This window comes from Sinorhizobium sp. Y406, from assembly GCF_058732025.1.
The window spans coordinates 3,521,147-3,622,262 of the sequence record NZ_CM178974.1; the positions used below are offsets into that span (position 1 = coordinate 3,521,147).

General features: G+C 63.1%; 100 protein-coding genes and 1 pseudogene (1 of these 101 only partly in view). 55 read left to right on the top strand and 46 right to left on the bottom strand.

Annotation, left to right across the window (positions count from 1 at the left end; genetic code table 11):
- A protein-coding gene (gene lepA / locus AC4P1R_RS16530) for a translation elongation factor 4 (protein ID WP_069459844.1) crosses the window boundary here: on the bottom strand, window positions 1-200 show its 5' end (the start). The gene continues 1,636 nt to the left of window position 1, outside the view; only the first 200 of its 1,836 coding nucleotides appear in the window; the start codon lies at window positions 198-200; its stop codon lies off the left edge, out of view.
- Between the two features lie 72 nt (window positions 201-272).
- Window positions 273-1,514 (bottom strand): MFS transporter, encoded by a 1,242-nt coding sequence (locus AC4P1R_RS16535; RefSeq protein ID WP_069459843.1) that lies wholly within the window; start codon window positions 1,512-1,514, stop codon window positions 273-275.
- A 132-nt stretch (window positions 1,515-1,646) separates the two neighbouring features.
- On the opposite strand from AC4P1R_RS16535, the gene AC4P1R_RS16540 reads away from it, so the two are divergent.
- The 4 genes from AC4P1R_RS16540 to AC4P1R_RS16555 all read left to right on the top strand — a co-directional run bounded on the left by AC4P1R_RS16540 (window position 1,647) and on the right by AC4P1R_RS16555 (window position 4,301).
- Window positions 1,647-2,222 carry a helix-turn-helix domain-containing protein gene (locus AC4P1R_RS16540; protein WP_192803728.1) on the top strand — a complete coding sequence of 192 codons (576 nt, stop codon included), beginning with the start codon at window positions 1,647-1,649 and terminating at the stop codon, window positions 2,220-2,222.
- A gap of 2 nt (window positions 2,223-2,224) precedes the next feature.
- The gene (locus AC4P1R_RS16545) at window positions 2,225-2,752 is read left to right on the top strand and encodes a GNAT family N-acetyltransferase (RefSeq protein ID WP_492177214.1); all 528 of its coding nucleotides are present in this window, start codon (window positions 2,225-2,227) and stop codon (window positions 2,750-2,752) included.
- A gap of 68 nt (window positions 2,753-2,820) precedes the next feature.
- The gene (locus tag AC4P1R_RS16550) at window positions 2,821-3,846 is read left to right on the top strand and encodes a histone deacetylase family protein (protein WP_492177215.1); all 1,026 of its coding nucleotides are present in this window, start codon (window positions 2,821-2,823) and stop codon (window positions 3,844-3,846) included.
- A 107-nt stretch (window positions 3,847-3,953) separates the two neighbouring features.
- The gene (locus AC4P1R_RS16555) at window positions 3,954-4,301 is read left to right on the top strand and encodes an antibiotic biosynthesis monooxygenase family protein (RefSeq protein ID WP_151611891.1); all 348 of its coding nucleotides are present in this window, start codon (window positions 3,954-3,956) and stop codon (window positions 4,299-4,301) included.
- A gap of 4 nt (window positions 4,302-4,305) precedes the next feature.
- Here the strand turns inward: AC4P1R_RS16555 and AC4P1R_RS16560 are convergent, their stop codons facing one another.
- A complete protein-coding gene (locus AC4P1R_RS16560; protein ID WP_069459838.1) occupies window positions 4,306-4,944 on the bottom strand; it encodes an exopolysaccharide biosynthesis protein in 639 nt (212 codons plus the stop codon).
- Between the two features lie 432 nt (window positions 4,945-5,376).
- On the opposite strand from AC4P1R_RS16560, the gene AC4P1R_RS16565 reads away from it, so the two are divergent.
- Window positions 5,377-6,042, top strand: a complete 666-nt coding sequence (locus AC4P1R_RS16565; protein ID WP_069460028.1) for a YiaD family glycine zipper/OmpA-like lipoprotein — start codon at window positions 5,377-5,379, stop codon at window positions 6,040-6,042.
- 52 nt (window positions 6,043-6,094) lie between these two features.
- On the opposite strand, the gene AC4P1R_RS16570 is transcribed toward AC4P1R_RS16565, so the two are convergent.
- The 3 genes from AC4P1R_RS16570 to epmA form a co-directional block, all read right to left on the bottom strand.
- Window positions 6,095-6,907 carry a class I SAM-dependent methyltransferase gene (locus tag AC4P1R_RS16570; RefSeq protein ID WP_069459836.1) on the bottom strand — a complete coding sequence of 271 codons (813 nt, stop codon included), beginning with the start codon at window positions 6,905-6,907 and terminating at the stop codon, window positions 6,095-6,097.
- A 266-nt stretch (window positions 6,908-7,173) separates the two neighbouring features.
- A complete protein-coding gene (locus AC4P1R_RS16575; RefSeq protein WP_069460027.1) occupies window positions 7,174-8,226 on the bottom strand; it encodes a lysine-2,3-aminomutase-like protein in 1,053 nt (350 codons plus the stop codon).
- On the bottom strand, window positions 8,223-9,275 hold the full coding sequence (epmA, locus tag AC4P1R_RS16580) for an EF-P lysine aminoacylase EpmA (protein ID WP_069459835.1): 1,053 nt from the start codon (window positions 9,273-9,275) through the stop codon (window positions 8,223-8,225). The genes AC4P1R_RS16575 and epmA overlap by 4 nt, the downstream gene beginning before the upstream one ends.
- 155 nt (window positions 9,276-9,430) lie before the next feature.
- On the opposite strand from epmA, the gene efp reads away from it, so the two are divergent.
- The 3 genes from efp (at window position 9,431) to mbfA (ending at window position 12,512) form a co-directional block, all read left to right on the top strand.
- A complete protein-coding gene (efp, locus tag AC4P1R_RS16585) occupies window positions 9,431-10,000 on the top strand; it encodes an elongation factor P (RefSeq protein ID WP_069459834.1) in 570 nt (189 codons plus the stop codon).
- A gap of 201 nt (window positions 10,001-10,201) precedes the next feature.
- Window positions 10,202-11,443 (top strand): class I SAM-dependent methyltransferase, encoded by a 1,242-nt coding sequence (locus AC4P1R_RS16590; RefSeq protein WP_492177217.1) that lies wholly within the window; start codon window positions 10,202-10,204, stop codon window positions 11,441-11,443.
- Between the two features lie 85 nt (window positions 11,444-11,528).
- Window positions 11,529-12,512, top strand: a complete 984-nt coding sequence (gene mbfA / locus AC4P1R_RS16595) for an iron exporter MbfA (RefSeq protein ID WP_069459832.1) — start codon at window positions 11,529-11,531, stop codon at window positions 12,510-12,512.
- 138 nt (window positions 12,513-12,650) lie between these two features.
- On the opposite strand, the gene AC4P1R_RS16600 is transcribed toward mbfA, so the two are convergent.
- Both AC4P1R_RS16600 and AC4P1R_RS16605 read right to left on the bottom strand, forming a co-directional pair.
- Window positions 12,651-13,271: a transglutaminase-like cysteine peptidase gene (locus AC4P1R_RS16600; protein ID WP_069459831.1), complete on the bottom strand. Its 621-nt coding sequence runs from the start codon at window positions 13,269-13,271 to the stop codon at window positions 12,651-12,653.
- 265 nt (window positions 13,272-13,536) lie between these two features.
- Window positions 13,537-14,343 carry an alpha/beta hydrolase gene (locus AC4P1R_RS16605; RefSeq protein ID WP_069459830.1) on the bottom strand — a complete coding sequence of 269 codons (807 nt, stop codon included), beginning with the start codon at window positions 14,341-14,343 and terminating at the stop codon, window positions 13,537-13,539.
- A 311-nt stretch (window positions 14,344-14,654) separates the two neighbouring features.
- Here AC4P1R_RS16605 and infC point away from each other — a divergent pair, with 311 nt between their 5' ends.
- From infC to pheT, 5 genes are all read left to right on the top strand, one after another.
- Window positions 14,655-15,191 carry a translation initiation factor IF-3 gene (gene infC / locus AC4P1R_RS16610; RefSeq protein WP_083265394.1) on the top strand — a complete coding sequence of 179 codons (537 nt, stop codon included), beginning with the start codon at window positions 14,655-14,657 and terminating at the stop codon, window positions 15,189-15,191.
- 333 nt (window positions 15,192-15,524) lie between these two features.
- Window positions 15,525-15,728, top strand: coding sequence for a 50S ribosomal protein L35 (rpmI, locus tag AC4P1R_RS16615; RefSeq protein ID WP_034853570.1), 204 nt, complete (start codon window positions 15,525-15,527; stop codon window positions 15,726-15,728).
- Between the two features lie 36 nt (window positions 15,729-15,764).
- Entirely contained in the window at window positions 15,765-16,169 is a 405-nt protein-coding gene (rplT, locus tag AC4P1R_RS16620; RefSeq protein ID WP_069459829.1) for a 50S ribosomal protein L20, read from the top strand.
- Window positions 16,170-16,331: 162 nt separating this feature from the next.
- Window positions 16,332-17,414 (top strand): phenylalanine--tRNA ligase subunit alpha, encoded by a 1,083-nt coding sequence (gene pheS / locus AC4P1R_RS16625; protein ID WP_069459828.1) that lies wholly within the window; start codon window positions 16,332-16,334, stop codon window positions 17,412-17,414.
- Window positions 17,415-17,450: 36 nt separating this feature from the next.
- A complete protein-coding gene (gene pheT, locus AC4P1R_RS16630; protein WP_492177218.1) occupies window positions 17,451-19,877 on the top strand; it encodes a phenylalanine--tRNA ligase subunit beta in 2,427 nt (808 codons plus the stop codon).
- 76 nt (window positions 19,878-19,953) lie between these two features.
- Here the strand turns inward: pheT and AC4P1R_RS16635 are convergent, their stop codons facing one another.
- The gene (locus AC4P1R_RS16635; protein WP_069459826.1) at window positions 19,954-20,424 is read right to left on the bottom strand and encodes an Lrp/AsnC family transcriptional regulator; all 471 of its coding nucleotides are present in this window, start codon (window positions 20,422-20,424) and stop codon (window positions 19,954-19,956) included.
- A gap of 217 nt (window positions 20,425-20,641) precedes the next feature.
- Between AC4P1R_RS16635 and tatA the strand changes: the two genes are divergently transcribed.
- From tatA to ybaK, 4 genes are all read left to right on the top strand, one after another.
- Window positions 20,642-21,811, top strand: a complete 1,170-nt coding sequence (tatA, locus tag AC4P1R_RS16640; protein WP_492177219.1) for a tyrosine aminotransferase — start codon at window positions 20,642-20,644, stop codon at window positions 21,809-21,811.
- Window positions 21,812-21,840: 29 nt separating this feature from the next.
- A complete protein-coding gene (locus tag AC4P1R_RS16645) occupies window positions 21,841-22,476 on the top strand; it encodes a YitT family protein (protein WP_069459824.1) in 636 nt (211 codons plus the stop codon).
- 70 nt (window positions 22,477-22,546) lie between these two features.
- On the top strand, window positions 22,547-22,897 hold the full coding sequence (locus AC4P1R_RS16650) for an ArsC family reductase (protein WP_069459823.1): 351 nt from the start codon (window positions 22,547-22,549) through the stop codon (window positions 22,895-22,897).
- 6 nt (window positions 22,898-22,903) lie between these two features.
- Window positions 22,904-23,377, top strand: a complete 474-nt coding sequence (ybaK, locus tag AC4P1R_RS16655; RefSeq protein WP_492177221.1) for a Cys-tRNA(Pro) deacylase — start codon at window positions 22,904-22,906, stop codon at window positions 23,375-23,377.
- A 5-nt stretch (window positions 23,378-23,382) separates the two neighbouring features.
- Here ybaK and AC4P1R_RS16660 read toward each other — a convergent pair whose 3' ends face one another.
- Complete coding sequence (locus AC4P1R_RS16660; protein ID WP_492177222.1) at window positions 23,383-23,829, bottom strand: MarR family winged helix-turn-helix transcriptional regulator; 447 nt, start codon at window positions 23,827-23,829, stop codon at window positions 23,383-23,385.
- 80 nt (window positions 23,830-23,909) lie between these two features.
- On the opposite strand from AC4P1R_RS16660, the gene AC4P1R_RS16665 reads away from it, so the two are divergent.
- Complete coding sequence (locus tag AC4P1R_RS16665) at window positions 23,910-24,596, top strand: glutathione S-transferase family protein (protein ID WP_492177223.1); 687 nt, start codon at window positions 23,910-23,912, stop codon at window positions 24,594-24,596.
- A gap of 320 nt (window positions 24,597-24,916) precedes the next feature.
- Here AC4P1R_RS16665 and AC4P1R_RS16670 read toward each other — a convergent pair whose 3' ends face one another.
- Window positions 24,917-25,378, bottom strand: a complete 462-nt coding sequence (locus AC4P1R_RS16670) for an Lrp/AsnC family transcriptional regulator (protein WP_069459819.1) — start codon at window positions 25,376-25,378, stop codon at window positions 24,917-24,919.
- 136 nt (window positions 25,379-25,514) lie between these two features.
- Here AC4P1R_RS16670 and AC4P1R_RS16675 point away from each other — a divergent pair, with 136 nt between their 5' ends.
- On the top strand, window positions 25,515-26,429 hold the full coding sequence (locus AC4P1R_RS16675) for a DMT family transporter (RefSeq protein ID WP_492177224.1): 915 nt from the start codon (window positions 25,515-25,517) through the stop codon (window positions 26,427-26,429).
- On the top strand, window positions 26,426-26,731 hold the full coding sequence (locus tag AC4P1R_RS16680) for an NIPSNAP family protein (protein ID WP_069459817.1): 306 nt from the start codon (window positions 26,426-26,428) through the stop codon (window positions 26,729-26,731). Before AC4P1R_RS16675 ends, AC4P1R_RS16680 begins: the two co-directional genes overlap by 4 nt.
- An 8-nt stretch (window positions 26,732-26,739) precedes the next feature.
- Here AC4P1R_RS16680 and AC4P1R_RS16685 read toward each other — a convergent pair whose 3' ends face one another.
- The gene (locus tag AC4P1R_RS16685) at window positions 26,740-27,372 is read right to left on the bottom strand and encodes a LysE family translocator (RefSeq protein ID WP_492177225.1); all 633 of its coding nucleotides are present in this window, start codon (window positions 27,370-27,372) and stop codon (window positions 26,740-26,742) included.
- A 169-nt stretch (window positions 27,373-27,541) separates the two neighbouring features.
- Between AC4P1R_RS16685 and AC4P1R_RS16690 the strand changes: the two are divergent.
- Together AC4P1R_RS16690 and cysK are read left to right on the top strand one after the other, a co-directional pair.
- Window positions 27,542-27,900: pseudogene (locus AC4P1R_RS16690) on the top strand (LysE family translocator); the annotation flags it as partial.
- A 153-nt stretch (window positions 27,901-28,053) separates the two neighbouring features.
- A complete protein-coding gene (gene cysK, locus AC4P1R_RS16695; protein ID WP_069459815.1) occupies window positions 28,054-29,022 on the top strand; it encodes a cysteine synthase A in 969 nt (322 codons plus the stop codon).
- 283 nt (window positions 29,023-29,305) lie between these two features.
- Here cysK and AC4P1R_RS16700 read toward each other — a convergent pair whose 3' ends face one another.
- The 9 genes from AC4P1R_RS16700 to rsmI form a co-directional block, all read right to left on the bottom strand.
- On the bottom strand, window positions 29,306-30,838 hold the full coding sequence (locus AC4P1R_RS16700) for a YifB family Mg chelatase-like AAA ATPase (RefSeq protein WP_492177226.1): 1,533 nt from the start codon (window positions 30,836-30,838) through the stop codon (window positions 29,306-29,308).
- 258 nt (window positions 30,839-31,096) lie between these two features.
- On the bottom strand, window positions 31,097-32,044 hold the full coding sequence (gene gshB / locus AC4P1R_RS16705; protein WP_069459813.1) for a glutathione synthase: 948 nt from the start codon (window positions 32,042-32,044) through the stop codon (window positions 31,097-31,099).
- Window positions 32,045-32,206: 162 nt separating this feature from the next.
- Window positions 32,207-33,196 (bottom strand): endonuclease, encoded by a 990-nt coding sequence (locus AC4P1R_RS16710; protein ID WP_492177227.1) that lies wholly within the window; start codon window positions 33,194-33,196, stop codon window positions 32,207-32,209.
- Window positions 33,193-34,308 (bottom strand): sn-glycerol-3-phosphate ABC transporter ATP-binding protein UgpC, encoded by a 1,116-nt coding sequence (gene ugpC / locus AC4P1R_RS16715; RefSeq protein WP_492177228.1) that lies wholly within the window; start codon window positions 34,306-34,308, stop codon window positions 33,193-33,195. Before ugpC ends, AC4P1R_RS16710 begins: the two co-directional genes overlap by 4 nt.
- 59 nt (window positions 34,309-34,367) lie before the next feature.
- Window positions 34,368-35,210 (bottom strand): sn-glycerol-3-phosphate ABC transporter permease UgpE, encoded by an 843-nt coding sequence (gene ugpE / locus AC4P1R_RS16720; protein WP_069459810.1) that lies wholly within the window; start codon window positions 35,208-35,210, stop codon window positions 34,368-34,370.
- A 10-nt stretch (window positions 35,211-35,220) separates the two neighbouring features.
- On the bottom strand, window positions 35,221-36,216 hold the full coding sequence (locus AC4P1R_RS16725; RefSeq protein WP_492177229.1) for an ABC transporter permease subunit: 996 nt from the start codon (window positions 36,214-36,216) through the stop codon (window positions 35,221-35,223).
- Window positions 36,217-36,221: 5 nt separating this feature from the next.
- On the bottom strand, window positions 36,222-37,520 hold the full coding sequence (locus tag AC4P1R_RS16730; protein ID WP_069459809.1) for an extracellular solute-binding protein: 1,299 nt from the start codon (window positions 37,518-37,520) through the stop codon (window positions 36,222-36,224).
- Window positions 37,521-37,638: 118 nt separating this feature from the next.
- Window positions 37,639-38,007, bottom strand: coding sequence for a YraN family protein (locus AC4P1R_RS16735; protein ID WP_069459808.1), 369 nt, complete (start codon window positions 38,005-38,007; stop codon window positions 37,639-37,641).
- Window positions 37,997-38,926 (bottom strand): 16S rRNA (cytidine(1402)-2'-O)-methyltransferase, encoded by a 930-nt coding sequence (gene rsmI / locus AC4P1R_RS16740; protein WP_492177230.1) that lies wholly within the window; start codon window positions 38,924-38,926, stop codon window positions 37,997-37,999. The genes AC4P1R_RS16735 and rsmI overlap by 11 nt, the downstream gene beginning before the upstream one ends.
- Window positions 38,927-39,198: 272 nt before the next feature.
- Here rsmI and dnaN point away from each other — a divergent pair, with 272 nt between their 5' ends.
- The 6 genes from dnaN (at window position 39,199) to AC4P1R_RS16770 (ending at window position 44,144) form a co-directional block, all read left to right on the top strand.
- Window positions 39,199-40,317: a DNA polymerase III subunit beta gene (dnaN, locus tag AC4P1R_RS16745; RefSeq protein ID WP_069459806.1), complete on the top strand. Its 1,119-nt coding sequence runs from the start codon at window positions 39,199-39,201 to the stop codon at window positions 40,315-40,317.
- Window positions 40,318-40,632: 315 nt separating this feature from the next.
- Window positions 40,633-41,235, top strand: a complete 603-nt coding sequence (gene pmtA / locus AC4P1R_RS16750) for a phospholipid N-methyltransferase PmtA (protein WP_069459805.1) — start codon at window positions 40,633-40,635, stop codon at window positions 41,233-41,235.
- A gap of 15 nt (window positions 41,236-41,250) precedes the next feature.
- Window positions 41,251-41,832: a histidine phosphatase family protein gene (locus tag AC4P1R_RS16755; protein ID WP_069459804.1), complete on the top strand. Its 582-nt coding sequence runs from the start codon at window positions 41,251-41,253 to the stop codon at window positions 41,830-41,832.
- 7 nt (window positions 41,833-41,839) lie between these two features.
- Window positions 41,840-42,544 carry an orotidine-5'-phosphate decarboxylase gene (pyrF, locus tag AC4P1R_RS16760; protein ID WP_106407889.1) on the top strand — a complete coding sequence of 235 codons (705 nt, stop codon included), beginning with the start codon at window positions 41,840-41,842 and terminating at the stop codon, window positions 42,542-42,544.
- A 201-nt stretch (window positions 42,545-42,745) separates the two neighbouring features.
- Window positions 42,746-43,033: a DUF1330 domain-containing protein gene (locus tag AC4P1R_RS16765; protein WP_069459803.1), complete on the top strand. Its 288-nt coding sequence runs from the start codon at window positions 42,746-42,748 to the stop codon at window positions 43,031-43,033.
- A 130-nt stretch (window positions 43,034-43,163) separates the two neighbouring features.
- A complete protein-coding gene (locus tag AC4P1R_RS16770; protein WP_069459802.1) occupies window positions 43,164-44,144 on the top strand; it encodes a complex I NDUFA9 subunit family protein in 981 nt (326 codons plus the stop codon).
- A gap of 523 nt (window positions 44,145-44,667) precedes the next feature.
- On the opposite strand, the gene AC4P1R_RS16775 is transcribed toward AC4P1R_RS16770, so the two are convergent.
- On the bottom strand, window positions 44,668-45,474 hold the full coding sequence (locus AC4P1R_RS16775) for an undecaprenyl-diphosphate phosphatase (protein WP_069459801.1): 807 nt from the start codon (window positions 45,472-45,474) through the stop codon (window positions 44,668-44,670).
- Between the two features lie 169 nt (window positions 45,475-45,643).
- Between AC4P1R_RS16775 and AC4P1R_RS16780 the strand changes: the two genes are divergently transcribed.
- The 10 genes from AC4P1R_RS16780 (at window position 45,644) to AC4P1R_RS16825 (ending at window position 57,321) form a co-directional block, all read left to right on the top strand.
- Window positions 45,644-46,336 carry a glutathione S-transferase family protein gene (locus tag AC4P1R_RS16780; protein WP_069459800.1) on the top strand — a complete coding sequence of 231 codons (693 nt, stop codon included), beginning with the start codon at window positions 45,644-45,646 and terminating at the stop codon, window positions 46,334-46,336.
- A 12-nt stretch (window positions 46,337-46,348) separates the two neighbouring features.
- Complete coding sequence (gene queG / locus AC4P1R_RS16785; protein ID WP_492177232.1) at window positions 46,349-47,521, top strand: tRNA epoxyqueuosine(34) reductase QueG; 1,173 nt, start codon at window positions 46,349-46,351, stop codon at window positions 47,519-47,521.
- Window positions 47,509-48,381, top strand: coding sequence for an SDR family oxidoreductase (locus AC4P1R_RS16790; protein WP_492177233.1), 873 nt, complete (start codon window positions 47,509-47,511; stop codon window positions 48,379-48,381). The genes queG and AC4P1R_RS16790 overlap by 13 nt, the downstream gene beginning before the upstream one ends.
- A gap of 467 nt (window positions 48,382-48,848) precedes the next feature.
- Window positions 48,849-49,223, top strand: coding sequence for a septal ring lytic transglycosylase RlpA family protein (locus tag AC4P1R_RS16795; protein WP_083265381.1), 375 nt, complete (start codon window positions 48,849-48,851; stop codon window positions 49,221-49,223).
- 97 nt (window positions 49,224-49,320) lie between these two features.
- The gene (locus tag AC4P1R_RS16800) at window positions 49,321-50,610 is read left to right on the top strand and encodes an RsmB/NOP family class I SAM-dependent RNA methyltransferase (RefSeq protein ID WP_492177235.1); all 1,290 of its coding nucleotides are present in this window, start codon (window positions 49,321-49,323) and stop codon (window positions 50,608-50,610) included.
- Between the two features lie 280 nt (window positions 50,611-50,890).
- Window positions 50,891-52,171, top strand: coding sequence for an imelysin family protein (locus AC4P1R_RS16805; protein WP_492177236.1), 1,281 nt, complete (start codon window positions 50,891-50,893; stop codon window positions 52,169-52,171).
- Between the two features lie 281 nt (window positions 52,172-52,452).
- Window positions 52,453-53,907 (top strand): di-heme oxidoreductase family protein, encoded by a 1,455-nt coding sequence (locus AC4P1R_RS16810; RefSeq protein WP_492177759.1) that lies wholly within the window; start codon window positions 52,453-52,455, stop codon window positions 53,905-53,907.
- A complete protein-coding gene (locus AC4P1R_RS16815) occupies window positions 53,907-55,034 on the top strand; it encodes an imelysin family protein (RefSeq protein WP_492177237.1) in 1,128 nt (375 codons plus the stop codon). Before AC4P1R_RS16810 ends, AC4P1R_RS16815 begins: the two co-directional genes overlap by 1 nt.
- A 179-nt stretch (window positions 55,035-55,213) precedes the next feature.
- The gene (locus AC4P1R_RS16820) at window positions 55,214-56,203 is read left to right on the top strand and encodes a magnesium transporter CorA family protein (protein WP_492177238.1); all 990 of its coding nucleotides are present in this window, start codon (window positions 55,214-55,216) and stop codon (window positions 56,201-56,203) included.
- A 32-nt stretch (window positions 56,204-56,235) separates the two neighbouring features.
- Complete coding sequence (locus tag AC4P1R_RS16825) at window positions 56,236-57,321, top strand: DUF1513 domain-containing protein (protein ID WP_492177760.1); 1,086 nt, start codon at window positions 56,236-56,238, stop codon at window positions 57,319-57,321.
- A 26-nt stretch (window positions 57,322-57,347) separates the two neighbouring features.
- Here AC4P1R_RS16825 and AC4P1R_RS16830 read toward each other — a convergent pair whose 3' ends face one another.
- On the bottom strand, window positions 57,348-57,902 hold the full coding sequence (locus AC4P1R_RS16830) for a GNAT family N-acetyltransferase (RefSeq protein WP_069459792.1): 555 nt from the start codon (window positions 57,900-57,902) through the stop codon (window positions 57,348-57,350).
- Window positions 57,903-58,029: 127 nt separating this feature from the next.
- On the opposite strand from AC4P1R_RS16830, the gene AC4P1R_RS16835 reads away from it, so the two are divergent.
- The 3 genes from AC4P1R_RS16835 to guaA all read left to right on the top strand — a co-directional run bounded on the left by AC4P1R_RS16835 (window position 58,030) and on the right by guaA (window position 60,810).
- Window positions 58,030-58,512 carry a PaaI family thioesterase gene (locus AC4P1R_RS16835; RefSeq protein WP_069460021.1) on the top strand — a complete coding sequence of 161 codons (483 nt, stop codon included), beginning with the start codon at window positions 58,030-58,032 and terminating at the stop codon, window positions 58,510-58,512.
- Window positions 58,509-59,147, top strand: coding sequence for a 5'-methylthioadenosine/S-adenosylhomocysteine nucleosidase (locus tag AC4P1R_RS16840; RefSeq protein ID WP_069459791.1), 639 nt, complete (start codon window positions 58,509-58,511; stop codon window positions 59,145-59,147). The genes AC4P1R_RS16835 and AC4P1R_RS16840 overlap by 4 nt, the downstream gene beginning before the upstream one ends.
- 100 nt (window positions 59,148-59,247) lie before the next feature.
- Window positions 59,248-60,810, top strand: coding sequence for a glutamine-hydrolyzing GMP synthase (gene guaA / locus AC4P1R_RS16845; protein WP_492177239.1), 1,563 nt, complete (start codon window positions 59,248-59,250; stop codon window positions 60,808-60,810).
- An 80-nt stretch (window positions 60,811-60,890) separates the two neighbouring features.
- On the opposite strand, the gene AC4P1R_RS16850 is transcribed toward guaA, so the two are convergent.
- Both AC4P1R_RS16850 and AC4P1R_RS16855 read right to left on the bottom strand, forming a co-directional pair.
- The gene (locus tag AC4P1R_RS16850; RefSeq protein WP_492177240.1) at window positions 60,891-61,250 is read right to left on the bottom strand and encodes a nuclear transport factor 2 family protein; all 360 of its coding nucleotides are present in this window, start codon (window positions 61,248-61,250) and stop codon (window positions 60,891-60,893) included.
- A gap of 235 nt (window positions 61,251-61,485) precedes the next feature.
- Window positions 61,486-62,481: an aldo/keto reductase gene (locus tag AC4P1R_RS16855; protein WP_492177241.1), complete on the bottom strand. Its 996-nt coding sequence runs from the start codon at window positions 62,479-62,481 to the stop codon at window positions 61,486-61,488.
- 184 nt (window positions 62,482-62,665) lie between these two features.
- Between AC4P1R_RS16855 and AC4P1R_RS16860 the strand changes: the two genes are divergently transcribed.
- A complete protein-coding gene (locus tag AC4P1R_RS16860; protein ID WP_492177242.1) occupies window positions 62,666-63,556 on the top strand; it encodes a LysR family transcriptional regulator in 891 nt (296 codons plus the stop codon).
- Between the two features lie 98 nt (window positions 63,557-63,654).
- Window positions 63,655-64,305 carry a hypothetical protein gene (locus AC4P1R_RS16865; RefSeq protein ID WP_151611902.1) on the top strand — a complete coding sequence of 217 codons (651 nt, stop codon included), beginning with the start codon at window positions 63,655-63,657 and terminating at the stop codon, window positions 64,303-64,305.
- Here the strand turns inward: AC4P1R_RS16865 and AC4P1R_RS16870 are convergent.
- Window positions 64,295-65,245: an aldo/keto reductase gene (locus AC4P1R_RS16870; protein ID WP_492177243.1), complete on the bottom strand. Its 951-nt coding sequence runs from the start codon at window positions 65,243-65,245 to the stop codon at window positions 64,295-64,297. The two genes, AC4P1R_RS16865 and AC4P1R_RS16870, sit on opposite strands and share 11 nt — an antisense overlap.
- Before the next feature lie 245 nt (window positions 65,246-65,490).
- On the opposite strand from AC4P1R_RS16870, the gene AC4P1R_RS16875 reads away from it, so the two are divergent.
- Entirely contained in the window at window positions 65,491-66,477 is a 987-nt protein-coding gene (locus tag AC4P1R_RS16875) for a Gfo/Idh/MocA family protein (RefSeq protein ID WP_492177244.1), read from the top strand.
- A gap of 53 nt (window positions 66,478-66,530) precedes the next feature.
- Here the strand turns inward: AC4P1R_RS16875 and AC4P1R_RS16880 are convergent, their stop codons facing one another.
- The 3 genes from AC4P1R_RS16880 to AC4P1R_RS16890 are packed head-to-tail and all read right to left on the bottom strand — an operon-like array spanning window position 66,531 to window position 68,639.
- A complete protein-coding gene (locus tag AC4P1R_RS16880) occupies window positions 66,531-66,893 on the bottom strand; it encodes a DMT family transporter (RefSeq protein ID WP_050979965.1) in 363 nt (120 codons plus the stop codon).
- 19 nt (window positions 66,894-66,912) lie between these two features.
- On the bottom strand, window positions 66,913-67,623 hold the full coding sequence (locus AC4P1R_RS16885; protein ID WP_069459721.1) for a class I SAM-dependent methyltransferase: 711 nt from the start codon (window positions 67,621-67,623) through the stop codon (window positions 66,913-66,915).
- A 17-nt stretch (window positions 67,624-67,640) separates the two neighbouring features.
- Complete coding sequence (locus AC4P1R_RS16890; protein WP_492177245.1) at window positions 67,641-68,639, bottom strand: glycosyltransferase; 999 nt, start codon at window positions 68,637-68,639, stop codon at window positions 67,641-67,643.
- 262 nt (window positions 68,640-68,901) lie between these two features.
- Here AC4P1R_RS16890 and AC4P1R_RS16895 point away from each other — a divergent pair, with 262 nt between their 5' ends.
- Entirely contained in the window at window positions 68,902-70,749 is a 1,848-nt protein-coding gene (locus AC4P1R_RS16895) for a hypothetical protein (RefSeq protein ID WP_492177246.1), read from the top strand.
- 52 nt (window positions 70,750-70,801) lie between these two features.
- A complete protein-coding gene (gene xseA, locus AC4P1R_RS16900) occupies window positions 70,802-72,388 on the top strand; it encodes an exodeoxyribonuclease VII large subunit (RefSeq protein ID WP_492177247.1) in 1,587 nt (528 codons plus the stop codon).
- Between the two features lie 326 nt (window positions 72,389-72,714).
- Here xseA and AC4P1R_RS16905 read toward each other — a convergent pair whose 3' ends face one another.
- Together AC4P1R_RS16905 and dut are read right to left on the bottom strand one after the other, a co-directional pair.
- Window positions 72,715-73,971, bottom strand: coding sequence for an aminopeptidase (locus AC4P1R_RS16905; protein ID WP_492177248.1), 1,257 nt, complete (start codon window positions 73,969-73,971; stop codon window positions 72,715-72,717).
- A 381-nt stretch (window positions 73,972-74,352) separates the two neighbouring features.
- Entirely contained in the window at window positions 74,353-74,823 is a 471-nt protein-coding gene (gene dut, locus AC4P1R_RS16910; RefSeq protein WP_492177249.1) for a dUTP diphosphatase, read from the bottom strand.
- A 98-nt stretch (window positions 74,824-74,921) separates the two neighbouring features.
- On the opposite strand from dut, the gene AC4P1R_RS16915 reads away from it, so the two are divergent.
- A complete protein-coding gene (locus AC4P1R_RS16915; protein ID WP_492177250.1) occupies window positions 74,922-76,505 on the top strand; it encodes a peptide chain release factor 3 in 1,584 nt (527 codons plus the stop codon).
- A 40-nt stretch (window positions 76,506-76,545) separates the two neighbouring features.
- Here the strand turns inward: AC4P1R_RS16915 and AC4P1R_RS16920 are convergent, their stop codons facing one another.
- Window positions 76,546-77,457, bottom strand: a complete 912-nt coding sequence (locus tag AC4P1R_RS16920) for a DMT family transporter (protein WP_492177251.1) — start codon at window positions 77,455-77,457, stop codon at window positions 76,546-76,548.
- A 78-nt stretch (window positions 77,458-77,535) separates the two neighbouring features.
- Entirely contained in the window at window positions 77,536-78,348 is an 813-nt protein-coding gene (locus AC4P1R_RS16925; protein WP_492177252.1) for an AraC family transcriptional regulator, read from the bottom strand.
- Window positions 78,349-78,451: 103 nt separating this feature from the next.
- Between AC4P1R_RS16925 and AC4P1R_RS16930 the strand changes: the two genes are divergently transcribed.
- Window positions 78,452-78,976, top strand: coding sequence for a helix-turn-helix domain-containing protein (locus AC4P1R_RS16930; RefSeq protein WP_151611912.1), 525 nt, complete (start codon window positions 78,452-78,454; stop codon window positions 78,974-78,976).
- An 86-nt stretch (window positions 78,977-79,062) separates the two neighbouring features.
- Window positions 79,063-80,046, top strand: coding sequence for an NAD-dependent epimerase/dehydratase family protein (locus AC4P1R_RS16935; RefSeq protein WP_492177253.1), 984 nt, complete (start codon window positions 79,063-79,065; stop codon window positions 80,044-80,046).
- A gap of 6 nt (window positions 80,047-80,052) precedes the next feature.
- Here the strand turns inward: AC4P1R_RS16935 and AC4P1R_RS16940 are convergent, their stop codons facing one another.
- From AC4P1R_RS16940 to AC4P1R_RS16970, 7 genes are all read right to left on the bottom strand, one after another.
- Window positions 80,053-80,454, bottom strand: coding sequence for a GFA family protein (locus AC4P1R_RS16940; RefSeq protein ID WP_151611914.1), 402 nt, complete (start codon window positions 80,452-80,454; stop codon window positions 80,053-80,055).
- A 156-nt stretch (window positions 80,455-80,610) separates the two neighbouring features.
- On the bottom strand, window positions 80,611-81,411 hold the full coding sequence (gene iolB / locus AC4P1R_RS16945; protein WP_492177254.1) for a 5-deoxy-glucuronate isomerase: 801 nt from the start codon (window positions 81,409-81,411) through the stop codon (window positions 80,611-80,613).
- Between the two features lie 197 nt (window positions 81,412-81,608).
- A complete protein-coding gene (iolE, locus tag AC4P1R_RS16950) occupies window positions 81,609-82,508 on the bottom strand; it encodes a myo-inosose-2 dehydratase (protein ID WP_069459709.1) in 900 nt (299 codons plus the stop codon).
- 200 nt (window positions 82,509-82,708) lie between these two features.
- Window positions 82,709-84,562 carry a 3D-(3,5/4)-trihydroxycyclohexane-1,2-dione acylhydrolase (decyclizing) gene (iolD, locus tag AC4P1R_RS16955; protein WP_492177256.1) on the bottom strand — a complete coding sequence of 618 codons (1,854 nt, stop codon included), beginning with the start codon at window positions 84,560-84,562 and terminating at the stop codon, window positions 82,709-82,711.
- A 71-nt stretch (window positions 84,563-84,633) separates the two neighbouring features.
- Window positions 84,634-86,586, bottom strand: a complete 1,953-nt coding sequence (locus AC4P1R_RS16960) for a bifunctional 5-dehydro-2-deoxygluconokinase/5-dehydro-2-deoxyphosphogluconate aldolase (RefSeq protein ID WP_492177257.1) — start codon at window positions 86,584-86,586, stop codon at window positions 84,634-84,636.
- 109 nt (window positions 86,587-86,695) lie between these two features.
- A complete protein-coding gene (locus tag AC4P1R_RS16965) occupies window positions 86,696-87,559 on the bottom strand; it encodes a MurR/RpiR family transcriptional regulator (RefSeq protein ID WP_492177258.1) in 864 nt (287 codons plus the stop codon).
- A gap of 233 nt (window positions 87,560-87,792) precedes the next feature.
- Complete coding sequence (locus tag AC4P1R_RS16970; protein WP_069459705.1) at window positions 87,793-88,923, bottom strand: Gfo/Idh/MocA family protein; 1,131 nt, start codon at window positions 88,921-88,923, stop codon at window positions 87,793-87,795.
- 27 nt (window positions 88,924-88,950) lie between these two features.
- Here AC4P1R_RS16970 and AC4P1R_RS16975 point away from each other — a divergent pair, with 27 nt between their 5' ends.
- Together AC4P1R_RS16975 and AC4P1R_RS16980 are read left to right on the top strand one after the other, a co-directional pair.
- Window positions 88,951-89,220: a hypothetical protein gene (locus AC4P1R_RS16975; protein WP_492177259.1), complete on the top strand. Its 270-nt coding sequence runs from the start codon at window positions 88,951-88,953 to the stop codon at window positions 89,218-89,220.
- A gap of 72 nt (window positions 89,221-89,292) precedes the next feature.
- Window positions 89,293-90,138, top strand: coding sequence for a class II glutamine amidotransferase (locus tag AC4P1R_RS16980; protein WP_151611919.1), 846 nt, complete (start codon window positions 89,293-89,295; stop codon window positions 90,136-90,138).
- A gap of 7 nt (window positions 90,139-90,145) precedes the next feature.
- Here the strand turns inward: AC4P1R_RS16980 and coaBC are convergent, their stop codons facing one another.
- Window positions 90,146-91,369: a bifunctional phosphopantothenoylcysteine decarboxylase/phosphopantothenate--cysteine ligase CoaBC gene (gene coaBC, locus AC4P1R_RS16985; RefSeq protein WP_069459703.1), complete on the bottom strand. Its 1,224-nt coding sequence runs from the start codon at window positions 91,367-91,369 to the stop codon at window positions 90,146-90,148.
- A gap of 309 nt (window positions 91,370-91,678) precedes the next feature.
- Here coaBC and AC4P1R_RS16990 point away from each other — a divergent pair, with 309 nt between their 5' ends.
- Window positions 91,679-93,025 carry an IS5 family transposase gene (locus AC4P1R_RS16990; protein WP_492176801.1) on the top strand — a complete coding sequence of 449 codons (1,347 nt, stop codon included), beginning with the start codon at window positions 91,679-91,681 and terminating at the stop codon, window positions 93,023-93,025.
- 157 nt (window positions 93,026-93,182) lie between these two features.
- On the opposite strand, the gene AC4P1R_RS16995 is transcribed toward AC4P1R_RS16990, so the two are convergent.
- The 5 genes from AC4P1R_RS16995 to ubiE form a co-directional block, all read right to left on the bottom strand.
- Window positions 93,183-93,725, bottom strand: coding sequence for a YbhB/YbcL family Raf kinase inhibitor-like protein (locus AC4P1R_RS16995; protein ID WP_492177261.1), 543 nt, complete (start codon window positions 93,723-93,725; stop codon window positions 93,183-93,185).
- Between the two features lie 32 nt (window positions 93,726-93,757).
- Window positions 93,758-94,618, bottom strand: coding sequence for a helix-turn-helix transcriptional regulator (locus AC4P1R_RS17000; protein ID WP_069459701.1), 861 nt, complete (start codon window positions 94,616-94,618; stop codon window positions 93,758-93,760).
- Window positions 94,619-94,732: 114 nt separating this feature from the next.
- Window positions 94,733-95,236, bottom strand: coding sequence for a GNAT family N-acetyltransferase (locus AC4P1R_RS17005; RefSeq protein ID WP_069459700.1), 504 nt, complete (start codon window positions 95,234-95,236; stop codon window positions 94,733-94,735).
- Between the two features lie 207 nt (window positions 95,237-95,443).
- Window positions 95,444-97,018, bottom strand: a complete 1,575-nt coding sequence (ubiB, locus tag AC4P1R_RS17010; RefSeq protein WP_492177262.1) for a 2-polyprenylphenol 6-hydroxylase — start codon at window positions 97,016-97,018, stop codon at window positions 95,444-95,446.
- Between the two features lie 4 nt (window positions 97,019-97,022).
- A complete protein-coding gene (gene ubiE, locus AC4P1R_RS17015) occupies window positions 97,023-97,799 on the bottom strand; it encodes a bifunctional demethylmenaquinone methyltransferase/2-methoxy-6-polyprenyl-1,4-benzoquinol methylase UbiE (RefSeq protein ID WP_069459698.1) in 777 nt (258 codons plus the stop codon).
- 170 nt (window positions 97,800-97,969) lie between these two features.
- Between ubiE and mutM the strand changes: the two genes are divergently transcribed.
- From mutM to rpsT, 3 genes are all read left to right on the top strand, one after another.
- Window positions 97,970-98,860, top strand: a complete 891-nt coding sequence (gene mutM / locus AC4P1R_RS17020; RefSeq protein WP_069459697.1) for a bifunctional DNA-formamidopyrimidine glycosylase/DNA-(apurinic or apyrimidinic site) lyase — start codon at window positions 97,970-97,972, stop codon at window positions 98,858-98,860.
- 32 nt (window positions 98,861-98,892) lie between these two features.
- Window positions 98,893-99,666, top strand: a complete 774-nt coding sequence (locus tag AC4P1R_RS17025; RefSeq protein WP_492177263.1) for an enoyl-CoA hydratase — start codon at window positions 98,893-98,895, stop codon at window positions 99,664-99,666.
- Window positions 99,667-99,844: 178 nt separating this feature from the next.
- Window positions 99,845-100,111 carry a 30S ribosomal protein S20 gene (rpsT, locus tag AC4P1R_RS17030; RefSeq protein WP_069459695.1) on the top strand — a complete coding sequence of 89 codons (267 nt, stop codon included), beginning with the start codon at window positions 99,845-99,847 and terminating at the stop codon, window positions 100,109-100,111.
- The last annotated feature ends 1,005 nt before the right edge of the window (window positions 100,112-101,116 follow it).

The window sequence follows — 101,116 nt, forward strand, 5'->3', positions numbered from 1 at the left end:
TTGATGGTGATGCCGCGCTCCCGCTCGATATCCATGCTGTCCAGGACCTGCTCGGACATTTCGCGCTCCGCAAGCCCGCCGGTTGACTGGATCAGCCGGTCGGCCAGCGTCGACTTGCCGTGGTCGATATGGGCCACGATCGAGAAGTTGCGGATGTGTGACAGGGGCGTCTTGGAATTTGGTGTGCTCATGGGCCGCATATAGCAGCGCGTTCAGGCGGCGCAAAGCGGGAAATGAAGGCTTCGTTCACTATAAATTCGGCCGTGAGGCGGCTACTCCGGACGCGCTTCCGCCTCGCCCAATGGAGCGTCACTGGGCAACTGGGCGCTCTTCAGTTCAAAGGCCCCGCGAAGCGGCGGCGGGACGTGCTCGCGCGTGCGCAGGCGCAGGAGTACGAAGGCGGCGTAGAGCAGCGCCACCACCATCGTCGCGGGGATGAACAGGCCTGCGCCGAAGGCGGGCGTGAGTGCGGTCACCAGCAGCGGCACGACCGTCGCCGCCGCGGACCAGGCGACGAGGAGGGTGCTTGCAAGCGGCACGAAATCGTCCGGATCGGTGCGGTCGTTGGCATGGGCATTGGCAATCGAGTAGATCGTTTCGACGGCCCCGGCAAAAACCGCGAAGACCAGCATCAGCAGCCAGAGCCTGTCGAAAGAGACGGCGAGGGCTGCAAGCCCGGCCCCCATGATGAGCACCGAGGTGGCGACCAGCACGATGCGGCGATCGATGCGGTCGGAGAACGCTCCCATCGGATACTGGATGAGAAGCAGCCCGAACTGCATGACGAACATCAGAGTCGCCACCTCGCGCTGGCTCATCGCATTGGCGGCGGCATAGATCGGCGTGAAGCCCTGCACCAGCATGGAGAGGCCGCCGGAGGCGAGCACGCCGATGAAGGCAACCGGGGAACTGCGCCACGCCATGGCGATGTCGATGCGGACCCGGGCGGGCGCGGGCGGTGTCGGCAGCCGCGTCAGTCCGATCGGCAGGATCGCGATCGCCGTGAAGAAGATGGTGGCGATCGGCGCGAGATTGCCCTCGAGTGGGACCTGCCCGAAGAGCCAGGCGCCGGTCCCTAGCCCGATCACATAGGCCATGTAGAAGAGCGCCATGGCCTTGCCGCGCCAGTGATTGTCGCTGGCATGGTTCAGCCAGCTCTGGGCGATGATGAAGTTGGTGTTGGCGGCGGCGCCGTAAAGGCCGCGAGCAAGAATCCAGAGTGCGGGGTTGACGCCGAGGCTGATCAATACCGCGGCCAGGATGACGATCGCCATCGAGCACGAAAAGGCTCGGGCATGGCCGACGCGGCGGATCAGCGGACCCGCCAGCACGCAACCGACGAGACCGCCAAAGGCGATCGCCGTCACTGCGGCCCCCGGAACCCAGTCCGCCGCCATGGAGCGGGTCAGGACAAACGGGACATAGGCGAGCATCATGCCGTTGCCGATGGCGACCGCCGTCATCGACGTAACGATGCTGGCGATCGACAAGAGCGCTGAAGGGGACCTGCTCAAGCTGCTCTCCTCACGAAGCCGCCTCGCAAGACTAGCGCGGCCGCGGCCGTCGCAGTGTCGTCCGAGCGGCATCGGCAAAGTTTATTTTTCACGGTCCTTGACTCCATTATAGGAGAAATCCATTCTCAAATAATGGATGCAACGACCACTCTCGAACGGACGATCGGCAAGCGGGTGCGCGAACTGCGTGCGGCGGGCTCGCTGACGCTCGATGAACTGGCCATGCGCTCCGGCGTCAGCCGCGCGATGATTTCGCGCATCGAGCGCGGCGAGGCGAGCCCGACGGCCCAACTCCTGGCAAAACTTTGCAGCGCACTCGGCACAACGCTGTCGACCCTTTTTGCTACCGCAGGCAACGACGCCTCGCCAATTGCGCGGCGGGCGGAGCAGCGGCTGTGGCGTGATCCGGAAAGTGGCTATCTCCGCCGCTCGGTTTCGCCGGAAGGTCTCGGTTCACCGGTCGATATCGTCGAGGTCGAATTTCCGCCGGGGGCGCGTGTCGTCTTCGAGCGTCAGCCGGCCGACCGCGGCATCACCCAGCACCTCTGGCTCTTCTCCGGGCGGCTGGAACTGACGATGGAGAACGGCCCGCTGGTGCTCGAGGCGGGCGACTGCCTCTTCATGGGGCTCGAAGAGGCCCATGTCTTTCACAATCCCTATGACGAGACGGCGCATTACGCCGTCATCCTCTGCCGCACCAAGGTGTAACCATGCCCGATGCAATCATCCGCGTCCTGACCGGAGAAGAAACCCGTGCCGCACTGCCGGCGCTTGCCGAGGTGCTTTCCGATTGCGTCGAGGGCGGCGCATCGGTCGGCTTCATGCAGCCCTTTGCCCCGCAGGACGCACGACCCTTCTGGGAAAGCGTTGCGGCCGCAGTTGCCCGGAGCGAAACCGTGCTGATCGTCGCCGAGGTCGATGGCCGGGCGCTCGGCACCGTGCAGATCGGCCTTGCGACGATGCCGAACCAGCCGCACCGCGCCGACATCAAGAAGCTGCTGGTGCATCGGCAGGCGCGCGGGCTCGGCCTTGCGCGCCGGCTGATGGAGCAAGCGGAGGCCGAAGCGGTGAAACGGGGAAGGCGGGTACTGGTGCTTGATACCGCCACCGGCGAACCGGCCGAGGCCATTTACGAGCGCTTCGGCTGGCAACGGGTGGGCGTCGTTCCCGATTATGCGCTGATGCCGGACGGCCGCTATTGCGCGACCACACTGTTCTACAAGCATCTTTCCGCCTAAGCAGGTTCCGCAAAAGTGTCGACGCTTTGCGTCGCTTGGCTCAGCACTCCACCAGTCAGGACCCCGAGATGCGCGTATTCTATTCCGAAGACCACAAACTCAGAGACGCCCGCACCGAACTGCATGGCGGCGAACTCGTTGCGCCCTTCGAGGCGCCGTTTCGGGCCGAGTGGATCCTCGCCGCCGTCAAAGAAGCGGGCTTTTCCGATGTCGTCGCGCCGGGGCGTCACGGCATGGAAACGGCACTGAAGCTCCATGCGGTGGACTATCTCGAATTCCTCGAGACAGCCTGGGACCGCTGGGTGGCCGACGGCTATCGGGGCGAGGCCATTCCCGCCTGCTTCCCGGCGCGGCGCATGCGCCAGCATCCGCCGAAGGATATCGACGGCGCGCTCGGCTATTACGCCTTCGCCGCCGAAACGGCGATCACCGATGGCACCTTCGCCGCCGCACGCGCCGCGATGGACTGCGCGCTTTCGGCGGCGGAGCATGTCGCGGCCGGCAATCCTGCCGCCTTCGCGCTTTGCCGCCCGCCGGGCCACCATGCCGCGATCGACCTTTTCGGCGGCTATTCCTTCATCAACAACGCCGCCTGCGCGGCCCAGCGCCTGCGCGATCTCGGCGCGACGAAGGTCGCCGTCCTCGACGTCGATTTTCACCACGGCAATGGCACACAGGACATCTTCTACGAGCGCGGCGACGTCTTCTTCGCCTCGCTGCATGGCGACCCCGCCGATGCCTTTCCGCATTTTCTCGGCTTCGCCGACGAGGAAGGGGCCGGCGTCGGCCTGGGCTCGACGAAGAACTATCCGCTGCCGCGCGGCACGACCTTCGAGACCTGGAGCGCGGCGATGGACGACGCGTTGTCGCGCATCGCCGATTTCGGTGCCGAGGCCCTCGTTCTCTCGCTGGGGGTCGATACGTTCGAGCGCGATCCGATCAGCTTCTTCAAGCTGAAGTCGGAGGATTATCTCCGCATGGGGGAACGCTTGAAGAGTATGGGCTTGCCGACCGTGGTCTGCATGGAGGGCGGCTATGGCGTCCCGGAGATTGGCCTGAACGTCGCCAATGTGCTCATGGGCATCGCCCGCTGATTTTTCTCCATCCGGCTATTGACCTCAACTTTGGTTGAGGTCGTACCAACGAGCGCGCTTGTCAGGCCGCGATCGAGCGGCCGGGCTTTTAGCTAAAGGAGAAGTCGATGAGTGAGATTGAGCAGGCCGCGTCGCAGCCCCTGTACCGCGTGAACAAATTCGCTGTGCCGCCGGAAGCGCGAGACGAGTTCCTCGACCTCGTGGCAAAGACCTTTGCCGTCGTCCGCAGCCAGGAGGGTTATGTACGCGATTGGATCCTGGAGCAGAATGCCGGTCCGGGCGTGTTCAATTTCGTCACGATGATCGAGTTTGCGAGCGAGGAGGTCGCGCCCCGGATCGTCTCCGCCCTGGCGGCACTGGACAGGGAACTGCGCCTCGACCGGGAAGCGATGATGGGGCGGCTTAATATCCGCACCGATTTCGGCAGCTACAAGCGCCTGGAGTCGCTTGTCTGACGCCTCAGGAGATGAAGAAGTTCGAAAGGCCCTGACCTGCGGCGAAGGCGGCATAGCCGAGCATGGTGAAATAGATTGTGGTCGCGACGAGAAAGAAATAGCCCGCGGCCACCGTCAGCCCGTCCCGCTGGATAATGCCGAGCGACAGGAGCAGGATGGCGATGGCCGGGAGCGTATTCGACAGCGGTACCAGCCCGAGGGGGAACATCAGCAGTACGCCACCGGCCATGATCATTAGGCCGTTGAAGCGGTTCATAACGGCGCCTTGGGTAAGGCCGTGAAGCCGCGGTCGCACGAACCGGTCGAGTTTCGCCACGAATGCCGCTCCCTTCCTGAGGGTCGGCACCAGCTTCTCGGTGTCGATCTGCCGGTCGAGAATGCGCCGGGGCAACCAGGGGAGACGGTTCAGGGTGATCGCCAGAGAGATGAGGATGATGGCTGCACCGAACACGGTGCTCACCCCGGGGATCGATACCGGAATCAGGAACGGCAGCGTCAGCAGCGCGCAAAGAAGCAGGAATCCCTGCTCGCCGATTTCGACCATCAACTCGCGCAGCGTGATCGTATCGCCGCGGATCGAAGCGATCATTCCGGTGAGCGTGTCGCTGAGACTGCGTTCCGTATCGCCGAACTCGATCGTCATGTCTGGCCCTTCTCCAATCGCTCCGGTCCGCCGGCAATACCCGCTTTGCGAGGGATGCCGGGGCTCATTTACCTTCAGTAATACAACCTCGTGCCGAATGCGACTCCGCGCGTCGGAGCCGCCTATCCAGAAGAGAAACGCAGGACCGCGGTTGTGCGAGGCTCGGTTAGCGGGCGCTCTGGACAGCAATGTGGCGGAGGTGCGCCGCCACTACAGCGCCGCGCGTCTTATTTAACGCGCAGAGGTCGCTGTAGCACTTTAAATTGCTGCATATCTTTGTCCTTGAATCGAGGTCGATGAAAGGAGACATGCAGGTAGTCCTCGTGCCGGCCGTGGCGCAATCTGCCTCTGTGGAAAGCCGCCGCCGCTCCATCTTCCTGCCGCAATCCATGGTATGAAGCAGCTTCAGCACCAATGGGGATTACTGATTCGATGATCAAGAAATGCGCCATCCTTGCAGTTGCCGCCGTCTATCTCTCCGGATGCACGACCACCGATCCCTATACGGGAGAGCAGAAGATGTCGAACACGGCCGGCGGCGCGCTGATCGGCGCGGGCCTCGGCGCGGCGACCGGTCTCTTGGTCGGCGGCAGCGCTGCCGGGCGCCGTGACGCCGCACTCGTTGGAGCCGGCATCGGCGCACTCGGCGGCGGCCTCGTCGGCAACTACATGGATCAGCAGGAGGCGGAGCTGCGCGCCCAGCTCCAGGGCACCGGTGTCTCTGTGACGCGTGCCGGCGACCGCATCATCCTCAATATGCCGTCGAACATCACCTTTGCGACCGACCGCGACCAGGTGATTCCGGACTTCTATTCGACGCTCGATTCCGTTGCGATCGTGCTGCGCAAGTTCAACAAGACGCTGATCGACGTCGACGGCCATACTGATTCGACCGGCAGCGCCTCCTATAACCAGGGCCTCTCCGAGCGTCGCGCCGCCTCCGTCGCCAACTATCTTGGCAGCCGCGGCATCGATCAGCGGCGCATCTCCACGATGGGCTACGGCCTGCAGCGCCCGATTGCCTCGAATGCCACGGAAGCCGGCCGCGCCCAAAACCGCCGCGTCGAGATTTCGATCGCGCCGATCAAACAGGGCTGAGTCTCGCATCCGCATTCGCAGGGGCCGCCGGGAAACCGTGCGGCCTTTCGCGCTAGAATCGGTAGCGCAGGATCTGGCCCATACGGCAGTGGAGGAAGCCGAGCTGCAGGAACTGCACGGCGATGCGGGTCGACGGTGACAGGCGCGCCAGTTGTGCGCCATTCCACTCGCAATGATCCTCGATGAGTGCGAGACCCGGCACTTGCCGCTCAAGCTCGGTCGCGTCGTCGACGGCCCAGCGGAGCACGGCGCCGGTGGCTCGAATGGCAGGATTGTAGCAGAGCAATCGGGTCGCTATCGCGCTATAGGCGTCGAAGGCAATTTCGCCGCTGGGGAAATAGCCAACAAGACGTCGCAACAATGCAGGCACCTGATCCGGTTCCAGGTAGGGCAGCACGCCCTCGGCAAGGATCATGGCGGGGCCGTCGCTGGGGAGCTTCTCCATCCATTTCTTCCCGACGATGGATCCGGAGATCATCGTGTAGCCTTCGGGGCAAGGATAGACCTTCCGCCTGAGGGCGATGACGTCCGCAAAATCGATGTCGAACCAGCGCACCTGCCGGGGAGGGCAGACGCGAAAGACCCGGCTGTCGAGCCCGCAGCCAAGATGGACGACGATTGCATCGGGATTCCGGTCGATGAAGGCGGCGGTCCAGCGGTCGAGCAGGTGGGCGCGGATTGCAATGCCGACGGCCATGTCGTGGCCGACCCTCAGCCGCTCGAAGTCCTGGCCGATTCGCCGGAGCACCGCGGCGGCGCGGCGATCATTGAGGAGAGAGTCCGGCATGCGGCTTTCATCGGCCTTCGCCTGCAGTGTGATGAGCAGGGTTTCCCTCACTCCCGTGAAGCGGATCTCCGGTTCCATCGCGTTCTCCGGGGCCATACGAAACGGGATGGGGAGTGCCGCAGTCGTGCACCCGCATGCCGCGTTTCAGCCTTTTGGATCGATTTCGAAGATGCTCCCTTGTGCTCGATTTGCTGGAGCCTTGGACAGGTATCGCGGGTTATCAAAGCATCGGCCCGAAAATCGTAACCGAGTTCCGGAAGACCGATGCACAGTTTCAAGGTGTTTCAGCGCATGTTAATTTTATCAGCTTGTCGCGCCGATGATGACCACCCTGCAGTGGAACCTTACTCCTTCGGGGGATAGCTATGCGGGTTTCCCCGGAAATCCGTGATCGTGTAGCTGCCGCCGCCCTCGGATGAAATCGCATTTGCGCTGACGACCGCCTTTCCGTGGCCGCCGGGGATATCGAGGACATAGGCTGGCTGACAGAGGCCGGAAACGCGGCCGCGAAGAGACGCCGCAAGGGCCTGGCCCTCCTCAATCGACAGCCGGAAGTGGCCGGTGCCCGGAGCGAGGTCCGGGTGGTGCAGGTAATAGGGCTTTATCCGTGTTTCGACGAAGCCGCGCATGAGGTCGGCGAGCACTTCCGGGTGGTCGTTGACGCCCTTCAAAAGCACGGTCTGGCTGACCATGACGATGCCGGCATCGATCAGCCGGGCGGCGGCGGCGCGCGCTGCGGCCGAGAGTTCCCGAGGGTGATTGGCATGAAGCGCGACATAGGTCGCCTTGCCGCTTGCCTTCAGCGCCGCAGTGAGATCCGCATCGATCCGCTCCGGCTCCACGACCGGCACGCGCGTGTGGAAACGGACGACCTTCACATGTTCGATCGCGCGGAGGCGCTCCAAGATCTCCTGAAGCCGGCGGGGCGACAGCACGAGGGGGTCGCCGCCGGTGAGGATCACCTCCCAGATTTGCCGATGCCCCGCTATATAGTTGATCGCCGCGTCGAGCTCGGCGGCCGGCAATGTGCCCAGCCCCTGTGGGCCGACCATCTCGCGCCGGAAACAGAAGCGGCAATAGACCGGGCAGACATGCACGGCCTTGAGCAGCACCCGGTCCGGGTAGCGATGAACGATGCCGGTCACCGGGCTATGGGGCCCGTCGCCGATCGGGTCGACCCGCTCTTCGGGTGAAAGCGTCAATTCGGTCGGATCCGGCACGAACTGCCTGGCGATCGGATCGTTCGGATCGTCGCGGTCGATGAGGCCTGCGACCGCCGGGGTGATCGCCACGGCATAGCGAGAGGCAACGCGGGAGATCGCTTCCTCAGCCTTGGCGTCGATGAGACCGGCTCCGGCCAGCTCGCGCGCTGTCCTGATCGGGCGGTCGATGGTCATGCGCTTGCCTCTGCGACCGGCGCCCATAGAACCTGCTCGATGCGGGAGGCTCCCGTCGCCAGCATGACCAGCCGGTCGAAGCCGAGCGCGATGCCGCTTGCCTCCGGCATCTTGGCAAGCGCCGCCAGGAAGTCTTCGTCGAGCGGGTAGGTTTCGCCGTAGACCCGCGCCTTCTCGGCCATTTCCAACTCGAAGCGCCGGCGCTGTTCGGCGGCGTCGGTGAGTTCGCCGAAGGCATTGGCCAGTTCGACGCCGCAGGCATAAAGCTCGAAGCGCTCGGCGACGCGGGCGTCGTGGGAGGCAGGTCGGGCGAGCGCCGCCTCGGCGACCGGATAGTGATCGAGGATCGTCGGCCGGCCGAAGCCGAGATGTGGCTCGACCTTCTCGACGAGCACGCGGCTGAACAGATCCGTCCAGTTGTCGTCATGGGCGACGCGCAGGCCAGCCGCGCGCATGGCGGCGGCCAGCCTCTCCCGATCGGTCGAACCGTCCTTCTCGATCGAGTCGATGAGATCGATGCCGGCAAAGCGCTCGAAAGCCTCGGCCAGCGACAGCCGCTCCGGCTCCAGGAAGGGGTCGCAGACACGACCCTGATAGCTGAAGGCCCGTGCGCCGGCCGTCCCGGCGGCGATCGCAAGGATTTCGCCGCAGTCGCGCATCAAGATCTCGTAGCTCTCCCCGGCTCGATACCATTCGAGCATAGTGAATTCCGGATGGTGCAGCGGCCCGCGCTCGCGGTTGCGGTAGACATGGGCGAAGCAGGCGATGCGCCTCTCGCCCGCGGCAAGCAGTTTCTTGCAGGCGAATTCCGGCGAGGTGTGAAGATAGAGCGGCTGGACCGAGCCGTCATGGCCGATCGCTTCAGTTGCAAAGGCGTGCAGATGCGCCTCATTGCCGGGCGACACCTGCAGCGTCGCGGTGTCGACTTCAATGAAATCGCGCTCCTCGAAGTACCGGCGCAAGGCTGACTGGATGCGGTTGCGTCCGATCAGGAAAGGGCGCCGGTCGGCATGGACATCCGGGGTCCACCAGGGAGAGGCATGCGGCATGGTCGGTCTGATCCAAGCTTTCTTGCGCGCGGCGTGCCGGCTTAGGCTGGCATTTCGCGCAAATTTGCGGTACTGGCGGCGCGAAACTCCATTCTCGCGTCCTCATGGCCCCACCGGGGCGCTCGTGTCGCGTACCTCTGTTACAAGGAAGACTAATGGTCAAGGTCATCGCTTCTTCTGTCCGCAAGGGCAACGTCCTCGATGTCGACGGCAAGCTCTATGTCGTGCTCACCGCGCAGAACTTCCACCCGGGCAAGGGCACGCCGGTCACGCAGGTCGACATGCGCCGCATTTCCGACGGCGTGAAGGTCTCCGAGCGCTACCGCACGACCGAGCAGGTCGAGCGCGCCTTCGTCGAGGACCGCGAGCACACCTTCCTCTACGAGGATGCCGAAGGCTTCCACTTCATGAACCCGGAAACCTACGACCAGCTCGTCATGTCGGCCGAGGATATCGGCGACCAGAAGTCCTACCTCCAGGAAGGCATGGCGGTGATGCTGTCGATCCATGAAGGGATTGCGATCGCCATCGACCTGCCGCGCCACGTGGTCCTCGAGATCACCGAGACCGAACCGGTGGTCAAGGGCCAGACTGCCTCTTCCTCCTACAAGCCGGCCGTACTTTCGAACGGCGTTCGCACCAGCGTGCCGCCGCACATTCAGGCCGGGACCCGCGTCGTCATCGCGACGGAAGACGGCTCCTACGTCGAGCGCGCCAAGGACTGAGGCTTTACCTGCATCGGCACGGGATTGCCCGCGCATCATTCAAAATGCTTCGATGGGGACGGCCTGCTGTCCCCATTGTCGTTCGGCCCGAGCGCAGCCACAACCCGTGGTGCAGCGGCAAAAATCCAGCGTGCATTTTGCCTGGTCGGTGCTAGGGTCACATCCCGCCGCCATTAGAGCGGTACGAGAGCGAGGCACCGCATGTTTCCATTGTCGCATATGATGAAGGCCTTCATCCGCACGGGTTGCCTGACGGTGATCGATGCCGATGGCAAGAGGCACGTCTTTTCCGGCGAGCCCGGCCCGCGCGTGACGATGCGGCTGACGGACAAACGGCTCTATCGCAGCCTCGTCTTCAATGCGGAGCTTGCCGCCGGCGAGGCCTATATGGACGGCACCCTGCGCTTCGAGGAGGGGTCGACGCTGAGGGATTTCCTCACCCTCTTTTCGATCAATCGCCTTTCGCTTGGCTCCTATCCGATCCAGAAGCTCCTGCGGGCGATCAAGATGCGCTTCCGTAAGCGTCAGCAGGCAAACCCGAAGGGCAAGGCTCAGCAGAACGTCGCCCATCACTACGATCTCGGCAATGACTTCTACAGGCTCTTCCTCGACGAGAATATGCTCTATTCCTGCGCCTATTTCCGCGAGCCGGGCGAGACTTTGGAGGCGGCGCAGCGCAACAAGCTGCGGCTGCTCGCCGCCAAGCTCTGTCTGAAGCCCGGCATGAAGGTGCTCGACATCGGCTGCGGCTGGGGCGATCTCGCCCTCTACCTGGCGGCACTGGAAAACGTCGAGGTCTTCGGCGTCACCCTCTCCAAGGAGCAGCAGGCGCTCGCTACCGAGCGGGCCCGCGCGGCGGGACTTGCCGACCGGGTGCGGTTCGAGCTCAAGGACTATCGCGATGTCGAGGGCCCCTTCGACCGCATCGTTTCCGTCGGCATGTTCGAGCATGTCGGTGTTCACCACTATGACGAATTCTTCAAGACGCTGAACGCGCTGATGCCGGATGACGGGCTTGCCGTCCTGCACTCGATCGGCCATATGAGCCCGCCCGGAATGGCCAGCCCTTGGCTTCGCAAATACATTTTCCCCGGCGCCTATTCGCCGGCCCTCTCGGAAGTCTTCGAGGTCGTCGAGCAGAACAGCCTCTGGGTGACGGATCTCGAATTCCTGCGCCTTCATTATGCGACGACGCTCGCCCACTGGTGCGAACGGTTCGAGAAAAACCGCGACAAGGTGATCGCCATGTATGACGAGCGCTTCGCCCGCATGTGGGAATTCTACCTGATCAGCGCGGAAATGATGTTCCGCACCGGCAGCCAGCTCGTGTTCCACATGCAATTGTCGCGTTCGCGCGACGCGGCGCCGATCGTGCGCGATTACATCACCGACCGCCAGCGCACCTATATGGAGCAGGAAAAGGCGCGCGATCTCTCGATCTGAGCCGGGCGCCAAGAGGATTTGCCTTGACGGCCCGGCGGACGGCATCTATCTCTCTTTAGAATTATTCTAAAGATGGATTCTTGCGATGCTTGCCCGCCTTTTCTCCCGCTCCAAGCGGCGGTTTCTCTCGCTCAGCGAACAGGAAGTGCTTGCGCTTGCGATTTCGTCGGAAGAGGACGACGGCCGCATCTATCTCGCCTATGCGGATGCGCTTCGCGACAAATATCCGCACTCGGCAAAGGTCTTCGAGGAAATGGCGGAGGAGGAAAGCCGGCACCGCCAGGCTTTGATCGACCTGCATGTCGCCCGCTTCGGCGACCGCATTCCGCTCATTCGCCGCGAGCATGTGCGCGATTTTCCCGAGCGCAAGCCCGATTGGCTGATCGCCGAAATGCCAATCGAAAAGGCGCGCGAGGAGGCGGAGGCGATGGAGGCGGCGGCGCACCGCTTCTACGTCGAGGCGGCGGCGCGCAGCCGGGACGCGGCGACGCGCAAGCTTCTGGGGGATCTCGCAATTGCCGAGAAGTCGCATGAATCGCTCGCCCGCCGACTTGGAGAAGAGCATACGCCCGAGGACATACGCGACGCGGAGGACCAGACGTCACGCCGGCAGTTCATTCTGACCTATGTGCAGCCGGGACTTGCCGGACTGATGGACGGCTCCGTTTCGACGCTCGCGCCGATCTTCGCCGCCGCCTTCGCCACGCAGGACACATGGCAGACCTTCCTGGTCGGGTTGTCGGCCTCGGTCGGCGCCGGCATTTCCATGGGCTTCACCGAAGCCGCGCATGACGACGGCAGGCTTTCGGGCCGCGGCTCACCGGTCAGGCGCGGCCTGGCTTCCGGTATCATGACGGCTTTGGGCGGCCTCGGCCATGCGCTGCCCTATCTCATTCCGCATTTTTGGACGGCCACGGTCACCGCCATCGTCATTGTCTTCTTCGAACTCTGGGCGATTGCCTTCATTCAGAACCGCTATATGGAGACGCCGTTCCTCAGGGCCGCTTTCCAGGTCGTGCTCGGCGGCGGCCTGGTGCTCGCGGCCGGCGTCGTCATCGGCAACGCCTGACGGATGGCTGGCGCATCGGTCCGAGAATCGGACCCGATTTTCGGATGGTACGATGCTTAGATTCAGTTCAAAGAGTGCAGGGTATGAAAAAGGGCCGGCTAACCGGCCCTTTTTCGACATCCCCCTCGATAATTGTTGCTACTGGCCAACCGAGCCGACGAGCACCTCCGCGCTGTTGTCGATCGTGACCCAATGGCCGCTATTGCGCGTGGCCTGACGCTTGAGAAAACGATAGGGCGTCTGAGTCCAGAGCTTCACGCCATTATCGAGATTGTCGAGAATGAAGTCGCCCTGGGCGGTGCGCACCGTCAAAACGGCGTGTCCTTCGCCATCCGGCTTGCGCACAACGGTCAACAGCAGGTCGCCGGCGGAAAAGCCTTTCTGCATCAGGCGCCTGCGCTTTTCGAGCGCGAAATCCTCACAGTCGCCGCGTCCATTCGGATAAGACCAGACTTCCTCCCTGCCGTAGAGTTCCTGATCGGTGATCGCTGCGACCTCGCGATTGACCGAGGCGTTCACCTGCCGGATGACGGCCCAGCCGCTGGCGGTGACGCGCGGTGCCGCGCCTGTCCTCGAACGGACGCTGCATTCGCCCTTGTGACTCTGGCAGAATTCGTAATGCCCGATCGGCTGCGAGGTCGCCGAACCGGTCTGCATCCAGGGAGAAGCACCCGCCTGCGCGGGAATTGCCATGTTTGCCGAAAGGAAAATTGCGCAGAGTCCAGCTACGCTTCCCTTAACCCCATTCCAAATTGCCATACAAATCCCCTGCAACGCGACCTGCTGTTCCCGCCTTGTCGCGCAATCCTGAGTTGATGACAGCTTTTTTAGGATTTCCCCTGACGCTGTTCTAATCGTTAACAAAGAGTTAATATTGTCTGATCCTCGGAGTCAATCGGCTGAATGGCGGATTAGCCTTTATGGTTAAGCGCCCCAACCAAAAGCGCGCAGGACCCTGCGCCCGCGGGTTTCGCGGGGGTTTTCAACAGCAGGGGAAATTCCTATAGCGGCGTCCGGCGGCTGATCAGGCCTTGGCGATGAGCGCGTCGATCGCCTGTTTCAACCTGGCAATGTCTTCCTCTCGCGACAACCGATGGTCGCCATCGCGAATGAGGGTCATCACCACGTCGTCCGACGGCATATGCTCGATCAGCCTGAGCGCATGCGTGTAGGGGACGTCCGGATCGCACATGCCCTGGAGAATATGCACGGGGCAGCCGGTCTCGATCGGACCCGTCATCACCCGGTTGTCACGGCCGTCCTCGATGAGGGCGCGGGTGAAGATGTTGGGCTCGGGGCTATAGTCCGACGGCTCCTCGAAATAGCCTTGCTCGGCAAGGGACGCCTTTTCGGCTTCGGTGAGATTGGGCTCGATCAGTTCGGCGGTGAAATCCGGCGCAGGGGCGATCAGCACGAGGCCAGCAACCCGCTCGCCCTCGCCGCGGCGCCTGAGTTCCTCGACGAGCCGGAGTGCGATCCAGGCGCCCATGGACGAGCCGATGAGGATCACCCGTCCGCTCGCTGCATGGTCGACGACTGCGAGGCTTTCCTCCAGCCAGCGCGAGATCGTGCCGTCCCTGAACGCGCCGCCGGAGGCGCCGTGGCCGGAATAGTCGAAGCGGATGCAATCGGTTCCGACGGCGCGGGCATGGCGCTCGACTTCGACCGCCTTGGTCCCGGTCATGTCGGAGCGATAGCCGCCGAGCCAGACGAGGGCGGGCAGCATCGAGGCCGGTTTGGCGCGAAAGATACGCAGGGCGATCATCCGCGCCGAGGCGTCCTTGCCCACCTCGATCCGCGAAATTTCGGTTTCGGCCGGCGTCGCTGACATTGCATGTCTCCCTTTGGACCGCGATTCGCCGGGTCGGTCGAGCCCGGCGACGAACCGGAGCGGGACGAAGGCGAAAAATCGCGCTCCCTTCGCTCCATCTCGCCCGAACGCATCCGTTTCGAGCGGATTTTCTTCTAAAACAGATTCGCCAGCGCTTCGACAGGTGGTGATTTTCCCTGCGCACCATGCTATTGACTCTGGAGCCGCAATTCACACATTGCCGTACAGTGACTATTTCAAGCGCATCGTTTGAAATCGCGCTGACCGTTTTTGCACAATTAGTACGCAAACAGCTCGAGGAGAGTACGACCATTCGCAGACCGTTCAAAGCGGACGCCCCGGTAAAAGAAGGGCCTCGCGCAAACAAGGAAATCCGGGTTCCCCGGGTCCAGCTCATCGATGCCGAAGGCCAGAACCTGGGCGACGTGCCGATCGACCAGGCGCTCCGCATGGCGGACGAGGCCGGTCTTGATCTGGTGGAGATCGCACCGAACTCAGACCCGCCGGTGTGCAAGATTCTCGATCTTGGCAAGCTGAAATACGCCAACCAGAAGAAGGCGGCCGAGGCGCGCAAGAAGCAGAAGATCGTCGAGATCAAGGAAATCAAGATGCGCCCGAACATCGACACCCATGACTATGAGGTGAAGATGAAGGCCATGAACCGTTTCTTCGAGGAAGGCGACAAGGTGAAGGTGACGCTGAAGTTCCGCGGGCGCGAAATGGCCCACCAGGAACTCGGTATGAAGCTTCTGATGCAAGTCAAGGACGATACCCAGGCGATCGCCAAGGTCGAGGCCGAGCCGAAGCTCGAAGGCCGGCAGATGATGATGGTGCTGGCGCCGAAGTGATCGGCGCCGCTGCACGTCGCGCATCTCATCCGACTGCGATCCTTGAACCGAGGTCGATTCAAGGAGACTTGCAGGAGAAGTGATATGATGAAAATGCCGCCTCCGGGCGGCTTTTTCATGGGCTTCGCCACAGCATGTCCTTGTCCTTGAAATCGCGGTCGATTTGCGAGGCGTGCGGTCGCCGGCTTCTTCTGCAGCCGGGTTGCGTTTTTCCGGAGGGGCGGTTATAAGCCCCCGTCCGAACGGTCCGGCAGGGCATGCCGTGGCCGTTCTTAACGCTGGAGATGGGCCACGTCTGCCCGTTTCGACAACGAAGAACAATGGAGTAGCAAAATGCCCAAGATGAAGACGAAATCGTCTGCCAAGAAGCGGTTCAAGATCACCGCCTCGGGCAAGGTGAAGGCGCAGGCTGCCGGCAAGCGCCACGGCATGATCAAACGTACCAACAAGTTCATTCGCGACGCGCGCGGAACCATGGTTCTCGCCGAAGCAGATGGCAAGAAGGTCATCAAGAACTACCTGCCGAACGGTCTCTAAGACGTCAGGCATATTGGATACTAAGGAGATCATGACATGGCACGTGTAAAACGCGGCGTAACCGCCCACGCCAAGCACAAGAAGACGCTGAAGGCTGCCAAAGGATTCTACGGTCGCCGTAAGAACACCATCCGCGCCGCCAAGGCAGCGGTGGACCGTTCCAAGCAGTACGCCTACCGCGACCGCAAGGTCAACAAGCGCAATTTCCGCGCACTCTGGATCCAGCGCATCAACGCTGCCGTACGCGAACACGGGCTGACCTATGGCCGCTTCATCGACGGCCTGAACAAGGCCGGCATCGAGATCGACCGCAAGGTTCTCTCCGACATGGCGATCCATGAGTCGGCTGCATTCACGGCGCTCGTCGAAGCTGCCAAGAAGGCGCTTGCCTATCTCAAGGAAGCCGGTACGGCAAACGAGTTTGAAAGCGCTGTCCGTTAAGCCAGCGTTTTCCCAAGACCGTTTCTGAAATTGTTGGGAAACCCGCGCTGGCAGGGCTGGCGCGGGTTTTTCTTATTCGGCGCATCGTCCGCGATCGATGCGATCACATTGCCGAAGAATTGAACCGATACACCGACCATTCCCGCATTGAGGCAGGACAGAATGAGCGAACTGGAAACATTGGAACGGACATTGCTGGCGGAGATCGATGCCGCCGGCGACGAAGGGGCGATCGAGGCGGTGCGCGTCGGCGCGCTCGGCAAGAAAGGCTCGATTTCCGAACTCCTGAAGACGCTCGGCACGATGAGCCCGGAAGAACGCCAGACGCGCGGCGCCCGGATCAATGCGCTGAAGACCACGGTGACTGAGGCGATCTCCGCCCGCAAATCGGCGTTGAAGGATGCCGCGATCGCCGAGCGGCTGGCGCGCGAGACGGTCGATATCACCCTGCCGGTGCGCTCCTCGCCGGCCGAGCGCGGCCGCATCCATCCGATCAGCCAGATCGTCGACGAGATCACTGCGATCTTCGGCGACATGGGCTTCTCGATCGCCGAAGGGCCGGACATCGAGACGGATTACTACAATTTCACCGCCTTGAACTTCCCGGAGGGACATCCCGCCCGCGAGATGCACGATACCTTCTTCTTCGATCCGGACGAGAAGGGCGAGCGCAAGGTGCTGCGCACGCACACCTCGCCGGTACAGATACGCACGATGGAGGCTGAGGCGCCGCCGATCCGCATCATCATCCCGGGCAAGACCTACCGGCAGGATTCCGATGCCACGCATTCGCCGATGTTTCATCAGGTCGAGGGGCTCGTGATCGACAAGACCGCCAACGTTGCCAATATGCGCTGGGTGCTGGAAGAATTCTGCAAGGCCTTCTTCGAGGTGGACCAGGTGACGATGCGCTTCCGCCCGTCCTTCTTCCCCTTCACCGAGCCGTCCTTCGAGGTCGACATCCAATGCGACCGTTCCGGCCCGATCGTCAAGTTCGGCGAAGGCAAGGACTGGATGGAGATTCTCGGCTGCGGCATGGTGCATCCGAACGTGCTGAAGGCCGGCGGGCTCGATCCGGACGAGTATCAGGGCTTTGCCTGGGGCATGGGCCTCGACCGCATCGCCATGCTGAAATACGGCATGCCGGACCTGCGCGATTTCTTCAACGCCGATGTCCGCTGGATGTCCCACTACGGCTTTCGCCCGCTCGACGTGCCGACGCTCTTCGGCGGCTTGTCGTCGTGATCGCCCGCGCAAATTCAAAAAGACACAGGTGAAATCATGAAATTCACGCTTTCCTGGCTGAAGGACCATCTGGAAACCGACGCCTCGCTCGAGGAAATCTGCGCGCGCCTGACGATGATCGGTCTCGAAGTGGAGGATGTCGACGACAAGGCCGCCTTCAAGCCTTTCGTCATCGCCAGGGTCATCTCGGCCGAGCAGCACCCGAACGCCGACAAGTTGAAGGTGCTGAAGGTCGACACCGGCTCGGGCGAGCCGGTGCAGGTCGTCTGCGGCGCTCCCAACGCGCGCAAGGGCCTCGTCGGCGCCTTTGCCGCCCCCGGCACCTATGTGCCCGGCATCGACGTGACGCTCTCGGTCGGCAATATCCGCGGCGTCGAAAGCCGCGGGATGATGTGCTCGGAAAAGGAACTCGAGATATCCGAGGATCATACCGGCATCATCGACTTGCCCGAAGACGCGCCGGTCGGCACAAGCTACGCGACCTATGCGGGCCTCGACGATCCGGTGATCGAGATCAACCTGACGCCGAACCGGCCGGATTGCACCAGCGTTCACGGCATCGCCCGTGATCTTGCAGCATCCGGCCTCGGCACCTTGAAGACCAGGCCGGCACCGTCCTTTCCGCTCGAAGGCGAAACGCCGCTCAAGGTCCGGCTCGACCTGGGCGAGGACAGGCATCTCTGCCCCGGCTTCGCGCTTCGCCTCGTGCGCGGCGTCAAGAACGGCCCGAGCCCGGCCTGGATGCGTCGGCGGCTGAGCGCGATCGGGCTCCGGCCGATCAACGCGCTGGTCGACATCACCAATTACCTGACCTTCGACCAGGGTCGCCCGCTGCACGTCTTCGATGCGGCGAAGGTCGCCGGTCACCTGACGGTTCGCCGGGCGAAGGAGGGCGAGAAGATCCTGGCACTCGACGGCCGCGAATACGCGCTCACGCCGGCCAACGTGGTGATCGCCGACGAGAAGGGCGTCGAATCGATCGGCGGCATCATGGGCGGCGAACATTCCGGCTGCGACGAGGCGACCACCGACGTATTGATCGAATCGGCGCTCTGGGACCCGATGAACATCGCCAAGACCGGCCGCACACTCGGCATCATCACCGATGCACGCTATCGCTTCGAGCGCGGCGTCGATCCGGAATACATGGTGCCGGGCCTTGAAAGGGCGACCGAGCTCGTGCTGGAGCTCTGCGGCGGCGCGGCGACGAGCCTGGATGTCGTCGGCTTTGAGGGCCACGCGCCGATGGTCATCGATTTCCCGGTCTCGGAAGTCAAGCGCCTGACCGGTCTCGGAGTGTCCTCCGAGGAGAGCATTTCGATTCTCAAGAAGCTCGGCTTCGGCGTCGAGGGCTCCGGTGAGCGTCTGAGCGTCACCGTCCCCTCCTGGCGGCCGGATATCGACGGCAAGGCGGACCTGGTCGAGGAGGTGATGCGCATCCACGGCGTCGACTACATCGTCGCGGCACCGCTTCCGAGCCACAATGCCGTAAACGGCAGGATCCTGACGCCGCTGCAGATCCGCACCCGCCAGGCCAGGCGCGCGCTGGCAAGCCGCGGCATGCTGGAAGCCGTAACCTGGTCCTTCATCTCGGAAGAGCAGGCGAAGCTCTTCGGCGGCGGCCAGCCGGCGCTCAGGCTTGCCAATCCCATCGCCGCCGACATGTCCGACATGCGGCCGTCGCTGCTGCCGGGACTGTTGACTGCCGCGCAACGCAACACCGACAAAGGCTATGGTGACGTCGCGATCTTCGAGGTTTCCGGCACCTACGAGGGCGATACGCCCGAGGCGCAGCGCCGCGTCGCGGGCGGCATCCGCCGCGGTACCGCCTCACTCAACGGCGCCGGACGGCTTTGGTCGAATGCGGCGAGGGGCGGCGGCAAGTCGGTCGACGTCTTCGATGCGAAGGCCGATGCCATTGCCGTGCTCGAGGCCTGCGGTGTGCCGATGGCCAATGTCCAGTTCGACGCCGGCGGCCCGTCCTGGTACCATCCGGGCCGTTCCGGCACGATCAAGCTCGGCCCGAAGATCGTGCTCGGCGCCTTCGGCGAGTTCCACCCGAAGACGCTTGACGCCCTTGACGTCTCCGGCCCGCTCTGCGGCTTCGAGATCTATGTCGATGCCATGCCGGAGGCGAAAAGGAAGGCGACGCGTACGAAGCCGGCACTGGAGCTTTCGCCGTTCCAGGCGGTCAAGCGGGACTTCGCCTTCGTCGTCGACAAGGCGGTGGAGGCGGCGGCGATCATCCGCGCCGCATCCGCGGCGGACCGCAAGCTGGTGACAGGTGTCAACGTCTTCGATGTCTTCGAAGGGGCATCGGTCGGTGAAGGCAAGAAGTCGGTGGCGATCGAAGTGACGATCCAGCCGGTCGAGCGGACGCTGACGGATGAGGATTTCGAGTCGCTGACGTCCCGGATCGTCGCCAATGTCGCCAAATCCACCGGCGGCGTGCTCCGCGCGTAAGACAACAAAAGGAGGGGCGGATCCTGTATTCGCCTTCTCCACCTGCCGCGATCTTTCCTGGAATATGGCGGCTAGCTCATGGCAGCACGTGGGCGCCTGTCTTCGGGCTGTCGAGCAGAATGGTCGAGCGAAAGGTCTTGATCTCCGCCACATCCTCGAACTTGCTCCAGAGCAGGCGCTTGTAATCGGCGACGTCGCGAACGGCGATCTTCAGCAGGAAATCGAAATCGCCTGCGACCGTATGGCACTCGACCACCTCCGGCATGCGGGAGACAAGTTCGATGAAGCGTTGACCGACCTTGCTGGCGGTGCGCTCCAGGGTCACTTCGACAAAGGCCTGAAATCCGATCCCGAGCGCCTTCTGGTCGACCACGACCGTCTGGCGGATCACCCCGGACGCATAGAGACGCGCCAGCCGCCGCGAGAGGGGTGCGGGCGAAAGCCCCACCTTTTCCGCCAGCTCGTTATTGCTTCGCGATGCATCCTCGACCAATAGGGCGATGATCCGCCGGTCGGTGGCATCCAGTTCCGTTCGTCCGCGCTCCATCGAAAAGCACTCCGGTCCGTTTGAGCAAATTGCATCAAGTGGAAGTGTCATAATCCGCAAAAACCTTTAAATCCATGCGACATCAGAGGCAATTTCATTGTCGAATTTGCGCCCGGTCGGATCTAGAGAAGGCGGGCAGGCGGCTGGCACCGCTTGCCTTTGCGTCGCCCCGAGAGGACTATTCCATCAAGTCCTTGAGTTTGGAGGGAATACGAACATGTTCGATACACTCGCTCGCCAACCGGACGATCCGTTGCTGGCCCTGATCGGCCTCTTTCGAAAGGACGAGCGCCCCGGCAAAGCGGACCTCGGCGTCGGAGTCTATCGGGACGAAACCGGGCGCACGCCGATCTTCCGCGCCGTCAAGGCGGCGGAGAAGCGGCTCTTGGAGACCCAGGATACGAAGGCCTATGTCGGCCCGGAAGGCGACCTCGTCTTTCTCGATCATCTCTGGACGCTCGTCGGCGGCGATGTCGTCGAGCGGAGCCATGTGGCGGGCGTGCAGACCCCCGGCGGCTCGGGAGCGCTTCGGCTGGCGGCGGATCTCATCAAGCGCATGGGGGGCGCAAGGATCTGGCTCGGCCTGCCGAGCTGGCCGAACCACGCGCCGATCTTCAAGGCGGCCGGGCTCGAAATCGCAACCTATGAATTTTTCGACATTCCTTCGCAATCGGTCCTTTTCGACAATGTCGTCCAGACGTTCGAGGGCGCGAGGGCCGGCGACGCGGTGCTCTTGCACGCGAGCTGCCACAACCCGACCGGCGGCGTGCTGAGCCAGCCGCAATGGCTGGAGATTGCCGCCCTGGCCGCCGAGCGCGGCCTGTTGCCGCTCGTCGATCTCGCCTATCAAGGGTTCGGCCGCGGCCTCGATCCGGACGTCGCCGGTCTCAGGCACCTCTTGACCGTCGTTCCCGAAGCGCTCGTCGCCGTCTCCTGCTCGAAATCCTTCGGGCTTTACCGCGAGCGCACCGGCGCGATCTTCGCGCCGACCACCTCGCCGGTGGCCGCCGACGTCGTACGCTCCAACCTTGCCGGCCTTGCCCGCACCAGCTATTCGATGCCGCCGGACCACGGCGCCGCCGTCGTGCGCACGATCCTCTCCGACCCGGCGCTCGCCCGCGACTGGGCAGAGGAATTGGAAGGCATGCGCCAGCGCATGACCGGCATTCGCCGGGCGCTCGCCGAGGGGCTCAGGACCCGCTGGCAAAGCCTGGGCGCGATTGCCGACCAGGAGGGCATGTTCTCCATGCTGCCCTTGACCGAAGCGGAGGTGCTGCGTCTCCGGACGGAACACGGCATCTACATGCCTGGCTCGGGCCGCATCAACATTGCCGGGTTGAAGACGACGGAAGTTGCCGATGTCGTCGGCAAGTTCATGAGCCTCTGAGCGGTGGCGGCGGCATGAGATCCCTGAACATGAGATCCCTGGATAAGACAGCTATCGAGGCCCCGCCGGTGGACCGCCACCGGTTTTACGAGGATGTGCTCGCCATCGTGACCGGGGCGCTCGTCGTGTCGCTCGGGGTGGTGATCTACAGCAAGGCGGTGTTGCTGACCGGCAGCACCGCCGGGCTGGCGCTGCTCCTGCAATACGCCACCGGATCGAGTTTTTGGCTGATGTTCTCGCTCGTCAATCTGCCCTTCTACTTGCTGGCGATCAAGCGGCTCGGCTGGGTCTTCGCCCTCAGAACCTTTGCCGCCGTCAGTCTCGTCTCGCTTTTTTCCCGCCTGACCGCCGGATGGGTGGAGTTCGCCCGGGTCGATCCGGTCTACGCCACCATCGCCGGCGGCGCCCTGATGGGAATGGGCCTGCTCATCCTCTTCCGCCACCGCACCGGTCTCGGCGGCATCAACATCGTGGCGATCTACCTGCAGGAAAGATGCGGCATCCGCGCCGGCTATTTCCAGCTCGGCGTCGACCTGGCGATCCTCACGGCCGCCGCCTTCGTGCTGCCGCCGGCAAATCTCGCGCTCTCGATCATCGGCGCTACCGTGGTGAACCTCATGCTGGCGATCAACCACAAGCCCGGCCGCTATGTCGGCGTGACCTGAGAACGTGATGGCCTTTTCTCTTCGAGCGAGCGCGGCTATGTGTACGGCGCGCTGACACGGGGTTTTGACAATGACGGTTACGATTTTCGGCATTAAGAACTGCGATACGATGAAAAAAGCGCGAAGCTGGCTAGACGGCCGCGGGACTGCCTACCGGTTCCATGACTACAAGGCCGAGAGTATCGACCGCGCCCGCCTGGAACGCTGGTGTGCCGAGCTTGGCTGGGAAGCGGTGCTGAACCGCGCCGGCACGACCTTTCGCAAGCTCGACGACGCCGAGAAGCAGGAACTGACGGCGGAAAAGGCGATCGCGCTGATGCTGAAGCAGCCGTCGATGATCAAGCGGCCGGTGCTAGAGAACGGGAGCAAACTGGTCGTCGGCTTCAAGCCCGAACTCTACGAAGCCGAGTTCGGGGCGTAAGAGGCCATGTCGAAGACGACCCGGGCAACCCAAGCGCTCGCAAAGGCCGGCATCGCCTTCACCACGCACAGCTATGACTACCACCCTGGCGCCGAACGGGTCGGGCTGCAGGCGGCGGAAGCGCTCGGCGAGGATCCGTCGCGCGTCTTGAAGACGCTGATGGCGGAGGTGGACGGGAAGGCGGTCTGCTGTATCGTGCCCTCCGACGAGGAGGTCAGCATGAAGAAGCTCGCGGCCGCCTTCAGGGGCAAATCGGCAAACATGATGAAGCCCGCCGATGCCGAACGCCTCACCGGCTATCACGTTGGCGGCATCAGCCCCTTCGGTCAGCGGAAGATGGTTCCGGCTGCGATCGAGGAAGCGGCGCTCGCCGAGCTGCTCGTCTACATCAATGGCGGTCAAAGGGGGTTGCAGGTGAGGCTTTCCCCGAAGGATGCGCAGGCCGTGCTGAAGGCGATTGCCGCTCCGCTGATCGCTTGATCGGCTCATTTGAAGCGCGATAGCAAGGCCGTCAGTTCGCGCGCCTCGTCCTCGCTCAGTCTGGCGCCGACATGTCGTTCGATCGACGGCGCATAGATCTGCCACATGCGCGCCCGCATCGCCCGGCCGTCTTCCGTGATCACGACCCACTGGCCGCGGCCGTCCTGGTCGAATGCTTCGCGACGCACCAATCCCTCTCTCTCCAGCCGGTCGATCAGCCGCGACAGATTGTACTGGGCCAGCAGCGTTCGGGTTTCGATCTCGAAAGGGCGCAAGCGGCCGTCGTCCGCCTTTACCAATTCCCAAAGCACGTCGTACCAGCCAAGCGGCGGCAGGCCGGCCCTCTTGAAATCCTTCTCGATCGCCGTGAGGAGGCGCTGCTGCGCCCGCATGAGGCCGATCCAGGCTTCTGTCGTGGCCATGGTCGGCATGGAGATTTCTTCGTCCTGCATAGATGCATTTACATACAAATTGACGGATCTGGCAAGTCGGTTTAGATATATGCAATCGCATGTAAATCGGGAGACCGTTGATGACCGCACAATTGACCCTCATCAGTCACCATCTCTGCCCCTATGTGCAGCGGGCCGCGATAGCGCTGTCGGAGAAGGGCGTGGCTTTCGAGCGCGTCCATATCGATCTTGCCGACAAGCCCGACTGGTTCGTGGCGATCTCGCCACTCGCCAAGGTGCCGCTGCTGCGCGTGTCGCTGGAAAAGGGGGAGGCAGTCCTCTTCGAAAGCTCGGTGATCTGCGAATATCTGGAAGAGACCGCACCCGGAGCGAAACTGCATCCGTCGGACCCGTTGACGAGGGCACGCCATCGGGGCTGGATGGAGTTCGGCTCGTCCATTCTTTCCGATCTCTGGCTCTTTGAGACAACGCAGGATACCGCTACGCTCGAAACCAAGCGTAAGGCGCTTCGATCCAAATTCGCGACCGTCGAGGCGGCACTCGGCGACGGGCCCTTTTTTTCTGGCGCCGATTTCAGTCTGGTCGACGCCGTCTTCGCTCCGGTTTTCCGCTACTTCGACGTGTTCGACCGCATCTCGGAGCATGGCATCTTCGACGGGCTGTCGCGCGTACACTGCTGGCGTCGGGCGTTGTCCGCCCGGCCGAGCGTGGTAGCGGCGGTCACCGAGGATTACCCCGAACGACTGATGGCATTCCTGAAAAGGCACGATGCAGCCTTGCTCAAGACAGGAAAGATCGCCGCCTGAGTTCATGGGTGAAGGCAAAAGCTTCTGTTTTGCGTGGAAGCGGTCTGATACCAAGTCTCGACGATAGGAACCGATAGGACCGGCTCGATCGGGCTGTCTGCTACTGCATGTCTTTGTCCTTAAATCGACCTCGATTAGAGGACAAAGACTTGCAGCAATTCAAAGTGCTACAGCCACCTTCGCGCGTCTTATAGCGTCTTATAAGACGCGCGGCGCTGTAGGAGAGGCTCGCAGGACGATGCTTCTGCATCCTCGGGTTAACCCGTGGATCAAGGGGTCTCGACGACGCCAGACAGCCCGGGAAGCCGGCCGCAGGTGGCCTATCGATTCCTATCACCGAGACTTGGTACAAGCGGCGGCAGGCGCCTCTTGACCGGCGTCGACTTGACAATCGAAGTATTGGTCTGCGCCTTTTCGGCGATGCGGTCGAGGATGGTGTCGAGGTCCCTCATATCGCGCACGAAGAGCTTGGCAATGAAGCAATCGTCGCCGGTGATCTTGTCGCATTCGACGATTTCCGGGGTTTCCTGGATCAGCCTCTCGACGATATGCAGCATGCCCGGCATCGGACGCACCCGCACGACCGCCTGCAAGGGATAGCCGAGGCGGGACGGATTCACGTTGACGGTAAAACCGTTGATCACGCCCCGCTCCTCGAGCTTGCGAAGCCTCTCGGCCGCGCTTGGCGATGAAAGCCCCGCATCCTGAGCGAGTTCCTTCAGTGAGACGCGGGCATTTTCGGCAAGAATCTCGAGAATGCGGCGGTCCAGATCGTCGAGCATGTTCACACCCATTAGGAAGAGATACAGATTGACCTTACATTGTAAGGGATCGTCGCATGTTCTCCTTCCATATTCCATATAGAATTCCCCAAGAGCTCATTATGCTCTCCCTCAATTCTGAAAAGGAGCCGGCATGATGGACGGGGACACGAGGCGCGGAAGCGTGGAAATGACGGCGGCGATGCTGATTTCGGGAACGATCGGCTGGTTCGTGCTGATGTCGGGTCAGCCGGTGGCTGGCGTCGTCTTCTGGCGCTGCATCTTCGGGACAGCGACGCTCGCGGGGCTTGCGGTCGCGTTCGGCCTCGTCGACCTCCGCTATTTGCGGCTGCGGGTGATCGCCCTCTCCGTCGCCGGCGGCGTGGCGATCGTGGTGAACTGGTTGCTGCTCTTTGCGGCCTACCCCCGCGCTTCGATCTCGATCGCGACGATGGTCTACAACACGCAGCCTTTCATGCTGCTCGGGCTCGGCGCCCTCTTTCTTGGTGAAAGAGTCACCGCGATGAAGCTTTTCTGGCTTTCAGTGTCCTTCGCCGGGATGATGGCGATCGTCTCCGCCAAGCCGGCGGGTTATTTCGAGCCCGCCAGCTATCTCGCCGGCATCGGACTCGCGCTTGCAGCCGCCTTTTTCTATGCCATTGCGGCGGTCGTCACCAAACTCCTCAAGGGCACACCGCCGCAACTGATCGCATTGCTCCAGGTGATCACGGGCGCCGTGATGCTGGCGCCCTTCGCGCTTGCCAACCCGCTGCCGCAAAACGAAATGCAGTGGACGCTGCTGATCGCCATAGGCGTCGTCCACACCGGCCTCATGTACATCCTGCTTTACGGGGCGATCCAGAAACTGCCGACGCATATGACCGGCGCCCTCTCCTTCATCTACCCGATCGCGGCAATTCTGGTCGATCGAGTGGCGTTCGGGCACGCATTGCAGCCCGTCCAGTTTGCTGGATCGGCGGCGATTCTCGTTGCTGCCGCGGGTACAAATCTCGGATGGAATTTCCGGTCCATCCCGCCTATCAGACTCGTACGCAAACGGAGCACTTCATGATCACCTGCTACCTGAAATACATCATCGATCCCTACAAGCTTGCCGACTTCGAACATTACGCCAAGCTCTGGATTCCACTGGTCAATCGGCTCGGCGGCACCCATCACGGCTACTTCCTCCCGCATGAGGGCGCGAACAACATCGCCCTTGCGCTCTTCAGCTTTCCCTCGCTTGCCGCATACGAGGCCTATCGCGAGAAGATGGCGGCGGATCCGGAATGCCAGGCGGCCTTCGTCTATGCCGAAGAGACCCGCTGCATCGTGCGCTACGAGCGCAGCTTCATGCGCCCTGTTTTCGCGTAGGCGTCGTTCTATCGACGAGCCTCGGCGGCCATGCTGACGGCCAAACCCGCAAGCACGGTGCTCGTCAGCCAACGCTGCATCAGCAGAAAGGAGGGGCGCCCGGCGAGGAAGGCGGCAATCGACCCGGCCGCCACCGCGATCAAGGCGTTGACGGTGACGCTGATCACGATCTGCAGGCTGCCGAAGACGAGAGATTGCATGAGCACGTTGCCCGCGTCCGGGTGAATGAATGGCGGCAGCAGCGAAAGATAAAGCACTGCCACCTTCGGGTTGAGCAGGTTGGTGACGAACCCCATCACGAAAAGCCTGAGCGGCCCGTCCTCCGGCAGGTCGCGCAGTTGAAATGGCGAGCGGCCACCAGGCCTGACGGCCTGCCATGCGAGATAGAGAAGATAGAGGGCGCCCGCGAAGCGCAGGGCATCATAGGCGAAAGGCACCGCCAGCAGCAGGGCGGTGATGCCGAGCGCGGCGAAGACCATGTAGAAGACGAAGCCAAGCGCGACGCCACCAAGCGAGACGAGGCCCGCCGCAGGTCCCTGGCAGATCGAACGAGAGATCAAGTAGATCATGTTCGGCCCTGGCGTCAGCACCATAACGAACGCGATCAAGGCAAAACCGACAAGGTTCTGGATTTCAGGCATGAGGCGGCCCTTCCACAATTTCCCGGAAGGTGCACGCCTGCCCAGGTCCGGGCAAGCTTGTTCTTGTCACCCGATCAATTTATTCGCGAGAACGCTGCCCCCGCATTCAACCCGGATTTTCCTTCTCACAGCCTTGCGCTAGAAAGGCTGCCTGTCCGAAGAAACGCATATGACGCTCGCGACCCTTCTCGCCTATAGCGGCGCTCTCTTTTTCGCTGCGGCCATTCCCGGGCCCGGTGTGACGGCCATCGTGGCGCGGGCGCTCGGATCCGGTATTCGCGAAACATTTTTCATGGGCCTCGGCCTGATCCCCTGCGACATGTTCTACCTTACGGCCGTGGTACTCGGGCTCGCCTTCATCGCCCCGACCTTCACAACCGCTTTCCTCGTCGTCAAGATCGCCGGCGCGCTCTATCTCGTTCATATCGCCTGGAAACTCTTGACCGCCGGTCTTCTGCCCCGGAGGCAGAGGCGCGCATATCGGCGAATGCGGTCACATACTTTCTGTCGGGCCTGATGGTCACGCTCACCTGCGCCACCTGAAAAAAGATTTCTCAACCAGCGGCTCTATAACCGTTTTTTCCTTCGGCGGCGCGCATCCGAGGCGTTCCCGCTCTCGCATGACGCGCCCATTGTTCCTATTCTCGCATCAACCAATTTTTAACCCATGGGAGAACCGAAATGCCCGAACCGCGCAAGCCCGGCCGCGGCCGCATCTATTCCTCGATCACCGAAACGATCGGCGACACGCCGATCGTGCGGTTGGACAAGCTTGCCAGGGAGAAGGGGGTCAAGGCGAACCTGCTCGCAAAGCTTGAATTCTTCAACCCGATCGCCTCGGTCAAGGACCGGATCGGCGTCGCCATGGTGGAATCGCTGGAAGCCCAGGGCAAGATCGCGCCCGGCCGCACGACGCTCGTGGAGCCGACCTCAGGTAATACAGGCATCGCGCTTGCCTTCGTCGCCGCTGCCAAGGGCTACAGACTGATCCTGACCATGCCGGAGACGATGTCCATCGAGCGGCGCAAGATGTTGTCGCTGCTCGGCGCCGAGCTGGTGCTGACGGAAGGCGCCAAGGGCATGAAGGGCGCGATTGCGAAGGCACAGGAACTCGTCGAGACGCTGCCCGATGCCATCATACCGCAGCAGTTCGAGAACCCAGCCAATCCGGATATTCACCGCAAGACGACGGCCGAGGAAATCTGGAACGACACCGAGGGCGCGGTCGATATCCTGGTCTCCGGCATCGGCACCGGCGGCACCATCACCGGCGCCGGTCAGGTGTTGAAAGCACGCAAACCTTCAGTCCAGGTGATCGCGGTCGAGCCCGAAGAATCGCCGGTCCTTTCCGGCGGCGCGCCCGGACCGCACAAGATCCAGGGCATCGGCGCCGGCTTCGCGCCGGCGATCCTCGACACATCAATCTATGACGAGGTGATCACAGTCAACGCGGGCGAAGCCGTCGATGCCGCGCGCCTCGTCGCGAGTCTCGAAGGCGTGCCCGTCGGCATCTCCGCCGGTGCGGCGCTGCAGGCGGCGATCGAAGTCGGGCGGCGCGAAGGGAACGCCGGCAAGACAATCGTCGTCATCATCCCGTCCTTCGCCGAACGTTATCTCTCGACGGTGCTGTTCGACGGGTTAGGGGCGTAGGTCGAGCCCGCTTTCCATTGTTTTGTTTCCGATGACTTGAAAGGGCGCCGCCCGGCGCCCTTCTTTCATCCGCCGCAACCATCAATCGCAATCTCGCCGGGCAATGGTCATTCGATGAAGGCCGCGGTTTGCGAGCGGTCAATTTAGGCTTTTTACGCACGCGTGGCTGTCGAAGCACCAAGCGTCGCTGCACCGCAGACTTGCTTGGCTTCTGCCCAAGCTTTCCTGCTTGTTTGCCGCAGATGCTCATCGGAAGCCGTGCGGCACCTTCTTCGAAACTTGCTTAGGCCGCGACCGGCAACCGCTCGCCGACAACGCGGTAGGAGATCGCCTCGGCGAGGTGGATGCGGCCAACCCTTGGCGCCCCGTCGAGATCGGCAAGCGTGCGTGCGACCTTCAGGACGCGATGGTAGCCGCGCGCCGAAAACTTCATCTTTTCCGCCGCATCCCGCAGGAGCTGCAAGCCCCCCGCATCCGGCTCGGCGATCTTCTCGATCATCGCCGTCGATGCACGGGCATTGCTCGTCAGCTGCGGATGGCCGAGGGCCATGAAGCGGTCCCTCTGCAGTTCACGGGCGCGGGCAACGCGCCTGGCGACGTCCGCGCTCGCCTCGGCCGTCACCGGGCGGATGAGGTCGGCAGCGCTGACGGCGGGCACGTCGATGCGGATGTCGATGCGGTCCATCAGCGGTCCGGATATCCGTGCCTGGTAATCGGCCATGCAGCGCGGACCGCGGGCGCAACTATGTCCGGGCTCGCCGGCCATGCCGCAGCGGCAGGGATTCATGGCGGCGACAAGCTGGATCGCCGCCGGATAGCTGACGCGGTGGTTGGCGCGGGCGATCACGCATTCGGCCGTTTCGAGCGGCTGGCGCAGCGCGTCGAGCACCTGCGGTGGAAACTCCGGAAATTCGTCGAGGAAGAGCACGCCGTGGTGGGCGAGCGACGCCTCGCCGGGCTTTGCCTTGATCCCGCCGCCGATCAACGCCGCCATGGTGGCCGAATGGTGCGGCGCGCGGAACGGCCTCCGGTCGGAGAGCTTTCCGCCCGCCAGTTGCCCGGCGATCGAGTGAACCATCGAGACTTCGAGCAGTTCGGCCGGCGACAGCGGCGGCAGGATGGAGGGAAGGCGTGCCGCGAGCATCGACTTGCCGGAGCCGGGCGGGCCGACCATCAGGAGATTATGGTTGCCGGCGGCCGCCACCTCCAGCGCCCGCTTCGCGCTTTCCTGGCCTTTGATGTCGGCGAGGTCCGGCAGGTTGGCGGCGGTCGCCCGCACAGAGGGATCCGGACGGGAGATAACCTGCGTGCCCCGGAAATGGTTGGCGATGGCGATCAGGCTGCGCGGCGCGAGGATGTCGATCTCCGATCCCGCCCAGGCGGCCTCCGGTCCACTTTCGGCGGGGCAGATCAGCCCCTTGCCGAGCGCATTGGCCCCGATCGCCGCCGGCAGCGCGCCCGCTACGGGCGCGATCGTGCCGTCGAGGTTGAGTTCGCCGATGACGACATAGCCGGAAAGCGCATCCGCCGGGACCGCTCCGAGCGCCGCCATCAGCCCGAGCGCGATGGCGAGGTCGAAGTGACTGCCCTCCTTCGGCAGGTCGGCCGGCGCCAGATTCACCGTGACCCGCTTGGCCGGCAGCGCCAGGCCGGATGCGTGAAGCGCCGCCTGCACGCGCTCGCGGCTTTCGGCAACGGCCTTGTCAGGCAGGCCGACGATCTGCATGCCGACCTTGCCCGGCGCGACCATCACCTGAACGTCGACCGGAACGCCCTCGATTCCTTGAAATGCCACCGTGCTGACGCGCGCGACCATGATGCCCCCTTCGCCCGGCGCGCTTCCACCGCTACAACCTGCGCCGGTACCAGCATTAATCTTGCACGGCACGCGCTCAAAAACAAGAACAATAATAGAACATATCTATGGAGAGCCCTACTGCATGTCTCCTTTAATCGACCGCGATTAGAGGACAAGACATGCAGCAATTCAAAGTGCTACAGCGACCTTTGCGCGTCTAAGACGCGCGGCGCTGTAGGAGCAGGCCCGAGCGACACGCCCCGCTCGGCGGAGCGATCAGCGGCGCTTCTTCTCGATCGCGTCCCAGAGCAGGCTTGCGACGTCGGCCCCTCCGAAGCGCTTGACCTCACGGATCCCCGTCGGCGACGTGACGTTGATCTCGGTCATGTAGTCGCCGATCACGTCGATGCCGACGAAGAGGAAGCCGCGCTGTTTGAGCGCCGGTCCGATACGGGCGCAGATTTCCCGCTCGCGTGCCGTAAGCTCCGTCGCCTCGGCGCGGCCGCCGACATGCATGTTCGAGCGGGCATCGTGCTCGGCCGGGACGCGGTTGATGGCACCGACCGGCTCGCCATCGACGAGCAGGATGCGCTTGTCGCCCTTTCTTACGGACGGCAGGTATTCCTGGGCGATGAAGGGCTCACGGAACATCTGCCCGAACATTTCGAGCAGCGAGGAGAGATTGCGATCGTCGCGCGCGGAATGGAAGACGCCGGCACCACCATTGCCGTAGAGGGGCTTCAGGATGATGTCACCCATTTCCTGGCGAAAGCGGGCGATCTCTCCCGGGTCGCGGGTGATCAGCGTCTTCGGCATCAGATCGGGAAATTCGGTAACGAAGATCTTCTCCGGCGAATTGCGCACCCAGGCCGGATCGTTGACGACGAGCGTCTTCGGATGCAGCCGTTCGAGCAGATGCGTCGAGGTGATATAGGCCATGTCGAAGGGCGGATCCTGGCGAAGCAGGATGACGTCCATGTCCGAAAGATCGATCCGCTCCGGCTCGCCGAGCGTGAAGTGATCGCCCTTCACGTCGCGCAGCGTCATCTGCTGCGCCGTCGCATAGACTTCGCCGTCGCGCAGCGACAGCCGGTCGGGCGTATAGTGGAACAGTCGATAGCCGCGGGCCTGCGCCTCGAGGCTCATGGCAAAGGTCGAATCGCCCGCAATGGTGATGCCCGAAACATGGTCCATCTGGACCCCGACATTGACGATTCTTGCCATCTTACCGTTCCTGGTTGGACCTGACCGCATCGATCCCACTACGAGATCGCTGCGGGCGAAATCATTCAGCGATTCAAAGTGCTGCGGCGACCTTGCTCCCCGTGCGCCACAGAGCCCGCAACATGTAGAATGCGCAAGGCGCCCAGGCAAGGAGGCGAAAGATTATTCGAACCCCTCGACGACGCAGGTGATGAGGTCGTGGTCGGACAGCGGACGACCGGATGCATCCAGCGAGGGAATGATGCGGCTTTCGCCGATCCTCAGACCCCGGGCAAGAAACCAATCGAGCTTCATGGCGCGCTTCGGCCAGCGCGTGATCAGGCTCCGCCGCGTCGTCATCTGGTCGATAGGGCCGCCATGGCGGCTGAAGCCGCGCGCGGCGCTCATTGCGAAAAGCCCTTCGGCCTCGAAATCGCCGCCGATATGATTGCCGGTGTTGAGGTCGCCGCCGATCAGGACGGGGAGCGCCGGAAAGGCCGCATCCAGCTGATCGATCAGGTCCTTCACCTGCCGCTCGCGGTAGGCGGCGGTCGTCGCGCTTTCGAGATGGGTGGAGACGGCGACAAAGGGGCCGGCCTCGGTCTCGACGACGGCGCCGACGGCCATACGCTCGCCGAGGCGCGGCTGCTCGCCGCCATCCATGTACCAGAGGCGCTCACCCCAGAGTCGGATCATGAAGGGCCGGCGAAGCTGAATCGACGCCAGCAGCGCGTTGCCGTGAAAACCCTTCTCATTGAAATCGTCCCGGCAGAATTCGCGCTCGCTGTCGGCCCCGAGGTCAAGTTCGACGAACTCGACCCCATAGGCATATTGCATGCCGAGCGTCGCCGCGACCTCGGCCGTCGTGTGGCACTGGCCCGTGCGGGCCATACCGTTGTCCATTTCGGAAAGCATCACCAGCGATGCGCCGGTCGCGCCAAGCTGTTCGGCGCTTTCTTGCGGAAAGAGACAGCGCTCGAGGTTCCAGGCCGCGACGGAGAAGGGAAAGGCGAGCCGCCCGTCCAAGGCAGCGCCGCTGATTTCGATCCTGTTCATCGCTTCGGTGCCCGCCATGGCCGCATCATGGGCGGCTATGCTGTGCTCCATGCGGAGAACATCGTCGCGGCTCTGCTGCGATGGGATGGCGAGCGTCGATACGGTCTCTTCGATCACAATGCGGGCTCCGGATTGACGGTTTCCTGGCGAGCGGGCGCAACACCCATGACCGGCTGGCGAGGGAGCCGCTTGCCGGTCTCCGCCGAGAAAAAATGCAGGCGTTCGCTGGATATGGTGATTGTGAGCTCATCTGCAAGCGGCGCTTCCGGCGCCAGTGCCGCGGTCAGTGCCTGCGCCCCGATCTTGCCGTGGACAAGCCGCTGCGCTCCCAATTCCTCGACATAGTCGACGCGGAAGACAAACGCCTGCTCGCCGAGCGCTGCCGGGCGCAGATCCTCGGCCCTGAGGCCGACGGTGACCGCACCCTCGGCCGGCGCCGCATAGCCGAGTTCGAGCACATGCGTGCCGAGACGTAATCGGCCGCCCTCCAGCACAGCGTGGACGAGGTTCATGGCAGGCGAGCCGATGAAGCTCGCGACGAAGGTGGAGGCGGGCGCGTGATAGACGTCGAGCGGCCGGCCGATCTGCTCGATCCGGCCGCCGTTCAGCACGACCAGCCGGTCGGCGAGCGTCATCGCCTCCAGTTGATCATGGGTGACGTAGAGCGAGGTCGTGCCGAGCCGCTTCTGCAGCCGCTTGATCTCGCCGCGCATGGAGACGCGCAGTTTGGCGTCGAGATTCGACAGCGGCTCGTCGAAAAGGAAGGCGGCGGGCTTGCGGACGATCGCCCGGCCCATAGCGACGCGCTGGCGCTGGCCGCCGGAAAGGGCGCGCGGCTTGCGGTCAAGACAGGGCTCGATTTCCAGCATGCGCGCTGCCTCTGCGACACGCGCATCGATCTCCGCCCTCGGCGTCTTGCGGTTCCTCAGGCCGTAGGCAAGGTTCTCGTAGACGGTCATGTGCGGATAAAGCGCATAGTTCTGAAAGACCATGGCAATGTCCCGCTCGGCGGGATCTATGTCGTTGACGACCCGCGCGCCGATTTTCACCGCGCCCTTCGAGATCGTCTCCAGCCCCGCGACCATGCGCAGAAGCGTGGACTTGCCGCAGCCCGATGGACCAACGAGGACGATGAACTCGCCGTCCTCGATGTCGATCGAAACGGACTTCACGGCTTCGACGCCGCCCGCGTAGATTTTCGAGACCTCTGCGATGTCGATCGCCGCCATAGGCTGCCTCCGTTGATGCGTTGGGGAATGCGGAGCGCGCCCGCGCCCCGCTTCGTTTGCTATTTGTCGCTCTCGGTCAGCCCCTTTATGAACCAGCGCTGGAAGATCACCACGACCATCACCGGCGGCAGCATGGCGAGGATCGCCAGCGCAAGAGCCTCGTTATAGTCGGGGATCTGGGAGCCGACCCAGACGAGCAGGATCTGCTTGATGCCCCGCACCAGCGTGAAGAAGCCCTCGTCCGTCGTCATCAGTGTCGGCCAGAGATACTGGTTCCAGCCATAGACGAACATGATGATGAAGATCGCCGCCATCATGGTGCGAGAGAGCGGCACCAGCACGTCGATGAAGAATTTAAACGGTCCGGCGCCGTCGATGCGCGCCGCTTCGAGGAGTTCGTCCGGCACCGACTTGAAGAACTGGCGGAAATAGAAGGTGCCTGTCGCGGATGCCAGGAGCGGCACGACCAGCCCCGTATAGGTGTTGGTCAGCTTCAGCATGTTCATCACCTCGTAGGAGGGCAGGATTCGAACCTCGAGCGGCAAAAGCAATGTCGTGAAGATCACCCAGAAGAAAAACGTCGCAAGCGGGAAACGAAAATAGACGATCGCGTAGGCGGCGAGCATCGAGAGCACGATCTTGCCGACCGCGAAGCCGAGACCGAGGATCATCGAGTTCATCACCATGTTGAAGCCGGTGATCTTGCCGGTGAAGCCGCCTTGGCGGGTCAGCACCGTCCCGTAGGTCTCGGCGAAATGGCCGCCCCAGTTGAGGCTCAGCCCGTTGCGATGGATCTCCGCCGCCTCGTGGGTCGAGGTCATGAAGGCGACCACGACAGGAGCCACCATGATGAAGACGCCGATCAGCAGAATGACGTGGTCGAGAATCCGGGTGCGATGCATCGGCGCCACCTCAATTGTAATGCACGCGCCGCTCGATGAAACGGAACTGGAAAATGGTAAGTACGAAGACGATCACCATGAGGATCACCGACTGTGCCGACGAGCCGCCGAGGTCGTTGCCGCGGAAACCGTCCATATAGACCTTATAGACGAGGGTGATCGGGTTGTTGGCGGCCTTGTCCTTCACCATGACGTCGATGACGCCGAAGGTGTCGAAGAGCGCATAGGTGATGTTGATGATCAGCAGGAAGAAGGCGGTCGGCGCCAAAAGCGGCAGGATGATCGTCCAGAACCGGCGCAGCCCCGAACGGCAATCGATCGCCGCCGCCTCGCGCACGGAAACCGGAATCCCCTGCAGACCTGAGAGAAAGAAGATGAAGTTGTAGGGAATCTGCTTCCAGACCGAGACGACGATCATCGCAAAGGCGGTATCGCCGAAGTCGAGCCCGACCTTGATATCCCAGCCGAACCAGCGGGCGATTTCGACGATGGGGCCTATATGCTGGTCGAAGAACATCATGCCGATCAGGCCTGCGACCGGCGGCGCGATCGCATAGACCCAGATCAGCAGCGTCTTGTAGGCGGCATTGCCGCGGATGACGCCATCGGCCTTGACGGCGAGCAAGAGCCCGACCGATAGCGCAAAGAAGGTGACGAGCGCGGTGAAGATGGCGGTGAACCGCGCGATCCCGCGGTATTCGACGGACTTCAGCACGTCCGTGTAATTCGAGAGGCCGACGAAGGTGGAGCCGAAGCCGAAGGGATCCTCGAGGTAGAAGGACGATTGAATCGCCTGCACCGAAGGCCAATAGAAGAAGATGAAGATGATCGCGAGCTGCGGCGCCAGGAAGAGATAGGGCAGGCAGCGCGATGTGAATCGTACGCGCTTGGCGGACGTCTCGCCCCTTTCCGCCTTGCCGCCAAAGAGCCGGAGGGCACCGAAACGATGCCCTCCAATGCCGGCCCCTCCGCGCGACGCGGAGAGGCCTTCGGTTTCAGCCGCCATCGAAATCAGCCTGCCGTCTTGGCGAAACGGGCGAGCAGTTCGTTGCCTTCTCGCTCGATCGTCTCAAGCGCATCCTTGACGGTCGTTTCGCCCGCGAAGATGCGACCATATTCGCGCTCCATGATCTCGCGGATCTGCGGGTAGAAGCCGAGGCGGTAGCCCTTGGACCATTCGCCGGCCGGCAGCAGGAGCTGCTTGATGCCGACTTCGGCGACCGGCGTCTGCTGATAGTAGCCGTCCTTTTCGGCAAGCTCGTACGCAGCCTTGGTGATGGCGACGTAGCCGGTAGACTTGTGATAGAAATACTGGATTTCCGGCGAAGTCAGGAACTGGAAGAAATCCGCCACGCACTTGTTCTCTTCATCCGACTTGCCGGACATGGCAAAGAGTGCCGCGCCGCCAATGAAGGAGTTGGTGCCGGCGCCCTCGATCGAACCCCAATAGGGCAGGAAGGTCGCAGAGAAGGGCGTGGTGGCCGTCTTCTGCAGACCGCCGAAGGAACCGGAAGAGCCGATCCAGAAGGCGGCCTTGCCCTCTTCGAAGACCTTCTGGTTGTCGGCCCAACCGGCGCCGTAGAAGGCGAAGTAGCCCTCATCCTTCCAGGCCTTCAGTTTCTCGAACATCATCTGGAGCTTTGGGTCCGTCACCTTCAGCTTGGTGTCGACGACGCTGTCATAGCCATTGTGGTTGCTGGCGAACTGGATGTTATTTCGCGAGAAGAAGTTCTCGGTGAACTGCCAGGTAAGCTGCGACTGGATGAGGGGGATGTAGCCGGCTTCCTTCAGCTTCGGAGCGATGGCCTCGAATTCTTCCCAGGTCTTCGGCGCTTCGACGCCGGCCTTCTTCAGGGCCTCATCGTTGATATACATGATCGGGGCCGAGGAGTTGAACGGCATGCCCACGAACTTGCCGTCGCTGTCGGCGTAGAAATAGCGAACGCCGTCGATGAAGGCGTCGCGGTCGAAGCCGTAGCCGGCCTTGGTGATCAGATCTTCCGCCGGGATGATGGCGCCCTTGGCGTTGATGATGGTCGCGGCACCCGCATCGAAGACCTGCAGGATGTTCGGCTGCTCGCCGGAACGGAACGCCGCGATGCCGGAAGCGAGCGCCTCTTCATAGGTGCCCTTGCTGACCGGGGTCAGCATGCAGGCGCTCTGGGACGCGTTGAACTTCTGGGCGACTTCGTTGATCACCTCGCCATTGCGTCCGGCCATGCCGTGCCACCAGGTGATGTTGGTCGCGGCCAGCGACGTCGTTGCGGAAAATGTGAAGGTTACGGCTGCAAGCAAAGCTTTCCTGATCATGTCCCCTGTCCTCTCCACCGTGGTTGTGGTTTGCAGTGGACTAGTGGCCTTCTATGACAGGCCGGTAATGCTTCTGTGACGGAACGATTACATTTTCCCACTCGGTCAAAAACGTCCGTCAAAAGGCATCGGGCAGATGCCGCGGCCAGCGCCATGGCAAGACGGCGATGATATCGTAGCGTACCGACAGGCGGTGGAAATCGGGCTGGCTCGAAAGCCAGAGATCGCTTGCAGCCCTGATGCGCCGTTGAGACGAAGCGGAGACGGCGAAGACCGCGCCGTCGAACGTCGTCCTCGCCTTCACCTCGACAATAGCCACGAGTTCGCCGCGCCGGGCGATGATGTCGATCTCGCCGAGCCTGGTGCGGTGACGCATGGCCACGATGCGGTAGCCCTTCAGCATCAGGCAGAGCGCGGCGCGATATTCGGCAAGAAGCCCACGCTTCAGCGCCTTCAACTTCCGGGCGTCCGGCCGCTCAGCCTTCATTGCTTTCCTTGAGGCTCAGGAGCCGGCCGTAGAGCCCCTTGCGCGGCAGGCCCGTTCGGCGGGCGGCTTCCGTCGCGGCCTTGCCCATCGGCATGGCACGGGCGAGTTCGCGCAAGAGTGCATCGATGTCCGGCTCTTGCGGAGCAGGCTTGTCATCGGGCGGTCCGATGACCAGCACGATCTCGCCCTTCACCCCCGCCGTCTGGTCATAGAAGACCTTGAGCTCGCCGAGAGTGCCGCGGCGAAACTCCTCGAAGACCTTGGTCAGTTCGCGGCAGACCGCCGCCTTTCTCTCCGCCCCAAGCACTTCGGCAGCCGCGGCGACCGTCGCGGCGATACGGTGCGGCGATTCGAAGAAGATGAGCGTCGCCGGTGCTTCGCCAAGTTCCGCCAGCCGCTCGCGGCGGGCCTTGTCTTTCACGGGCAGGAACCCGGCAAAGAGAAAGGCGTCGCTTGGTTGGCCGGAGCCGACTAGCGCGGCGAGAGGTGCGGAGGGTCCCGGGATCGGAACGACACGGTGACCGGCTTCGATCGCAAGCTGCGCCAGCCGGTAGCCGGGATCGGAAACGAGCGGCGTGCCGGCATCGGAGACGAGCGCCACCGACTTGCCTGCGGCGAGCGCCGAAAGGAGCCGCGGCCCGGCCTCTGCTGCGTTGTGCTCATGGTACGGCATCGGCCGGTTGACGATGCCGTAGCGGTCGAGCAGCACCCGCGTAACCCGCGTATCCTCGCAGGCGAGCAGGTCAGCCCCGGCGATCGTCTCCAGCGCCCGAACCGTGATGTCGGCGAGATTGCCGATCGGCGTCGCCACCAGATAAAGCGCCGGTTCCAGCGGGCGCGCCGGAACGGTCGCGTTCATCAGGCGAAAGCTGCGCTGCCTCTCCCTCTCCGCCGTCTCGTCTGCTTGCTGCTTTTCCAATGGCCGCTTCCCGATCCTGCCGGCCCGATTATTCCCGATCGCCGGTTCGCACCCTTTATGAGTGAGCGCAATGCACAGGGCAAGGCCGCAGGGTGGCGGCGGTCGCATGCACTGGGATGCACTGGGGAAACTGCCCGCGAAACCCCTTGCTTTCGTGGTTCTTTTTCTGCCATTTTGCCCCTCCACATCATCCGGCCGGCCGGCCGGGGCACGCAGTTGACGCCGCGGCGGGCGCCTCGTCCGTCCGGCAATGGTTGAAAGCGGTAGCATCCATGCGTATTACTCTCGAGCGGTCCAATCTTCTGAAATCGCTGAACCATGTCCACCGCGTGGTCGAACGGCGAAACACGATCCCGATCCTCTCGAACGTCCTGTTGCGCTCGGATGGTGCGAGCCTCGAAATGAAGGCCACCGACCTCGACCTGGAAATCACCGAGGCGACGCCTGCCCAGGTGGAGCAGCCGGGCGCCACCACGGTTCCGGCCCATCTGCTCTACGATATCGTCCGCAAGCTGCCGGATGGATCGGAAGTGCTCTTGGCAACCAACGCCGAGGGTACGGCGATGACGGTCGCCTCCGGCCGCTCGAAGTTCTCGCTGCAATGCCTGCCGCAATCGGACTTTCCGGACCTGACCGCCGGCAGCTTCTCGCATTCCTTCCGCCTGAAGGCGACCGACCTCAAGATGCTGATCGACCGGACGCAGTTCGCGATCTCGACCGAGGAGACCCGTTACTACTTGAACGGCATCTTCATTCACACGGTCGAGAACAAAGGCGAGCTGAAGCTGCGCGCGGTTGCCACCGACGGGCATCGCCTCGCCCGCGCCGACGTTGAAGCGCCGGCGGGCTCGGAGGGCATGCCCGGTATCATCATTCCGCGCAAGACGGTCAGCGAATTGCAGAAGCTGCTCGACAATCCCGACGTGGTGGTGACGGTCGAAGTCTCCGATGCGAAAATCCGGCTGACGATTGCCTCGATCATCATGACGTCGAAGCTGATCGATGGGACCTTCCCCGACTATCAGCGCGTCATCCCGGCGAACAACGACAAGGAGCTGCGCGTCGATTGCCAGTCCTTCGCCCAGGCCGTCGACCGCGTGTCGACGATCTCCTCGGAGCGCGGCCGCGCCGTGAAACTGGCGCTCAATGATGGCCAGATGACGCTGACCGTCAACAATCCAGACTCGGGCAGCGCCACAGAAGAATTGCCTGTCGGCTATGAAGGCGATCCTCTCGAGATCGGATTCAACGCAAAATATCTGCTCGACATTACGTCCCAGCTCACCGGCAACGACGCGGTGTTCATGCTGGCGGATCCCGGTTCGCCGACGCTGGTGCGCGATCTTGCCGGCGACGACGCACTCTATGTGCTGATGCCAATGCGAGTTTGAAAACTGAGGAAGCCCCGCAATGGAGCCCGCCCTGCTTTCGCACGGCGGGTTTTTTCATGTCCCTTCGTCGCGCTGCTGCCGATTCTCATGCATTACGGCGCTGCGCGTCATTTTAGACGCGTGAAGGTCGCAAGCAGCACTTCGAAGCGTCGCGTCTTTCCTCCCTAAATGGAAAGGATCTGGGGAAACATGCAGCAGGCGCAGACAGACTTGTTTTCGCCGCATATAGGAGCACATTATGAACGAACACGCACTCACGCTCGGCGAATCAGCCAGCAGGGGGAGAGCTGACATCGAGGAGGTCGAGGGAATTCTATGAGCTTGCGCTTGAAGGTTAAGGAACGGTTCGGCCGGAAGTTCGACGAGGAAATCCGCTTCTTCAAGGGCTGGATGAGCAATAGCCGCGCTGTCGGCGCGATCCTGCCCACGTCTTCGTTCACCGCGCGCCGCATGGCGAGCGTCGTCAACCCGCGTTCGGGCCTGCCGGTTCTCGAGCTCGGCCCGGGGACGGGCGTCATCACCAAGGCGATTCTGGAGCGCGGCGTGGCGCCTGAAAAACTGGTTTCGGTGGAATATTCCACCGACTTCTTCAATCAGTTGAGGGCGGAATTCCCCGACGTCAACTTCATCAACGGCGATGCCTTCGATCTCTCGCACACGCTGGGAGCCTTCACGGACCAGCAGTTCGACAGCGTCATCTCAGCCGTGCCGCTGCTGAACTTTCCGATGCACCGCCGTGTGACGCTGATCGAGGATCTGCTTTCACGCATTCCCGTGGGGCGGCCGGTGGTGCAGATCTCCTATGGACCGCTCTCGCCGGTCGTCGCCGTGCCGGATCGCTATCGCATCCAGCATTTCGACTTCGTCGTCCGAAATATTCCGCCGGCGCAACTCTGGGTCTATAGCCGCACCCATTGACCCGGCGCGCAGCCGATGTTCGGCGTCTATCTCACCCATCCGCAGGTCCGGATCGATCCTGAAGTTCCCGTGCCGCAATGGGGTCTTTCCGATCTCGGGCGGGAGCGCACGCGCATGACGGCCGGGCAGCCCTGGGTCCGGCTGCTCGGCCGCATCGTCTCCAGCACGGAAAGGAAGGCGCTCCAAACCGCGGCAATATTGGCGGACGCCGCGGGCATTCCCGTCGAAACCGATGAGGAGACGGGCGAAAACGATCGTTCCTCTACCGGCTTTCTTCCGCCGGACGAGTTCGAGAAGGCGGCGGACCGCTTCTTTGCCCATCCCGAAGAGAGCTTCAGGGGCTGGGAGCGGGCACTCGACGCCCAGACGCGCATTTCGAGGGCCGTCTTCTACATCCTCGAGCGGCACGACCCGACCGTGCCGATCGCCTTTGTCGGCCACGGCGGCGTCGGCACCCTCCTGAAATGCCGGATGACGGGCACTGCGATCGCGCGCAGCGCCGATCAGCTGCCGGGCGGCGGCAATCTCTTTGCTTTCCGCCTTGCGGATCGCGCCGTCACGTGCGACTGGACCGCGATGGAATTCTGGCAGGGGTAGTCTCGACATGAGCATGAATGCGCGTGACCGATTGATTGTCGGCCTTGACCTTCCGACCGTGGCGGAAGCGGAGAAGATCGTCGCGACCCTCGGCGAAGAGGTCGTCTTCTACAAGATCGGCTATCAACTCGTCTTTGCCGGCGGACTAGAATTCGCGCGCGATCTCGCTGCCGCCGGCAAGAGGGTCTTCCTCGACATGAAGCTGCTCGACATCGACAATACGGTGGCGAAGGGCGTGGAGAACATCGTCAAAATGGGCATGTCGATGCTGACGCTCCATGCCTATCCGAAGGCGATGAAGGCGGCCGTGGAGGCGGCCAGGGGATCCGATCTCTGCCTTCTCGGCGTCACTGTGCTCACCTCGATGGACGAGCAGGATGTGATCGACGCCGGATATGAATACGACCCGCACACGCTGGTGCTGCGCCGCGCCGAGCAGGCCCGTTCCGCCGGCATGGGCGGCATCGTCTGTTCGGCGGAAGAGGCCGGCGCCGTCCGCCGGATCATCGGCCCTGACATGGCGCTCGTGACACCCGGTATCCGCCCCGCCGGTGCGGAGAAAGGCGACCAGAAGCGAGTGATGACACCGGGCGACGCCATCCGGGCCGGATCCAGTCATCTCGTGGTCGGACGGCCGATAGTCAAGGCGCCCGATCCGCTTGCCGCGAGCCGCGCAATCCTCGCCGAGATGGCGGTCGCGCTTCCCGGTTGAGCCGCACCGAAAAAACAACAGTTCAGCGAAGCCGGCGCTTGACCTTGTCCCCAATTTGCCGAAAGTAGCCACCTCCTGCATGTTCACTTTGCCGGGCCCAGGCAAAAAACATGCAGCAATTCAAGGTGCTGCAGCGGCCATCGCGCGCTTCAAAAGACGCGCGCGCCGTCATGCGCTTCGCAGAGCGACGAGGAGTTCGCAATGGCCAAGGGATACTGGATTGCTCGGGTCGATGTACGAGACCCCGACCGTTACAAGGACTACGTAGCAGCAGCGAAACCCGCCTTCGAGAAATACGGCGCGACCTTTCTCGCCCGCGGCGGTCAGTTCCATCGCCTCGAGGGTGCTGTGCGAAACCGCAACGTGGTGATCGAGTTTCCTTCGTTTCAGGCCGCCATCGACTGCTACAACTCGCCGGAATACCAGCTCGCCGCAGCCATCCGCCAGGAGGTCGCCGATGCGGAAATGGTGGTCGTGGAGGGCGTCTGAGGCACGCTACTCCGGCCTTGCTAGGGCGTGAAAATGGACGGGCAGGTGTGTGCGGATTGGCCTTCACCTCGCCCGCCGCTTGCGATATGTAGCAAGCAATCTTGCCCGTGAAATCAGGAGTGCGTTTCCCATGACCTTGTCCAACCTTCCGCCGCTGGTGACGATTTTCGGCGGATCCGGATTTGTCGGCCGTCATGTGGTGCGCGCGCTCGCCCGCCGGGGCTACCGCATCCGCGTTGCGGTTCGTAGGCCCGATCTCGCCGGCCATCTCCAGCCGCTCGGCAATGTCGGCCAGATCGTCTGCGTCCAGGCCAATCTGCGCTACCGCAAATCGGTGGACCGTGCCGTCGAGGGCGCCGACCACGTGATCAATTGCGTCGGCGTCCTTTTTGAAAGCGGGCGCAACAGCTTCGACGCCGTGCAGGAATTCGGTGCCCGTGCGGTCGCCGAAGCGGCTCGTGCGGCCGGCGCGACGCTGACCCATATATCGGCGATCGGCGCCGATCCGAAATCCCAATCCGACTACGCCCGCACCAAGGGCCGCGCCGAACTGGCGGTCCTCGATACCGTGCCCGAGGCGATTATCCTCCGCCCGTCTATCATCTTCGGCCCGGAGGACGGTTTCTTCAACAAGTTCGCAGAGATGGCGCGCTTCTCGCCTGTCCTGCCGCTGATCGGCGGCGGTCGCACCAGGTTCCAGCCGGTCTATGTAGGCGACGTGGCCGAGGCTGTCGCCCGCGCCGTAGAAGGGAAGCTTTCGGGCGGCACGATCTACGAGCTCGGCGGGCCGCAAGTGCTGTCCTTCCGCGACTGTCTCGAATTGATGCTGAAGACGATCGACCGAAAGCGCTCCTTCCTGTCTCTCCCCTTCGGCGTCGCCTCGCTTCTTGGACGCATCGCCTCGCTGGTGCCCTTCATCGCGCCGCCGATCACCGCCGACCAGGTGGTGTTGCTGAAATCCGACAATGTGGTCTCCGACAAGGCGGAGGTTGAAGGACGGACGCTCGACGGCATCGGCATCGCACCCACGATGCTCGAAGCGATCCTGCCCACCTATCTGGTTCGCTATCGTCCGCAGGGACAGTATACGCGCGGCGGCCGTGCCGCCTGATCGAACCGCAGCAACAGGTGAACGCATCGAAGCCGCCGAAGATGTGTCGGCGGCTTTTCTGTTGCCGGACAGCAACACCGTTGCAGTTCTGCCGCAGTCGCAAGCGCGTATGTCATTTACCCTGGATTCAGCATGTCCTGATATTGATCATGACACGGCCGGCGAATAAACAGCGCTCGCATCACGCGGCCCGGCAAACACAGCCGGCGCCAACATCACACTCGAAAGGCATACCGTCCCATGGGCAAGTCGATCGCAATCTTTTTTGCGTCTGCGGCAATGACCATTCTGGCTGGCTCGTTCATGGCACCGAGTACCGTTGCAAGCAGCAGGCAGGGCTGCACGCCCGCTTACGGCGTAGACCCGTGCACGACGGCGTCGGTTGCCTCTTCCGGCAATTGAGCCGACGTTGTCCCGCCCCGCTACAGCAGGGGCGACTGAGGACAGAGACATTTCTTTTTTGGCGGGGGCCAGGGGCCGCATGCGTTTCGAAAGGGACGCATGCGGCTTTATTTTTGCGCGATCATCCAAACACCCACAGGCCGATCAGCCCGGCAATACCGACGAGAATGCGCCAGATGGCGAACGGCGTGAAGCCGCGATGCGAGACGAAATCGAGCAGCGAGCGCACGACGAATATCCCGGCAACGAACGCTGCAACGAAGCCGACAGCAATCAGGCCGATATCGTCGAAGGAAAGCGCGTCGCGGTTCGTGTAGAGATCGAGGGTGAAGGCGCCGAGCATGGTCGGCATGGCGAGAAAGAAGGAAAATTCCGCCGCCGAGCGCTTGTCCGTTCCCATCAACAGGGCGCCGGCGATCGTCGCACCGGAGCGCGAGGTTCCCGGGATCATAGCCAGGCACTGGAAAAGGCCGATCTTGAAGGCGAGTGACGGCGGATAGAGGAAGATGTCGGTGTAGCGCGGCCTCAGCGGAAGATGATCGATGACGTAGAGAATGATGCCGCCGATGATCAGCACGACGCAAATCAGCATCGGCGTCTCGAACAGGACCGATTTGATGAAGCCATGCGCCGCCGCACCGATGACGGCCGCCGGCAGGAAGGCCAGCAGAACCGAGAGAACGAAACGGCGCGCTTGCGCACTTGCTGGCAGTGCACGCACGATCGACAGGAGTTTCTGGAAATAGACGAGCAGGATCGCGAGAATCGCGCCGAGCTGAATGAGAACAGCAAATGTATTCCCGGGCGACTTGAAACCGAGAAAATGGCCGGCAAGCAGGACATGCGCGGTGGACGAGACGGGAATGAACTCCGTGAGCCCCTCGATGAGCCCGAGAACAAGCGCGCTGATGATGGATTGATCCGCCATGTATGAGATATTCCTGATGTAGTGGGATTTGGGAAGAGAATTGCGATTCTCTTGTGTTTGCCACCTGAACTACCTATAGCTCCTTACAACGAGCCGTGGCCAGATGCATATGCCGCGATGCTGACATTCCCAAGACAGCTCACTCAAGACAGCTCAAAATCTTTGACCGATGCCGACACTTTATCATCACCCCATGTCTTCCGCCTCGCGGTTCGTACGCCTTATTCTCTCTGAATATGGCTATCAGACGGAACTTTGCGAAGAGCAGCCCTGGGAGAACCGTCGGGACTTCCTTGTGCTCAACCCGGCCGGCACATTGCCGGTCTATGTCGACAACAGCATGCGCGCGCTGTGTGGCGCGACGATCATTTCGGAATATCTTGACGAAACCAGCGGGATCATGAAGCGGGACCGCCGGTTGCTGGCTGAGGATCCGTTCCAGAGGGCGGAAATCCGGCGTCTCACGGAGTGGTTCCTGCAGAAGATGGAAGCGGACGTGACGCGACCGCTCGTGCGTGAGCGCATTTTCAAGCTGCAGATGAGGCCGGACCAGGGCGGCGGCGCACCGGATTCGAAGATCCTCCGAACCTCGCGCAACAACATCCGCCAGCACATGAAGTATCTTTCCTGGCTTGCCGGGTCGCGCCCCTGGCTGGGCGGCGACCGCATCTCCTACGCCGATCTTGCGGCGGCTGCCGCCACTTCGGTGCTCGACTATCTCGGCGAAATCGACTGGTCCGATTCGCCGTCCGCCAAGGAATGGTACCAGAGGCTCAAATCGCGGCCTTCCTTCCGGCCGCTGCTTGGCGAAAGGGTGCGCGGCGTCACCCCCGTCTCGCATTATGCGGATCTCGATTTTTAAGGGCTTATGACCATGCCTGGCAACGCTCAAAGGGCGGAAAACCAGGACAGGAAGCGACGGACGCTCACCGCCTTCCTGAAGGAGGAAGCTGCGGCCAAGGGTTTCGACATCTGCCGCATCACGCGGCCGGATGCCATACCGCGTGCGCCGGAGCGACTGAAGGCCTTCCTTTCCGCCGGCCGTCACGGGACCATGGAATGGCTGGCAGAGACGGCGGAACGGCGCTCCGATCCGCGTGTACTCTGGGGCGAGGTCCGGTCGATCGCCCTTCTTGGCATGAACTATGGGCCCAACGCCGATCCGCGCGACATTCTTGGAAAGCGCGACCGCGGCGCCATCTCCGTCTATGCACAGAACCGCGACTACCACGACGTCGTGAAGGGGCGGCTCAAGGAGATCGCGACGCGCTTTGCCGCCCGCTGCAGCGAGGACGTGAAGGTTTTCGTCGACACGGCCCCGGTCATGGAAAAACCTCTGGCGGAAAAGGCCGGCCTCGGCTGGCAGGGCAAGCACACCAATCTCGTTAGCCGCGACTTCGGCTCCTGGCTCTTCCTCGGCAGCCTGTTCACGACCGCCGATCTCGAGATCGACGCGCCCGAACACGACCATTGCGGTTCCTGCCGCGCCTGCCTCGACGCCTGCCCGACCGGTGCCTTTCCGGCCCCCTACCAGATCGATGCGCGACGCTGCATCTCCTACTTGACGATCGAGTACAAGGGTCGGATCGAACCGGAGCTGCGTCCGCTGATCGGCAACCGCATCTATGGCTGCGACGATTGTCTTGCCGCCTGTCCATGGAACAAGTTCGCCCGCGAGGCCTGCGAGATGAAGCTCAAGGCACGCGAAGATCTCAAGCAGCCGGAGCTCTCCTTCCTGCTGACTCTAGACGATGCCGCCTTTCGCGCCTTCTTTTCAGGCTCTCCGGTCAAACGCATCGGGCGCGACCGCTTCGTCAGGAATGTCTTGATCGCCGCCGGCAATTCCGGCGAAGAAGACCTGGTTTCCGCCTGCAAGGGCCTGGCAAGCGACGCCTCGCCGACAGTCCGGGCCATGGCGGTCTGGGCGCTTTCCCGGCTGATGCCGAAAGGAGAATTCATCGCTTTCGCGGGCAAATGTCCGCCGGAGACGGACGAAGAGGTTGTTTCGGAATGGAAAATGGCAGGAGTGAGCCGATGCATGTCCTGATCCTTGGTGCCGGCTATTCCGGCACGGCGATCGCCAAAGCCATTGCACCCGAAGCGCAATCGGTGACCGGGACGACCCGCTCGCCAGACAAGCTGCAGCCTCTGCGGGCCGACGGCATCGATCCGCTCCTCTTCGACGGAAACGCAATCTCCGCCGCGCTGGCGCAAGCGATGAAAAGGGCGACGCACCTCGTCCAGTCCATCGCGCCGGGGCAGGACGGCGACCCGATGTTCCGCGCCAAAACACCACCGCTTGCCGGGCTCCTGCCGAATCTTCGCTGGGCCGGTTATCTCTCCACTGTCGGGGTCTATGGCGATCATGGCGGCGCCTGGGTTGCGGAAGACACGGTGATCAGGCCGGTCTCGCTACGCTCGATGGAGCGCGTCGAGGCGGAGAACGCCTGGCTCGACTTCGGTGCCCGGCAGGAAATCCCTGTCGCCGTGCTCAGGCTTGCCGGCATCTACGGTCCGGGCCGCAACGCTTTCCGCAACCTTGCCGCAGGGACCGCCCACCGGATCATAAAGCCGAACCAGGTCTTCAATCGCATCCGCGTCGAGGATATCGGCGCGGCGACAGTCTTCCTTGCCACGCACGGCCTTGGCGGGATCTACAACATCGCCGACGACGAACCGGCGCCGCCACAGGATGTCGTATTGGAGGCCGCCCGGCTGATGGGCGTCGACCCGCCGCCGGAAATTCCCTTCGAAACCGCCGATCTCTCCCCGATGGCGCGCTCCTTCTACGGCGAAAACAAGCGTGTTTCCAATGCAAGGCTGCGAGAGGCCGGCTTCGAGCCCGCTTTCCCCAACTATCGCGTTTCACTTGCACAGTTGTGGGCATCCGGGACCTGGCGGGGATAGTCGTTTCCCGCCGGCGCATCCCTGCGACAGTATATCCCACCTGACATAGGCGCGGCCTATCAGTTCATCCGAAAGTATAGGATTCCACCCTCGCAACTTGACTGACCTACACTGCCAACTTTCCGCCTATACTTGGGCAGCGACCACAACCATAGCGGTAGCTGGTCAAATACAACCTTCGCCGACTGCAGCATCTCCTCGGAATCGAAATTTTAAATTAAACGTTTTCATCGAAACAGCGGCTGACGCCGACTCAAGGCCGTCAGAGACGTTTAGGCGTTGATTTCCAAGACCTTCTCCAATTCAACTAAAACAATTCAAACGATCTTCGATTTTTAATTTTTGCCGCTTCGCAATAATTCCTAATGGAAAGTTAAAGGTTGAAGCACGGTTTTGCCATTTTTTGCCCCAATTAGCTCGAACTGCAAGGGAAACAAATTCAGCATTCAAACCGAAGGGGGCGTCGCTTGAAGCCGGCGAACATCAGAACTGCTGCCGCTGCAGCGTTATTCACCGTCGGGATGGGATTGATCCCGACATCCGAAACTCAGGCGGCGGGAGCGGGCTGCGGCGGCGCATCGTGGTACGCCCTCACCTCGAAAACGGCCTCCGGCGAGAGAATGAACCCCTCACGTCTGACGGCCGCCCATCGCAGCCTCAAGTTCGGCACAAAGGTCCAGGTCACCAACAAACGCAACGGCAAGTCGGTGGTCGTCCGGATCAACGACCGCGGTCCCTTCATTCGTGGCCGCGTGATCGACCTCTCCAAGGCGGCGGCATCGCAGATCGGCATGGTCCGCTCCGGTACGGCCAGCGTCTGTTATCAGGTCATCAACTCCTGACGGCCTGACTGCCGGCGTGCCCACGTGTATTCTGCGGCTTCCGTCTTGCTCTTCGATGCCTTCGCCGCTACCACGGCGAAAAAGGAGTTGATCGAAGATGCGATTGGGCGGGCGGCTCTCGGGAGCCATTGAAGTTCTTGACGACATAGAGAGGCGCAAGCGCCCCGTCGCCGACGCGCTCAAGGATTGGGGCCTCTCTCATCGCTTTGCCGGCTCCGGCGACCGCGCAGCCGTCGGCAACATCGTTTATGATGCCCTGCGCATGAAACTCTCCCATGCCCATCTTATGGACAGCGACAGCGCCGTCGCACTTGCCCATGCGGTCATGTACCGCCAATGGGGCTTTAACCCGGAGAGCCTCGCGGCAGCACTTGCCGACGACAAGTTCGCGCCGGAAGCGCCGTCTTCGGAAATGATGAAGGCCTTCGCAGAGCGCCGAATCGAAAACGCGCCGCTCAATGTGCAGGGCGACATTCCGGAATGGACGCAAGCCTCGTTCGAAGAGAACTTCTCCGACGACTGGCTCGAGGAAGCCAGGGCGCTCGCGGGCCGGCCGACCCTCGACCTGCGCGTCAACACGCTCAAGGCGACGCGCGCCAAAGTGCTGAAGGCGCTGGAGCGCAGCGGCGCCGATTCGGCGGCGATCGCCCGCCATGGTATTCGCATCGCCGCCGGCGAGGGCGCATCGCGCCTGCCGAACGTGACGGCCGAGATCGCCTTTCAAAAGGGTTGGTTCGAGGTGCAGGACGAAGGATCGCAGATCGTCGCCGACCTCGCCTTTCCGCAGGAGGGCGAGCAGGTGCTCGACTATTGTGCCGGCGGCGGCGGCAAGACGCTCGCCATGGCGGCGGCGATGAACAACAAGGGCCAGGTCCACGCCTATGATACCGACCGCAAGAGGCTGGCGCCGATCATCGAGCGGCTGAAGCGGGCAGGGACCCGCAATGTGCAGGTCCATGAAACCGCCGACTCCCTGGCATCGCTTGCCGGGCGCTGCGATCGCGTGCTCGTCGATGCCCCCTGCACCGGCACCGGCACTTGGCGCCGCAGGCCGGACACCAAATGGCGGCTGACACAGAAGAATCTCGAGGAGAGGCTTGCGCAGCAGGAGGAGGCGCTTGCCAGCGCTGCACAGTTTGTCCGCCCCGGCGGATGCCTGATCTACGTCACCTGCTCCGTCCTGCCGGAGGAAAACGAATCGCAGGTCTACGGCTTCTGCGAGGACAATCCGGAATTCGAGATACTCTCGGCCGCCGATACCTGGGCGACGCTCTTCGGTACCGACAAGCCGCAGCCCTGGTCCGCCGACATGAAGACGGTGACACTGACGCCGGCGTCGACCGGCACCGACGGCTTCTTCTTCTGCCTGATGGGTAGAAAGGCCTGAGGGAACCCTATTGCATGTCTCCTTTAATCGACCTCGATTTAAGGACAAAGACATGCAGCAATTCAAAGTGCTACAGCGACCTTTGCGCGTCCAACGCGTCCAACAAGACGCGTGGCGCTGTAGAGTCGCAAGTTCCGCGCGACCACATGCCAAGGTCGCAAATTAAAAGGCTTCTAAACTATACGCTTTGACACAAGTTTGCTTTTGGTCCATGACACCCGGGCTTTTGCCGGGGCTCAAACCGTCTTGCGGCCGTCCCGCGACAAGTGAAGGAGAGGTCATGACCAAGAAATTCATCCGTTGCGCCGCGCTGGCGCTCCTGGCGGCCGCGTCCGGCCTGGCGCTGCAGCCGGCCCTGGCAGCGACCGACGCCGCAGCCGTCGTCAAGCATTATGCGACGATCGCCCATGCCAAGTACGAGGGCGCGCTGACGACGGCCGAAACGCTCGAGAAGGCGGTCGACGCGCTGATTGCACATCCGAGCGAGGAAACGCTGAAGGCAGCGCGCGAGGCATGGCTGAAGGCGCGCAATCCCTATCAGGAGACCGAGGTCTACCGGTTCGGCAATCCGATCGTCGATGAGTGGGAGGGCAAGGTAAACGCCTGGCCGCTCGACGAGGGCCTGATCGATTATGTCGACCCGAGCTACGGCACGGAGAGCGATGAGAATGCGCTCTTCGTCGCCAATGTTATCGCCAGCAAGACGATTAAGATCGATGGCAAGGATGTCGATGCAACCAGCATCACGCCGGAATTTCTTGCCGGCACGCTGCAGGAGGCCGGCGGCATCGAGGCGAATGTCGCAACCGGCTACCACGCGATCGAATTCCTGCTGTGGGGCCAGGATCTGAACGGCACCGGCCCGGGCGCCGGCAACAGGCCCTATACCGATTTCGACACCAAGGCCTGCACCAACGGCAATTGCGACCGCCGCGCCGCCTATCTCAAGGCCGCAACCAGCCTGCTCGTCTCCGATCTCAAGGAGATGGTCGCCAACTGGACGCCGGAGGGCGAGGCCGCCAAGGCGGTCGAAGCCGATCCCAAGGCGGGCATCGCCGCGATCCTCACCGGCATGGGCTCGTTGTCCTATGGCGAGCTCGCCGGCGAACGCATGAAGCTCGGCCTGCTGCTCCACGATCCGGAAGAGGAACATGATTGCTTTTCCGACAACACCCATAACTCGCATCTGCACGACGCGATCGGCATCCAGTCCGCCTATACCGGTGAATATACCCGGATCGACGGCACGAAAATCGCCGGTCCCTCCCTCTCCGAACTCGTCGCCGCCAAGGACTCCGATCTCGACAAGGAGATGAAGGACGATCTCGCGACCACGGTCGAGAAGATGCAGGCGATGGCCGAGCGTGCCGAAACCATCGAGGCCTACGACCAGATGATCGGCGAAGGCAACACGGAAGGCAATGCGACCGTCCAGGCGGCCATCGACGGCCTGGTCGCCCAGGCCAAGACCGTCGAGCGCGCAATTACGGCACTCGACCTGGGGCAGATCGAGCTTGAAGGTTCGGACAGCCTGGATAATCCTAACGCCGTCTTCCAATAGGCGAAAGCCGGGCCGCTTCCGGTGGGCGGCGGCCCGATCCTTGTCCGATGAACGCACGCACCACCCGCTTCCTGGCGCTTCCGATTGCGCTCCTCAGCCTCGCTGCATCGGCGGCGGGCGACGCTTCGCCCCACTCGGTCGGTACCCCCCTCTGCCCTGCCCGGTCCACCCTCAGCAGCTGCAGCGCAGCTGCTGCGGAGGACGGGCAGGGCAGAGGGGGGTGCCCCCCTAGGCAGATCGCAGATGCTGCGTCGCGCGAATCACCGAGACGCTCCAATCAAATTCCGTCGCGCTCCGAACGCGACGAGCTTTCAAACGACGATCTCGACCGCGTACTCAAGGTGACGCGGCCTACGACGGACTTCTCCAAAGCCGAACAATTCGAGGCCATGTCCGGGGGCGCGACGACGACGATCGCGTCGATCGATGAGAAGGTTTTCTCGCAGCTGCTCGCCAACCTGCCCTTTGAGGCCGAACAGAATTTCAAGCTCGGCAAGGCGCTGTTTGAAAAGCTCTGGGTCTCTTCCCCCTCCTCGACGCAGGCCTCCGACGGGCTCGGGCCGCTCTACAATGCGCGGGCCTGCGCGAGCTGCCATCCGCGGGACGGACGCGGCCGTCCGCCCGAGGGAGCGGTTGCGGACGCGACGTCGATGTTCTACCGCCTCGCCCGCCCGCCGCGCGACGCGGCCGAGCGGCAGATGATCGCCGCCCATGAGGTGCTCAACTTTCCGGATCCGGTCTATGGCGCGCAGATGCAGGACAGCGCCGTGCCGGGGCTCGCAGCCGAAGGCCGGATCGTCATAACCTATGAGGAAGTGCCAGTGACGCTTTCCGGCGGCGAGCCTGTTACGCTCCGAAAGCCGCATTATGCGGTGGCCGATCTCGGCTATGGCGCCATGGATCCGGAGACGACGCTGTCGCCCCGAGTGGCCCCGGCGATGATCGGCCTCGGCCTGGTCGAAGCGATCCACGAGGCGGATATCCTCGCCAATGCCGATCCGGACGACAGAAACGGCGACGGCATCAGCGGCCGGGCGGCACTCGTCCGTGACCGGCAGAGCGGCGCCGTCACGCTTGGCCGTTTCGGGTGGAAGGCTCAGAGCCCCACCGTTCTTCAGCAGGCGGCCGATGCCTTCGCTATCGATATCGGCATTTCCACCCCCGGTCTTGATCTGAGCCACGGCGACTGCACCGCGGCGCAGGCCGCCTGCCTTCGGCTCCCGACCGGCGTACAGCCGCGGCTCGGACCAGTGGAAGCGCCCGATCCTGTCCTCGGGCTCGTCACCTTCTATTCCGTCAGCCTCGCCGTGCCCGCCCGGCGCAAGGCGAGCTTTCCCGAGACGCTGAAGGGAAAGCGGCTTTTCTACGAGGCGGGCTGCCCTGCCTGTCACACGCCGAAATATGTGACCCGCCGCGACGCCGCGCACACGGAGGTGGCCTTCCAGTTGATCTGGCCCTATTCCGATTTCCTGTTGCACGACATGGGCGAGGGCCTGGCGGACGGCCAGCCGGTCGGGATCGCCAACGGACGCGAGTGGCGCACGCCGCCGCTCTGGGGGATCGGACTGACGAGGACCGTCAGCGGCCATACCTTCCTCCTTCACGACGGGCGTGCGCGAAATTTCGCCGAAGCCGTCCTCTGGCACGGCGGCGAAGCGGAAATGGCCCGCAACGCTTTCGCGACCATGAGCGGGGACGACCGCAAGGCCCTCTTGACCTTCCTGGAGTCGCTCTGATGCGCCTGACCCTGTTCCTGCCCCTTGTACTTCTAAACCTTGCTATTGCCGGCGCCCCCGCGGCGGCACAGGAGGGCGAGGCCCCATTGCCACGCGTCCTCGACGAGGCAGCGCTTCCGGGGGTGATGGCAAGGGCGGTGGACGACTTTATCCTTTCCGGCTACCGCGATCTGTCGCAGTCGACGGCGGCCCTTGCGCAAGCAGGCGGAGCGCTTTGCGAGGCCCCTTCCGTCGCCATACTCGATGCGGCTCGGTCGGCCTTCACGGATGTCGTGGGAAAATGGTCCGCGGTCGAAATCATCCGTCTCGGGCCGGCGCTCGAACAGAATCGCTTCGAACGCTTTCTCTTCTATCCGGACCGGAAAAGCACCGGCCTGAAGCAAGTCCAGGCCATCCTCGCCAAAGGCGACGAGAGCGCGACCGACATCGAAAGCCTCAGGATAAAGAGCGTTGCGGTCCAGGGCCTCGGTGCGCTTGAATATGTGCTCTACGGCACGGGCTCGGAGGCGCTTTCGGGCGGCGAGGGCGGCTTTCGCTGCCGTTACGGCCGCGCCATTGCAACGAACCTCGAAACCATTGCCCGCGAACTGCTTGCCGCCTGGGAAAGCCCCGATGGAATCCAGGCCGCATGGAAAAGGCCGGGACCGGACAATCCGCTCTTCCGCGACGACCGCGAGGCCGCAACCGAATTGCTCGGTATCCTCGTCCACAGCGTCGAGATGGTGAAGGACCAGAGGCTACGTCCCTTCTACGCCGGAACGGTCGACGGCAGGCCGGGCAGGAACAATCCGAAACTCGCCATCTATTGGCGTTCCGGCAACACAATGGCGTCCCTGTCGGCAAATTTCCGCGGACTGCAGGCGCTCTTCAACCTGGCCGGGATGGAAAACCTGCTCCCCGCCGACAGCCGCTCGATCGCCGGCTCGGTGGATTTTCTCCTGAAGACGCTGGCGCGTGCTGCCGACCGGGTGGACGGGCCGATCGATGCTGCGCTTGCCGACGGCAGGCGGCGTGCGACGCTCGATTTCATCGCGCTCAACACCGCCGACCTGCTCGACAGGCTCAACCGCGATTTTGGCGGCGCCATCGGTCTTGGCGCAGGGTTTTCCTTCGCCGACGGCGATTGACAAGCGGCTCTTTTGGGCGCAAATCGCATCCGTGTCCGCACTGCGGGCATGATGTCACCCACAAGGATCAATTCAAATGAACCCCGACAGTCGAAGTCGAGCCTTCGTGCTCGCGGCCGTCCGGACCTGAATGATCAGGGCTCCCGGCGGTCGGACGACTTGGCCCCATGGAGCCCAACATGCTGCGCATCTACAAAAGCCAGAACAGCCATCTCGCGCTCGTCGACCACTCCGCCGGCCTTGCCGCCGAGGAGACCGTGACCTGGTTCGACCTCTTCAAGCCTTCCGCCGATGAGACGCGGCTTGTGGAGGGGCATCTCGGCATAGCGATCCCGACCAGCGACGAGATGCAGGAGATCGAGCTTTCCGATCGGCTCTACCAGGAGGACGGCGCCGAGTTCATGACTATCACGGCGACCGCCAAGCTCGACAGCGATCAGCCGGGCAAGGCGCCTGTGACCTTCATCCTCAAGGGGGGGAGCCTCGTCACCGTGCGCCACGCGGATCCGAAGCCGTTCCAGCTCTACGCCAATCGCATCCAGAAGCCGAACGGGGCCGTTTGTGAAACGGGCGAGCTCGTGATGCTCGGCCTGCTCGAGTCGATGATCGACCGTATCGCCGATGCGCTGGAGCGCGCCGGCGACGAGGTCGACGCGATCTCGCGCGAGGTCTTCCGCAAGTCTCATGTCAGCGCCACCAAGAAGACGCGCGATCTGCAGTCGCTGATCGAGCAGATCGGCCAGAAGGGCGACCTGCTGACGACCATCCGCGAAAGTCTCGTCAGCATAGGCCGGCTCGTCGCCTATCACGTCGCGGCCGAAGGGAGCGGCCCGCGCAAGGCGGGCAAGGAAAGCCGACAGCGGATAAAGCTGATCCAGCGCGATGCGACGTCGCTCGGCGATCACGCGCTGTTCCTGTCGAACAAGATCAATTTCCTGCTCGATGCAACGCTCGGCCTCATCAATCTCGAGCAGAACCAGATCATCAAAATCTTCTCGGTGGCGGCGGTGGTCTTCCTGCCGCCGACCCTGGTCGCCTCGATCTACGGCATGAATTTCCAGGCTATGCCGGAACTCGCCTGGCGGCTCGGCTACCCCTATGCGCTCGGCATGATGGTGCTTTCGGCGCTGGTGCCGTATCTCTATTTCAAGCGCCGGGGATGGTTGTGACAATGGCTCACTTCCTCCGCCCCGAAAATCAAATCTCAACCACGAACCTCATCGACAGACGCAGCTTCGTCAAGATGGCCGGTGCCGCGTTCGTGGCGACGCTCAGCTCCCGTAGCGCCTTCGCGCTCAATCGCGCAGACGCCGTCTTCGCCGCCGCCTTCATGGCGCCGGACGGCCGCTATGGCGTGGCGACGCTGACGGAAGCGGGCGAGATCGTCGAACGCACCCTCTTGCCGGCGCGCGCACACGGCATGGCCTTCTCGCCGGCGGGCCGGCAGATGGTCGCCTTCGCGCGCCGGCCCGGCACCTATGCGATGATAGGCGCAATGGACCGACCGGCCGAACCGGTGGTGATAACCGCCGCCGAAGGCCGCCACTTCTTCGGCCATGGCTGCTTTTCCGCCGACGGCCGGCTGCTCTACGCCACGGAAAACGATTTCGCCGCCAATCGCGGCATGGTGGGCGTCTATGACGGAACGGCGGGTTTTGCGCGGATCGGCGAGTTTCCGACCTACGGCATCGGCCCGCACGACATGGCGCTCTCTCCAGACGGGCGCACGCTGATCATCGCCAATGGCGGCATCGAGACCCATCCGGACTTCGGCCGCACCAAGCTCAATCTCGACCATATGGAGCCGAGCCTCACCCTTGTCGACACGGCGACGGGCGCCCTCGTCGAAAAGCACGCGCTGCCACCGGCATTGCGGCAGCTATCTACCCGGCATGTCGATATCGGCGCCGATGGGCGAGTCTGGTTCGCCTGCCAGTACGAAGGCCCGCGCAACGATCTGCCGCCGCTCGTCGGCCATTTCGAAAAGGGCGAGGCGCCGACCTTCGTCGACCTGCCGGAGCGCACCACGCTGGCGCTTGCCAATTATGTCGGCGCCATCGCCGTGAACCGCCGCGAGGGGCTTGTCGGCCTTACCTCTCCGAAGGGCAACACCGCCGTGACGCTCGAGGCGAAAACCGGCGCGGTGGTGAGAGAGGAGCGCATAGCCGACGCGGCGGGCGTAGCTGCGGCCGAACATGGCTTTGCGGTCTCTTCCTATCGCGGAAGTTTCAAGGGACATCCGAATGCTGTCGCCTGGGACCAGCATATCGTCAGGCTTGGCGGCTAAGAGACTTACAGACCATCGCATGCCGCTTAGATCACGCCGCCTCCGGCACCCGAAAGCGCCGCGAGATCGTCCCAGCGATAAGCGACTTGAACAAGGCGTTCCCCGCCGACGCCGACACGGCCCTCACCGACGGCGCGCGCGCCCACGCGTTCGTAGAATAGCCTGTTCGGATTGTCCGCCAGAACCCAGGCAAAAAGCGAGGAAGCTCCCATTTCCCGGCAATGGGCCGCAACCGAGCGCACCAGCGCCGAGCCGACGCCGGCGCCATGATAGTCCGGCAGGATGTAGAGCTCGTAGAGCTCCCGGTCGAAGGCCGGCGGCATGCCACGCGCCCGCCCATAATTGGCGAAGCCGATCACCCGGTCATCCGAAAGATCGACCGCAACCGTGAGGAAACTCCCCGGAACGCGCATCCGCCGCGCATGCCCGATGGCCTGGTTCCCGACCGTCATCGCATCGAGATAGGCATCGGATATGATGCCGCGGAAGGTTGCACGCCAGGTCGTGACCAGGACCGAGGCGACCTCCATAAGATCGTCGGGATCGGCCGGCCTGATCTCGATAGGCTTGATGCTTTTCATCTGGGAGATATATGGACGCGCCGTGCCTGACAAAAGCCTGCACGCCGCCCATTCGCACGGCAGTCCGCCATCTGGCGAAATGCGCTTGTTCTCCGGCAAGACGCGTGCAAGTGTCGGGCCTGAAGAAATGGGGTTTGCGCGAGGGGCAGTTGCATTGAAAGTGGACAGCGAACCATATGATTTTCGCGCTCGCGCCCGCGAGAGTTTCGGCCGCCAGGCGGCGATGCGCACGATCGGTGCGGAACTGACGCGCGTCGAACAGGGAACGGTCGAGATCGAGCTACCCTTCGACGCCAAGCTGACGCAGCAGCATGGTCTCCTGCATGCCGGCATCATTTCCGCCGCGCTCGATGCGGCCGGCACCTACGCGGCCTATTCGGTGATCGATCCGGACGCATCGCTGCTGACGATCGAGTTCAAGGTCAACTTGCTCTCGCCCGGCCGCGGAGAACGCTTCCTCTTCCGGGGCGAGGTCACGAAGCCCGGCACCACGATCATCGTCTCGGACGGGCGCGCCTATGCGGTGAAGCCGGATGGACCGGCAAAGTTGATCGCCTCGATGACCGGAACGATGATGGTCGTGCGCGGACGCGAGGGGATCGAGGGATGAGTTTCGAGCTGAAGACGGTGGCCGGCAGGAAGATCCTCTATGTGATGGCGGTGGACCCGGAATATGGACCCTGCCTCAACGCCCGCATCACGCCGCTGATGACCGGTGTCGGCCCCGTCGAGGCCGCCGTCGCGCTGACGAAGGCGCTGGCCGAGCTTCGTGCCGCCGACAAGCTGCCGGATCTCGTCGTTTCGCTCGGCTCGGCCGGCTCGGCAACGCTCGAGCAGGCCGAAATTTACCAGGCCAGCTCGGTTGGCTACCGCGACATGGATGCCTCCCCGCTCGGCTTCGCGAAGGGCGCCACGCCCTTCCTGGATCTCCCGGCCGTCGTGCCCTTGCCACTGCGCATCCCCGCAATAAAGGACGCGCGTCTTTCGACCGGCGCCAACATCGTTTCCGGAAAAGCCTACGACGAAATAGATGCCGACATGGTCGAGATGGAGACCTTCGCGGCCTTGCGCGCCTGCCAGGCCTTCGGCCTTCCGCTGATCGGGCTTCGTGGAATATCGGACGGCAAGGCGGAACTGAAGCATGTCGACGACTGGAGAGAGTATCTGCACATCATCGACGAGAAGCTTGCCGAGGCGATCGACAGGCTGGAAGCGGCCCTCGAAACCGGCGAAATCCGGCTCTGAACGTTCCCGCGGGCGCTAAATTGTCCGGGTGCAATGTAATCGTTGCGCCCGCCGCGGGCTTTCATTAAAGGCTCGACATCACCAAGCTTGAAGGCCCGCCATGACCGAGACAGCCCATCCCGATACCGTCCTCATCGTCGATTTCGGCAGCCAGGTGACGCAGCTCATCGCCCGGCGCGTGCGTGAAGCCGGCGTCTATTGCGAGATCGTGCCGTTCCAGTCGGCCGAGGAGGGCTTCGAGCGCCTGAGCCCGAAGGCGGTCGTCCTGTCAGGCAGCCCGGCTTCCACCCTCGACATCGGTTCGCCGCGGGCTCCGTCCGTCATTTTCGAAAGTGGCGTCCCGGTCTTCGGCATCTGCTACGGTCAGCAGACCATGTGTGCCCAACTCGGCGGCAAGGTGGAAAGCGGCCATCATCGCGAATTCGGCCGCGCGTTCCTGGAAGTGGAGAAGGACTGCGAGCTCTTCGAAGGCCTCTGGTCAGTCGGCTCCCGCCATCAGGTCTGGATGTCGCATGGCGACCGGGTCACCGCGTTGCCGCCGGGCTTCGGGGTCGTCGCCACTTCGCCGAACGCCCCCTTTGCCTTCATCGCCGACGAGACACGCAAATATTACGCCGTGCAGTTCCATCCAGAAGTCGTGCACACGCCGGACGGCGCTAAGTTGATCGCCAACTTCGTGCACCACGTCGCCGGCATCAAAGGCGACTGGACGATGTCGGCCTATCGGGCCAGGGCGGTCGAGGCAATTCGGGAGCAAGTCGGCGACAGGAAGGTGATCTGTGCGCTTTCGGGCGGCGTCGACTCGTCCGTCGCCGCGCTCCTCATCCACGAAGCCGTCGGCGACCAGCTCACCTGCATCCTCGTCGACCACGGCCTGATGCGCAAGGACGAGGCGGCGAATGTCGTCGCCATGTTCCGCGAGCACTACAATCTCAGCCTTCTCCATATCGACGCCTCTAACCGCTTCATCGGCGAATTGGAGGGCGTCAGCGATCCGGAAACGAAGCGCAAGATCATCGGCCGGCTCTTCATCGAAGTCTTCGAGGAGGAGGCGAAGAAGCTCGGCGGCGCCGATTTCCTCGCGCAGGGCACGCTCTATCCGGACGTGATCGAAAGCGTTTCCTTCACCGGCGGCCCGTCGGTGACGATCAAGTCGCACCACAATGTCGGCGGCCTTCCGGAGCGCATGAACATGCAGCTCGTCGAGCCGCTGCGCGAACTCTTCAAGGACGAGGTGCGCGTGCTCGGCCGCGAGCTCGGCCTGCCGGAAAGCTTCATCGGCCGCCATCCCTTCCCCGGTCCGGGCCTTGCGATCCGCTGCCCCGGCGGCATCACCCGCGATAAGCTCGAAATTCTGCGCGAGGCGGATGCCATCTATCTCGACGAGATCCGCAAGGCCGGGCTTTACGATGCCATCTGGCAGGCCTTCGCGGTGCTGCTGCCGGTGCAGACGGTCGGGGTGATGGGCGACGGGCGTACCTATGAGTATGTCTGCGCATTGCGCGCCGTCACCTCGGTCGACGGCATGACGGCCGACTTCTACCACTATGACATGGAATTCCTGGGCCGCGCCGCCACCCGCATCATTAACGAGGTCCGCGGCATCAACCGCGTGGTCTACGACGTGACGTCGAAGCCGCCGGGCACGATCGAGTGGGAGTGAGGGACGGAGAGCAGGCGGCGTCTGTCTGCGGCATCAGGCCCCCTCTCCCTCCACGGATCTGGCCCCGTCCTGCGCCGCGATCATGCGTGCCGATGCCAGACCTTGTTGATAATCAGCCATCGGCCCTCTACCTTGAGCAGGGTCAGATAGTCCGTATGGCGCGAACCCGCGAATTCATCGACGACCTTCACGCTTGCCGCATCGCCGGTAATTTCGATCATCTCGACATCCATGAAGGGCTGGCTATCCGGCGGTGCCGCTCCCTCTTCCACTATGGCCGAGATGAATGCGTCGCGCGTCAGCCATTCGACGGAGTCCTCGTAATTGCCGACGATGGACGCGTTCGGATGGAAGGCCTTGCGCAACGCCGCCTCGTTGGCAAAAGCCATGCCGTCTACATAGAGATGGACAACCGCACTGACGGCCTGCTCTTCGGACATTCGTCAATTCTCCATTTCCCGCGGCCGGAACTCCTGACACCACTCGCGCCGCATGAGGACCCTACAGCGCCGCGCGTCCTAGCAGACGCTCAAAGGTCGCTGCAGCAGTTTTGAATTGGTGCATGCCTCTAAATCGAGATCGAGCAAAGGAGACATGCAATAGATAAGTAGGGTATCGCAACGGAATTGCGATACCCTACCGCCGGCACGGATCGCCGGAACAGTCAGAGCGTTCTCACCGATTTGTCAGAGTCAGAGATTGATCCGAGTAACGCTTGCCCGCAACAAGCTCCGGAGACATGGCGTTGCCGAGCTGGGCCCGTTCGTCTTCCGCGAGCACGATACCGGCGGCGGCAACATTCTGCTCCAGGTGATCGAGCTTTCGGGCGCCGGGGATCGGCACAACGTCATCGCCTTGATTGACGACCCAAGCGAGAGCGAGCTGCGCGGCCGTTACGCGCTTGGCCTTTGCGAGTTCCTGCAGCTTTTTCACCAGGGCAGCATTGGTATCGAAATTTTCCGCTTGGAAGCGCGGCAGCGATCGCCGGAAGTCATTCGTCGCGAGATCGTCGGTCTTGCGGATGGCGCCGGTCAGCATGCCTCGCCCGAGCGGGCTATAGGGAACGAAGCCGATGCCGAGCTCACGGCAGGTGGCAAGCACCTCTTCTTCCGGATCGCGCGTCCAGAGGGAATATTCGCTCTGGACCGCCGCGATCGGGTGTACGGCATGGGCGCGGCGGATGGTGGCGGCGCTCGCCTCCGAGAGACCGATCGCCCGCACCTTACCGGCAGTTACGAGATCCGCCATAGCGCCGATGGTTTCCTCGATCGGCACGGCCGGGTCCACTCGATGCAGGTAGAACAGGTCAATCACGTCGGTGCCGAGCCGCTTCAGCGACGCCTCGGCGACCGACCTGGCATTTTCCGGGCGGCCATCGACGCCCCTGATCGCCTCCGCGGCGCACACTCCCGGCTGGATGCGGAAGCCGAATTTTGTGGCGATCACCACCCGCTCACGACGATCCCTCAGTGCCTTTCCAACGAGTTTCTCGTTTTCATAGGGCCCGTAAACCTCCGCCGTGTCGAAGAGGGTGACGCCGAGCTCAACGGCGCGGTGGAGTGTGCGAATGGCTTCTCCCTCGTCCGTTACACCATAGGCGAAGCTCATGCCCATGCAGCCGAGGCCAATCGCAGACACGGTGAGTTCGTTGCCGAGCTTGCGGGTTCTCATGGTGTTTCCTTTCAGGATTGGAGTCCGTGCTCCGGAGAGGCACGTAATACTCGCATCGATTAGGTTAGGAGGTCGCCGCACGGCGCAATCCGGCGCCGACGTTGACGACAAGGAGAAGATAAATCGGCAGCGTGAGGCTGAAAATCACTGTCAATCGTCACAGCTTGTTCTATTATTTCGATCAATGAACCGCACTCAACTTTCCCAGCTCGCCGTCCTTTCGGCCGTCGCAGCTGAAGGTAGCTTTCGCGGAGCGGCTAGGGAGCTCGGCATCGCACCATCGGCTGTCAGTCACGCCGTTTCCAGCCTGGAGGAAAGTCTTGGCATTCGCCTGCTCGCGCGCACAACGCGCAGCGTCGCTGCGACCGAAGAGGGAAAGCGGCTCTTGGAGCGGCTGCGACCGGCGCTCGATGAAATCGCCCATGCGCTTCAACACGCGGCCGACGCGAGAGAGCGACCGGCCGGCAACCTGCGCATCACGGCGCCGCGTTTCGCTGCCGACCTTATCCTCGCGCCGCGCCTCGGCGCTTTTCTCGCCCGCTATCCCGATATCGTGCTGGAGATCGCCAATGAGGACGGTTTCACCAACATCGTCGAGGAGGGTTATGACGCCGGTATCAGGCTTGGCGAGAGCCTCGAGGCGGACATGATCGCAGTGAAAATCGGGCCGGACCTGACCAGCGCCGTCGTAGCTGCCCCCTCTTATTTCGAGCGCTTTACCCGGCCCCTCCATCCGCGCGACCTCGCCGTCCACCGCTGCATCCGTCGGCGCTTCTCCAACGGTGCGGTCTATCGCTGGGAATTCGAGAAAGGTGGAGAGGAAATAACTGTTTCGGTCAACGGACCGCTAATCCTGGGCGAAGACCGGCCGATCATCACGGCGGCCATCGGCGGGGCGGGCCTTGCCTATCTCTTTGAACCGCGGGTCAGCGGCCATATAGCCGAAGGTAGGCTGGAACGCGTGCTGCAGGATTGGTGCGCGCCCTATGCCGGACCCTACCTATATTACCCAAGCCGCCGCCAGATGCGCCCGGCGCTCAGAGCGTTCATCGACTTCTTTCGGCACTTGGGGTGAAGTCTCATCTCCTGCTTTTGGGAAAGCGGGTGGTCAAAGCCCTCTGCAGTCATTAGCCTTTCCTTCCATTTGTCGGAGAACCTGGTCCCGGAGGAAGGATGAGAAAGCCGGCATCAATGAAGTCGCTGGAGGAGCTTGGCCGCGTCCGCCTATCGGAGAACTTCTTCCTGCGGGACTTTCTGCATTCGGAGATTGCCGAATTCTACGGGATCCCGAACATTCCGGACGACCCGAACCTTACGATCGAGGCGGGCCGGAAACTCTGCGAAGAACTGCTGGAGCCGCTGCAGGCGAGTTTCGGCCGTCTGCACATCCGCTCCGCCTATCGGAACCGCGCCGTCAATGCCTTCGGCAATCGCAACAGGCTCAATTGCTCGACCAATGCGGCGACCGCCGCCGACCACATTTGGGACATGCGGGATGGCGACGGCTTGATGGGCGCGACGGCCTGCATCGTCGTTCCCTGGGTCTGGGACCGGGAGCGGCAAGATGGCGGCTGGCAAAGCCTTGCCTGGTGGATCCATGACCACCTTCCCTATGCCTCGCTCTGCTTCTTCCCGAAGCTTTGGGCCTTCAACATCCAGTGGCACGAGCGGCCATGCCGCACGATCCGCAGCTATGCCGAGCCGCGCGGACTCTTGACCAAGCCGGGCATGGCAAATCACGAGGGCAGCCATGCCGCCTTTTATCCCGGCTATCCCCAACCAGAGACGGCGGCCGCACCGGCACTATACCCTGCTATTCGCTGACGTCGTTCAACCGGCGGATCGCCTCGTCCGAAAGCTCGAGTTCTGCCGCCCTGATCAGGCTTGCCAGCTGCTCGACGCTGGTGGCGCTGGCGATCGGCGCTGTCACGCCCTCTCGAGTCATGATCCAGGCAAGCGCGATTTCGGCTTGTTTGGCGCCGCTTTCCTCCGCAATCTTGTCGAGAACGCCGAGAATGCGCATGCCCCGCCCGTCGAGATATTTTTCCACGCCGTTGCCGCGCGCAGACCCTTCGAGGTCCTTGTGCGAGCGGTACTTGCCGGACAGAAAACCTCGGGCGAGACCGAAATAGGTGATGACGCCGATATCTTCGGCGATGCAGAGATTGCGCAAAGGGCCCTCGAAGGACGCCCGGTCGTAGAGATTATATTCGGGCTGAAGCACCGCATAGCGCGGCAGGTCATTCGCCGCGGAAACGTCAAGCGCCTCTCGCAACTGTGCGGCGTCGAGGTTTGAGGCACCCACCGCACGGATCTTGCCTTGCGAGAGGAGCCTGTCATAGGCGGCGAGCGTTTCCTCGTAAGGCGTATCGGGATCCGGCCAATGCGACAGATAGAGATCGATGTAGTCGGTCCGGAGGCGGGTGAGCGAATCCTCGACCGCCTGCATGATCCACCGCCGCGAAAGACCCTTGCGGTCCGGCCCGAGTTCGGAGCCGACCTTTGTGATGATGATCGCGCTGTCACGGGCTCGTCCGGATTGCTTCAGCCATTTGCCGATGATCGTCTCGGACTCGCCGCCCCTGTTGCCGGGCACCCAGGCGGAATAGGCGTCGGCCGTATCGATCGCGTTGAAGCCCGCGTCGAAAAAGGCATCGAGCAGCGCGAATGACGTCTTCTCATCTGCCGTCCAGCCGAAGACATTGCCGCCGAAGACGAGCGGGGCGACCGAGAGGCCGGTCCGGCCGAGTCTGCGCATTTCCATGGTCTCGCTCCACTTGGATTGAATGAAACATGTGCGATCGGGAGGATTTTCGGAAGAACATAGGTCAGCTCCCGCGAGAGTGACAACGGCAGCCGGCGGTTTTCTCGTCCGCTTGCCGCTTGTCTGGGTACGTACCTCGGCTATAGTCTCGCGCGGTCTGACCACGGGAGATCCCGGTCAACCGCAAAAGAGGCGGGTGGGAGACCGCTTCCGACCACTTCCCGTTCCAGAAGGAGTCTGCCCCAATGCTGCGCTTTGGAATTCTGTCGACGGCCAAGATCGGCCGCGAACTCGTCGTGCCCGCTATGCAGGACGCGGAAAATTGCGTCGTCTCGGCGATCGCCAGCCGCGATCCGGCCAAAGCGAGGGCCATGGCCGAGCGCTTTTCCGTGCCGCACGCCTTCGGCTCCTACGAGGAGATGCTCGCCTCCGACGCGATCGACGCCGTCTATATACCGCTGCCGACCTCGCAGCATGTCGAGTGGGCAATCAAGGCGGCCGACGCCGGCAAGCATGTGCTCTGCGAAAAGCCATTGGCCTTGAAGGCCGACGAGATCGACGCGGTGATCGCGGCGCGCGACCGCAACAAGGTGTTGATCTCGGAAGCCTATATGGTGACCTACAGTCCCGTCTGGCGGAAGGTACGCTCCCTGATTGCCGAGGGGGCCGTCGGCAGGCTCCGGCATGTCCAGGGCGCCTTCACCTATTTCAACCGGGATCCCGCCAATATGCGCAACATTCCCGCGCTCGGCGGCGGCGGCCTGCCGGACATCGGCGTCTATCCGGCAATCGCCACCCGCTTCTCGACCGGCAGGGAGCCGCTGCGGGTGCAGGCCAATACCGAACGCGATCAGGAATTCGGCACCGACATTTATTCGAGCGTTCGCGCCGACTTCGGCGACTTCGAGCTGAGCTTCTACATCTCTACCCAACTCGCCGCCCGCCAGGTCATGGTCTTCCATGGTGACCAGGGCTATATCGAGGTGAAATCGCCCTTCAACGCCGACCGTTACGGCCGCGAGGAGGTTGAGCTTACCAATCAGAACCATGGCCAATCGCAGCTTTTCCGCTTCCAGGATGCCCGCCAATACAAGCTCGAGGCGGAGGCATTCTCGAGAGCGGCGCGCGGCGAAGCCGAGGAGGTGGTGACGCTGGAAAGCTCGCGTTTAAATCAGAAGTTCATCGATGCGATCTATCGCGCCAGCGAAAGGGACGGTTGGGAGCCGGTTTGAAGCCGGCTAACGATATCGCCAGGGGCGGACCTACCTTTTTTGGGTCGCGGATCTCAGGAATTGATGAGGAGCATGCCGCCGATGATGAGCACGGCGCCGGCGGCATAGCGAAGCGTGAGCGCCTCGCCGAGGAACACGGCGGCAAAGACGGGGACGAAGCAGAACGTCAGCGCCATGAACGAGTAGGCGAGCGTCAGCGGCACCGATTTCAAGGTGAAGATCCAGATCACCGTGCCGAGTCCATAAAGTGCCAAGGCTGTCAGGAGCGTCGGATTCGAAACGAGCGACACCAGGTCTTGCAGGTTGAGACCGCCCGTCTTGGCGCTGGTCAGCTTGAACAGGATTTGCCCACTCGAGATCAGGACCGGGGTAAAGATCAATCCGAACCAGACCGCCGGCGAGAGATTGAAGGACATCATCGGCGATCTCCCGGCCTCACGCCCCGTCTTCCCGGTATCTGTCTTCCCGGTAGAAGATGTCGCGCCCGATGTCGATGCATTCATGATGCTCCGGCACCGGGTGCATCGCCCTTAGGAAGGAATGCGTATAGGGGAAGAAATTGAAGTGCGGATTAAAGGTATAGCGGTACTCCCGCTCGCGCGGCACGACGATGATCACACGTCGCCGGGCGATGCGCCGAAGCTCTGCTATGGCGCGGCGATAGTCGAGTATATGCTCGATTACATGGGTGCAGACGACCGTGTCGAACTCCCCGTCGGCAAAGGGCAGTTCCTCGATCTTGGCGGCGACATATTCGATGCCGTCGATGGCGGCGGCATCGTCGATGGCAAAATCGACGCCGGTCAATCGGCCGACCGCCGGATTTGCGCTTCTGATCCGCTTGAGCAGGGCGCCCGTGCCGCAACCGACGTCGCATATGCTGGAACCTTGGACCTCCGCCGCGATCTTGCGCATGCAGGCCTCTGAATTATCCGTGCCTTCGTGCACTCGCGGATGTTTCCGGTAGAGCTCTTCGTATTCGGCAGCCGATAGAAACGGTGCCCGCTCGCGGAAACGGGCCAAGTGCGCGATGTGGTCTCCCCAGGCAAGACGCGCAATGCCCTTGAAAAGGCGGGAGTCGCGCAGGATCGGCGGAATGACATCCTCGATGACAAAGCGGATGCGGTTGGTGGTTTCGCGGTTCATCGCAATCGTCCCAAACTTTAGGCGGCAGTTTTCCCGATCCGATGCTTCGGAAGCGGAGCGGCACGCTCTACCGGTCCTTTCCTTTCCCGAGGCACATGCCGGGCGAGCGTCATATAGTGCATGCGCAATTGTTCCGTTCGCGCCCGCGACACCGAATCGAGAATGAGCCCGGCGGTGAACAGCAGGATGGAGATGATCAGCAGCACAAGCGAGAAGACCCAGGTCGGCAGGCGCGGGACGAGCCCCGTTGCGAAATACTCGATCAGCACCGGCGCCATGAACAGGAGGCTTGCCGACAGGAAGCCTGCGCCGATCAGGCTGAAGAAGGTGAAGGGGCGCGTCTCCTTCATCAGCATGACGAACATCCAGAGGATCTTCGCACCGTCCTTGAACGTCGAGAGCTTCGAATGCGAGCCCTCAGGGCGCCGGCCGTAGTCGAGTTCGATTTCGCTGACCGGCAGCTTCAGCCGCGAGGCGTGCACGGACATCTCCGTTTCGATCTCGAATCCATCGGAAAGGGCTGGAAAGCTCTTCACGAATCGGCGGGAGAACGCCCGGTAGCCGGAGAAAATATCGGTAAAATCCGTGCCGAATATCGAACGATAGAGAAGATTGAAGACGCGGTTGCCGAAGGCGTGGCCCTGCCGTCCGGCTTCGATCTGAATGTCGCGGCGCGTGCCGACGACCATATCGGCCTGCTCGGTCACAAGCGTGCGGAGGAGATCCTCCGCATCGGCCGGCAAATAGGTGCCGTCGCCGTCGGCCATGATGTAGATGTCCGCCTCGATGTCGGCAAACATGCGCCGCACGACGTGGCCTTTGCCCTGGCGGCGTTCGCGCACGACGCTTGCTCCGGCAAGCATCGCCTGGAGCGCCGTGCCGTCGGTCGAATTGTTGTCGTAGACATAGATGCGGGCGGCAGGCAGCGCCGCCCTGAAATTGCGCACCACCTCCCCGATTGTCGTGGCTTCATTGTAGCAGGGCAGGAGGACGGCGACGTCGAGTTGGTCGGACATGGAATCGCGGCTCGATTGCGGAAATCTTCTCCATCCTACATGGCGCGCGGTTAACAAGGCGCTAGCCCGCATTTCCCACACCCGCTGTTTCAACCGGCGCAGGGCATAGCGAGTGTGGGAAATGCGGGCTAGGGCAAACATGGCGCGGCGCCATCTTTGCGGCTTTACGCTTTCTTGAGCGGCCCCGAATAGGATCGCGGCAAGCCTCGTGGTCTGGGCCAGCCTATCCGCGAGTAAAGAGCGACGGGGGTTTGGCGATCCGATGACAGATTTGACTGAGGCAACATCCGCGAAGGGCCGGGGCGCGCGGGTTCGACCGTGGACACGGCTGTCCTGGGCGGCGCTTGGCTACAGCCTTGCCGTTGTCGCTTTTCTCTCTGGAAAGATGATGCGCGCCGCCGATTATGTCGGCCGCGACAACGACGATGTGATGCGCCTCGTCCAGGTTCGCGACCTTCTGGCGGGGCAGAGCTGGTTCGATCTGACCCAAGTCCGCCTCGGCCCAGGCGGGGGCACATTGATGCACTGGTCGCGCCTCGTCGATCTGCCTATCGCCGCTCTAATCACTCTCTTCAAGCCATTCGTGGGCGCTGAAGGGGCCGAGACAATCGCCCTCGCCGTCTGGCCGATGGCGCTGGTGCTGCCGCTCATGGCGGCTATGGGGCTCGCCGGACGACGGATCGGCGGGCCGCAATGCATGCATTTCTGCCTTTTCTTCACCGCGATCTTCATTGTGACCAGCAATCGTTTCCAGGCCGGTTCGATTGATCATCACAATGTGCAAGTCGTCCTCGTCGCGGTGATGGTCGGCATGGTCGTCGATAAACATTACCGGGCAATGAGTTTCGCGCTCGCCGGCGTCGCAGCGGCGCTGGCGATCGCCATCGGCGCCGAGACGACGCCCTTCGTTGCCGTCATATGCCTGCTGGTGGCAGCCCTCTGGGCTTGGGAGGGTCGATCCTTCGCCGGTGCCGCAGCGGCGTTTGGAGCGGCACTTGCCACGACGGTGAGCGCCGCGTTCTTCCTGACGGTTCCGCCACATCTCTATGGCGCCGTGACATGCGACAGTCTTTCCCTCGCCTTCTTCTCGCTCTCGGCGCTCGGCGGTGGATTGCTTGCCGTCTCCGCCCTGGCGGCGAGCCGCCTTGGACGGGCCGGACGTTTGCTTGTCCTCGGCCTCAGCGGCGTCGTCATCGCCGGTTTCGCCTTCGCCATGGCGCCGCAGTGCCTCAAAAATCCGCTTGCCGATCTGGACCCGCTGCTTTGGGAACTCTGGCTCGACAACGTCACCGAGGCCCAGTCGTTCTTCGCCTTGGCGAAACAGGGGTCGGGTGGTCTCGGTGTCTTCTATTTCTCGGGTTTCTTTGCGCTCGCGATTTGCGGATGGCGGATCCAGCGCCGCGACCGCATTGCCCTGCACCTGATTCTTGGCTCGCTGGTGCTCGCTACCTGGTGCATCGCGCTGGTGCAGGTTCGCGGTGCCGTCTTTTCCAACCTCATCGCCATCCTGCCGGCCTCGCTCCTGCTCGTCGACTTGCGGGAAAACTCGATCCGGGAGCCGCAGCGAGTCCTTGCCTCCCTCTTCTACGCGGTCGCGGTTCTCATCTCCGTTCCGGCAGTCTGGGCACTGGCGGGCGAGGTGGCCACCAATGGCACTGCGGATTTGGCTCGCAATAGCGACAGACGCGGAGCATCGGCACGCTGCACTTCCGCTGAAGCAATGGCGGATCTTCGGCAATTCCCCGCCACGCTGGTTGTGGCCCCCTCGAATATGGGCGCCTCCATTCTCCGCTTCACCGACCATCGCGCCTTGAGCGCACCCTACCATAGAAATCCGGAGGGCATGCTGGCGGAGCTTCGTATCGGTTTGGCAGCGCCCGAGGAGGCGGCCGCCTTGCTGGGGCGGTTCGGATATCCGGTGATCGCCTTTTGCGCCAAGGATCCGCAAACGAGACTGGTCATCAAGAAGGCACCCGACGGGGTCTACGGCCAGCTCAATGCCGGCAAGGTCCCGGATTTCCTCGACGTTGTGCCGGTGACGGCCTCAACCGGCCTCAAGCTCTTTCGGTTTGCGCCGGAATCGAGGGGTGCCTCGCCGGAAAATCCGTAGATAGGCGCGTCTTGCTGCTGATCTTCCAGGCATCGTCGGCTACAAAGAGCGCATGAGCTCGTTCTTTGATTCCGATTCTCCCACCAACGTCGCCGAGTATTCGGTGTCGGAGTTGTCCGGTTCGATCAAGCGCACGATCGAGCAGACCTTCGAGCATGTGCGGGTCCGGGGCGAGATTTCCGGCTATCGCGGCCCGCATTCCTCCGGCCACGCCTATTTTTCGCTCAAGGACGATCGCGCCCGGATCGATGCGGTCATCTGGAAGAGCGCGTTTGCGCGACTCAAGTTCCGGCCGGAAGAGGGCATGGAGGTGATCGCGACCGGCCGGATCACCACATTTCCCGGCTCGTCGAAGTACCAGATCGTCATCGAGTCGCTCGAGCCGGCGGGCGCCGGCGCGCTGATGGCGCTCATCGAGGAGCGCAAGCGCAAATTCGCGGCCGAGGGCCTGTTCGACGCCGCTCGCAAGAAGCCGCTTCCCTTCATGCCGCGGGTGATCGGCGTCGTGACCTCGCCGACGGGTGCGGTGATCCGCGATATCCTGCACCGGATCGCCGACCGCTTCCCGGTCCACGTCATCGTCTGGCCGGTGCGGGTGCAGGGCGACGGGGCGGGCGACGAGATCGCGGCCGCCATCCAGGGCTTCAATGCACTGGAGCCCGGCGGCGCCGCTCCGCGGCCGGACGTGCTGATCGTCGCCCGCGGCGGTGGCAGCCTCGAGGACCTCTGGTGCTTCAACGACGAGGCCGTGGTGCGCGCGGCGGCCGCCTCGGGCATTCCGCTGATCTCGGCCGTCGGCCACGAAACGGATTGGACCTTGATCGACTATGCGGCCGACCAGCGGGCGCCGACGCCGACGGGGGCGGCCGAAATGGCGGTGCCGGTCAAGGCGGAACTCGAGGCGCAGGTTGCAAGCCTCGGCGCTCGCCTCAAGGGCGCCGTGATGCGGCAGATGGACCACCGGCGCCACGGGCTGCGCGCGCTCGCCCGCGCGCTGCCGTCGCTCGACCAGCTGCTGGCGCTGCCGCGGCGCCGCTTCGACGAGGCGTCCGCCGGTCTCGGCCGCGGATTGGAGATGAACACGGCCAATAAGCGGCGCAGCTTCGAGCGCACGGCCGCCCATCTGCGCCCGGAGCTCATCGGAACGCGGATTGGCGATCGCCGGCAGCGCGTTTCCGATCTCGTGAATCGCGCAGAGCGGTGCGTCGAACGCCAGCTCGACCGGCGTCAGTCGCGCGTTTCCGCCGCCGATGCTTCGTTACGCGCACTCCCTTCGCGTCTCGTCGGACAGATCCACCGTGCCCAGGATCGCGTCGCGGGTCTCGGCGCACGGGGCGACGCAGCGATCGGGGCGGAGCTCCGCCGGCTGAAAGGCGCGCTCGCCGCGCAGGACCGGGTGCTTCAGTCCCTCTCCTATCGCAACGTGCTCGGGCGCGGCTTTGCGCTCGTGCGGGACGCCGAAGGTGAACCCGTCAAACATGCGGCAGCCGTGAAGCCGGGCATGGTCCTCTCGCTGGAGTTTGCCGATGGTCGGGTATCTGCAGTCGCGAGCGAAGACGACGCGCCGCCCACGCCGGCTGCACCGAAGAGGCGAGCAGCGCGGGCCGTGGAACCCTCCAAGCAGGGCAGCCTGTTCTGATTACAGCGACGCGCACCTGAAAAGACGCGCGGCGCTGCACTTCTTTGGATATGCGCATCAAAGTTTCCGAGAATCGGGTACGATTTTCGGGCCGATGCGCTGCCCGGCGCGGTTTCGTTTGGTTTCGTTCGAACGAGACGAGCAGCTTTTGGAGCAGGGCGTCGAGCGCCTGCCTGTCCTCGGCCTCAAGGCCATGCAATAGCCGACCCTGGTTCGCGACGTGGGCGGCCACCGCCATGTCGACCCGTTTCAGGCCTCCAGCCCCGCTTCGCCCTTAGCCTGCCGCGACAAGACATGCCGCGGCAGGGGTCGGGAACCCGTGCAGCCTATGCCCACTCGCCCCTGCGCATCACCGGCACGCGGGCGCCGTCGCTGCGAACGCCATCGATATCGACCTCGCCGGAGCCGATCATCCAGTCGATATGAATGAGGCTCGAATTGCCACCTTGAGAGCGGATCTGCTCCTGGCTGAGACTGGCGCCGTCGATGAAGCACTCCGAATAGCACTGGCCGAGCGCGATGTGGCAGGCCGCGTTCTCGTCGAAGAGCGTGTTGTAGAAGAGGATGCCGCTTGCCGAGATCGGCGAGGAATGCGGCACCAGCGCCACTTCGCCGAGCCTGCGGGCACCCTCGTCGGTGTCGAGCACCTTCTTCAGCACCTCCTCGCCGCGCGCGGCCCTGGCCTCGACGATGCGCCCGCCTTCGAACCGCACCTCGATCTTGTCGATCAAGGTGCCCTGGTGCGAAAGCGGCTTGGTGCTCGATACATGGCCTTCGACGCGCAAGGCATGCGGCGTCGTGAAGACCTCCTCGGTCGGGATGTTCGGATTGCAGGTGATGCCGTTCTTGGCGGTCGAGGCGCCGCCGTGCCATTCATGGCCGTCGGCCAGACCGACGGAAAGATCGGTCCCGGGGCCGGTGAAGTGCAGGGCCGCGAAGCGCTGCACGTTCAGCCATGACGAACGCCGGCGGAGATTGGAATTGTGCTCGGCCCAGGCGGCAACCGGGTCATCAACCTCGACGCGGGAGGCCGCGAAGATGGCATTTGCCAGCTTCTCGATGGCGACCATCTCCGGGTCGTCGGGGAAGACCTGCCGCGCCCAGGAGGGATTCGGATAGGAGACGATATTCCAGTTGATGTCGAAGTTGGAGATTTTTTCGAGCGCCGGTTTGTAGGCGGTCGAGTTCGCCCGGTTGGCGCGCGCGACCTTCTGCGGGTCCTGCGAAGCGAGCAGCATCGGATTGTCGCCGGCGATCGCAAGCCGCGCCGCGCCATTGGCAAAGGCCTTGGCCATTCCCTGATAGAGCCAGTCGCTTGCGCGATCGAAGCTCTCGTCCGGCGCATGGGCATAGCGGGCAAGCGTCGCCTCCTCATCCGCATAGAAGGCCGTGACCAGTCCGGCACCGGCCTTGTAGGCATGCTTGGTGATGAGGCGCGCCAGCGGCAGTGCGGCGATCGGCGCCGTCAGCACCAAGTCCTGACCTCGCTGCAATTGCAGGCCGACCTTGACGGCGAGTTCCGCCAGTTTTTCGAGCTTCAATGGATCGATAGCGTTTTTGGCGGTTTGAAGGGGGGCGTTCATTGCTGCTCCTGCTCTTCTCAGGGTGTCATCGCGGTTTTATACATACCGTACATGAGGTTGCTGCTCCCCGGCGGGCGGGTGACCCTTTCGCTGGTGATTCGTAGGAACGAATGGAGAGCGGCGATGACGATGTTTGCAGGATTGGATGTCGGTGGCAAGCGGACGGCCGTATGCGTAGTCGAGGCGGCGGGCAAGGTCGCGTGGCGCGGGATGGTCGACACGCGTCCCGGAACCGATAGAGCTCCTGCGGCGGGCTTCTCGGGCTGTCTGGCGCCTCGAGATCTTTGGTCCTCGGGTTAACCGGAGGATGCAAAAGCATCGTTCCTAGCCAGACAGCCCGATCGAGCCGGTCCTATCGGTTCCTATCATCGGGACTTGGTATTATTTAGAGCCCGTCGAGCCGAAGCCGCCGGCGCCGCGTGCGGTGGCACTGGCCCCGTCCGCCTCGCGGATGTTCGCCTGGATCACGGGCGCGATCACCATCTGGGCAACGCGCATGCCGCGCTCGACGAAGAAAGCCTCTCCGCCGAGGTTGACGAGGAGCACCTTCACTTCGCCGCGATAATCGCTGTCGATCGTGCCCGGCGTATTAAGGCAGGTGATCCCGTGCTTGAAAGCGAGGCCGGAGCGTGGCCGAACCTGTCCCTCAAAGCCGGTCGGAATCTCGAAGATGAAACCGGTCGGCACCAGGGCTCGGCCGCCCGGCGAGATATTCAACGGCGTCTCGGCCGGTACCGCCGCGCGCAGGTCCATGCCGGCCGCGCCCACTGTCTCATAGGCCGGCAGGTCGAGGTCCTCCGCATGCGGCAGGCGGATGAGGGTGAGGGCGGGGTGGTTTTCGGGCGTGCTCATAGTCATGCCGCCCATAAGGGCGATGGGCCCGGCTGCAGTCAATTGCATATTGGCCTGCGAGCCTGTAAAGGACGCCGCAACTCACAGGATACTCGATCATGGCCGAAAGCATTGCCGAGGCGGTTTCCCGCCGCCGAACATTTGCGATTATTTCGCACCCGGACGCCGGTAAGACCACGCTCACCGAAAAGCTGCTGCTCTTCGGCGGCGCGATCCAGCTCGCCGGCGAAGTCAAGGCCAAGAAGGATCGCATTCAGACCCGATCGGACTGGATGAAGATCGAACGCGAGCGCGGTATCTCGGTCGTGACCTCGGTGATGACATTCGAATACGACGACACGGTCTTCAACCTGCTCGACACGCCCGGTCACGAAGACTTCGCGGACGACACGTACCGTACGCTGACGGCGGTCGATGCCGCTGTCATGGTCATCGATGCCGCCAAGGGTATCGAGCCGCGGACCCTGAAGCTCTTCGAGGTCTGCCGGCTGCGCGACATCCCGATCATCACCTTCGTCAACAAGATGGACCGCGAAAGCCGCGATCCCTTCGAGATCCTGGACGAGGTGGAAGAGAAGCTGGCGCTCGACTGCGCGCCGGTCACCTGGCCGATCGGGCGTTCGAAGACCTTCTGCGGCACCTACCATCTCGCGACGAACGAGGTGCGCGGCGCCGATACGCAGGAGCATCTGACCAAGGTCTCCGATCCGGAAATGGCCTCCCATCGCCTGCCGGAGAATGAGCGCGACGCTTTCATCGAGGAGACGACGCTCGCGATCGAGGCCTGCAAGTCCTTCGACCGCAAGGCCTTCCTCGAAGGTCATCTGACGCCGGTCTTCTTCGGCTCGGCGCTCCGCAATTTCGGCGTCCGCGACCTGATCAACGCGCTCGGGGAATTCGCGCCGCCGCCGCGCGCCCAGGTCGCCGACATTCGCACTGTCGAGGCAACGGACGCCAAGATGACGGCCTTCGTGTTCAAGATCCAGGCGAACATGGATCCCAACCATCGCGACCGCATCGCTTTCGTGCGCGTCTGCTCGGGCAAGCTCGAGCGCGGCATGAAGGCGCGGCTCTCGCGCACCGGCAAGCAGATGGGGCTGACGGCGCCGCAATTCTTCTTCGCCTCGCAGCGCCAACTCGCCGACACCGCCTTTGCCGGCGACGTCGTCGGCATACCGAACCACGGCACGCTCCGGATCGGCGACACGCTGACCGAGGGCGAGTCGCTCGTTTTCCAGGGCGTGCCGAACTTCGCGCCGGAAATCCTGCGCCGTGTCCGGCTTGAGGACGCGATGAAGGCGAAGAAGCTGAAGGAGGCCTTGCAGCAGATGGCGGAGGAGGGCGTCGTGCAGCTCTTTTCCCCGGACGACGGTGCGCCGGCGATCGTCGGCGTCGTCGGTGCGCTGCAACTCGACGTCCTGAAGGAACGCCTGCAGGCGGAATACGGCCTGCCCGTCTCCTTCGAAATGCCGCGCTTCTCCGTCTGCCGCTGGATTTCCGCCGACAGCCCGGCCGACCTCGAAAAGTTCGTCTCCGCCCACCGCGGCGACATCGCGCGCGACCTCGATGGCGATCCGGTTTTCATGGCGCAGGACGGTTTCTCGCTGCGCTACGAGGCGGAGCGCTATCCGGCGATCAAGATGGTCGCGATCAAGGAGTACCACGTCGCCAAGGCGGCGTGATATCGCAGAGGCCTTTTCATCATACACAGGCTCTTCGCTTTCATCTGGCTTCGGATTGTCTTTTCAGGCGGCTCCGCTTCCTGGGGACAGGGAGCGCCAAGATGGCGACCGCGGCAAGGACGAAGCCGATGCCGAGCATCTGGTTGGAGGTCAAGGGCTCCCCGAGTATCAGGGCGGCAAGGAGCACGGCGGAGACGGGCGCAACGGCCGTGAAGACCGAAGCTTCGGTGCCGCTAACTTTCGCAAGCCCGGCATACCAGAGCAGGAAACCCCCAACCGTCGGCACGAGGGCGTAATAGGCGACGGCGACGAATGCCGACGCGGTGACCGTTTCCCGCACGGAAAGCTCCGCAAGCGCAAGCGGGGCGGCGATCGCCAGGCCGAGGATCGCCATCAACGTCGACAGGGCGAGCGGTGGGATCGCAGCTTCAAGCCGCTTGTTGAGGAGGATGAACAGGCCTTCGCAGACGACCGCGCCGAAGATCAGAAAGCTGCCGGCGAGCGAATAGGCGCCGCCGGTATGCGGCCGGAAAACGATCGCCAGAACGCCGGTCGCGGCAAACGCGATGGCCAGAAACACGAAAAGGTGGGGGCGCTCGTTGAGCACGACGACGGCGATCGCGGCGGAGACGACCGGAAGCGTGCCGATGATCACACCGGCATCGGCGGCGGAGGTGAGTTTCAATCCGGCAATTAGCAGCGTCGTATAGCCGACGCTGCCGGCTCCCGCCTGCAGCAAGAGTATCAAACGGTCGCGTCTCGTCGGCCGCGGCCATCGCGTCCCGGTTGCCCGCATCAGCAGCAGAAAGAGGGGCAGGGCAATGGCAAAGCGCAGCGCCGTTGCCGTGAAGGGCGGCAGGCCGGAGGCGATGACCTTGCTCGCCACCACCGTGCTGCCGACCAGTGCCATCGCGAGCGACAAATAGAGATAACCGTGAAGCTGGCTTGTCATTTCCGCTGCCATTTCGAGACCGACGGCGGCAGAAGAGCCGATCGGAGCGTGCCGGTCTTGAACAAAATTGCAGGGATCTCAATTCATGGCTTGCGCATAGGCGCCGGGCGTGAAGCCATACTTGCGCACGAAGACGCGCGTCATATGGCTCTGGTCGGCAAAGCCGCCTGCCACCGCGGCGTCCGCCAGCGGCGTACGCTTGGCGATCAACTGCCGCACGATGTCGATCCGCCGCTGGACGAGATAGGCGTGCGGCGTAAGACCCGTCGCCCTTGTAAAGCCGCGCACCACCTGGAATCGGCTCAAGCCGCTTTGACGGGCGAGGTCCGCGAGCGAGAGAGGCGCCAGTGGATCGTCGTCGATCAAGCTGATGGCGGCGGCGATGGCTCGTGGCTCCCTGAATGACGAGCTTCCTTCGGGGACAAGCCGCAACGCCTGCGCCAGCAGGGCGAAAGCCGAAACCTCCCAGCGCAAAGGCGAGTCCGCGCAATCCGTCGCCGTCGCGGCAGCAAAGATCGAGCGGAAGCGGGCCGCAAGCATCGCATCGCTGATCACTGGATCTGCGAATTCGCCGCGCATCCTTCGCCCTTCCGTGATATCGCTGACGATTCCTTCAACGAGAAACGGTTCCAGATACAGCATTTGCCAGGTACGTCCGGCATCGCCAATCGGCATGCCGTCATGCACTTCTCCGGGATTGACCGTGATCACGTCTCCCGCCTGCGCCTCAACGGTCCCACGGCCGCTCAGCGATTTCTGGGCTCCGTGCTGGATCAGGCCGATGCCGAACTGATCATGCGTGTGGCGCTGGAAGCTACAACTGGTCTGAGCCTCCACGACGTCGACGCCGGCGATGCGCCGCGGCAGCACTCTGAATTGGCCGTTCCTCACAATGCGTCCGGATTGTCTTTCGTTGAGCCCGATCCTGATATAGCGTTTTCCGCTCCTGCGGCAAAGCGGAGACGACCGCGCGCTTCATCCAAGGAGGTTCCCGATGTCTTTCACTGCAAGGATGCTGAGGCGTCTGCGGCTCTTGCGCGGCATGAAGCAGAGCCATGTGGCGGAACTCCTGAACGTGACGCAGGCAACCGTATCGCGTTGGGAGGCGGGTCTCTTGAGGCCTTCGGAGCGCCAGCAGATAGCCCTCGAACGCGTTTTTGCAGAGCTCGCCCCGTCGGCCGATGCCGCGCTGAAGCGGCTGGTCGAGACCTCGTCTGTCCGGCTTCATCTGATTTGCGACCTTTCTCACCGGCTGCTGGCGGCTTCGCCTCTCCGCCGCTCGGAGTGGCGGCGCGAGATGCTGGGGATGCAGATGTTCCGTTACGCATCGGAGGAAATCCGCAGCGCGGAGAGCGCGCTTGAGAGCCTCGGCTGGTACGAGAGCGGCACCGCATCGCTGGTGGTCGAGACAGGGCCGAACGGACGCGACGATGTGCCGATCGCTGCCGGACAGGTGCTTTGGGAGCGAATTCCGCTTGCGGATGGCGCCATGGCCCGCCTCGTGACGACGCTCGGCTGATTGCGACGCATAATTTATGCCTTGTCTCCCAAGTCGCGCCGCAACTAAGCAGGCTCGGAAAGGTGTATTAAAGCCAGGAGTGACGAATGACGATACTGGTGACGGGAAGCGCCGGGCATCTCGGCGAGGCGTTGATGCGCACGCTCCGCGGACAGCGTCGCCCCGTGTGCGGCATCGATCTCAAGCCTTCGGCCTTCACCGATCTCGTTGGTTCGATCACCGATCCCGCCTTCGTCCACCACGCACTGAAGGGGACGCGCGCGGTGGTCCATGCGGCGACGCTGCACAAGCCGCATGTCGCCACGCACGGCTATTCCGAGTTCGTCGACACCAACATCGCCGGAACGCTCAACCTGCTCGATGCGGCGGCGAAAGCCGGGGTCGACGCTTTCGTCTTCACCAGCACCACCAGCGCCTTCGGCTCAGCCTTGACGCCGGCTCCCGACGCGCCGGCGGCCTGGATCACCGAGGAAGTCGCATCCATTCCGCGCAATATCTACGGCACCAGTAAGGTGGCTGCCGAAGGCTTCTGTGAGCTCTTCGCCCGCCGATATGGGCTACCGGTCATCATCCTGCGCACCTCGCGCTTCTTTCCCGAGGCGGACGACGACGCCGATATCCGCAGCCGCTTCGAGACGGCCAACGCCCAGGCGAACGAGCTGCTCTATCGCCGCGTCGACATAGAAGACGTGGTAAGCGCCCACTTACTCGCGGCGGATCGGGCGAAGGCCGTCGGATTCGGCCTCTTCATCGTCTCGGCGCCGACGCCGTTCGCGCGCGATGATCGTTTGGAACTGCGCCGCGACGCCCCCTCCGTCGTCCATCGCCTCTACCCCGAATGCCAGGCGCTCTATGCTGAGCGCGGCTGGCAGCTCTTCCCGTCGATCGACCGGGTCTATGTCAGCACGCGCGCCGGCGAAACGCTTGGATGGAAGCCGAAATACGACTTTCGCCACGTGCTCGCCTCGCTTGCTCGAGGCGAAGATTTTCGCAGTCCGCTGGCACGCGCCGTCGGCTCGAAGGGCTATCATGACACTGTCTTCGCCGATGGGCCCTATCCGATCACGTGAGGTCATCTAGGACTCAGGTCTGCCCGGCAGTTTGCCGACATCGATCCAGGGCAGGGCGGACGAGCACCAGATCTGCGAGCGCGGCGTCAAACCCCGCCGCTGGTTGATGGTGCCTACGCGAATGCCGATCTCCTCGGCATCGTCACCTTCACCCGTCGTATAGATCGGCGAGCCGCATTCCGGGCAGAAGAATTGCAGCCGCTTGCGGCCGTTGTCGGCGATCTTGATGTAAAGCTTCGGCTCGCCTCCGGTCAGCCGAAACGAGGAACGCGGCGTGCCCACCGTGACGCGAAAGGCCGAGCCGGTCAGCTGCTGGCAGTCGGTGCAATGGCAGATCGATACCTCGTCCGGATCGATTTCCGCCTCATAGGTCACAAAGCCGCAATGGCACTGGCCGTCGATATGCATGGAAAGCGCCTCGTTCCATCAGATTTTCAATCGGTCTCTATTCAATGCCAATTAGGCGGCGATTTCAAAATGCAACAGCGCCGCACGTCGGAAATGACGCACGGCGCGCTAGTCGAATACGACTGACGTTCGGAGGCTTCCGGACGGCCGACCGGCTCAAATGCCGGTGAACAACCACTCGTGTTCCTTGGCGTTGTGGAACTTCCAGATACGCCTCGGCCCCGCCATGACGTTGAGGTAGTAGGAATCATAGCCGTGTACCGTGGCAACCGGGTGATACCCTTTTGGCACTAGCGTGACGTCACCGTCTTCCACCGCCATGGTTTCATCGAGCGAGCGGTCGTCCGTATAGACGCGCTGCATCGCGAAGCCTTGCGGCGGGTTCAGGCGATGATAATAGGTCTCCTCGAGATAGCTTTCGGCTGGCAAGTCGTCCTGGTCGTGCTTGTGCGGCGGGTAGGAGGAGGTGTGCCCGCCGGGCGTGATCACCTCGACCACGAGCAGCGACTGCGCCGATCCGTCATCCTCCGGCATGATATTGGTGACGTAGCGGGTATTGGTACCCTTGCCGCGGGTCATCCGCGGATGCGTACCGGGGCGGATGACCTTCGCCTTGAAGCCTTCGCCGCCGGGCGCTGAGCAGACGGCGAGATCGAGATCGGTCGTCGCCTCCGCCTGCCAGCGGCTGCCTTTCGGCACATAGACCGCATAGGGTTGCCCCTCGAAGGGCGTCATGCGTTCGCCGAGCTCTCCGAACGCCTCGCCATCTACGGAGATCTTCGCCTTGCCACTGACGAGTACGAGGCAGAGTTCCTTCTCGCCGGCCTCGCCACCAGTCGTCTCGCCCGCCTTCAGGCGGTTCAACGCGAAACCGACATAGCTCCAGCCAGCGCTCTCGGGCGTGACATCCTGCATCAGGCCGGACTGTGCCTTGGGTTTGACGAGCAGTTTGGACATTTCGGTCTCCTGATCTTGCGTACTTGTGTGCCTACCCCCTCTCCCCGCTCGCGAGGAGAGGGGACGCGGCGGCGGCGCGGCATATCCCTTCTCCCCGCAAGCGGGGAAAAGGTGCCCGGTCCACCCTCCGCAACTGCTGTGGAGGACGGGCAGGGCGGATGAGGGGCGTTCCTGCCAGGCGCGGCGGCCGGATGAGCTTACCTATCCAACCCCGCCTCCTTCGCAAACGCCTTCAGCGACTTCAGCCCGAGCGACTGGTATTCGAACGGGTTGCGCACCGCCGAATCCTGTTCGGCCTCGATGACCAGCCAGCCGTCATAGCCGTGCTCGGCGGCGATTTTCAGCACCGGCAGGAAGTCGACGCCGCCCTCCGCGTCACCGGGCACGGTGAAGACTCCGCGCCGCACCCCTTCGAGGAAGGAGAGCCCTTCGCTCTCGACCACCTTGCGGACGGCCGGGCGGACATTCTTGCAGTGGATGTGGCGGACGCGATTCATGTATTTGCGCGCCAATTCCGCCGGATCGGAGCCCCCGAACAAAGCATGGCCGGTATCGAGCAGCAGCTTGGTCGCAGGACCCGTGTGCTGCATCAGAAGGTCTATCTCTTCGCCGGACTGGACGATCGTGCCCATGTGGTGATGATAGACGAGGTCGATACCCTGGGCGGCGCAATATTGTGCGACCGCCTCGAGCTCGGCGCCGAACTTCTGCCACTGGTTCGCCGGCAGCACCGGCTTGTCCTTGACAAGCGATTTGGAGTCGTCGCCGTGGATCGCGTTCGAGGTCTCGCAGACGATCGCCACCTTGCAGCCATTGTGCTTCAACAGGTCAAGATGCGGCTGGATCGCCTTCTTCTCGGCCTCGACGTCATGGGTGAGCAGGTTGGTGGAGTGCCAGCCGGAAACGAAGACGAGGTCGTAGGAGGCGAGCTTCTGCTTCAATTCCTCCGGATCGGCGGGCATCTTGTGGCCCTTCTCGATGCCGTCGAAGCCGATCCTCTGGCAATCGGAAAGGCAATCCTCGAGCGTCAGATGCGCGCCGATCGTTTGGTCGTCGTCATTGCTCCAGGCAATCGGGTTGGTTCCGTAGCGGATCATCGCTTTTTACTTTCTGTTTCGCGTCTGCTTGATAGTTCGTTGTCTGTTGCGGGCGGGGGGCGACGGCGCTCCTCATCCGGCTGCCCGTGCTCCGCAGCAACTGTGCCTATAACTGCGGAGAATGGGACCGCCACCCTCTCCCCGCTTGCGGGGAGAGGGCTAGTCCCGGGTTGACCCGAGGAGAGGGGCCATTGCCGTGCTTAGCCGAAGCGCTGCGACATCAGCGCCTTCTCGTAGCCCTTCCGCGCCGTTTTTACCTGTTCGCGCTCAGAAACCTCCGGAACCGCCACGTCCCACCAGTGACCTCCGGCTTCCGTCGTGATCAGCGGGTCCGTGTCGATGACGATGACGGTCGTGCGCTTCTCGTTGGCGGTTTCCGCAAGCGCTGCTTCCAGTTCCGGGATCGAGCCGACCTTGCGGGTGACGGCGCCCATCGCAGCGGCATGCGCGGCAAAATCGATCTGCGGCAGTTCCACGTGGTGGGTGTCCCTGAGCAGATTGTTGAAGTTGGCGCCGCCGGTTTCCACCTGGAGCCGGTTGATGCAGCCGTAGCCCGCATTGTCGAGGAGCACGATGGTGAACTTTGCGCCGAGCATGATGGACGAGGCGATCTCGGAGTTCAGCATCATGTAGCTGCCGTCGCCGACCATGACGATCACGTCGCGCTCCGGCCGGGCGAGCTTGACGCCGAGGCCACCCGCCACTTCATAGCCCATGGTCGAGAAACCGTATTCCAGATGGTAGCCGCCGGGCTCTTCCGCCTGCCAGAGCTTGTGCAACTCGCCGGGCAGCCCGCCGGCCGCGCAGACGAGCGTCGTCTTCCGGCCGCCGCGGGTGCGTTGCACGGCGCCGATCACCTGGGCGTCCGAGGGCAGGGCCGCATTGGTGGTTGCCGTTGCCTTGTCGGCGGCCTCCATCCACTCGGCCTTCGCAGCCTTGGCCCTCTCGGTCCAGGCGCTGTCGGCCTTGTGCTCACCAAGCCCCGCCGAGATACGGGCGAGCCCGACTCGCGCGTCTGAGATCAACGGCAGGCCGTCGTGCTTGGCGGCGTCGAAGGGCTGAATGTTCAGGCCGACGATCTTCAGTTCGTCATTCTTGAAAAGCGCCCAGGAACCGGTGGTGAAGTCCTGAAGTCGCGAGCCGACGGCAAGCACCACATCGGTCTCTTCCGCAAGCCTGTTGGACGCGGAGGTTCCGGTGACGCCGACCGAACCCATATTGAGCGGATGCGAATGCGGCAGCGACGACTTGCCGGCCTGCGTCTCGACCACCGGAATGCCGTGCTTCTCCGCGAAGGCGGCAAGCTCCGCGCTCGCCTCCGAATAGAGCACGCCGCCGCCGGCGATGATAATCGGCTTCTTCGCGCCCTGAAGCTTCGCGATCGCCGCGGCGAGCTCGTCGGGATCGGGCTCGATGCGGCGCGGCACCCAGACCTTCTCATCGAAGAAGGATTGCGGATAGTCATAGGCCTCCGCCTGGACGTCCTGGCAGAGCGAGAGCGTCACCGGGCCGCAGTCGGCCGGGTCGGTCAGAACCTGCATGGCACGACGAAGCGCCGGTATGATCTGCTCGGGCCGGGTGATGCGGTCGAAATAGCGTGAGACCGGCCGGAAGCAGTCATTGGCCGAGATCGAGCCGTCGCCGAAGCTTTCGACCTGCTGCAGCACCGGATCCGGTCGGCGATTGGCGAAGACGTCGCCGGGCAGGAACAGGACGGGCAGACGGTTGACATGGGCAAGCGCTGCCGAAGTCACCATGTTAAGCGCGCCCGGACCGATCGAGGTCGTGCAGGCCATGAAGCGACGCCGGAAACTCGCCTTGGCAAAGGCAATGGCTGCGTTTGCCATGCCCTGTTCGTTCTGGGCGCGGTAGGTCGGCAGGGTTTCGCGCACGGAATAGAGCGCCTCGCCGACGCCGGCGACGTTGCCGTGGCCGAAAATAGCGAAGACGCCACCGAAGATCGGTACGCGCTCGCCCTCGATCACCGTCATTTGCCGTGTGAGGAACCGCGCCACGGCCTGTGCCATGGTCAGGCGCACGGTTTTCTGACTCATTTCCTGTTTCCTCCTGGTGGCGAAGTCTTGGCTTCGCCCTTTTTTACTTGATGCCGCAGGCAGGTTATCCCTTACGCAGCCTTGGTTTCACCCAGTCGCAGCCACAGATCCACCAGCGCCTTAAACTTCGCCGCCATGTCGGCGACGGCCTGGTCATCGCTCATCGAGCCGGTGAGCCAGGCCTTGGCGGCATCGGCGAAGATCGTCCGGCCGACCGCGAACCCCTTCACCGTCCTCGATGTCCTTGCGGCGGCAAAGCCGTCCTTCAGGACCTCATAGGGCGCTTCGAGTCCCAGGAGGACGACGCCCCGGCAGAGGGGATCGCGCGTTTCGATCACGGCATCGATGGCAGCCCAGGCCGTGCGGCTTGCCTGCGGCTCGAGCTTCCACCAATCGGGCTTCAGCCCCGCATCATAAAGCTCGTTGAGCGCGCGCGGAATGGTCTGGTCGTCGAGCGGGCCGTGCTTGCCGGCGATGATCTCGATCAGGATCTCGCGGCCGACCTTGCGAGCGGCCTCGAAGGCAGAGCGCAGCTTGGCTATCTGCGCCGCCTTGAGCTCGGCCGGGTCGTCTGGATGGAAGAAGGAGAGCACCTTGATGCAATGGTCGACGGGCCAGTCGATCAGGCGGCTACCGAGATCCTGACTGAATTCGAACTGCAGCGGACGTGAGCCTGGAAGTTCGATCGGCTTGGCAATCCAGAAGTCGCGATGGGCGCCGGCGGCGAAAAGCGCGTCGCGACCATATTTGTCGTCGATCAGCATGCCGAATCCGGGGCGGCCGCCCGCAACATCCGCAGCCGCCTTGACGGCCAAGGCCTTGAAGGCCGGAATCCGCTCCAGGAGCTCCGAATTTCCTTCGGCGATGTCCTCCAACTGGCTGCGGTGGTCGATGGCGAGCGCCATCAGAAGCGGGATCTCGCGCCGGCGTGTCGTCGCCCAGTGGACATGGTTGATCGCCTCGTCCTTTCGCAGCGCCTTTTCCTTGCTGCCGTGCTCGAGGAAATACTGCAGTTCGACCCAGGTCGGGATCTCCGGTGCGCAGAGCAGGCGGGAGACCGCGAAGGCGCCGCAGGCGTTGGCCCAGGTGGCGGACGTCGCGTGCGGCTCTCCGGTGAGCCATCCGCGCAGGAAGCCGGACATGAAGGCGTCGCCGGCGCCGAGCACGTTATAGACCTCGATCGGGAAGCCCTTGCCGACGATGCCGTCTTCGAGATTGTCCGAAATCGGCCCGTCATAGACGATGCAGCCCATCGGGCCGCGCTTCAGTACGATCGTGGCATCGGAAAGCGAGCGGATGGTCTTCAGCGCCTGGAGCAGATCGCTTTCGCCCGACGCAATCAGAACCTCCTCCTCCGTGCCGACGATGAGGTTGCAATCGCCAAGCACCGTCTTCAGATGCGCCGAGACGAGATCCGAAGCGATGTAGCGGCTCTCGCCCGCGTCATGACCGGCAAGGCCCCAAAGGTTGGGGCGATAGTCGATGTCGAAGACGATCCTGGCGCCGTTTTCCTTGGCGATTCGCATCGCCTTGCGCTGGGCGGCATCCGTATTCGGCTTGGAGAAATGGGTACCGGTGACAAGGATCGCCCGAGCGGCGCGGATGAATTCTTCCGAGATGTCGTCTTCTGAGAGCGCGTTGTCGGCGCAATTGTCCCGGTAGAAGAGCAGCGGGAACGATTTCTCGTTTTCGACAGCCAGGATCGCCAGCGCCGTCAGGCGCTCCGGATCGGTGACGATGCCCCGGGTCTCGACACCTTCGCGTTGCAGCTGCTCGCGAATGAAGCGGCCCATCTGCTCGTCGCCGACGCGCGTCAACAGCGCCGATTTCAGTCCGAGCCGCGCCGTGCCGACCGAGATGTTGCAGGGGCAACCGCCGACGGACTTGGCGAAGCTTCCCACGTCTTCGAGGCGAGTGCCGATCTGCTGGCCGTAAAGGTCGACCGAAGCTCTGCCGATGGTGATGATGTCGAGGGGCTTGGCGCCCAATTCCGATGGAATTCCGGCCGATGGAACCTGGCTCACTGCTTCCTCCCCGCGGGCGCCCTGCCGGCGCCGACAGTTATCCATATGTCATGGGCGATGAGGTTATGAAACATAAATTCCGTCACTTCGTCAATATGGAATTTCTATTCTATAATGGTTTCCCGGCTTCGGCGTGGCGGCGGCGCTTCTCGGCGATCGCCACGGTAAGCGCCATGGCGAAGGCCATGCTGGCGGAAAGCGAGCGAAAGCCGGCATGATCTGCCTCCACCAATTCGAACCAAACCTTGGAAGATTCGGCGAGCGGGGAAAATGCGGAGTCGGTCAGCGATACGACCGGCACTTTGCGATTGGCGAGGAAGCGTGCCTGGGTGGCGCTCTCCGAGGCATAGGGCGAGAAGCTGACGGCGAAGGCGGCATCCTGCCTCGTCGCCATCGCCAGCATGTCGTCGTCGATGCCGGCGGCCGTGCCCACATGCTGGTACTTCACCCTAAGCTTGCCGAAGGCATAGGCCATATAGCTGGAGATCGGATAGGAGCGGCGTTTGGCGATCAGATAGATGGTATCCGCCTTGGCGAGGATGTCGACACCCCGTTCGAAAGCCTGCGGACCGATCGAGGTTGCAACATTGTCGAGCGAACGGTGGGCGGCCGCGACGAAGCCGTTGAAGATCGAGCCGCTTTCGAGCTTGCTGTGATCGTTGCCGCGCAGCGCCTTCAGCCGGTCCTCGTAACCGGGCGTGCGCTCGCGCAGGCGCGCGCGAAAGATCTGCTGCAGGCTTGAAAAGCCCTCAAAGCCGAAATGTTGGGCAAAGCGCACCAACGTCGAAGGCTGGACATCGGCGGACGTGGCAATGCTCGCCGCCGTGCCGAAGGCGATTTCGTCAGGATGATCGAGCGAATAGGCGGCGACCTGCTTCAGGCGCTTCGGCAGTTGCGCCTTGCGCTCGAGAATGACGGCCTTCAGCGCCTCGAAGTCCTGGGGGATATCGGTGCTCGACTCCGGTGTTGGCATCGTTCAGCGTCTCCAAGTCCTCGCGTGCGCGCTCGTGTTGCGTTTGCCTCATCGTAATCGATCAGGAGCGTTCTGGATAGAACGGACGTTCCATTTTAAGTGCCTTTCCCAGGCCTTACAGCGCCGCGCGTCAGACGCGTCAGACGCGCAAAGGACGCCTTAACTCTTTGAAGCCGCGCATCGTACGTCCCGAAAATCGGGCCCGACCTTCGGGTCGATGCGCTGAACGCGGATCAGCCGACGTCGACCCACCTGTTGCTGCGAGCGGATTGATACGTAGCGGATAGCACTTTCTGAACTTCGTAGCCCTCCCGGAAATCCGTCGTCGGCCTGCGGCCATTGACGATGGCGTCGAGGAACTCGTTCACTTCGATCGCCTTCAACTCGTTGAAACCGATCTGATGGCCGGGCGCCACGCAGAACGCACCATAAGGGGGGTGCTCGGGTCCCGCCCAGATGGTGCGGAAGCCGCGGCTGCGTACATCGTCGCCGGCATAATAGATCCTGATTTCGTTCAGTCGCTCCTGGGTAAAGACGATGCTGCCCTTGGAGCCGTAGATTTCGAAATCATGCTGCATCTTCCGGCCGGTGGCTATCCAGTTCGCCTCCAAGCTGCCGCTAGCGCCGCTATCGAAGCGGACGAAGGCGCGGGCGATGTCGTCGACCTCGACGGCGCGTGTCTCGGTCGCGCCTCGCGAAACGGGGCGCTCGGGGATATGGATGACCGTCTCGGCGAGCACCGACCTGATCGGCCCGACAAGGTGGCGCATGCAGGCGATCATATGGCTGCCGATATCGGCGAGAGCCCCGCCACCGCTGCGCGGGTCGAGGCGCCATGCCCAGGGAATACTGGCATCGGCCATGAAGTCTTCCGCGTGGACGCCACGGAAAGAGCGGATATCGCCGATCTCGCCGCTTTCGATGATCTCCTTGGCAAGGAAGATCAGCGGATTTTTCAGATAGTTGAAGCCGACCTGCGTGACGACGCCGGCCCTTTCGGCAGCGGCGAGCATCTCAGCGCAGTCGTCGACCGTAGGCGCCAGTGGCTTTTCGCAATAAACGTGCTTGCCATGCGCGACCGCCGCAAGCGCCATCTCCTTGTGCATCAGGTTGGGCGTGGTGATGTCGATGACGTCGATATCGGGGTCGGCCAGGAGCTCGCGCCAGTCGGCCGTCGCCTTGCGGAAGCCGAGCCGCGCGCGTGCGGCTTCGGCGCTCTCGGCAGTCACGTCCGCCACCGACACGAGGTCGATTTCGTAAGGCAAGTCGAAGACCCGCGCCGCGATGGTGAAGCCGAGCGCATGGGCTTTGCCCATGAAACCGGTCCCGATCAGGCCTACACCCAATCTGCGTTTGTCGCTCATCTCGTCTCCTCCCGGGGCAGCGGCCTCATGATCGAAGAAAATGAAATGAACTGTGCGATCAATGTCAATATGGAATATTTATTCGAAAACTTCCTCGGCAGCTGGGGAATGCAGCGCCCCGGGTCTTTTCAGACGCGCAAAGGCCGCTGTAGCACTTTGAATTGCTGCATGTCCTTTTCCTCGAATGGAGGTCGATTAAGGAGAGATGCAGTAGCGCGTCAGGCCGCCGGACGTCATCACCAAAAGGCGAATTCGTTAACGCAATTTTACCATGTTTCGCGGCAAGATCGCCGCTGACGATGGTTGACGAATCGCCCCATTACCGCGCGGATTGGGGAAAACGTCCAGACGTACCGGAGTGATTGACGCATGTGCCGTTGGGCCGCCTATCGTGGAGAACCGCTCTATCTGGAGGAACTGGTAACGTCTCCGGCGCACTCGCTGATCGAGCAATCCCATTGCGCGACCCGTGCAAAGACGGCCACCAATGGCGACGGCTTCGGCATCGCCTGGTATGGCGATCGTCCGGAGCCAGGGCGCTATCGCGACATCCTGCCCGCCTGGTCCGATTGCAACCTGAGAAGCATCGCGCGGCAAATCCGCTCACGCCTGTTCCTCGCCCATGTGCGCGCGGCGACCGGCGGCGGTACGCGCCGCGACAATTGCCACCCCTTCGTCCATGGCCGCTGGTGCTTCATGCACAATGGCCAGATCGGCGATTTCGAGCATCTGCGCCGGCCGATGGAAAACATGCTCGACAACGATCTCTACGCGGCGCGCACCGGCACCACCGATTCGGAACTGCTCTTCCTTCTGGCGCTGCAGTTCGGTCTCGACGGCGATCCGCTCGGCGCCATGGCGGAGGCGCTCGGCTTCGTCGAGCGGCTTGCCGAAGAGATGGAACGGCCGGCACTCGTCCGCTTCACGGCCGCCTTCTCGAACGGAGATGAACTCTATGCGGTTCGCTATGCCTCCGACCAGAAGGCGCCGACGCTCTACGCCGCACCGATGGGGGAGAATGGCGGCTATTGCCTCGTGTCCGAGCCGCTCAACGACGATAATGCCTGGGCCGAGATCCCCGACGGCTCCGCGGTGGTCGTCGGCGAAAACGGCGTCGATGTGCTTCTCTTCGGGGCAGCCGATATTGCCGTTCGCGAGCGTCTTGCGGTCGCGGCGGTTCCGCCTGCTGCGGCAGGCAATCTGCAATTGAACTGAGTAGATATCAGACGGAAAGTCTCGCGGCGATCAGCGCCGCGAGTCTCTCGGCCACCTCGTCCTTGCCCATCTCCGGCCAGTCCTCCGTGCCGTCGCGGCCGACCAGCTTCACCGTATTGCGCTCGCCCCCCATGATCCCGGTTGACGGCGAAACGTCGTTGGCAAGGATGTAATCGGCGCCTTTCCGTTCGAGCTTCGTTCGGCCGTTGTCGGCGACATTCTCCGTCTCGGCGGCAAAGCCGATCACCAGCTTGGGGCGCGAGGCGTGGTGGCCGACTGTCTTCAATATGTCCGGGTTCTCGGCAAGCAGGAGCGGCTGCGGGGCCTCGCCCGGCCGCTTCTTGATCTTGTTGCCGGCGGTCGCGGCCACGCGCCAGTCGGCGACGGCGGCGACCATCACGGCAATATCGGCCGGAAGTGCGGCGAGCACCGCATCGCGCATCTCCTCGGCACGCTCGACGTGGACGACGCGTACACCCACGGGATTCGGGATCGTCACCGGCCCCGACACGAGGGTGACCTCCGCTCCAAGTCTCGCAAGCGCCGCCGCGATCGCATGACCCTGCTTGCCGGAAGAGCGATTGGCGATATAGCGAACCGGATCGATGGGTTCATGCGTCGGCCCGGAGGTGACGATCGCCTTTCGCCCGGCAAGCGGTCTTTCTTCCCGGACGAGCAATCGCTCGATCGCGGCGACAATCTCGAGGGGCTCGGCCATTCGGCCTTCGCCCGCCTCGCCGCTCTCGGCCATTTCCCCTGCGGCCGGGCCGACGAAAAAGATGCCGTCGCCGGCAAGGGTCGCACGGTTGCGGCGTGTCGCCGGGTGCATCCACATCCTCGGGTTCATGGCCGGCGCGGCGAGCACCGGCCGGTCGGTCGCAAGCAGCACGGTCGAGGCAAGGTCGTCGGCATGGCCATGGGCCATCTTCGCCATCAGATCCGCCGTGGCGGGCGCAACAACGACGAGGTTGCAATCGCGGGCGAGGCGGATATGGCCGACGTCCTGCTCGTCCTCGCGCGAAAAGAGATCGGTGAACACATGGGAGGCGGAGAGCGCGCCGACGGCGAGCGGCGTCACGAATTGTTGCGCACCGGCCGTCATCACCGGCCGAACTTCCGCCCCGCGCTCGCGCAGTCGCCGGATGAGGTCGAGGCTCTTATAGGCCGCGATACCGCCGGAGATGATGAGAAGAATGCGCTTGCCAGCCAATGTCGTTTCGTTTGGGATCATTCCGCTTCGGCCTGTCGCCGCTCCCGTTCTTTGACGGCGAACCTAGCGCAACGGCCCGAAAATCGGAACCGATTTCGAAAGGCTCGATGCGCAGATTCAAAGAGTTGCAGCGACTTGGCGCGTCTGAAAAGTCGTCCGTGAACTATCCGTACGTCTCTGAAAGCGCTCTGTAATTTCTGCTTTCCTGCGGTACAGTGTTGCAAGAAAGGCGCTGGCTAAGCGCGCTTTTCTTGCAATTTGATTTTGCGGTTTGCGCCTTCAGCGCGGCGTGATTCACTCGGTTTAGCGGCGGTGAATCGAGGAGCGGCGATGTCGAGACCACGCGAGCGGCGCGAGACGGGGGAGCAGGATCTATTCCGCTCCCGGCTGGATCAGATCATCAACATGAAGCACGAACTGGTGCGGCTGGCGCAGGCGATCGACTGGCCGTTTCTGGAGCGCCACTTCGGTGAAGTCTATAGCGACGGCCCCGGCATGCCGCCGCTGCCGACGCGGCTGATGGCCGGGCTTTCGATCCTCAAGCATACCTTCAACCTGTCGGACGAGGAGCTGTGCGCCCGCTGGGTGGAGAACCCCTATTTCCAATATCTGTGCGGCGAAGAGTTCTTCCGCCATGACCTGCCGTTCGACCGCTCGTCGATGACCCGCTGGCGAGGGCGCATGGGAGAGGAGCGGCTGACCGCGCTGCTGCAGGAAAGCCTGGCGGTGGCGGTCAAGACCGGGGCGATGCAGCCGGCCGACACACGCCGGGTGATCGTCGACACCACCGTGCAGCCGAAGAACGTGATGTTCCCGACCGACGCGAAGCTCCTCCACCGGGCGCGCGAGCGACTGGTGAGGCTGGCGAAGAAGACCGGCGTGAAGCTGCGCCAGACCTATCTGCGGATCGGCAAGCTGGCGCTGATCAAGCACCAGCGCTACGCCCATGCCAAGCAGTTCAAGCGGGCCAACAAGGCGCTGCGGACCCTCAGGACCTATCTCGGCCGCACCGTCCGCGACGTTCGCCGGCAGATCGGCGATGACGAGAAGCTGCGGGCGATCTTCCTCTGGCCGCTCCACCAGGCCTCGACGGTTCTGGAGCAGCGGCAGCGCCAGCGCGGCCGCAAGATTTACAGCCTGCACGCGCCGGAGGTCGAATGTATCGGCAAAGGCAAGGCGCACAGGCCGTACGAGTTCGGCGTCAAGGTCTCCGTCGCCACCACGCTCAAGCGCTCGAGGGGCGGCCAGTTTGCCCTGCATGCAAAGGCCTTGCCCGGCAATCCCTATGATGGCCACACGCTGGCGACCGTGATCCCGGACATGGAGAAAACCATCGGCAACGAGATCGGCCGCATTCTCGCCGACGCCGGCTACCGCGGCCACAATGCCCCGGAGAGCCACAGGTTCAGGGTCTTCACCAGCGGCCAGAAACGCCGCGTCACGCCGGCGATTAAGCGCGAGATGCGGCGGCGTTCCGCCGTCGAACCGGTCATCGGCCATCTCAAGGCCGAGCACCGCATGGGCCGCAACTATCTCGCCAGCGAACACGGCGACGCCAACAACGCCGTCCTGGCCGCCGCCGGCTACAACTTCTCGCTCCTTCTCAACTGGTTGAGGCAGCTTTTGTGGCTGCTGCTCGCCTGGCTGCACGCCCGAGCGAACCCGCGCGCCGCTTAGCGATAGTCATTGTTCACGGTCGACTGAAAAGATGCGCGGCGCCGTGGCCGAGGGGGCGGCCGTGTGCGTTGGAGCGCGCCCCCCCGAGCGGGGCGGAAGGAAAATGCGCCAGCGGTGGGGAGCCGCCACCGGCAGGGCACTTTGCCCGGAGTGCGCGTCAGCGCTCGTATTCGACCTCGATCGTCGCCTGGTCGAGTGAGTTTGCCCGGACGAAGAAACCAACCATGGCGGCGGGTGCCTTGCCATCGAGGGGGAGCTTGTCGAGCGACAGCGCGTACACGGTGAACTGGTAGCGGTGCGGTCCATGACCTTCGGGCGGGCAAGCACCGCCATAACCTGAGGCGCCGAAATCGGTGCGGCCTTCCACCGCGCGTGCTGAAAGTTTCTTGTCTCCGCTCGCTCCGCTTGCGAGCTCCGTGACATTGGCGGCGAGGTTGAACACCGTCCAGTGCCACCAGCCGGAACCCGTGGGCGCATCCGGATCATAGGCCATGATGGCGAAGCTCTTGGTGTCCGCCGGCGCACCCGACCATGAAAGGTGCGGCGAGATATTCCCCCCGCTGCAACCGAAGCCGTTGAAGACTTGCGCATTGGCCATGGTCTCGCCGGGCGTCAGATCCTTCGAAGTCAGTTTCATTTCGGCCTGGGCGGCCGTGGCGCCGAGCAAGCTCAGGCCGAGAATTGCAATGATGAAGCGCATGGTGTTTTCCTGCAGTTACGAACGCAGCAGGCCTACTGCTCAACGGAGATTTCGTCTCTCCCGATCCGCGCAACTTCTGTCCCAATTCGCTCAATTATATCCGGATCTCCCCGCACGTCGCGCGGATTGACGCCAAATCGCTCCTTGAAGCGTACCGCAAATTGGGATGGAGAGTCGTATCCGACTGCCAAGGCGACGTGGGCGACGGGCAGGGTCGTCGTATGCAGGAGAGCCAGGGCACGTGTCATGCGGGTGTCGCTCAAGGTTTCGGTGAAACTGGTATTTTCCGCGGCCAGCTTGCGCCGCAACGTCGCCTCGCTCATGTGGAAGCTGCGGGCGGCGTGCCCGGAAGTCCAGTCGTAGGCCGGGTCCTTCTCGATCATCTGGCGCAGGCGGTCCTGCAAAAGCAGGTCTCCACGCTCGCCCAATATGGCCCCGCCGAGCGCGAACCAGGTAATGAGTTCCATCAGGCGCACCGAAGCCACGGCGGCGGGCAATGTCGCCAATCTTTCGGGAGAAGAGCAAAAGTCGAACAGCGCCACCGCCTCGACGGGTAGATCCCGAGCCTTCATGGGAACCGCCGTCCGCGGGGGCGTGATGCAGCCGACGCGAAGATAGGTCTCTTCGAATAAGGAACGGGGGATTGGCAGGACACGCGCTTCATAGTTCTGAGGTGACTTGGGAATGTTCTCCATCGTCATGGGCCGATGGTCGGGCAACAGGCCAAATTCGCCGGCCAGGAGGCGCAGAGAGGTATCGCGGACGACCACGACCTTGGTTCCCGAACGCACCTGGACAAGAACCGGCATTGTGCTCACGAGACGATGAAAACATGCTCGTCCCCTTTGGCGGAGGAAGGCACCGTTTGGAAGAGAAGGGGCTTCGTGCTTCATGAGTCTTCTGGTCTTCAGTTGTCGGACGGCATGACATTTTCGGAGGGCCGCCGCAAGGAGCAGGGGCTGTGACCGGTCCGCTCTTGCCTGCCGGCCGGAAGGGCCGCTTTCCGACTACTCTCTGATCCGCGCCATGGCGAAGACGTCCGCGAGCATCCCGTCACGCAGAGCGTAGGATTTCAATACGCCCTCCGTGACGAACCCCGCCTGGCGGTAGAGCCCGATTGCCGCCTCGTTCTCGGTGAAAACCGTAAGCTCGAGGCGCGCGATGCCGAGCCAGCGGTCGGCGGCCTCGATCAGGGCGTTGAGCATCGCCCTGCCGATACCGCGTCGGCGATAATCGTCGTGGACCGACATGCCGAGTTCGGCGGCATGCTGGCGCCGGCCTTTGTGACGATGCAGTCCCGCAAGGCCGACGATCGTTTCCTCGATCTCCGCGACGATGACCATGTCGCCTTCTCCTCGGTTCTCGAGCCATTCGCGCGTCCGTTCCGGCGGTGCGAAGGGTTGGCGCAGCGTTCCTGCCCGGACGCCCGGCAGATCCCTGAGGAGGGCGAGCGCCTTCCAGTCGGCAACGGATGCGGCACGAATGTGGAGATCAGGCGATGGTGCATTCATTGTCTCGTTTCCTCTGTCGATAGATCCGAGGAAACAGAGCCCGGCCCTGCTCGCTCGGCAGGGTTGGCTGGAGAACAGCTCGCCTAAGACAACAGCTCTCCCGCATGCCCTGAGGTCTGCGCGGTCACCATCATCACGAGCAAGAAGCGACTGTCCATGGGCGGACATTATTCCACGTTGCGGGAATTGAGAAGAGCTATTTGGCGCTCAAACGAGCCGCCAGGCGATATAGACGAGCGCCGCCGCGATCACCCAGAGCGCGATGCGGCCCGAGCGTGCGTGGCGCGCCTCCGCCTTGCCGATCGCCTCGGCGGTCGCCGCATCGAACCGCAGGCCTTTCTCGCTCATCGCCATGATGTCCTTCGAAAAGCGCTCCGTGCGGGCCGCGATTTCGGGAACGGCTTCGGCGACGCGAAGGGCTGCGTGCAGGCCGTCGCGCAGGTCGGTGACGATGCGCTTCGGGCCGAGATTGTCGCGGATCCAGCTGCCGACGACCGGCTCCGATGCCCGCCACATGTTGAAGCGCGGGTTGAGCGTGCGGGCGACGCCTTCGACGACGACCATCGTCTTCTGCAGCATGACGAGCTCCGGGCGCGTCTGCATGTCGAAGAGCTCGGTCACCTCGAAAAGCAGGGTCAGGAGCTTTGCCATCGAGATCGTTTCGGCCGGCTGCCCGTGGATCGGCTCGCCGATGGCGCGGATCGCCTGGGCAAAGCTTGCGGCGTCGTGATGCGACGGCACATAGCCGGCCTCGAAATGGACATCGGCAACGCGCTGGTAATCGCGCGTGATGAAGCCGTAGAGGATCTCGGCGAGGAAGCGGCGCTCCTTCTTGCCGAGCCGGCCGACAATGCCCATGTCCACGGCGACGATATGGCCCGCCTCGTCGACGAAGAGGTTGCCCTGATGCATGTCGGCATGAAAGAAGCCATCGCGTAAGGTATGCCGCAGGAAGGACTGGATCAGCGTCTCGGCGAGGCTGTTGAGATCATAGCCGGCGGACCTCAGGCCCTCGATATCCGACATCTTGATGCCATCGATCCATTCCATGGTGACAACGTCGCGCCCGGTGCGCTCCCAATCGACCTTGGGCACGCGGAAGCCGGAATCTTCTTTCGTGTTCTCGGCGAGCTCGGAAATTGCCGCAGCCTCCAGCCGCAAGTCCATCTCGACCTTGGTCGTCTGCTCGAGCGTCCGCGTCACCTCGACCGGCTTCAGCCGGCGGGTATAGGGCAGGAACCGCTCCTGCATGCGCGAGACCAGATACATAGCCTCAATATCGGCGGCAAAGCGCTGGCGGATGCCGGGCCGGATCACCTTGACGGCGACCTTCTCGCGTCGGCCTTCACGCAGGATGACGGCCGGATGGACCTGGGCGATCGACGCGGCCGCCATGGGCTCGTGAAATTCCGCGAAGAGTGTGTCGACGCTGCGGCCGAGCGAACCTTCGATCGCTGCCTTGGCCGCACTCGGTGGGAAAGTTGCCATCTGGTCCTGCAGTTGCGAGAGGTCGGCGGCGAGTTCCGCGCCGACCACGTCAGGACGCGTCGCCAGGAACTGGCCGATCTTCACATAGGAGGGCCCGAGCCGCTCGACGGCGCGGGCAAGCCGGCCGCTGCGCTCTTCGAACCGTGCCTTGCGGCGGGCGAGCAGGCCGGCGACCTTCTTTGCGAAGCGCGCGGAGGGAGGCAGGTGCTCGGAGGGGATCGCTGCAAATACGCCTTCGCGCGTGAGCACCCAGCCGATCCGCACGAGACGGAAATATGCTCCAGGCGTGCTCATGCGTTCAGATTTTCCAGCCCGAATGCAGCGCTGCAATGCCGCCGGTGTAATTGGTGAAGGAGACGCGGGCGAAGCCCGCCTCGTGGATCATCGCCGCGAAATCGCGCTGGTTCGGGAATTTGCGGATCGACTCGACCAGATACTGATAGGGCGCGTGGTCGCCGGTGATGAGCTTGCCGAATCTGGGGATCGCATGGAACGACCAGGCATCGTAGAAGCTGTCGAGCAAAGGCATCTCCACCTCGGAGAATTCCAGCACCAGCAGCCGCCCGCCGCGCTTCAGTACCCGATAGGCCTCTCTTAGCGCCACCTCGATGCGCGGGACGTTGCGGATGCCGAAGGCGATCGTGTAGGCATCGAAGGAATTGGCGGCGAAGGGCAGGTCCTCGGCATTGGCTTCGACGAATTCGAGACTGGCGTCGAGCCCCTTCTTTCGCGCGCGCTCGGCGCCGACCGCAAGCATCGAGCCATTGATGTCGAGTACGGTCGCATGCGCCTTTCGGCCGGAAGCCTCGACGATGCGGAAAGCGATGTCTCCGGTGCCGCCGGCGACGTCGAGCACCCGGTAACCTTCTCGGCGTGGCGGGTTGAGGGCAGCGATCATCGCATCCTTCCAGACCCGATGCAGGCCCGCCGACATCACGTCGTTCATGATGTCGTAGCGTTTCGCGACCTTGTGGAAGACATCGTTGACGAGCGGCTGCTTTTCGTCCGCGCCGACTTCGCGAAAACCGAAGGAGGTCTCCATTCCGCCATTCGCCGATACGCGCTCATCCGTCATCCGAATACTCCACTTCATACAAACGCGCCGGCACCATAGCGAAAACACCCGATCCGCGCTATCTCAGCGACGAGGTTCCGGCTGCGGCATAGCGCACCTATAGGTCATTGCTCCGGCGATGGGAATGCATGTATCCGGACGGAATGAACAGAGGATAAAGGAAGACGGCGGTGCCCGAATTGCCCGAGGTGGAAACGGTCAAGCGCGGATTGGCGCCGACCATGGAGGGGGCGCTGCTGCTGCGCGCCGAATTGCGCCGGCCGGACCTGCGCTTTCCTTTTCCTGAAAACTTCTCTGCCACCGTTTCCGGCCGCCGTATTGTTTCGCTGTCCCGGCGCGCCAAATATCTGACGATCGATCTGGAGGGAGGCGACGTGATCATTGCGCATCTCGGCATGTCCGGCTCTTTCCGAATCGAGAGCGGCGCGTCGCCCGCGACCCCCGACGCCTTCCACCACCCGCGTGGAAAGGACGAGAAACACGACCACGTCATCTTCCACCTCGATGCCGGGGTCGGGCCGGCGCGCGTCATCTATAACGATCCGCGCCGCTTCGGCTTCATGGATCTGGCAAGGCGCGATACGCTCGCTGATCATGCCTTCTTCCGCGACCTCGGCGAGGAGCCGACGGGGAATGCGCTCGACGCCGCCTATCTGGCGAGCCGCCTTGCGGGCAGGGCGCAGCCGCTGAAAGCGGCGCTTCTCGACCAGAGGACCGTTGCGGGTCTGGGCAACATTTATGTCTGCGAGGCCCTGTGGCGAGCCGGGCTTGCGCCCACTCGGCCGGCGGGCACGCTGGTCGACAGCCGCGGCCGGGCGAAAGCGGGCCTTTCCGGCCTGGTGGAGGCGATCCGCGCGGTGATTGCCGACGCGATTGCCGCCGGCGGGTCCTCGCTCAAGGACCATATCCAGGCGGATGGCAGCCTCGGCTATTTCCAGCATGCCTTCTCCGTCTACGACCGGGAGGGCGAGGCTTGCCGGACGCCCGGCTGTGGCGGTACGGTCGCCCGCATCACGCAGGCGGGGCGCTCGACCTTCCATTGCCCGCGCTGTCAGAAATAGCCTTGGAACGCCGATTCTAGGAGGAGACGACAATGAGCTACGAGACCCTGCTGGTTGAGATGCACGGGCGTGTGGGCCTGATCACCCTCAACCGTCCGCAGGCATTGAATGCGCTGAATGCGACCGTCATGCGCGAGCTCGATGCGGCCCTGAAGACCTTCGATGCCGACAGGAATATCGGAGCGATCGTCATTGCCGGATCGGAAAAGGCCTTCGCCGCCGGTGCCGACATCAAGGAAATGCAGTCGCTCGATTTCGTCGACAGCTATCTCGGCGATTTCCTCGGCGGCTGGGAGCATGTTGCGGACGCCCGCAAGCCGATGGTCGCGGCGGTCTCCGGCTATGCGCTCGGCGGCGGTTGCGAACTCGCGATGATGTGCGACTTCATCATTGCTTCCGAAACCGCCAAGTTCGGCCAGCCGGAAATCACCCTCGGCGTCATTCCGGGCATGGGCGGGTCGCAGCGCCTGACGCGCGCCGTCGGCAAGGCGAAGGCGATGGACCTGATTCTCACGGGCCGGATGATGGATGCGGCCGAAGCCGAGCGGGCAGGGCTGGTTGCCCGCGTCGTCGCGCCGGAGAGGCTCGTGGAAGAGGCGCTCGCCGCCGCCGAGAAGATCGCCTCCTTCTCGCTTCCCGCGGTAATGATGGCGAAAGAGGCGGTCAACCGCTCGCTCGAAATGACGCTCGCCGAAGGCTTGCGCTTCGAGCGGCGGCTCTTCCAGTCGCTGTTCGCGACCGAGGACCAGAAGGAGGGGATGGCCGCCTTCGTCGGCAAGCGCAAGGCGGAGTTCAAACACCGCTAGGGACGTTTTCTCAAATTGCGCGTTGACGCGGGACTGGTTTCCCTTTATACGCCGCCCACAGTCTGGAACGCCTCACGCGGGCTTTCCGAGAATGCTCCCGAATTGCTTGGATGACAGGTCGCAGTGACCCGGCACGGCGAAGGCGGAGTTCATGTCAGGTTTTCGAAGAGAGGCATCAATGGCCAATACAACTTCGGCGAAAAAGGCGACCCGCAAGATCGCACGCCGTACCGCAGTGAACAAGGCCCGTCGTTCGCGCGTCCGTAGCTTCGTCCGTAAGGTTGAAGAGGCGATCGCTTCCGGAGATCAGGCCGCCGCCGCCGCCGCCCTCAAGGCGGCTCAGCCGGAACTGATGCGTGCCGCCACCAAGGGCGTGCTGCATGCCAACACGGCATCGCGCAAAGTCTCCCGCCTGGCGCAGCGGGTGAAGGGTCTTTCGGCCTAACCCGGCTAAATAAAAACCTGTTTACAAACAGCCCGGCGTCTTGCGCCGGGCTGTTTCGATTCGTATTTCGGCCATAGTCATGGTTAATTTGTCCACTAATGCTTGTGTCATTGGTGTGACAGAAATTATTAAGTGATTACAACGGCTTGCGCGAGCTTGTCGGACTCGGGGCATCGGTTTTGGTGCACGTATCGGCTGCAAAATGAGTCAAGCGAATTTTTATTTTTTTCTTTTTCGCCAGCTAAGCAAGAAGGGCGAAAATCAAAACCCTTGATTCAAAAGCGATTCTTTTGAGACTCGGGACGCGCATGCAAAACCCAGCATGAGAGTCAACCGGCCGCGCTTAAAGAGCGGTAAAAAACCCGATTGATCTTGCCTGCCGATCCTGCCTAAATGGCTTCCACAGGGGACACGGACCACATCTGTTTAGAAGGTCTTCGAAGTCATTTCCTAGAAATGGCTAACGGGCTTTCTGTTCCCTGCGGCGGGGTAAATCCACGTCGCTCAATCAAAAAAGCCAGTAGAGAAGCCGAGCGAGTCTTCGCGTCGGAACGAGAATTCTTCGCCTTACGATTGCAGCGCGGGTGTGGCCTCGGATTTGTTTTGAGTCGAGACGTTGGAGGAAGAAGATCAGGTTGCCCGCACATGCGAGGGTGTGGAGCAACTGCGACGAGGAAAGTCTGCCCTTCGGTCCGAATGCTGCCGCAGGGTAGCCAAGTGCAAAGCGCAGGGGACATCCGCTCGGCACGATGAGCGGGCGAGCGCGACGCGCACCGCGACGGGATTATGAGGAGCCCGGATCGGTGTCATGGGCGTCCGTTCGACGCGGCATGGCCTTCGAGGAGGCGGCCGCGGCCGGCGGGCATAAGAAGATGAGGCCGGCAGCGATGACGGCATCGGAGAATGATTTTGGAAGGCGGCAACATGCAGATGAATTTGGCGACGGCACCTGAAGGATTCCAGGCCGGAAGCAATCAGTCTCAGGCGGCGGGGGAAAAACAGGAC

Excerpts from the sequence above, each read along its gene's own strand:
- pheT (WP_492177218.1), top strand. The coding sequence starts at position 17,451 with ATGAAATTCACGCTTTCCTGGCTGAAGGACCATCTGGAAACCGACGCC.
- efp (WP_069459834.1), top strand. The coding sequence starts at position 9,431 with ATGGTCAAGGTCATCGCTTCTTCTGTCCGCAAGGGCAACGTCCTCGAT.
- AC4P1R_RS16930 (WP_151611912.1), top strand. The coding sequence starts at position 78,452 with ATGTCTTTCACTGCAAGGATGCTGAGGCGTCTGCGGCTCTTGCGCGGC.
- AC4P1R_RS16775 (WP_069459801.1), bottom strand. The coding sequence starts at position 45,474 with ATGGCGGATCAATCCATCATCAGCGCGCTTGTTCTCGGGCTCATCGAG.
- AC4P1R_RS16590 (WP_492177217.1), top strand. The coding sequence starts at position 10,202 with ATGTTTCCATTGTCGCATATGATGAAGGCCTTCATCCGCACGGGTTGC.
- AC4P1R_RS16575 (WP_069460027.1), bottom strand. The coding sequence starts at position 8,226 with ATGACCATCGACCGCCCGATCAGGACAGCGCGCGAGCTGGCCGGAGCC.
- tatA (WP_492177219.1), top strand. The coding sequence starts at position 20,642 with ATGTTCGATACACTCGCTCGCCAACCGGACGATCCGTTGCTGGCCCTG.
- rpmI (WP_034853570.1), top strand. The coding sequence starts at position 15,525 with ATGCCCAAGATGAAGACGAAATCGTCTGCCAAGAAGCGGTTCAAGATC.
- AC4P1R_RS16965 (WP_492177258.1), bottom strand. The coding sequence starts at position 87,559 with ATGCCAACACCGGAGTCGAGCACCGATATCCCCCAGGACTTCGAGGCG.
- cysK (WP_069459815.1), top strand. The coding sequence starts at position 28,054 with ATGCCCGAACCGCGCAAGCCCGGCCGCGGCCGCATCTATTCCTCGATC.
- iolD (WP_492177256.1), bottom strand. The coding sequence starts at position 84,562 with ATGAGTCAGAAAACCGTGCGCCTGACCATGGCACAGGCCGTGGCGCGG.
- AC4P1R_RS16555 (WP_151611891.1), top strand. The coding sequence starts at position 3,954 with ATGAGTGAGATTGAGCAGGCCGCGTCGCAGCCCCTGTACCGCGTGAAC.
- AC4P1R_RS16645 (WP_069459824.1), top strand. The coding sequence starts at position 21,841 with ATGAGATCCCTGGATAAGACAGCTATCGAGGCCCCGCCGGTGGACCGC.
- AC4P1R_RS16605 (WP_069459830.1), bottom strand. The coding sequence starts at position 14,343 with ATGTCAGCGACGCCGGCCGAAACCGAAATTTCGCGGATCGAGGTGGGC.
- dnaN (WP_069459806.1), top strand. The coding sequence starts at position 39,199 with ATGCGTATTACTCTCGAGCGGTCCAATCTTCTGAAATCGCTGAACCAT.
- iolB (WP_492177254.1), bottom strand. The coding sequence starts at position 81,411 with ATGTCCAAACTGCTCGTCAAACCCAAGGCACAGTCCGGCCTGATGCAG.
- AC4P1R_RS16860 (WP_492177242.1), top strand. The coding sequence starts at position 62,666 with ATGAACCGCACTCAACTTTCCCAGCTCGCCGTCCTTTCGGCCGTCGCA.
- AC4P1R_RS17005 (WP_069459700.1), bottom strand. The coding sequence starts at position 95,236 with ATGAATGCACCATCGCCTGATCTCCACATTCGTGCCGCATCCGTTGCC.
- pheS (WP_069459828.1), top strand. The coding sequence starts at position 16,332 with ATGAGCGAACTGGAAACATTGGAACGGACATTGCTGGCGGAGATCGAT.
- AC4P1R_RS16675 (WP_492177224.1), top strand. The coding sequence starts at position 25,515 with ATGGACGGGGACACGAGGCGCGGAAGCGTGGAAATGACGGCGGCGATG.
- ybaK (WP_492177221.1), top strand. The coding sequence starts at position 22,904 with ATGTCGAAGACGACCCGGGCAACCCAAGCGCTCGCAAAGGCCGGCATC.
- AC4P1R_RS16550 (WP_492177215.1), top strand. The coding sequence starts at position 2,821 with ATGCGCGTATTCTATTCCGAAGACCACAAACTCAGAGACGCCCGCACC.
- ugpE (WP_069459810.1), bottom strand. The coding sequence starts at position 35,210 with ATGCATCGCACCCGGATTCTCGACCACGTCATTCTGCTGATCGGCGTC.
- queG (WP_492177232.1), top strand. The coding sequence starts at position 46,349 with ATGCCTGGCAACGCTCAAAGGGCGGAAAACCAGGACAGGAAGCGACGG.
- AC4P1R_RS16635 (WP_069459826.1), bottom strand. The coding sequence starts at position 20,424 with ATGGAGCGCGGACGAACGGAACTGGATGCCACCGACCGGCGGATCATC.
- AC4P1R_RS16545 (WP_492177214.1), top strand. The coding sequence starts at position 2,225 with ATGCCCGATGCAATCATCCGCGTCCTGACCGGAGAAGAAACCCGTGCC.
- AC4P1R_RS16880 (WP_050979965.1), bottom strand. The coding sequence starts at position 66,893 with ATGTCCTTCAATCTCTCGCCGGCGGTCTGGTTCGGATTGATCTTTACC.
- AC4P1R_RS16895 (WP_492177246.1), top strand. The coding sequence starts at position 68,902 with ATGACAGATTTGACTGAGGCAACATCCGCGAAGGGCCGGGGCGCGCGG.
- AC4P1R_RS16755 (WP_069459804.1), top strand. The coding sequence starts at position 41,251 with ATGTTCGGCGTCTATCTCACCCATCCGCAGGTCCGGATCGATCCTGAA.
- AC4P1R_RS16730 (WP_069459809.1), bottom strand. The coding sequence starts at position 37,520 with ATGATCAGGAAAGCTTTGCTTGCAGCCGTAACCTTCACATTTTCCGCA.
- AC4P1R_RS16980 (WP_151611919.1), top strand. The coding sequence starts at position 89,293 with ATGTGCCGTTGGGCCGCCTATCGTGGAGAACCGCTCTATCTGGAGGAA.
- AC4P1R_RS16685 (WP_492177225.1), bottom strand. The coding sequence starts at position 27,372 with ATGCCTGAAATCCAGAACCTTGTCGGTTTTGCCTTGATCGCGTTCGTT.
- AC4P1R_RS16850 (WP_492177240.1), bottom strand. The coding sequence starts at position 61,250 with ATGTCCGAAGAGCAGGCCGTCAGTGCGGTTGTCCATCTCTATGTAGAC.
- AC4P1R_RS16865 (WP_151611902.1), top strand. The coding sequence starts at position 63,655 with ATGAGAAAGCCGGCATCAATGAAGTCGCTGGAGGAGCTTGGCCGCGTC.
- AC4P1R_RS16660 (WP_492177222.1), bottom strand. The coding sequence starts at position 23,829 with ATGCAGGACGAAGAAATCTCCATGCCGACCATGGCCACGACAGAAGCC.
- ugpC (WP_492177228.1), bottom strand. The coding sequence starts at position 34,308 with ATGGCGGCGATCGACATCGCAGAGGTCTCGAAAATCTACGCGGGCGGC.
- AC4P1R_RS16700 (WP_492177226.1), bottom strand. The coding sequence starts at position 30,838 with ATGGTCGCGCGCGTCAGCACGGTGGCATTTCAAGGAATCGAGGGCGTT.
- AC4P1R_RS16725 (WP_492177229.1), bottom strand. The coding sequence starts at position 36,216 with ATGGCGGCTGAAACCGAAGGCCTCTCCGCGTCGCGCGGAGGGGCCGGC.
- AC4P1R_RS16995 (WP_492177261.1), bottom strand. The coding sequence starts at position 93,725 with ATGCGCTTCATCATTGCAATTCTCGGCCTGAGCTTGCTCGGCGCCACG.
- iolE (WP_069459709.1), bottom strand. The coding sequence starts at position 82,508 with ATGATCCGCTACGGAACCAACCCGATTGCCTGGAGCAATGACGACGAC.
- gshB (WP_069459813.1), bottom strand. The coding sequence starts at position 32,044 with ATGGCAAGAATCGTCAATGTCGGGGTCCAGATGGACCATGTTTCGGGC.
- AC4P1R_RS16680 (WP_069459817.1), top strand. The coding sequence starts at position 26,426 with ATGATCACCTGCTACCTGAAATACATCATCGATCCCTACAAGCTTGCC.
- AC4P1R_RS16855 (WP_492177241.1), bottom strand. The coding sequence starts at position 62,481 with ATGAGAACCCGCAAGCTCGGCAACGAACTCACCGTGTCTGCGATTGGC.
- epmA (WP_069459835.1), bottom strand. The coding sequence starts at position 9,275 with ATGCCGCATGCCTCTCCCTGGTGGACCCCGGATGTCCATGCCGACCGG.
- AC4P1R_RS16890 (WP_492177245.1), bottom strand. The coding sequence starts at position 68,639 with ATGTCCGACCAACTCGACGTCGCCGTCCTCCTGCCCTGCTACAATGAA.
- AC4P1R_RS16560 (WP_069459838.1), bottom strand. The coding sequence starts at position 4,944 with ATGACGATCGAGTTCGGCGATACGGAACGCAGTCTCAGCGACACGCTC.
- AC4P1R_RS16600 (WP_069459831.1), bottom strand. The coding sequence starts at position 13,271 with ATGGCAATTTGGAATGGGGTTAAGGGAAGCGTAGCTGGACTCTGCGCA.
- AC4P1R_RS16870 (WP_492177243.1), bottom strand. The coding sequence starts at position 65,245 with ATGGAAATGCGCAGACTCGGCCGGACCGGCCTCTCGGTCGCCCCGCTC.
- AC4P1R_RS16975 (WP_492177259.1), top strand. The coding sequence starts at position 88,951 with ATGATCGAAGAAAATGAAATGAACTGTGCGATCAATGTCAATATGGAA.
- AC4P1R_RS16805 (WP_492177236.1), top strand. The coding sequence starts at position 50,891 with ATGACCAAGAAATTCATCCGTTGCGCCGCGCTGGCGCTCCTGGCGGCC.
- AC4P1R_RS17025 (WP_492177263.1), top strand. The coding sequence starts at position 98,893 with ATGAGCTACGAGACCCTGCTGGTTGAGATGCACGGGCGTGTGGGCCTG.
- AC4P1R_RS16665 (WP_492177223.1), top strand. The coding sequence starts at position 23,910 with ATGACCGCACAATTGACCCTCATCAGTCACCATCTCTGCCCCTATGTG.
- AC4P1R_RS16565 (WP_069460028.1), top strand. The coding sequence starts at position 5,377 with ATGATCAAGAAATGCGCCATCCTTGCAGTTGCCGCCGTCTATCTCTCC.
- AC4P1R_RS16835 (WP_069460021.1), top strand. The coding sequence starts at position 58,030 with ATGGGGTTTGCGCGAGGGGCAGTTGCATTGAAAGTGGACAGCGAACCA.
- pmtA (WP_069459805.1), top strand. The coding sequence starts at position 40,633 with ATGAGCTTGCGCTTGAAGGTTAAGGAACGGTTCGGCCGGAAGTTCGAC.
- AC4P1R_RS16735 (WP_069459808.1), bottom strand. The coding sequence starts at position 38,007 with ATGAAGGCTGAGCGGCCGGACGCCCGGAAGTTGAAGGCGCTGAAGCGT.
- rpsT (WP_069459695.1), top strand. The coding sequence starts at position 99,845 with ATGGCCAATACAACTTCGGCGAAAAAGGCGACCCGCAAGATCGCACGC.
- AC4P1R_RS16990 (WP_492176801.1), top strand. The coding sequence starts at position 91,679 with ATGTCGAGACCACGCGAGCGGCGCGAGACGGGGGAGCAGGATCTATTC.
- AC4P1R_RS16570 (WP_069459836.1), bottom strand. The coding sequence starts at position 6,907 with ATGGAACCGGAGATCCGCTTCACGGGAGTGAGGGAAACCCTGCTCATC.
- AC4P1R_RS16820 (WP_492177238.1), top strand. The coding sequence starts at position 55,214 with ATGCTGCGCATCTACAAAAGCCAGAACAGCCATCTCGCGCTCGTCGAC.
- AC4P1R_RS16765 (WP_069459803.1), top strand. The coding sequence starts at position 42,746 with ATGGCCAAGGGATACTGGATTGCTCGGGTCGATGTACGAGACCCCGAC.
- xseA (WP_492177247.1), top strand. The coding sequence starts at position 70,802 with ATGAGCTCGTTCTTTGATTCCGATTCTCCCACCAACGTCGCCGAGTAT.
- ubiB (WP_492177262.1), bottom strand. The coding sequence starts at position 97,018 with ATGAGCACGCCTGGAGCATATTTCCGTCTCGTGCGGATCGGCTGGGTG.
- AC4P1R_RS16770 (WP_069459802.1), top strand. The coding sequence starts at position 43,164 with ATGACCTTGTCCAACCTTCCGCCGCTGGTGACGATTTTCGGCGGATCC.
- rplT (WP_069459829.1), top strand. The coding sequence starts at position 15,765 with ATGGCACGTGTAAAACGCGGCGTAACCGCCCACGCCAAGCACAAGAAG.
- AC4P1R_RS16840 (WP_069459791.1), top strand. The coding sequence starts at position 58,509 with ATGAGTTTCGAGCTGAAGACGGTGGCCGGCAGGAAGATCCTCTATGTG.
- AC4P1R_RS16670 (WP_069459819.1), bottom strand. The coding sequence starts at position 25,378 with ATGCTCGACGATCTGGACCGCCGCATTCTCGAGATTCTTGCCGAAAAT.
- guaA (WP_492177239.1), top strand. The coding sequence starts at position 59,248 with ATGACCGAGACAGCCCATCCCGATACCGTCCTCATCGTCGATTTCGGC.
- AC4P1R_RS16540 (WP_192803728.1), top strand. The coding sequence starts at position 1,647 with ATGGATGCAACGACCACTCTCGAACGGACGATCGGCAAGCGGGTGCGC.
- AC4P1R_RS16905 (WP_492177248.1), bottom strand. The coding sequence starts at position 73,971 with ATGAACGCCCCCCTTCAAACCGCCAAAAACGCTATCGATCCATTGAAG.
- AC4P1R_RS16920 (WP_492177251.1), bottom strand. The coding sequence starts at position 77,457 with ATGACAAGCCAGCTTCACGGTTATCTCTATTTGTCGCTCGCGATGGCA.
- AC4P1R_RS16650 (WP_069459823.1), top strand. The coding sequence starts at position 22,547 with ATGACGGTTACGATTTTCGGCATTAAGAACTGCGATACGATGAAAAAA.
- AC4P1R_RS16915 (WP_492177250.1), top strand. The coding sequence starts at position 74,922 with ATGGCCGAAAGCATTGCCGAGGCGGTTTCCCGCCGCCGAACATTTGCG.
- coaBC (WP_069459703.1), bottom strand. The coding sequence starts at position 91,369 with ATGATCCCAAACGAAACGACATTGGCTGGCAAGCGCATTCTTCTCATC.
- AC4P1R_RS16780 (WP_069459800.1), top strand. The coding sequence starts at position 45,644 with ATGCCGACACTTTATCATCACCCCATGTCTTCCGCCTCGCGGTTCGTA.
- pyrF (WP_106407889.1), top strand. The coding sequence starts at position 41,840 with ATGAGCATGAATGCGCGTGACCGATTGATTGTCGGCCTTGACCTTCCG.
- AC4P1R_RS16830 (WP_069459792.1), bottom strand. The coding sequence starts at position 57,902 with ATGAAAAGCATCAAGCCTATCGAGATCAGGCCGGCCGATCCCGACGAT.
- AC4P1R_RS17000 (WP_069459701.1), bottom strand. The coding sequence starts at position 94,618 with ATGAAGCACGAAGCCCCTTCTCTTCCAAACGGTGCCTTCCTCCGCCAA.
- dut (WP_492177249.1), bottom strand. The coding sequence starts at position 74,823 with ATGAGCACGCCCGAAAACCACCCCGCCCTCACCCTCATCCGCCTGCCG.
- AC4P1R_RS16970 (WP_069459705.1), bottom strand. The coding sequence starts at position 88,923 with ATGAGCGACAAACGCAGATTGGGTGTAGGCCTGATCGGGACCGGTTTC.
- AC4P1R_RS16875 (WP_492177244.1), top strand. The coding sequence starts at position 65,491 with ATGCTGCGCTTTGGAATTCTGTCGACGGCCAAGATCGGCCGCGAACTC.
- AC4P1R_RS16940 (WP_151611914.1), bottom strand. The coding sequence starts at position 80,454 with ATGCATATCGACGGCCAGTGCCATTGCGGCTTTGTGACCTATGAGGCG.
- AC4P1R_RS16790 (WP_492177233.1), top strand. The coding sequence starts at position 47,509 with ATGCATGTCCTGATCCTTGGTGCCGGCTATTCCGGCACGGCGATCGCC.
- AC4P1R_RS16885 (WP_069459721.1), bottom strand. The coding sequence starts at position 67,623 with ATGAACCGCGAAACCACCAACCGCATCCGCTTTGTCATCGAGGATGTC.
- AC4P1R_RS16815 (WP_492177237.1), top strand. The coding sequence starts at position 53,907 with ATGCGCCTGACCCTGTTCCTGCCCCTTGTACTTCTAAACCTTGCTATT.
- mbfA (WP_069459832.1), top strand. The coding sequence starts at position 11,529 with ATGCTTGCCCGCCTTTTCTCCCGCTCCAAGCGGCGGTTTCTCTCGCTC.
- ubiE (WP_069459698.1), bottom strand. The coding sequence starts at position 97,799 with ATGACGGATGAGCGCGTATCGGCGAATGGCGGAATGGAGACCTCCTTC.
- AC4P1R_RS16935 (WP_492177253.1), top strand. The coding sequence starts at position 79,063 with ATGACGATACTGGTGACGGGAAGCGCCGGGCATCTCGGCGAGGCGTTG.
- AC4P1R_RS16800 (WP_492177235.1), top strand. The coding sequence starts at position 49,321 with ATGCGATTGGGCGGGCGGCTCTCGGGAGCCATTGAAGTTCTTGACGAC.